112 protein-coding genes, 6 tRNA genes and 2 pseudogenes (1 of these 120 running past the window's edge) are annotated in these 112,194 nt (G+C 58.8%); 72 read left to right on the top strand and 48 right to left on the bottom strand.

From position 1 onward, the window contains the following. From EV561_RS19470 to EV561_RS19460, 3 genes are all read left to right on the top strand, one after another. The gene (locus EV561_RS19470) at positions 1–369 is read left to right on the top strand and encodes a hypothetical protein (protein WP_132523952.1); all 369 of its coding nucleotides are present in this window, start codon (positions 1–3) and stop codon (positions 367–369) included. 416 nt (positions 370–785) lie between these two features. Continuing rightward, the gene (locus tag EV561_RS19465) at positions 786–980 is read left to right on the top strand and encodes a hypothetical protein (RefSeq protein WP_132523951.1); all 195 of its coding nucleotides are present in this window, start codon (positions 786–788) and stop codon (positions 978–980) included. A gap of 714 nt (positions 981–1,694) precedes the next feature. Next, positions 1,695–2,246 carry an antirestriction protein ArdA gene (locus EV561_RS19460; protein ID WP_132523950.1) on the top strand — a complete coding sequence of 184 codons (552 nt, stop codon included), beginning with the start codon at positions 1,695–1,697 and terminating at the stop codon, positions 2,244–2,246. Between the two features lie 93 nt (positions 2,247–2,339). On the opposite strand, the pseudogene EV561_RS19455 reads toward EV561_RS19460, so the two are convergent. Beyond that, positions 2,340–3,103, bottom strand: a pseudogene (locus EV561_RS19455) (IS5 family transposase). 143 nt (positions 3,104–3,246) lie between these two features. On the opposite strand from EV561_RS19455, the gene EV561_RS38415 reads away from it, so the two are divergent. The 8 genes from EV561_RS38415 to tig all read left to right on the top strand — a co-directional run bounded on the left by EV561_RS38415 (position 3,247) and on the right by tig (position 8,280). Continuing rightward, complete coding sequence (locus tag EV561_RS38415; protein WP_281025812.1) at positions 3,247–3,369, top strand: hypothetical protein; 123 nt, start codon at positions 3,247–3,249, stop codon at positions 3,367–3,369. After that, a complete protein-coding gene (locus EV561_RS19450) occupies positions 3,366–3,545 on the top strand; it encodes a hypothetical protein (RefSeq protein ID WP_132523948.1) in 180 nt (59 codons plus the stop codon). Before EV561_RS38415 ends, EV561_RS19450 begins: the two co-directional genes overlap by 4 nt. A gap of 311 nt (positions 3,546–3,856) precedes the next feature. After that, positions 3,857–4,048: a hypothetical protein gene (locus tag EV561_RS19445; protein ID WP_132523947.1), complete on the top strand. Its 192-nt coding sequence runs from the start codon at positions 3,857–3,859 to the stop codon at positions 4,046–4,048. Between the two features lie 29 nt (positions 4,049–4,077). Continuing rightward, positions 4,078–4,587 carry a helix-turn-helix domain-containing protein gene (locus EV561_RS19440; RefSeq protein ID WP_132523946.1) on the top strand — a complete coding sequence of 170 codons (510 nt, stop codon included), beginning with the start codon at positions 4,078–4,080 and terminating at the stop codon, positions 4,585–4,587. Positions 4,588–4,968: 381 nt separating this feature from the next. Further along, positions 4,969–5,313 carry a helix-turn-helix domain-containing protein gene (locus EV561_RS19435; RefSeq protein WP_132523945.1) on the top strand — a complete coding sequence of 115 codons (345 nt, stop codon included), beginning with the start codon at positions 4,969–4,971 and terminating at the stop codon, positions 5,311–5,313. Then, complete coding sequence (locus tag EV561_RS19430) at positions 5,310–6,302, top strand: site-specific integrase (protein WP_132523944.1); 993 nt, start codon at positions 5,310–5,312, stop codon at positions 6,300–6,302. Before EV561_RS19435 ends, EV561_RS19430 begins: the two co-directional genes overlap by 4 nt. A 145-nt stretch (positions 6,303–6,447) precedes the next feature. After that, a tRNA-Leu gene (locus EV561_RS19425) sits at positions 6,448–6,532 on the top strand. 251 nt (positions 6,533–6,783) lie between these two features. Then, positions 6,784–8,280 carry a trigger factor gene (tig, locus tag EV561_RS19420; protein WP_132523943.1) on the top strand — a complete coding sequence of 499 codons (1,497 nt, stop codon included), beginning with the start codon at positions 6,784–6,786 and terminating at the stop codon, positions 8,278–8,280. 5 nt (positions 8,281–8,285) lie between these two features. Here tig and EV561_RS19415 read toward each other — a convergent pair whose 3' ends face one another. Next, on the bottom strand, positions 8,286–8,498 hold the full coding sequence (locus EV561_RS19415; RefSeq protein ID WP_132523942.1) for a hypothetical protein: 213 nt from the start codon (positions 8,496–8,498) through the stop codon (positions 8,286–8,288). Positions 8,499–8,610: 112 nt separating this feature from the next. After that, positions 8,611–9,414, bottom strand: a complete 804-nt coding sequence (locus EV561_RS19410) for an endonuclease/exonuclease/phosphatase family protein (protein ID WP_132523941.1) — start codon at positions 9,412–9,414, stop codon at positions 8,611–8,613. Positions 9,415–9,621: 207 nt separating this feature from the next. Between EV561_RS19410 and EV561_RS19405 the strand changes: the two genes are divergently transcribed. After that, positions 9,622–9,993 (top strand): VOC family protein, encoded by a 372-nt coding sequence (locus EV561_RS19405; RefSeq protein ID WP_132523940.1) that lies wholly within the window; start codon positions 9,622–9,624, stop codon positions 9,991–9,993. Positions 9,994–10,030: 37 nt separating this feature from the next. On the opposite strand, the gene sthA is transcribed toward EV561_RS19405, so the two are convergent. From sthA to phaC, 6 genes are all read right to left on the bottom strand, one after another. Continuing rightward, positions 10,031–11,437: a Si-specific NAD(P)(+) transhydrogenase gene (gene sthA, locus EV561_RS19400; protein ID WP_132523939.1), complete on the bottom strand. Its 1,407-nt coding sequence runs from the start codon at positions 11,435–11,437 to the stop codon at positions 10,031–10,033. Between the two features lie 101 nt (positions 11,438–11,538). Continuing rightward, positions 11,539–12,135 carry a tyrosine-protein phosphatase gene (locus EV561_RS19395; RefSeq protein WP_132523938.1) on the bottom strand — a complete coding sequence of 199 codons (597 nt, stop codon included), beginning with the start codon at positions 12,133–12,135 and terminating at the stop codon, positions 11,539–11,541. A gap of 197 nt (positions 12,136–12,332) precedes the next feature. Continuing rightward, the gene (radC, locus tag EV561_RS19390; RefSeq protein WP_132523937.1) at positions 12,333–13,184 is read right to left on the bottom strand and encodes a DNA repair protein RadC; all 852 of its coding nucleotides are present in this window, start codon (positions 13,182–13,184) and stop codon (positions 12,333–12,335) included. Positions 13,185–13,192: 8 nt separating this feature from the next. Further along, positions 13,193–14,023: a type I methionyl aminopeptidase gene (gene map / locus EV561_RS19385; protein WP_132523936.1), complete on the bottom strand. Its 831-nt coding sequence runs from the start codon at positions 14,021–14,023 to the stop codon at positions 13,193–13,195. 3 nt (positions 14,024–14,026) lie between these two features. Then, positions 14,027–14,776, bottom strand: a complete 750-nt coding sequence (gene sfsA / locus EV561_RS19380) for a DNA/RNA nuclease SfsA (protein WP_132523935.1) — start codon at positions 14,774–14,776, stop codon at positions 14,027–14,029. Positions 14,777–14,821: 45 nt separating this feature from the next. Then, positions 14,822–16,666, bottom strand: a complete 1,845-nt coding sequence (gene phaC, locus EV561_RS19375; protein ID WP_132523934.1) for a class I poly(R)-hydroxyalkanoic acid synthase — start codon at positions 16,664–16,666, stop codon at positions 14,822–14,824. A 155-nt stretch (positions 16,667–16,821) separates the two neighbouring features. On the opposite strand from phaC, the gene EV561_RS19370 reads away from it, so the two are divergent. The 4 genes from EV561_RS19370 to recJ all read left to right on the top strand — a co-directional run bounded on the left by EV561_RS19370 (position 16,822) and on the right by recJ (position 22,321). After that, positions 16,822–17,235 (top strand): hypothetical protein, encoded by a 414-nt coding sequence (locus EV561_RS19370; protein WP_132523933.1) that lies wholly within the window; start codon positions 16,822–16,824, stop codon positions 17,233–17,235. A 229-nt stretch (positions 17,236–17,464) separates the two neighbouring features. Beyond that, on the top strand, positions 17,465–18,685 hold the full coding sequence (locus tag EV561_RS19365; RefSeq protein ID WP_132523932.1) for an LL-diaminopimelate aminotransferase: 1,221 nt from the start codon (positions 17,465–17,467) through the stop codon (positions 18,683–18,685). 62 nt (positions 18,686–18,747) lie between these two features. Continuing rightward, positions 18,748–20,070, top strand: coding sequence for a homoserine dehydrogenase (locus EV561_RS19360; RefSeq protein ID WP_132523931.1), 1,323 nt, complete (start codon positions 18,748–18,750; stop codon positions 20,068–20,070). A 448-nt stretch (positions 20,071–20,518) separates the two neighbouring features. Continuing rightward, a complete protein-coding gene (recJ, locus tag EV561_RS19355; protein WP_132523930.1) occupies positions 20,519–22,321 on the top strand; it encodes a single-stranded-DNA-specific exonuclease RecJ in 1,803 nt (600 codons plus the stop codon). A 57-nt stretch (positions 22,322–22,378) separates the two neighbouring features. On the opposite strand, the gene EV561_RS19350 is transcribed toward recJ, so the two are convergent. The 5 genes from EV561_RS19350 to gloA form a co-directional block, all read right to left on the bottom strand. Next, positions 22,379–22,453: transfer RNA gene (locus EV561_RS19350), tRNA-Glu, on the bottom strand. A gap of 138 nt (positions 22,454–22,591) precedes the next feature. After that, positions 22,592–22,666, bottom strand: a tRNA-Glu gene (locus EV561_RS19345). Positions 22,667–22,756: 90 nt separating this feature from the next. After that, positions 22,757–22,831, bottom strand: a tRNA-Glu gene (locus EV561_RS19340). 225 nt (positions 22,832–23,056) lie between these two features. Further along, on the bottom strand, positions 23,057–23,992 hold the full coding sequence (locus EV561_RS19335) for a hypothetical protein (RefSeq protein ID WP_207910560.1): 936 nt from the start codon (positions 23,990–23,992) through the stop codon (positions 23,057–23,059). 284 nt (positions 23,993–24,276) lie between these two features. After that, a complete protein-coding gene (gene gloA, locus EV561_RS19330; protein ID WP_132523929.1) occupies positions 24,277–24,717 on the bottom strand; it encodes a lactoylglutathione lyase in 441 nt (146 codons plus the stop codon). A gap of 196 nt (positions 24,718–24,913) precedes the next feature. Here gloA and EV561_RS19325 point away from each other — a divergent pair, with 196 nt between their 5' ends. Both EV561_RS19325 and EV561_RS19320 read left to right on the top strand, forming a co-directional pair. Further along, positions 24,914–25,492, top strand: a complete 579-nt coding sequence (locus EV561_RS19325) for a cold-shock protein (RefSeq protein WP_132523928.1) — start codon at positions 24,914–24,916, stop codon at positions 25,490–25,492. Between the two features lie 13 nt (positions 25,493–25,505). Beyond that, a complete protein-coding gene (locus EV561_RS19320; protein ID WP_132523927.1) occupies positions 25,506–26,015 on the top strand; it encodes a DUF192 domain-containing protein in 510 nt (169 codons plus the stop codon). A gap of 41 nt (positions 26,016–26,056) precedes the next feature. On the opposite strand, the gene EV561_RS19315 is transcribed toward EV561_RS19320, so the two are convergent. After that, positions 26,057–26,133 (bottom strand) — tRNA-Pro (locus tag EV561_RS19315). Positions 26,134–26,223: 90 nt separating this feature from the next. After that, positions 26,224–26,412 (bottom strand): hypothetical protein, encoded by a 189-nt coding sequence (locus tag EV561_RS19310; RefSeq protein ID WP_132523926.1) that lies wholly within the window; start codon positions 26,410–26,412, stop codon positions 26,224–26,226. Positions 26,413–26,727: 315 nt separating this feature from the next. On the opposite strand from EV561_RS19310, the gene EV561_RS19305 reads away from it, so the two are divergent. The 4 genes from EV561_RS19305 to EV561_RS19290 all read left to right on the top strand — a co-directional run bounded on the left by EV561_RS19305 (position 26,728) and on the right by EV561_RS19290 (position 28,177). Then, on the top strand, positions 26,728–27,033 hold the full coding sequence (locus tag EV561_RS19305) for an ETC complex I subunit (protein WP_132523925.1): 306 nt from the start codon (positions 26,728–26,730) through the stop codon (positions 27,031–27,033). Between the two features lie 52 nt (positions 27,034–27,085). Beyond that, positions 27,086–27,162 (top strand) — tRNA-Arg (locus EV561_RS19300). Between the two features lie 299 nt (positions 27,163–27,461). Beyond that, the gene (locus tag EV561_RS19295) at positions 27,462–27,665 is read left to right on the top strand and encodes a hypothetical protein (RefSeq protein WP_132523924.1); all 204 of its coding nucleotides are present in this window, start codon (positions 27,462–27,464) and stop codon (positions 27,663–27,665) included. A gap of 11 nt (positions 27,666–27,676) precedes the next feature. Continuing rightward, positions 27,677–28,177 (top strand): DUF2721 domain-containing protein, encoded by a 501-nt coding sequence (locus EV561_RS19290; RefSeq protein WP_132523923.1) that lies wholly within the window; start codon positions 27,677–27,679, stop codon positions 28,175–28,177. A 178-nt stretch (positions 28,178–28,355) separates the two neighbouring features. Here the strand turns inward: EV561_RS19290 and EV561_RS19285 are convergent, their stop codons facing one another. Next, positions 28,356–28,700 (bottom strand): helix-turn-helix domain-containing protein, encoded by a 345-nt coding sequence (locus EV561_RS19285; RefSeq protein ID WP_132523922.1) that lies wholly within the window; start codon positions 28,698–28,700, stop codon positions 28,356–28,358. Positions 28,701–28,806: 106 nt separating this feature from the next. Between EV561_RS19285 and EV561_RS19280 the strand changes: the two genes are divergently transcribed. From EV561_RS19280 to EV561_RS19250, 7 genes are all read left to right on the top strand, one after another. Beyond that, positions 28,807–29,553 carry a glucose 1-dehydrogenase gene (locus tag EV561_RS19280; protein WP_132523921.1) on the top strand — a complete coding sequence of 249 codons (747 nt, stop codon included), beginning with the start codon at positions 28,807–28,809 and terminating at the stop codon, positions 29,551–29,553. Between the two features lie 317 nt (positions 29,554–29,870). After that, positions 29,871–30,905, top strand: coding sequence for a sterol desaturase family protein (locus tag EV561_RS19275; RefSeq protein WP_132523920.1), 1,035 nt, complete (start codon positions 29,871–29,873; stop codon positions 30,903–30,905). Further along, a complete protein-coding gene (locus EV561_RS19270) occupies positions 30,902–31,216 on the top strand; it encodes a MocE family 2Fe-2S type ferredoxin (RefSeq protein ID WP_132523919.1) in 315 nt (104 codons plus the stop codon). Before EV561_RS19275 ends, EV561_RS19270 begins: the two co-directional genes overlap by 4 nt. A gap of 78 nt (positions 31,217–31,294) precedes the next feature. Next, the gene (locus EV561_RS19265; RefSeq protein WP_132523918.1) at positions 31,295–32,239 is read left to right on the top strand and encodes a substrate-binding domain-containing protein; all 945 of its coding nucleotides are present in this window, start codon (positions 31,295–31,297) and stop codon (positions 32,237–32,239) included. A gap of 54 nt (positions 32,240–32,293) precedes the next feature. Next, positions 32,294–33,499, top strand: a complete 1,206-nt coding sequence (locus EV561_RS19260) for an FAD-dependent oxidoreductase (RefSeq protein ID WP_132523917.1) — start codon at positions 32,294–32,296, stop codon at positions 33,497–33,499. A gap of 224 nt (positions 33,500–33,723) precedes the next feature. Continuing rightward, a complete protein-coding gene (locus tag EV561_RS19255; protein WP_132523916.1) occupies positions 33,724–34,734 on the top strand; it encodes a LacI family DNA-binding transcriptional regulator in 1,011 nt (336 codons plus the stop codon). Between the two features lie 95 nt (positions 34,735–34,829). Beyond that, positions 34,830–35,660 carry a sugar phosphate isomerase/epimerase gene (locus EV561_RS19250; RefSeq protein WP_132523915.1) on the top strand — a complete coding sequence of 277 codons (831 nt, stop codon included), beginning with the start codon at positions 34,830–34,832 and terminating at the stop codon, positions 35,658–35,660. A gap of 79 nt (positions 35,661–35,739) precedes the next feature. Here EV561_RS19250 and EV561_RS19245 read toward each other — a convergent pair whose 3' ends face one another. After that, on the bottom strand, positions 35,740–35,946 hold the full coding sequence (locus EV561_RS19245; RefSeq protein ID WP_132523914.1) for a hypothetical protein: 207 nt from the start codon (positions 35,944–35,946) through the stop codon (positions 35,740–35,742). A 230-nt stretch (positions 35,947–36,176) separates the two neighbouring features. On the opposite strand from EV561_RS19245, the gene EV561_RS19240 reads away from it, so the two are divergent. Next, the gene (locus EV561_RS19240; RefSeq protein ID WP_132523913.1) at positions 36,177–37,793 is read left to right on the top strand and encodes a GMC family oxidoreductase N-terminal domain-containing protein; all 1,617 of its coding nucleotides are present in this window, start codon (positions 36,177–36,179) and stop codon (positions 37,791–37,793) included. Positions 37,794–37,822: 29 nt separating this feature from the next. Here EV561_RS19240 and EV561_RS19235 read toward each other — a convergent pair whose 3' ends face one another. Further along, on the bottom strand, positions 37,823–39,319 hold the full coding sequence (locus tag EV561_RS19235) for a PLP-dependent aminotransferase family protein (RefSeq protein WP_132523912.1): 1,497 nt from the start codon (positions 39,317–39,319) through the stop codon (positions 37,823–37,825). A 257-nt stretch (positions 39,320–39,576) separates the two neighbouring features. Between EV561_RS19235 and EV561_RS19230 the strand changes: the two genes are divergently transcribed. The 6 genes from EV561_RS19230 to EV561_RS19205 all read left to right on the top strand — a co-directional run bounded on the left by EV561_RS19230 (position 39,577) and on the right by EV561_RS19205 (position 46,410). Further along, entirely contained in the window at positions 39,577–40,683 is a 1,107-nt protein-coding gene (locus EV561_RS19230) for a mandelate racemase/muconate lactonizing enzyme family protein (protein WP_132523911.1), read from the top strand. Beyond that, entirely contained in the window at positions 40,680–42,152 is a 1,473-nt protein-coding gene (locus EV561_RS19225) for an aldehyde dehydrogenase family protein (RefSeq protein WP_132523910.1), read from the top strand. The genes EV561_RS19230 and EV561_RS19225 overlap by 4 nt, the downstream gene beginning before the upstream one ends. A gap of 293 nt (positions 42,153–42,445) precedes the next feature. Next, positions 42,446–43,687, top strand: a complete 1,242-nt coding sequence (locus EV561_RS19220; RefSeq protein ID WP_132523909.1) for an extracellular solute-binding protein — start codon at positions 42,446–42,448, stop codon at positions 43,685–43,687. After that, positions 43,665–44,519: an ABC transporter permease gene (locus tag EV561_RS19215; RefSeq protein WP_165927857.1), complete on the top strand. Its 855-nt coding sequence runs from the start codon at positions 43,665–43,667 to the stop codon at positions 44,517–44,519. The genes EV561_RS19220 and EV561_RS19215 overlap by 23 nt, the downstream gene beginning before the upstream one ends. After that, entirely contained in the window at positions 44,516–45,325 is an 810-nt protein-coding gene (locus EV561_RS19210; RefSeq protein ID WP_132523907.1) for an ABC transporter permease subunit, read from the top strand. The genes EV561_RS19215 and EV561_RS19210 overlap by 4 nt, the downstream gene beginning before the upstream one ends. Continuing rightward, on the top strand, positions 45,325–46,410 hold the full coding sequence (locus tag EV561_RS19205; RefSeq protein WP_207910559.1) for an ABC transporter ATP-binding protein: 1,086 nt from the start codon (positions 45,325–45,327) through the stop codon (positions 46,408–46,410). The genes EV561_RS19210 and EV561_RS19205 overlap by 1 nt, the downstream gene beginning before the upstream one ends. 116 nt (positions 46,411–46,526) lie before the next feature. Here the strand turns inward: EV561_RS19205 and EV561_RS19200 are convergent, their stop codons facing one another. Both EV561_RS19200 and EV561_RS19195 read right to left on the bottom strand, forming a co-directional pair. After that, positions 46,527–47,093 carry a cytochrome b gene (locus EV561_RS19200; RefSeq protein WP_132523906.1) on the bottom strand — a complete coding sequence of 189 codons (567 nt, stop codon included), beginning with the start codon at positions 47,091–47,093 and terminating at the stop codon, positions 46,527–46,529. Next, positions 47,090–48,112, bottom strand: a complete 1,023-nt coding sequence (locus EV561_RS19195) for a catalase family peroxidase (protein WP_245512742.1) — start codon at positions 48,110–48,112, stop codon at positions 47,090–47,092. The genes EV561_RS19200 and EV561_RS19195 overlap by 4 nt, the downstream gene beginning before the upstream one ends. A gap of 293 nt (positions 48,113–48,405) precedes the next feature. Between EV561_RS19195 and EV561_RS19190 the strand changes: the two genes are divergently transcribed. Further along, positions 48,406–48,660 carry a hypothetical protein gene (locus EV561_RS19190; protein WP_245512740.1) on the top strand — a complete coding sequence of 85 codons (255 nt, stop codon included), beginning with the start codon at positions 48,406–48,408 and terminating at the stop codon, positions 48,658–48,660. A 147-nt stretch (positions 48,661–48,807) separates the two neighbouring features. On the opposite strand, the gene tkt is transcribed toward EV561_RS19190, so the two are convergent. Next, positions 48,808–50,838, bottom strand: a complete 2,031-nt coding sequence (gene tkt, locus EV561_RS19185) for a transketolase (RefSeq protein WP_132523904.1) — start codon at positions 50,836–50,838, stop codon at positions 48,808–48,810. 239 nt (positions 50,839–51,077) lie between these two features. Between tkt and EV561_RS19180 the strand changes: the two genes are divergently transcribed. Both EV561_RS19180 and EV561_RS19175 read left to right on the top strand, forming a co-directional pair. Then, a complete protein-coding gene (locus tag EV561_RS19180; RefSeq protein WP_132523903.1) occupies positions 51,078–51,335 on the top strand; it encodes a hypothetical protein in 258 nt (85 codons plus the stop codon). A gap of 50 nt (positions 51,336–51,385) precedes the next feature. Continuing rightward, a complete protein-coding gene (locus tag EV561_RS19175; protein ID WP_132523902.1) occupies positions 51,386–51,592 on the top strand; it encodes a hypothetical protein in 207 nt (68 codons plus the stop codon). Between the two features lie 358 nt (positions 51,593–51,950). Here the strand turns inward: EV561_RS19175 and EV561_RS19170 are convergent, their stop codons facing one another. The 12 genes and pseudogenes from EV561_RS19170 to EV561_RS19115 form a co-directional block, all read right to left on the bottom strand. Next, on the bottom strand, positions 51,951–52,217 hold the full coding sequence (locus tag EV561_RS19170; protein ID WP_132523901.1) for a DUF982 domain-containing protein: 267 nt from the start codon (positions 52,215–52,217) through the stop codon (positions 51,951–51,953). A gap of 176 nt (positions 52,218–52,393) precedes the next feature. Beyond that, positions 52,394–53,518, bottom strand: a complete 1,125-nt coding sequence (locus EV561_RS19165; protein WP_132523900.1) for an acyltransferase — start codon at positions 53,516–53,518, stop codon at positions 52,394–52,396. Between the two features lie 196 nt (positions 53,519–53,714). Then, positions 53,715–54,048: pseudogene (locus EV561_RS19160) on the bottom strand (haloacid dehalogenase-like hydrolase); the annotation flags it as partial. Positions 54,049–54,221: 173 nt separating this feature from the next. Further along, positions 54,222–55,187, bottom strand: coding sequence for a formylglycine-generating enzyme family protein (locus tag EV561_RS19155; protein ID WP_132523899.1), 966 nt, complete (start codon positions 55,185–55,187; stop codon positions 54,222–54,224). Between the two features lie 130 nt (positions 55,188–55,317). Further along, positions 55,318–56,121, bottom strand: a complete 804-nt coding sequence (locus EV561_RS19150; protein WP_132523898.1) for a hypothetical protein — start codon at positions 56,119–56,121, stop codon at positions 55,318–55,320. 83 nt (positions 56,122–56,204) lie between these two features. Beyond that, positions 56,205–57,866 (bottom strand): arylsulfatase, encoded by a 1,662-nt coding sequence (locus EV561_RS19145; RefSeq protein WP_132523897.1) that lies wholly within the window; start codon positions 57,864–57,866, stop codon positions 56,205–56,207. A gap of 184 nt (positions 57,867–58,050) precedes the next feature. Next, on the bottom strand, positions 58,051–59,355 hold the full coding sequence (locus EV561_RS19140; protein ID WP_132523896.1) for a BatD family protein: 1,305 nt from the start codon (positions 59,353–59,355) through the stop codon (positions 58,051–58,053). Further along, the gene (locus EV561_RS19135; RefSeq protein WP_132523895.1) at positions 59,352–60,905 is read right to left on the bottom strand and encodes a VWA domain-containing protein; all 1,554 of its coding nucleotides are present in this window, start codon (positions 60,903–60,905) and stop codon (positions 59,352–59,354) included. Before EV561_RS19135 ends, EV561_RS19140 begins: the two co-directional genes overlap by 4 nt. Further along, positions 60,902–61,891 (bottom strand): VWA domain-containing protein, encoded by a 990-nt coding sequence (locus tag EV561_RS19130; protein ID WP_132523894.1) that lies wholly within the window; start codon positions 61,889–61,891, stop codon positions 60,902–60,904. The genes EV561_RS19135 and EV561_RS19130 overlap by 4 nt, the downstream gene beginning before the upstream one ends. After that, entirely contained in the window at positions 61,878–62,399 is a 522-nt protein-coding gene (locus EV561_RS19125) for a DUF4381 domain-containing protein (RefSeq protein WP_132523893.1), read from the bottom strand. Before EV561_RS19125 ends, EV561_RS19130 begins: the two co-directional genes overlap by 14 nt. Further along, entirely contained in the window at positions 62,399–63,349 is a 951-nt protein-coding gene (locus tag EV561_RS19120) for a DUF58 domain-containing protein (protein ID WP_132523892.1), read from the bottom strand. Before EV561_RS19120 ends, EV561_RS19125 begins: the two co-directional genes overlap by 1 nt. Continuing rightward, entirely contained in the window at positions 63,346–64,323 is a 978-nt protein-coding gene (locus EV561_RS19115) for a MoxR family ATPase (protein WP_132523891.1), read from the bottom strand. The genes EV561_RS19120 and EV561_RS19115 overlap by 4 nt, the downstream gene beginning before the upstream one ends. A 407-nt stretch (positions 64,324–64,730) precedes the next feature. Here EV561_RS19115 and EV561_RS19110 point away from each other — a divergent pair, with 407 nt between their 5' ends. Then, positions 64,731–66,146 carry a transporter substrate-binding domain-containing protein gene (locus EV561_RS19110; protein ID WP_245512738.1) on the top strand — a complete coding sequence of 472 codons (1,416 nt, stop codon included), beginning with the start codon at positions 64,731–64,733 and terminating at the stop codon, positions 66,144–66,146. Between the two features lie 34 nt (positions 66,147–66,180). Here the strand turns inward: EV561_RS19110 and EV561_RS19105 are convergent, their stop codons facing one another. After that, positions 66,181–66,396, bottom strand: a complete 216-nt coding sequence (locus tag EV561_RS19105) for a hypothetical protein (RefSeq protein ID WP_132523890.1) — start codon at positions 66,394–66,396, stop codon at positions 66,181–66,183. A gap of 375 nt (positions 66,397–66,771) precedes the next feature. Between EV561_RS19105 and EV561_RS19100 the strand changes: the two genes are divergently transcribed. Then, positions 66,772–67,533 (top strand): hypothetical protein, encoded by a 762-nt coding sequence (locus EV561_RS19100; RefSeq protein WP_132523889.1) that lies wholly within the window; start codon positions 66,772–66,774, stop codon positions 67,531–67,533. 70 nt (positions 67,534–67,603) lie between these two features. Here the strand turns inward: EV561_RS19100 and EV561_RS19095 are convergent, their stop codons facing one another. The 4 genes from EV561_RS19095 to EV561_RS19080 form a co-directional block, all read right to left on the bottom strand. After that, positions 67,604–68,380 (bottom strand): amino acid ABC transporter ATP-binding protein, encoded by a 777-nt coding sequence (locus tag EV561_RS19095; RefSeq protein ID WP_132523888.1) that lies wholly within the window; start codon positions 68,378–68,380, stop codon positions 67,604–67,606. 15 nt (positions 68,381–68,395) lie between these two features. Next, positions 68,396–69,553 carry an amino acid ABC transporter permease gene (locus EV561_RS19090; RefSeq protein WP_132523887.1) on the bottom strand — a complete coding sequence of 386 codons (1,158 nt, stop codon included), beginning with the start codon at positions 69,551–69,553 and terminating at the stop codon, positions 68,396–68,398. Then, positions 69,554–70,756, bottom strand: a complete 1,203-nt coding sequence (locus EV561_RS19085; protein ID WP_132523886.1) for an amino acid ABC transporter permease — start codon at positions 70,754–70,756, stop codon at positions 69,554–69,556. Between the two features lie 95 nt (positions 70,757–70,851). Further along, entirely contained in the window at positions 70,852–71,877 is a 1,026-nt protein-coding gene (locus EV561_RS19080; RefSeq protein ID WP_132523885.1) for an amino acid ABC transporter substrate-binding protein, read from the bottom strand. 355 nt (positions 71,878–72,232) lie between these two features. Between EV561_RS19080 and EV561_RS19075 the strand changes: the two genes are divergently transcribed. Beyond that, positions 72,233–73,423 carry a cystathionine beta-lyase gene (locus EV561_RS19075; protein WP_132523884.1) on the top strand — a complete coding sequence of 397 codons (1,191 nt, stop codon included), beginning with the start codon at positions 72,233–72,235 and terminating at the stop codon, positions 73,421–73,423. A gap of 9 nt (positions 73,424–73,432) precedes the next feature. On the opposite strand, the gene EV561_RS19070 is transcribed toward EV561_RS19075, so the two are convergent. Together EV561_RS19070 and EV561_RS19065 are read right to left on the bottom strand one after the other, a co-directional pair. Beyond that, positions 73,433–74,596 carry an FAD-dependent monooxygenase gene (locus tag EV561_RS19070; protein WP_132523883.1) on the bottom strand — a complete coding sequence of 388 codons (1,164 nt, stop codon included), beginning with the start codon at positions 74,594–74,596 and terminating at the stop codon, positions 73,433–73,435. A gap of 26 nt (positions 74,597–74,622) precedes the next feature. Beyond that, entirely contained in the window at positions 74,623–74,868 is a 246-nt protein-coding gene (locus EV561_RS19065; protein WP_132523882.1) for a zinc-finger domain-containing protein, read from the bottom strand. A 157-nt stretch (positions 74,869–75,025) separates the two neighbouring features. Here EV561_RS19065 and EV561_RS19060 point away from each other — a divergent pair, with 157 nt between their 5' ends. Continuing rightward, complete coding sequence (locus tag EV561_RS19060; protein WP_132523881.1) at positions 75,026–75,811, top strand: alpha/beta hydrolase; 786 nt, start codon at positions 75,026–75,028, stop codon at positions 75,809–75,811. A 20-nt stretch (positions 75,812–75,831) separates the two neighbouring features. Here EV561_RS19060 and EV561_RS19055 read toward each other — a convergent pair whose 3' ends face one another. Further along, entirely contained in the window at positions 75,832–76,635 is an 804-nt protein-coding gene (locus EV561_RS19055; RefSeq protein ID WP_132523880.1) for an enoyl-CoA hydratase-related protein, read from the bottom strand. A gap of 74 nt (positions 76,636–76,709) precedes the next feature. Between EV561_RS19055 and cysE the strand changes: the two genes are divergently transcribed. The 5 genes from cysE to clpA all read left to right on the top strand — a co-directional run bounded on the left by cysE (position 76,710) and on the right by clpA (position 81,743). Further along, positions 76,710–77,558, top strand: coding sequence for a serine O-acetyltransferase (gene cysE, locus EV561_RS19050; protein WP_132523879.1), 849 nt, complete (start codon positions 76,710–76,712; stop codon positions 77,556–77,558). A gap of 129 nt (positions 77,559–77,687) precedes the next feature. Further along, positions 77,688–77,891, top strand: coding sequence for a DUF3126 family protein (locus tag EV561_RS19045; RefSeq protein WP_132523878.1), 204 nt, complete (start codon positions 77,688–77,690; stop codon positions 77,889–77,891). A gap of 346 nt (positions 77,892–78,237) precedes the next feature. Beyond that, positions 78,238–78,594, top strand: a complete 357-nt coding sequence (locus tag EV561_RS19040) for a phasin family protein (RefSeq protein ID WP_132523877.1) — start codon at positions 78,238–78,240, stop codon at positions 78,592–78,594. Between the two features lie 283 nt (positions 78,595–78,877). After that, positions 78,878–79,231, top strand: a complete 354-nt coding sequence (gene clpS, locus EV561_RS19035; protein ID WP_132523964.1) for an ATP-dependent Clp protease adapter ClpS — start codon at positions 78,878–78,880, stop codon at positions 79,229–79,231. 10 nt (positions 79,232–79,241) lie between these two features. Next, positions 79,242–81,743 carry an ATP-dependent Clp protease ATP-binding subunit ClpA gene (gene clpA, locus EV561_RS19030; protein WP_132523876.1) on the top strand — a complete coding sequence of 834 codons (2,502 nt, stop codon included), beginning with the start codon at positions 79,242–79,244 and terminating at the stop codon, positions 81,741–81,743. A gap of 129 nt (positions 81,744–81,872) precedes the next feature. Here the strand turns inward: clpA and EV561_RS19025 are convergent, their stop codons facing one another. The 4 genes from EV561_RS19025 to EV561_RS19010 are packed head-to-tail and all read right to left on the bottom strand — an operon-like array spanning position 81,873 to position 84,733. Further along, entirely contained in the window at positions 81,873–82,301 is a 429-nt protein-coding gene (locus EV561_RS19025; RefSeq protein WP_132523875.1) for an HIT family protein, read from the bottom strand. 49 nt (positions 82,302–82,350) lie between these two features. Beyond that, complete coding sequence (locus tag EV561_RS19020; protein ID WP_132523874.1) at positions 82,351–83,538, bottom strand: GNAT family N-acetyltransferase; 1,188 nt, start codon at positions 83,536–83,538, stop codon at positions 82,351–82,353. Continuing rightward, the gene (locus EV561_RS19015; protein ID WP_132523873.1) at positions 83,535–84,266 is read right to left on the bottom strand and encodes a glycerophosphodiester phosphodiesterase; all 732 of its coding nucleotides are present in this window, start codon (positions 84,264–84,266) and stop codon (positions 83,535–83,537) included. Before EV561_RS19015 ends, EV561_RS19020 begins: the two co-directional genes overlap by 4 nt. After that, the gene (locus EV561_RS19010; protein WP_132523872.1) at positions 84,263–84,733 is read right to left on the bottom strand and encodes a RidA family protein; all 471 of its coding nucleotides are present in this window, start codon (positions 84,731–84,733) and stop codon (positions 84,263–84,265) included. The genes EV561_RS19015 and EV561_RS19010 overlap by 4 nt, the downstream gene beginning before the upstream one ends. Positions 84,734–84,868: 135 nt before the next feature. On the opposite strand from EV561_RS19010, the gene EV561_RS19005 reads away from it, so the two are divergent. The 14 genes from EV561_RS19005 (at position 84,869) to lpxB (ending at position 99,034) form a co-directional block, all read left to right on the top strand. Next, positions 84,869–85,696: a cell envelope integrity EipB family protein gene (locus EV561_RS19005; RefSeq protein ID WP_132523871.1), complete on the top strand. Its 828-nt coding sequence runs from the start codon at positions 84,869–84,871 to the stop codon at positions 85,694–85,696. 200 nt (positions 85,697–85,896) lie between these two features. Further along, entirely contained in the window at positions 85,897–86,664 is a 768-nt protein-coding gene (gene rpsB, locus EV561_RS19000) for a 30S ribosomal protein S2 (RefSeq protein ID WP_132523870.1), read from the top strand. A gap of 241 nt (positions 86,665–86,905) precedes the next feature. Then, positions 86,906–87,832: a translation elongation factor Ts gene (tsf, locus tag EV561_RS18995; RefSeq protein ID WP_132523869.1), complete on the top strand. Its 927-nt coding sequence runs from the start codon at positions 86,906–86,908 to the stop codon at positions 87,830–87,832. 95 nt (positions 87,833–87,927) lie between these two features. Further along, positions 87,928–88,647, top strand: coding sequence for a UMP kinase (gene pyrH, locus EV561_RS18990; RefSeq protein WP_132523868.1), 720 nt, complete (start codon positions 87,928–87,930; stop codon positions 88,645–88,647). 55 nt (positions 88,648–88,702) lie between these two features. Then, the gene (frr, locus tag EV561_RS18985) at positions 88,703–89,263 is read left to right on the top strand and encodes a ribosome recycling factor (protein WP_132523867.1); all 561 of its coding nucleotides are present in this window, start codon (positions 88,703–88,705) and stop codon (positions 89,261–89,263) included. Positions 89,264–89,312: 49 nt separating this feature from the next. Then, on the top strand, positions 89,313–90,059 hold the full coding sequence (locus EV561_RS18980; protein ID WP_132523866.1) for an isoprenyl transferase: 747 nt from the start codon (positions 89,313–89,315) through the stop codon (positions 90,057–90,059). Continuing rightward, positions 90,059–90,892: a phosphatidate cytidylyltransferase gene (locus EV561_RS18975; protein ID WP_132523865.1), complete on the top strand. Its 834-nt coding sequence runs from the start codon at positions 90,059–90,061 to the stop codon at positions 90,890–90,892. The genes EV561_RS18980 and EV561_RS18975 overlap by 1 nt, the downstream gene beginning before the upstream one ends. 24 nt (positions 90,893–90,916) lie before the next feature. After that, on the top strand, positions 90,917–92,050 hold the full coding sequence (gene rseP / locus EV561_RS18970) for an RIP metalloprotease RseP (RefSeq protein WP_132523864.1): 1,134 nt from the start codon (positions 90,917–90,919) through the stop codon (positions 92,048–92,050). Positions 92,051–92,245: 195 nt separating this feature from the next. Next, positions 92,246–94,582, top strand: a complete 2,337-nt coding sequence (gene bamA / locus EV561_RS18965; RefSeq protein WP_132523863.1) for an outer membrane protein assembly factor BamA — start codon at positions 92,246–92,248, stop codon at positions 94,580–94,582. 48 nt (positions 94,583–94,630) lie between these two features. Beyond that, positions 94,631–95,698: a UDP-3-O-(3-hydroxymyristoyl)glucosamine N-acyltransferase gene (gene lpxD / locus EV561_RS18960; protein ID WP_132523862.1), complete on the top strand. Its 1,068-nt coding sequence runs from the start codon at positions 94,631–94,633 to the stop codon at positions 95,696–95,698. Further along, a complete protein-coding gene (gene fabZ, locus EV561_RS18955; protein WP_132523861.1) occupies positions 95,691–96,158 on the top strand; it encodes a 3-hydroxyacyl-ACP dehydratase FabZ in 468 nt (155 codons plus the stop codon). Before lpxD ends, fabZ begins: the two co-directional genes overlap by 8 nt. Continuing rightward, positions 96,155–96,973, top strand: a complete 819-nt coding sequence (lpxA, locus tag EV561_RS18950; RefSeq protein WP_132523860.1) for an acyl-ACP--UDP-N-acetylglucosamine O-acyltransferase — start codon at positions 96,155–96,157, stop codon at positions 96,971–96,973. The genes fabZ and lpxA overlap by 4 nt, the downstream gene beginning before the upstream one ends. A 1-nt stretch (position 96,974) precedes the next feature. Continuing rightward, positions 96,975–97,856, top strand: coding sequence for an LpxI family protein (locus EV561_RS18945; protein WP_132523859.1), 882 nt, complete (start codon positions 96,975–96,977; stop codon positions 97,854–97,856). After that, complete coding sequence (lpxB, locus tag EV561_RS18940; protein WP_132523858.1) at positions 97,853–99,034, top strand: lipid-A-disaccharide synthase; 1,182 nt, start codon at positions 97,853–97,855, stop codon at positions 99,032–99,034. Before EV561_RS18945 ends, lpxB begins: the two co-directional genes overlap by 4 nt. A 29-nt stretch (positions 99,035–99,063) precedes the next feature. Here lpxB and gltA read toward each other — a convergent pair whose 3' ends face one another. After that, positions 99,064–100,353, bottom strand: a complete 1,290-nt coding sequence (gltA, locus tag EV561_RS18935; RefSeq protein ID WP_132523857.1) for a citrate synthase — start codon at positions 100,351–100,353, stop codon at positions 99,064–99,066. A gap of 449 nt (positions 100,354–100,802) precedes the next feature. On the opposite strand from gltA, the gene EV561_RS18930 reads away from it, so the two are divergent. After that, entirely contained in the window at positions 100,803–103,106 is a 2,304-nt protein-coding gene (locus EV561_RS18930) for a ComEC/Rec2 family competence protein (protein ID WP_245512737.1), read from the top strand. Here the strand turns inward: EV561_RS18930 and lexA are convergent. Next, positions 103,087–103,806, bottom strand: a complete 720-nt coding sequence (gene lexA / locus EV561_RS18925) for a transcriptional repressor LexA (RefSeq protein ID WP_132523855.1) — start codon at positions 103,804–103,806, stop codon at positions 103,087–103,089. The two genes, EV561_RS18930 and lexA, sit on opposite strands and share 20 nt — an antisense overlap. Before the next feature lie 220 nt (positions 103,807–104,026). Between lexA and EV561_RS18920 the strand changes: the two genes are divergently transcribed. From EV561_RS18920 to EV561_RS18880, 9 genes are all read left to right on the top strand, one after another. Continuing rightward, a complete protein-coding gene (locus tag EV561_RS18920; RefSeq protein ID WP_132523854.1) occupies positions 104,027–104,914 on the top strand; it encodes a VOC family protein in 888 nt (295 codons plus the stop codon). Next, positions 104,911–105,756 carry a 3-deoxy-8-phosphooctulonate synthase gene (gene kdsA / locus EV561_RS18915; RefSeq protein ID WP_132523853.1) on the top strand — a complete coding sequence of 282 codons (846 nt, stop codon included), beginning with the start codon at positions 104,911–104,913 and terminating at the stop codon, positions 105,754–105,756. The genes EV561_RS18920 and kdsA overlap by 4 nt, the downstream gene beginning before the upstream one ends. A 149-nt stretch (positions 105,757–105,905) precedes the next feature. Then, positions 105,906–107,180 carry a phosphopyruvate hydratase gene (gene eno, locus EV561_RS18910; protein ID WP_132523852.1) on the top strand — a complete coding sequence of 425 codons (1,275 nt, stop codon included), beginning with the start codon at positions 105,906–105,908 and terminating at the stop codon, positions 107,178–107,180. Between the two features lie 134 nt (positions 107,181–107,314). Then, complete coding sequence (locus EV561_RS18905) at positions 107,315–107,632, top strand: septum formation initiator family protein (RefSeq protein WP_132523851.1); 318 nt, start codon at positions 107,315–107,317, stop codon at positions 107,630–107,632. A gap of 150 nt (positions 107,633–107,782) precedes the next feature. Next, positions 107,783–108,829, top strand: a complete 1,047-nt coding sequence (pdhA, locus tag EV561_RS18900) for a pyruvate dehydrogenase (acetyl-transferring) E1 component subunit alpha (RefSeq protein ID WP_132523850.1) — start codon at positions 107,783–107,785, stop codon at positions 108,827–108,829. 15 nt (positions 108,830–108,844) lie between these two features. Next, positions 108,845–110,242, top strand: a complete 1,398-nt coding sequence (locus EV561_RS18895; protein ID WP_132523849.1) for a pyruvate dehydrogenase complex E1 component subunit beta — start codon at positions 108,845–108,847, stop codon at positions 110,240–110,242. A gap of 7 nt (positions 110,243–110,249) precedes the next feature. Continuing rightward, complete coding sequence (locus tag EV561_RS18890) at positions 110,250–110,543, top strand: DUF5076 domain-containing protein (protein ID WP_132523848.1); 294 nt, start codon at positions 110,250–110,252, stop codon at positions 110,541–110,543. Positions 110,544–110,556: 13 nt separating this feature from the next. After that, positions 110,557–111,909 carry a pyruvate dehydrogenase complex dihydrolipoamide acetyltransferase gene (locus EV561_RS18885; protein WP_132523847.1) on the top strand — a complete coding sequence of 451 codons (1,353 nt, stop codon included), beginning with the start codon at positions 110,557–110,559 and terminating at the stop codon, positions 111,907–111,909. An 18-nt stretch (positions 111,910–111,927) separates the two neighbouring features. Next, positions 111,928–112,194, top strand: partial view of an SGNH/GDSL hydrolase family protein gene (locus EV561_RS18880; RefSeq protein ID WP_132523846.1) — the 5' portion only. 375 nt of this gene lie beyond the right edge of the window; 267 of the gene's 642 nt are visible here — the first part of the coding sequence; it begins with the start codon at positions 111,928–111,930; its stop codon lies beyond the right edge, outside the window.

The following is a 112,194-nucleotide window of genomic DNA, read 5'->3' as shown; positions in this document are numbered from 1 at the left end:
ATGAAAGAGCGCTTCCTGATAGCCCAATACGAACGCATGATGAACTCTGGTTGCTTTGTCGTGGAACAATGGCGCTCATCTCGTGAACGCTTCGTTGCCGACATGTGGGACCGAGCGCCTTCAGGTGCCAAGGGCAGGTTGATAGCGCCCATCGATCCAGAGCTAGGCTATTCGCCCGATAACGTCGAATGGCAGTTCAAGCGGCGTAAGCGTGTTGCGGCTAAGGTGAAGCCCAAGACACCAAAGCCACCGAAGCCGACCAAAGCGCAACGCAAGGCGGCTGAAGCCCTAGCAAAGGCAGCGCGACGGCAGGCTATAGCCGAGCAATACAGGCAATGGGAAGCGCAACGCGGCAAGTCCGTGGCCTAACCAAATCACCCTATCGTTGACCGTGGTCGACCAAGGTCCTTACGCGCGTACTATTCCCGGTCAAACAGTGATTATCGCGATAGTGACGAGATATTAATCCGATCGCGGCGTTAAAAAGATCAACGTAAAATCAATGAGTTATGCGATTTATCTGTGTTTTTCGAAATTAATGCTTGCGATAGTGCAATCAATTTGATCTAAGAGAGGCACACCAGACGACGCACTGAGCGACGCTCTGGAAGCAAGGATTCCGCAAACAAGTCCTTGGGTTCTGCGAAAACTGAATAGCGCCAGTCGGCGGTGCGCACGGAATAACACCGACATCCTAAGGTTTGACCTTAGTTAGAGCCTGCAACCGATTTGTTCCTCGTTTGGTTGTTTGGCCCTAGCCAATGTCAACACACGGAGACAAAGCGATGAAAGAAATCATCAGCTTCGAGACACGGGCAGGACTGCGCTACACCATCAACGTCAAGGAAGACATCGGTCACGCCTTGGTTGGCGAGGTGATCACGGCCAAGCGCAAGCACTTCGTCGGTAAGACCTTGGCATTCGCAAAGAACGACATGCTGAATAAAGAACGCCTCGCGTGGGATGAGGTGACCGCGTGAGCACCAAAGCACCTAAGCTGTTCAAAATGCCTCACTCGACTGCCTTGTACTTCGCACAGAGCGCCTATCGCGTCTTCCATATGCGGGGCAACGTCGGGCCATTCGTAAACAAGACGGTTCACTTGGATGACGACGGTGCGCCTCGGAAGATCACCGCTACCGTCAAGCCACAGAGCGGCGTTGTTCAGGTCACATGGTTGGACAGCCCCGGCTCGATGGCAACCAAGAACTTTAAGATCGCTAAGGCGTGGGCGGGGCTATGAGCATGATTGAGACCCTAGTCACCGTAATGGGCGCTCTGGTCGTCCTACAGTCCACCTTCAAACCGCATCGTTGACCTTGGCGGGGCTTTGGTCCCGCTCAAGCCTACCATTGAGGGCAACCGCCGCGCTGCCTTGAATGGTGTGCTTGCTGCCGTGATGAACGGCCTAGAATGCCCATGCCCGGAAGTGGCGACGAAACAGCCACGCAATGCAGGAGGATTAGCCATGGTCACATGGTCAATCACTCTTCGTTGGAAAATGAAAAAGGCCACGGTGCGCCTCACCGTGACCCTATTCGTAACCCTCTAGCGAAGGGGCTTCACGGTCGAAAGATCGTGAGGCTCCTGCATACTATCGAAAGCCGTTGACCATAGCAATCTCTTGGATCGCCAAGGGTTTCCTATGTCCAACCGTCGCCACTATCGCGACCATTGCACTACGGAGAATGACCATGCGTTTCTATGCCGCCTGTTTGGCAAGCTATAACAACGGCGTCTTGTTTGGCCGCTGGATTGATGCCTGCGACGATGTAGACGATATGCAGGCTGAGGTGTCTGCGATGCTTCGTGAAAGCCGCTTCCCTAATGTTACCGTGGAACACCCTGAGACCGGTGAGGAAGTACCGAGCGCCGAGGAATGGGCAATCCATGACTACGAGGGTTTGCCGTCGACCTTGGGTGAGCATCCCGGTCTTGATGCCATCGCTGATTTTGTCGCGCTCTGTGAAGAGTACAACATGGAACCCGAAGACCTAGCCGCCATCGTGGCGCACTTCGGAACCATGGCCTACGCCAAAGAAGAGCTGAGTGACCGCTTTTCAGGCACCTATGACAGCCTTCGGTCATACGCTGAAGAGTTGGCCGACGATATGCTTCGGTCGCATGGGATCAAGGAAGATCACCCGTTGGCGCAGTACTTCGACTACGACCAATTCACCCACGAAATGCAGCACTCGCACAGTGTCGTTGAGCTGAGCAGCGGCGTTGCTGTCTTTTCCCAGTGAGGTGGCGGATGCGAAACGTCATCATTCAATCTCAGGTCAGGACGTTCTTTGCTCACCCTGAGACCGGGGCAAACATCGGCCTAGGCCGTCGACTCATAAACTCTGACACCAGATCCTTGCGGCGACGAGTTTGACAGCTGCGAGATAATTTTCCGGGCGCTTGTCGTAGCGAGTGGCGATACCTCTAAACTGTTTGATCTTGTTGAAGAAACGCTCCACGAGATTCCGTTGCCTGTAAACCCAGCGCGAGAACGAGAAGGAGCCCTTGCGGGACGCCTTCGGCGGGATGTTGGCCCAGGCCTTGCGCTCGGCCGCCTTGGCTCGGATGGCGTTGGTGTCATAGCCCTTATCTGCAAGCAGGATATCACCTTCGCCGAGGTCGTCCGTCAGCGCATCGGCTTCAGTGCAGTCGGCAATCTGGCCGCCGGTCAGACGGAGCGTGACTGGACGACCTTCGGCATCGACGAGCGCGTGGATTTTGCTCGTGAGCCCACCGCGGGAACGTCCCATGCAACCATCGTCTCGATCCCCTTTTTTCCCGTGGCCGCGTGCTGATGAACGCGAACACAGGTCGAGTCGATCATGACTATGTCGCTGTCATAAGCCTCTGAAACGGCTTCAAGAAGACGATCCCAGACACCGGCCTTCCGCCAACGCACGAAGCGGTTGTAGCAGGTGGTTGGCGGCCCATAACGTTCAGGAACTTCCGCCCACGGCGAGCCGGTTCGGAAGCGCCAAAGGATGCCGTTCAGGACCCGCCGGTCATCAACACGAGGAACGCCGCGAGGCTTGTTCGGCAGTAGTGGAGAAATAATGGACCATTCGTGGTCCGTGAGTTCGTAGCGGCGGCGTGTCATCATTGCTCCTAATTCGGAAGCCTTGAATCACGCGCAACCCAATACGCCAAGAGAATTTATGAGTTTACTGCCTAGCTCGATACGGCAACCACGTCCCGACCAAGTTTGACCTGAAGGAATACACGGACAGCTTCGGTGATCCGATGCCGCGTCAGGTCGACATTATCGATATCGGCTACTGGTTCTATGCCTACGACGATCCCGACAAGGTGGAGCGCTATGAGCCACCTCTCTGGCACCAACGGGAAGCGAGGGTGGCAGCATGAACAAGCTACCCGCGCTCTTCCAAGCAATCATCGCCCACGACCAAAGCAAACCCCAGGGCGATGTTCTGCCAATCCATGCCTACACCGCGTGGCTGTCTCGTCGTCGTGAACTGTCCAAGGCTGCCGAGGCTTATGTCTCCCGGCAACGCGGCGGCGGTTCCACGAGGGCAGCATGATCGATTTCCTCATGATTTTATTCCTAGCCTCGGCAATGGTGCTGTGGCTTTTCGTGAAAGGGCAACCCGATGCTTAAGCTTTTCGCCGCCTACATCCTCTGGAAATTCATCTTCCCGTTGGCGTCGTTCTTCCTGATTATGGCGTTGATTTGCCTATTTCTTTTCCTCGCATTCCTCTGGGGTCGCGTTCGCCGGAGTTCAACCGATGGCACATGAGCTGGGGAAAGTTCTCGTTCTGTTCTTCCCATCCATCTGGTTTGGGCTTATATTCCTATCCATCGTCCATATCGTGAAAGGCATACGGGACCGCAATGCACCAATACTTGCTCGATAAGCAGGAAACCCTGTTCCGAAAGATCATGAACACCCCGGCAATGATTGCAGCTCGTCAGGCTGCCGTCAGTCACCTCAAAGGTGTCCCTGTCAAGTCACCGGCTGCCGCCATGGTTGCCAATAACGCCTACCACCTGTCCGGCCCCGCTGCCATCGGCGCAGCTCACTAATCAGCACCAGCGAAAAGGAAGACTGAAGCATGAACGTACTGTCCAAAACCCTCCTCGGTAAGACCATCCTGTCCGTAGACAACACCCGTGGCCTTGTGGTCGCCCTCGACTACGAGATTGAATGCTACGTCATCCGCCGTGAGGATGCGGTGAGCCGGGGCTGGGATAACCCCACGGTCACCGAAATGGTGTCCGAACAGTCACCCGATGTCGACCTTTCGACGCTGAAGGATCGCTGCTGGTACGTCTCGCCACGCCGCGTTGCCGGTCAGATCATCCCGGTTGAACTGGTCACCAAACCTGAAACAGTTGTCCCTGTGGAACCAATCGAACCCACGGCACCGATGACGGCTTCGGTGCTCAAGATGCTCCGTGAAAAGGGCAACGTGACGGCCTTGGAAGCCGAGGGTGTGCTGCGGTGCCGTTCGCTGAACAAGCGCATCAGTGAGCTGAAGGCTCTCGGCCATAAGATCACCCGCACGTTGCAGAACGATCACACCGGTCAGCGATATGCTCGGTATATCTACGCCGCAGCTTAAATCGGAGTAGCACCAACGATTACCAATATTTAACTGTGGAAGGCCGGGGGTTGGGCTTGTATCGAGTGGTCCCAAACCCGGCACAACCAATGTCATTTTAGAGGAACCCCAAGTTTTGTTTGCAAGAGCTTCCGACTACCTGAAAAGCGTCAATCCAGAGGCGCATGAGCTGATGCCAGACTTCGAAGATTGTCACGCTAAGCTCACCACCTTGTCACTCGCAAGGAACCTTGAAATCATCTACCCAAAGGACGGCGGTGATCCACTTTTCGCGTCTGAACTGTTGCAGGAGTGGTATAGTTAACCTCTTGCAATGAGTGCAAACGTGGGGATAATGCGACACTGTCAATAACCGCTTCACAAAGGTGAAAAAGACCAGCTATGTCGACACAAACCCAAGAGACCATGAAGGCCGCTAAGAAAGTGGCGTCGTTCATCGAAGAGTTCCGCAAGCTCAATGCGGAAATGCAAGCGCAGCAGATGGCCATCTTTTTGGCTGTCGCTGCAAAGCCTGACCTGACGGTGACCGATATCGCCAACGCGACCGGCCACTCAACATCCTCCGTCTCACGGAACATCGCAGCACTAGGCAAGACGCACCGCAAGGGTCTGCCCGGTCTCGACATTCTGGTGGCCGTCGAGGACCCAATTGACCGTAGAAACAAACGTATCCGCATGACGCCTAAGGGTGCGCGGGTGATGGCAGCCTTGGAGGCGCTTATATGATCGTTGAACGTGGAAATTCCTTTCAGGCCAAATTCATGGTCAAGGGTGAGAAGTACATGGCTAGCTTCTCAAGCAAAGACCTTGCCGAGGCTTGGGAGGCCGAAAGCCGCATCCGGTTGAAGCGCGGTCTTGAAGTCGTCAAGCCGTTGGCCAAGGTTGGCGGCGGTGACACTGGTACCGTGGGGAACGTCGTTCGTGCCACCATAGCCGACTATTGGGAACCGATGCGTGGCGGGGCAGGGCAGATAACCAACGCCCGTATGTGGCTGAAGTGGGTTGGTCCGTCTACCTCAGTGGCCGATGCGTTTGGCGAAAGGCTGCTGAAGGATTTCATCAGGCACCTTCGTGACGAACGCAAGGTGGGGCCGACGACGCAAAACCGCTACATGTCGATGATCCGCACGATTGCCGAGAAGAACAAGATCAAGATCACCTTCGACCTGCCGCACGACGCCAAGGCTGAGAACGAGAACGGTCGCGATCGGTTCTTCACCAAGGAGGAGTTCGAGCAGATCATCAAGTGGTGCGAGGACAACGGCTTTCACCGTGAGCGCGACTTCTGCTTATTCCTTTGCCACACCGGAGCGCGTCCGTGGACCGAAGCTGAGCCCTTGGATTGGGCGCAGATACGCAACGGCAGTGTTACGTTCAAGAGGACCAAGAACGGAGTACCTAGAACGCTTCCACTGTCGCCAAAGGCTATCGAGGCTGTTGAGCGGCAGCGGGAACGTGGACAGTCTGGACCATGGACCGGTCTCCGTTGCAGGACCATGGTCGACTTCTGGAAACGCGTAAAGGTTGCGCTGCCACATCTGCACGATAGCGTGATCTACACCTTCAGGCACACATGCGCGTCATGGCAAGTTCAGGACGGCGTTCCACTCTACAATGTCCAGCTCTGGATGGGCCACAAGACACCGACGATGACCCAACGGTACGCCAAGCTGGCACCGGGGCACATGGCGGTCAACCTCGCGGCCTTCGATTAACCCTCTTGTCTGTTCTTAACTGAGTGCTTGACTATCTTCCCCACTGGCACTATCCACCACGCGCAAATCTTGTGTGGGAACTTGGGTAAAGGTGTGGGAAAATCCCTGGGATAAATTGTCCCACGGGGCCGAAATCTGGGAAAATGCGGGAATGGCGAAATTGGTAGACGCACTGGTTTTAGGTACCAGCGCCGCAAGGCTTAGGAGTTCAAGTCTCCTTTCCCGCACCATCTTTCCACAGCAGATTTAGGTTCTGGTGCCGAAAGGCGTGGGAGTTCAAGTCTCTCTACCCGCACCAAGCTGCCTTGCGGGCGAGGGGCTAGACATCGGTCTGCCCAGGTCGCCCGCGGATACGATGCGCCATTTTGCCTGGCAAAATGATCAGAATTGCATGAAAGCCACGTCCGGTCGTTGATCCGGCGTCGTGCTCATAGAAACAGACGGCTGTCGGAGCACGGCCGCATGAAATGAAGGTAGGAAGATGCAGGTTATCGAAACGCTCGCTGAAGGGCTGAAGCGCGAAATCAAGGTCGTAGTTCCGGCCGAAGAAATGCAGGGCCGGATGAACGAGCGTCTGGCCGAGGTCAAGGACAAGGTTCGCATCAACGGATTCCGTCCTGGCAAGGTGCCGGTCGCCCACCTGAAGAAGGTCTATGGCAAGTCCATCATGGCTGATCTCGTCAACGAGATCGTTCGTGACCAGCCGCCGGCGATCCTGACGGAGCGCGGCGAAAAGTCTGCGACTCAGCCGGAGGTCGCCATGACCGAAGACAAGGATGAAGCAGAAAAGATCCTGGCTGCAGAAGCCGATTTCGAATTCACGCTCTCCTACGAAGTCATCCCGGCGATCGAGCTGAAGTCGGTCAAGGGCATCAAGGTTACCCGCGAAGTCGCTGAAATCGCTGACGAAGAAGTCACCGAGCAGATCCTGAAGATCGCAGAAAGCGCCCGCACCTACGAGACCAAGGAAGGCAAGGCTGCCGAAGGCGACCGCGTCACCATGGATTACCTCGGCAAGGTCGACGGCGAAGCATTCGACGGCGGCAAGGACGAAGGCGCTGAGCTCGTCATCGGCTCCAACCGCTTCATCCCGGGCTTCGAAGAACAGCTCGTCGGCGTCAAGGCTGGCGATGAAAAGGTCATCACCGTAACCTTCCCGGCCGATTATCCGGCCAAGAACCTCGCCGGCAAGGAAGCCACCTTCGACATCAGTGTCAAGGAAGTGGCTGCACCGGGCGAAGTCGAAATCAACGACGATCTTGCCACCAAGCTCGGCCTCGAATCTGCCGACCGCCTGAAGGAAGTCGTTCGCAGCCAGATCGAAAGCCAATACGGCTCGGTCACGCGCCAGAAGGTCAAGCGTCAGATCCTCGACCAGCTCGACGAGATGTACAAGTTCGACTCGCCGCAGAAGCTGATCGAAGCTGAATTCGACAGCATCTGGCGCCAGATCCAGACGGATCTCCAGCAGTCTGGCAAGACCTTCGAAGACGAAGACACGACCGAAGAAAAGGCTCGCGAAGAATACCTGAAGCTCGCTGAGCGCCGCGTCCGCCTCGGTCTCGTTCTGTCGGAAATCGGCGAAAAGGCCGGCGTTGAGGTCAGCGAAGACGAACTGCAGCGCGCTCTCTACGACCAGCTGCGCCAGTTCCCGGGCCAGGAAAAGGAAATCCTCGAGTTCTTCCGGAACACGCCCGGAGCTTCCGCCAACCTGCGCGCTCCGATCTTCGAAGAAAAGGTCATCGACCATCTGCTCTCCGAAGTCGATGTCACCGACAAGACTGTAAGCAAGGAAGAACTCCTCGCTGACGACAGCGAAGAAGGTGCCGAGAAGGCGGAGACGAAGAAGGCCGCTCCGAAGAAGAAGGCTGCTGCCAAGGCTGAAGCAACCGAAGCCTCTGCCGAGGACGAGGAAGCGGCTGCTCCGAAGAAGAAGGCCGCTCCGAAGAAGAAGGCTGCTGAAGACAGCGCCGAGTAATCGGTTCATTCCATCAAATGCAAAAAGGCCTTGCCATCCGGCAGGGCCTTTTTCGTTACTCGGATCATTCCGGTGTGCGTATCCAGCGTCAGCGGTGGGTGGCGTGGGAACCCTTCATCGCCTCGCTGTCGCTCCGGCTCCTCGCCAAGGGGAGAAGAGTTGAGCCGCAACGCTTCGCCCAACTTGAACGTCGCGGAGTAGCGGCGGCGGTGCGGCATCCATCTTCGCCCCTCGGGGAGAAGGTGCCGGCAGGCGGATGAGGGGTTCCCACGGCACGGTGTCATCACCAACCCGCAGTCCGACCTCCGCCGCGAAGTTTCGCCGAAACCATCACTCTATATCGAGCAGCAGCGCTCGGTGATCGGAAACTTCCGGCGCCGCAACGACATCGAAATCGACGATCCCGACGGCCTCATTCGCCAGCATATAGTCGGCAAAGCGCCCATCTTTCGGGTAGTGGGACGTCCTCGTGTCCGTGAAGCCGCGCGATGTGACGAGATCCGTCAGACCCAGCTTGCCGAGCGTTTCGAAAGTCACGCTATCAGGCAGCACGTTGAAATCACCGCAGACGACCAGCCGCTCGTGGCCGGGCCAGACACGCTTTATGAGATCGATAACAGCATCTGCCTGGGCGTGACGGGCAGGGGTGTCGCCTTTGCCGGCGATATCACGCAGCCCGTGAAACTGGGTGACGGTGAGCGGAAAGCGCCGCTTGTAATCGAAGACCCGGATGCAATGAGCGTTGCGGGACCGCGGATGTGCGCCCCATCCGTCAGGCGAGAATTCGCCGTGCACGAAGCCGGACGCTTGCGCAATGACTGGCAGTGACTGGCGAACATAGGTTGCTAACCCGAACTCTGAGAAAACCGCCTCATCGCGTTCGAGAAGCTCGCCTCTTGCGGTCGGGCTGAAAAAAGCGTCGTGTCCTAACAGGACCGCGCCGACCTCTGCGAAAAGATTGGCGCGCTGCGGAAGCTCGACATCATGGTCGCGATAGAGATGCCAATCCTGCTTTGCCGAGATGGTGCGCGTGACTTCCTGCAGGCACAGGATATCGGGATCGACATCAGCGATATATTGCAAGAGCGGCTCATGAAGCTTGCCGCCCCATGCGTTCAGAGAGATTATTCGCACCGCCGTCTATTTCCTTTTTTCCAGATGCGGAGTTGGCGCCGTCAGCCGAGCGTGAAGAAGCCCGAAGCGATACCGAGAATAGATCGTTATGGTGGAAAGATTATCGGTGCGCATGCAGATGATCAATCCTGAGAGGTCCTTGACTCGGTTTTGATGACAGATGCAGCATCGATCCCGAGTTGTTATCTCGGAAATCCCGGAGCAGATATGCTGGATCACATCACAATCGGAGTAACCGACGTGGAACGATCGAAAGGGTTCTATGACACAGCGTTACATCCGCTAGGTATAGAACGCCTCTATGCCGAGGGAGAGACCTTTGCCGGGTATGGGATCAAGCCGAAGGCCTTCTTTTGGATAGGACATCGAAACGGGCCTCAAACCAGTGTTCACATAGCTTTCTCGGCGCAGAATAGAGCGATGGTTGATCGATTTTACGAAGCCGCACTCGCCGCGGGAGGCCGAGACAATGGGCCGCCGGGTATCCGAGCCCATTATCATCCCGACTATTACGGTGCCTTTGTTCTCGATCCCGATGGTCACAACGTTGAGGCCGTCTGCCGCGCTGCCGCCGACTAGGCTAGGCTTGATGGGCACCGTGTAGACTGACTGATCTTCAAAGCTCGGACTTGATGTCGCCCATGCGGTTACCGGCGTCGAGGCCGGCGATCTTGTAGGCTTCGGCAAGCGTCGGGTAGTTGAAAGTGTTCTCGACGAAGTATTCGACCGTGCCCTTGAGGTTCAGGACCGCTTGGCCGATATGGACGAGTTCGGTAGCGCCTTCGCCGACGATATGGACGCCGAGCAGGCGGCGGGTCTTCAGAGAGAAGATCATCTTCAGGAGGCCGGTATCCAGGCCCATGATATGGCCGCGCGAGGTTTCGCGGAACCGGGCGATGCCGCATTCATAAGGGATGCCGCGTTCCTTGACCTCTTCCTCGGTCAGGCCGCAGGTGGAGATCTCCGGAACGGCATAGATGCCGTAGGGGAAGTATTTCTGCGGCTCCTTGGCGATCGCGCCGACGGCCACGCGGGCCGCGATACGACCCTGTTCCATCGAGGTGGAGGCAAGGCTCGGGAAGCCGATGACATCGCCTGCGGCGAAAATATGGGGAACGCTGGTGGCAAAGGTTTCCGGATTGACGCTGAGGCGGCCGCGGCTGTCCGCTTCAAGGCCCGCAGCGGGAAGATTGAGCGTATCCGTCGCGCCCATGCGCCCGGCCGCGAAGAGTACCATGTCGGTGACGATGCGCCGGCCATTGCTCAGCGTCAGCTCCACCTTGCCGTCAGGAAGCTTTTCAACCTTCTCGGCCTTCTGGCCGAGGTTCAGCTTCATGTTGCGGTCGCGCAGCTGATAGGTGAAGTCCTCGACGATTTCCTTGTCGATGAAATCGAGCATGGTCGACTTGGGGTCGAGCAGGGTCACCTGCGTGTCCAGTGCACTGAAGATGGTCGCGTATTCGATGCCGATGACGCCGGCGCCGATGACGACCATCGACCGTGGCAGCGCCTTCATCTCAAGAATCTCGTCGCTGTCGAGGATGGTTTCTCCGTCGAAAGGCATGTAGTCCGGGCGGAAGGGCTTCGTGCCGACGGCGAGAAGAATGCTCTCTGCGCTGACATGAAGAACTTCACCGTCGTCCTTGGTTACCTCAAGCGTCTGCGGGTCGACGAAGCTCGCCTTGCCCCTGATGTGGCTGACCCGGTTTCGGGCAAACTGGTGCTCGAGTACCTCGACTTCGTGATCGAGGGTGATGAGCAGGCGGCGGCGCAAATCTTCGGCGCTGATCTCCTGCTTGACGCGATAGGCCCGGCCATAGAAGCCGCGCTCGCGCCAGCCCGAAAGGTTGAGCGCGGTTTCGCGCAGGGTCTTGGAGGGGATCGTGCCTGTGTGAACGGAGACACCGCCCACGCGCTTGCCTTGCTCGATGACCAGCACGCGCTTGCCGAGCTTGGCTGCCTGTATGGCGCCTCTGCGTCCAGCCGGACCGCTGCCCACGACGACGAGATCGTATTGATACATCGAAAAGCCCCGAATGATTGAATTGGAACAATATCGCGACAGTAAATGTCGCTCATCAATCGGTAGCCGGTCAATGTTACAGATTGTCTAACGTTGGTAGCTCAAGAGCTGGAAAAGCCGAGCCAGGGCTCGAGTTTTTCAAAACTTCTGTCCATGGCGTAGGCGCGGCTGATCGAAAGCGGGATGTGACCGTAGATAATCGACATCTGTCCTTCGGCAACCGTTTCGCTACGCTTCGAAATCGCGGCGAGATAAAGAGCAGCGGCGAGACCCGTGCGGTCCGCCCCGGCCTGGCAATGGATCAGGAGGGGCTTCGGCGCATCGCGCATTAGTTCGACGAGACGTGCGGCCTCCGGCTGTGTCAGTTCCCGGCCGGAAGACATGCCGAAATCGATGTGGTTTATATCGAGTTTCCTGGCGGCTGCGATTTCATCATCGTACCAGTCGCTACCGCTATTGTCGCCGCGCAGGTTGATGATCGTCTTGATACCGTAGTCTTTCTGGAATTCGGCGATCGTCGAAGCGGATGGCTGCGACGAGCGATAGACCTCTCCTGGAACGACGGCGTGGAAGTTTGTGGTCGCGAGCATGTAGCCATAGAAACCGCCAACCAGAAGCGCGAGCAGCGCAAGCGTGCAAAGCAGCCCCTGGCGAAGAAGGCGGACAGACGAAGCAGGGCGTGACGCAGTCTTGGGCATGGAAGCTCCGGGCAGACCACGCCAAACAGCCGGCGACGGTCACAGTAGTTGCTTCCGTCGGTTGCCAGCATCAGGGGCGGGATGGGACCGGATCGGGAGCATCCAGTCTATGCCAAAGCATGCTGACGAATACCTGAAACTTAAATGAGGTGAGGATGAGAAGGCTATCGCGATAACGATCGCGGCACATCTGATCTTCAGATCAGACGCAAGCCTCTAAGGCTCGCATGTCCGTCCTTGCCGATGATGATGTGATCATGGACGGTAATGCCGAGAGGCTTCGCGGTGTCGATGATCATCTTCGTCATGTCGATATCGGCGCGGGACGGTGTCGGGTCGCCTGATGGATGGTTATGGACCAGAATCAAAGCGGTAGCCGATAGTTCCAGGGCACGCTTGACCACTTCGCGTGGGTAGACCGGCGTATGATCGACGGTACCAAGGCCTTGCACCTCGTCTGCAATCAACGCGTTGCGCTTGTCGAGGAAGAGGAGGCGAAATTGTTCGCGCGATTCGTGGGCCATCGCCGTGTGGCAGTAGTCGATGACAGATGACCACGAAGCCAGCACCTGCTTGCCGCGAAGTTCGCTCTTCAGCATGCGCTGTGCAACCGTCGCCACCAGCTTGAGATCGAGTGCCACTGCTTCGCCGACACCCTTGACCTCCTGCAGCAGCACAGCCGGTGCTCCAATAACGCCGCCGAGCGTTCCGAAACGGTCGATGAGCGCCTTGGCGATCGGCTTGGTATCGCGGCGAGGAATAAGCCGAAAGAGCAGCAGCTCAAGGACCTCGTAGTCGGCAAGCGCCGCTTCACCTCCGTCGCGGAAGCGATTGCGCAGGCGCTCGCGGTGGCCGTGATAGTGATTGCTCATGTCGGCAGGAGCGGCAGAAAGCTTTGCCGGCCTTTTCAGGCTACTGCTTTTCGGAGGCTGCTCTGCAAAGAACAATCGCTCGTCAAAGAGCGGCGTATCGCCCTCCGTTTCCAAAATCCCGCTATCGTCGATCGGCTGATTGCCGTAGTCCGCAGATGGAGCGGGGCTCTTGGCCATGGGTCACCCTAGAGAGGAGGCAAGCCCGGCCGATCCAGACCGGCTGGCGACAATGTGAATATCTCGCAGCCCGTGGCGGTGACACCGACGGTGTGTTCGTATTGCGCCGATAGCGACCGGTCGCGCGTGACCGCAGTCCAACCGTCGCCGAGCACTTTGACATGCGGCCGGCCGAGATTGATCATGGGCTCGATGGTAAAGATCATGCCCTCGCGCAGTTCCGGTCCTTCGCCGGCCCGGCCATAGTGCAGGATATTCGGCGAATCGTGAAAAAGGCTGCCGACGCCATGTCCGCAGAAGTCGCGCACGACCGAGCAGCGCTCTGCCTCCGCATAGACCTGGATCGCTTCACCGATGGCTCCCGTTCGCGCACCGGGGCGCACGGCTGCAATGCCTCGCATCAGCGACTCGTAGGTCACTTCCAGCAGCCGTTCCGCCGAACGCTTGATCAGGCCTACCGGATACATGCGGCTGGAATCGCCGTGCCAGCCATCCAGCACGAAGGTGACGTCGATGTTGACGATATCGCCTTCGCGCAGTGGCTTCTCATTGGGGATGCCGTGACAGACGACGTGATTGATCGAGGTGCAGGTCGATTTGGTGTATCCGCGATAGTTGAGGGTCGCGGGATAGGCGCCGTGATCCATGCCGTACTCGAATACGAAACGGTCGATATCGTCGGTCGGGATGCCGGGTTGTACAAGCGCTGCGAGCTCGTCAAGGCAACGCGCCGTGAGTTGGCACGCTTTGCGCATCCCTTCGAACGCATCCGGACCGTAGAGGCGGATGGCACCTGTATTTTTAGACGGCGCCGTCGACGCTTCGATGTAATTCACCATGGATCAGCTTTCAGCAGTCTTTTCTACACTTTTACATAATGCAGCTATGCCGGGTTCGTCTATCGGTATCAATCCCGCAGGTATTATTTCACTCGGCGAAATCTGGCATTTGAGAGCATAGGCTTCGACACCGCGTGTGAGCGCTCGATCGAACGCGCTGGCATAGAAGCGGTCGAGATCGGAGCATATCCGGAAGCGATCGCAATCATGCCGCTGTATGACATATAGCATCACCGCGCGGTGACCCGCTTCGGCCATGTCGCCAAGCTCTTCCAGGTGCTTGGCGCCGCGCGCTGTCACCGTATCGGGAAATTCCGCAAGAGCCGGTGTCCGCATGAAATGCACGTTCTTGACCTCGACATAGGTGGTAGGCCTGAGCGGATCGGTCAAGAGAAGGTCGATACGCGAATTGCGGCCGTATTTCTGCTCGCGCCGGACAGTCGTGTAGTCCCCGAGATCCGCGACCTGTCCCAAGGCAATGGCCTCCGCCGCCACCCGGTTCGGCATTGCGGTGTTGACCCCAACGATCGTTCCATCGGCTTCGATCATCTCGAAGACGTGGCGATATTTTCGCGTAGGACTGTCATGTTCGGAAAGCCAGATGCGTGAGCCCGGTGTCGTCAAGCCCTGCATCGAGCCGGTATTCGGACACGAACCCGTAATGATTTCGCTGCTCTCAAGCTCTGCATCGAAAAGGAAACGCTTGTAGCGGGAAATGAGGCGGGCAGGGACGAGGGGCTTATCGAAGAGCATGAAATATCTTGCTGTTTTGCGCGAGCATGACCGAAAGAATGCGCCTCAGGCGCGTTCCATGACGTAGGAGCCCGGCGCTTCCTCGATGGCGTTCAATGCGCCGCCACCGGGTTTGCGGGCCGGCACGCGCTTGGCATCCTGCGCTTCGATCCACGCCTGCCAATGCGTCCACCACGAGCCCGGCGTCTCCTTCGCCTCCTCCAGCCACTGTTGATAGTCGCCGGCCGGCTTGCCGCCGGTCCAGAACTGGTACTTGAGCTTGTCCGGGGGGTTGACGACGCCGGCGATATGTCCCGAGCCGGTGACAACGAATTCGACCGGACCGCCAAACAGGCCGCTGCCGAGGAAGACCGATTTCGCCGGGGCTATGTGGTCCTCACGGGTAGCGAGATTGTAAATGGGAATTTTGACGTCCTTGAGCGACAGCTTCTTGCCGTCCAGTTCCATCGTTCCCTTGCTCAACGTGTTGTTGAGGTAGCAGTTGCGCAGATAGAAGGAATGATTGGCTGACGCCATGCGGGTCGAATCGGCATTCCAGAAAAGCAGGTCGAAGGGCAGGGGCTCCTGGCCCTTGAGGTAGTTGTTGACGAAATAGGGCCAGATCAGTTCCGAGGCGCGCAGCATGTTGAAGGCCGTCGCCATCTTCGATCCGTCGAGATAGCCCGTCACACTCATCTGGGCTTCCAGCGCGGAAATCTGCTCCTCATCGACAAAGACCTTGAGATCGCCGGCATGGGTGAAATCGACCTGGGTCGTCAGGAAGGTTGCGGTCTTGATGCGCTTGTTCTTTTCCTTGGCATGAAGAGCAAGCGTCGCCGCCAGCAGCGTGCCGCCGACGCAGTAGCCGATGGCGTTGACTTCCTTTTCGCCTGTCGCCTTCTCGACGGTCTCAAGTCCGAAATCGATGCCTTCCCTTGCATAGGACGTCCAATCCTTCTCGGCATGCCGGGCATCCGGGTTGACCCAGGAGATGACGAAGACCGTGTGTCCCTGCTCGACGCACCATTTGATAAAGGATTTCTGCGGATTGAGATCGAGAATGTAGAACTTGTTGATCCACGGCGGGCAGATCAGCAGTGGTCGCTTCAGCACCGTTTCCGTGGAGGGTTCATATTGGACGATCTGGCAGACGTCGCTTTGCGCGATAACCTTTCCCGGCGTCAGCGCCATGTTGGTACCGATCGCAAACTTGCTCATGTCGGTCTGCCGCAGCCGAAGGTCTCCGCCGCCGGCGCCGATGTCCTCGGCAAACATCTTCATGCCCCTAACGAGATTCTCCGCGTTGGAAGCGACGGTTTCGCGATAGAGCTGCGGATTGGTGGCGACGAAGTTAGTCGGTGACAGTGCAGCCGTGATCTGCTTGACGTAGAAGGAGGCTTTATGGCGCGTATGGTCGTCGAGCCCTTCCGCATCATTGACCAGTTTCTCGGTCCAGCCCGACGTCAACTGGTACGTCTGGCGCAGGAAGGCAAAGAAGGGGTTTTTCCGCCAGTCCTCGTCGGCAAACCGCCTGTCCTTGACAGAAGGTTCGTCTGCCTCGGGTGCCGTCTCATTGCCCGCCAGCCGCTGCATGGTCTGGGTCCAGAGCCCGAAATAGCCGGATAGCAGATGGGTCTGCGCCTCCAGGGTGCGACGGGGATCGGAGAGCCAATATTCCGCAACCTTCGAAAGGGTCTTGACCATGTCGGTCATCGGGTCGGCCAGCGTTTCCGGCCGCTCCCCGCGTTCGCGCGGGCCGAGCCACGCGGATGCAGCCTGGCCGAGATTTTCGAGCGCGCGCGCGAAATTCATGGCCATCGCTTCGGGATCTTTAACGATATAGGCCTCAAGCGATTTCGAATCGAAATCGGAGCTTTTGCCCTCACTTGAATCCCGCTTGCTGTCGGTCACGCATCATCCTCCGGCGGCAGCTCAGTCTGTTTTCCATTTGTACATCTTGCTGGAAACGGAATACAAGTTCCAAGACGGGTAGTTGACACTCTTGCTTTGCCGCGCCGACAACTCTAACAGTTTGCGACGCGGGCGCAGGACAGATAGGGCGATTTATGAGCGGCGGTATGGTGACGGGGTTCGACCGATATTTCCTGGTATGCGGCGTCTTGATGCTGGCATTGGCGGGATGCTCGACGCCGGCGGAGCGAGCGGCCTGGGCCGCAAAGCGCCAGGCGCCACAGGCCGTCATCGTAAAGTCGGCCAGCGGGAAGCCGCTGAACGAATCGACGACCGATCATACCTCGGATGGTTTCCCCACATTCAACAATCCGCCGACGGCCGCCAATGTCCAGATCAGCAACGATCAGGCCACCGATCTGCAAAAGCAGCTGACGGCACTCGGCGCCGCGCACAAATCCGGTGCGATCAGCCAGGCCGAATACGACAAGCGCGTCGCCGAGATGCGCAAGCTTGCCGCCGAACATGGCCAGGATACGCTCGATCAGATCAAGCAACAGAGCCAGTAAAATAGCCTTGCCTTTCCGGCAATTTGGACGCAAAGCGTTCCGACAGGCTGAATTTGATGTATCCTGCTGGTTCATGACGAATCTGAAGGGCTGACTGCCTCAGATTCACCGCATCCATTTGCATCAGGTGAGAATACGGGCGCCGCGATTTCGAAGTTCGTGTCGCGGCTGTTCGGGAGACGAACGAACTTCGTTGCAGCCATAGTGGCTGAGTCCCATGAGGAAAGAGATGGAAGAGTTTCATAAAGTCCGACGCTTGCCGCCTTACGTTTTCGAACAGGTCAACCGTTTGAAAGCCAGCGCGCGAGCGGGTGGGGCTGACATCATCGACCTCGGCATGGGCAATCCGGACCTTCCGACTCCGAAGGCGATCGTCGACAAGCTGTGCGAAGTGGTTCAGGATCCGCGTACGCACCGTTACTCATCCTCCAAGGGCATTCCGGGACTGCGCCGGGCCCAGGCGGCCTATTATGCGCGCCGCTTCGGCGTGAAGCTCAATCCCGATACGCAGGTTGTAGCCACGCTCGGCTCCAAGGAAGGCTTCGCCAACATGGCGCAGGCGATCACCGCTCCTGGCGACGTGATTCTCTGCCCGAACCCGACCTACCCGATCCACGCTTTCGGCTTCCTGATGGCGGGCGGCGTTATCCGCTCCCTGTCAGTCGAGCCCGACGACAGCTTCTTCCCTCCGCTGGAGCGGGCGGTACGTCATTCGATCCCGAAGCCGCTGGCGCTGATTCTCAACTACCCGTCGAATCCGACCGCCTATGTGGCGACGCTCGATTTCTACAAGGAAGTCGTCGCCTTCGCGAAGAAGCACGACATCATCGTGCTCTCGGATCTGGCCTATTCCGAAATCTACTTCAACGATGCACCGCCTCCGTCAGTGCTCGAAGTCCCGGGCGCGATAGACGTGACGGTCGAATTCACCTCGATGTCCAAGACATTTTCCATGCCCGGCTGGCGCATGGGCTTTGCCGTCGGCAACGAGCGGCTTATCGCAGCGCTGACCCGCGTCAAGTCCTACCTTGATTACGGTGCTTTCACGCCGATCCAGGTTGCGGCAACCCACGCGCTGAACGGTGACGGCTCCGACATCGCGGAAGTGCGCAGCGTCTACAAGCGTCGTCGCGACGTTATGGTTGAGAGCTTCGGCAAGGCCGGCTTCGAGGTTCCTCCGCCGGAGGCGACCATGTTCGCCTGGGCGAAGATCCCAGAAAAGTTCCGTCATCTCGGCTCGCTGGAATTCTCCAAGCTGCTCGTAGAAAAGGCTGACGTTGCCGTCGCTCCGGGCATAGGTTTCGGCGAGATGGGCGATGACTATGTGCGCCTGGCGCTCGTTGAAAACGAGCATCGCATCCGCCAGGCTGCTCGCAATATCAAGAAATTCCTTTCGACGGCCGACGAGACGATGCACAACGTCATCTCGCTCAACGCCCACCGTTCATAAGACGATCAAACTCCCGGCAGCCGTTTTCGCGGCTGCCGCATCAGAACTATCAGGATCATTCCATGGCAGACGCCCTCAAAATCGGCATTGCGGGCCTGGGCACCGTTGGTGCCTCGCTCGTCCGTATCATCCAGCAGCGCAGGAACGAACTTGCCGTCACCTGCGGGCGTCCGATCGAAATCGTCGCCGTTACGGCTCGAGATAGCACCAAGGATCGAGGCATCGATCTTGACGGTATCGAATGGTACGGCGGCCCGGTCGATCTGGCCCAGAAGGCCGACATCGACGTCTTCGTCGAGCTTATGGGCGGTGCCGAAGGTGCAGCCAATGCTTCCGTAAGGGCGGCGCTTGCGCGCGGTCTCCATGTGGTGACCGCCAACAAGGCTCTGCTTGCCTATCACGGCGTCGAACTTGCAACGATCGCGGAAGAGAAGGGCGCGCTTCTCAATTTCGAAGCGGCGGTCGCAGGCGGCATTCCCGTCATCAAGGCGTTGCGCGAGTCACTCACCGGCAACACGATTTCCCGCGTTTACGGCATCATGAACGGCACCTGCAACTACATCCTGACCCGGATGGAGAAAGAGGGCCTGTCCTTTGCCGACTGCCTGAAGGAAGCGCAGCGTCTCGGTTACGCCGAAGCCGATCCGGCCTTCGACATCGAAGGCAATGATACCGCTCACAAGCTGGCCATCCTGACCACGCTTGCCTTCGGCAATCGCATCGCGGCTGACGACATCTATCTCGAAGGCATCACCAATATTTCGATCGACGACATCCGTGCGGCCGCCGATCTCGGTTATCGCATCAAGCTCCTGGGCGTCGCGCAACGCACCGAGACCGGCATAGAGCAGCGCGTTCATCCGACCATGGTTCCACAGGATTCGGTGATCGCGCAGGTCGATGGCGTGACCAATGCGGTGGCGATCGAATCCGATATCCTCGGCGAACTGCTGATGGTCGGCCCCGGTGCCGGCGGCAATGCGACCGCCTCCGCGGTGCTCGGCGATATTGCTGACATCGCCAAGAGCCAGCCCGGCGCGCAGCGTGTGCCCGCTCTTGGCCATCCCGCCGCCGCGCTGGAGCCCTACCGCAAGGCGCAGATGCAAAGCCACGAGGGGGGCTATTTCATCCGTCTGACGGTTCAGGACCGCACCGGTGTCTTTGCCAGCGTCGCAACGCGCATGGCGGAAAACCATATTTCGCTGGAATCAATCGTACAGCGCTCCAAGCAACATCTCTCGCCCTCGGAGCATCAAACGATCATCCTCGTCACGCATGCAACCACCGAGGATTCGATCCGCAAAGCCGTTTCCGCGATCAAGACGGAAGGCTATCTTGTCGGCGAACCACAGGTCATCCGGATCGAGCGTCCGAAAGCCGGTTAAGCGCGAATTCTGTCCGATTACGGTTGATTTTACGAAAGTTCGCCTGATTTTTTCGGGCGGACTGCACTTTTTTGCATGAACCATACCCCATAAGTTGTATATTACAATTTCCGAAAATATAGGCTATGCCTTATTCGGGCTTGTTCGAGCTTGTTGGGGCGTTCATCGAATGAAAGCGTATGCTGAGCCACCTGCCGGGAGCAGGAAAAACGATTGTGATGGGCAAAAACGGAGCACGGAGATCCTGGGCGACTCCGTGGACGACGAATATCACGAGGGTCGCAACTGGGCGGTCTTGCTCATATTGACCGCCATCATCGTTTCCTGGGCTATCGGCCTCGTCTTCCTAATATGGTCGGTCTTTGGATAAAGCTTTGAATAGGCAAACCGCCCCTGTTCTATTCGCTTCGCTCCTGTAAAAAGGAAGCAATGCGAACGGAATTCTGGAATGGTTGAAGCGGTAGATCCTGTTCAGAGGGCTTTTTTGGGCGTGGAGCGTTCCGTTTCGGGGAACCGCTGGATATCGCGTCTCGATCAGGCAGGGCAAAATAGAGCCCTGGCAATCGCCCAGACCTTTGGTTTGCCGGATTTGATCGCCCGCGTACTGGCCGGACGAGGTGTCGCTGCCGAAGAAGCCATGGCTTTTCTCGATCCGACGATCCGCAATCTGATGCCTGATCCCCACAGCATGACCGATTGCGAAAAGGCAGCCCTTCGCCTGCTTGAGGCAATAAAGAGGGGCGAGAGAGTGGCCATCTTTGGCGACTACGATGTGGACGGCGCCGCGTCTTCCGCGCTCGTCTATCGTTTCCTGCGCCATTTTGGTGTGGCTGCAAACATCTACATTCCGGATCGCATCTTTGAAGGCTATGGACCCAATCCCGTCGCCATCAACCAGCTTATCGACAATGGCGCCCATCTGATCGTAACCGTCGATTGCGGCACCACCAGTTTCGAGGCGCTGGAAGCGGCGAAGGCGAGGGGCGTCGATATCGTCGTCATCGACCACCATCAGGTTGGTCACGAGCTGCCGCCATGCCATGCGCTGGTCAACCCCAACCGCGAAGACGATCTGTCCGGGCAGGGGCACCTCTGCGCTGCGGGCGTCGTCTTTCTGGTGCTCGTGGCGGCGCTGCGCATGCTTCGCGAAGCGGGCGATCCGCGTGTCCGCTCCATCGATCTGCTGGCATGGCTCGATATCGTCGCACTCGCGACAGTCTGTGACGTCGTTCCACTCAAAGGGCTGAACCGCGCCTATGTGGTCAAGGGCCTGATTGCCGCGCGGCACCAGGGCAATGCCGGCCTGTCTGCACTGTTTCGCAAGGCGGGGCTCGGCGGCCCCGTTACGCCCTATCATTTCGGCTTCATGATTGGCCCGCGCATCAACGCCGGCGGTCGTATTGGCGATGCAGCGCTGGGAAGCCGACTTCTGACGCTTGAAGACAATGGCGAGGCGGAAGCGATCGCCGAGCGACTGGACGACCTGAACCGCGAGCGACAGGCCATGGAAGCCGCCATGTTGCAAGAAGCCGACGCGGAAGCGCTGGCGGAATATGGCAATGGCGACGGCGCCGCTGTCATCATCACGGCAAGGGACAACTGGCACCCCGGAATAGTCGGCCTTATCGCCTCGAGGCTGAAAGACAAGTTTCGGCGTCCGGCCTTCGCCATCGCTTTCGATCCCTCGGGGAAGGGAACGGGCTCCGGCCGCTCGATCAATGGCTTTGACATGGGTCGCATGGTGCGCGCTGCAGTCGATGCCGGGCTACTTGTCAAAGGCGGCGGGCATGCGATGGCAGCCGGCTTGACGGTCGAGCGTGCAAATCTCGGCAAGCTGCGCGCGTTTTTCACGGAGAAGGCCGAAAAGCAGGTATCCGGTCTTGTGGCAAACGAAACCCTGAAGATCGACGGCGCTCTCGGTGCGAGCGGTGCGACAGTCGAGTTGGTCGATCAGCTGGAAACGGCTGGTCCCTATGGTTCCGGTCATCCGCAGCCAATATTTGCCATTCCCGCCCATCGTCTGCGTGATTCGCGCTTGGTCGGCCAGTCTCACATCAAGATCACGCTGGAGGCGCAGGATGGCGGCCGGCTGGAAGGCATAGCATTCCGTTCTGCCGAGACGCCGCTCGGCGATCTGCTACTCAACTCCCGTGGCGCACAGCTTCATGTCGCCGGCACGCTCGGAGCCGATCACTGGCAGGGTTCGCGACGCGTCCAGCTGCGCGTCACGGACGCGGCAAAGGCCCCATAGCTCGTAGAGCACGGACGCTCTTCGAGCACAAAGCTGCAGAAATTTGCTTGAAGAAAGTGGCACGCCCTAGGGGAGTCGAACCCCTCTTTACAGAATGAAAATCTGTCGTCCTAACCGATAGACGAAGGGCGCGTGCTGTGGCGCCCTTATAGTCAGGGTCCTCTAATGCTGCAAGCGCAAAAACGAGAAAAAATTCGCCGATTAGCGAGATTTTTGCGAGACTTGTGGAAAACTACCGCCTGCCGGGAAAGCCACTGGGTGGAGACATTATGGTACGCCCTAGGGGAGTCGAACCCCTCTTTACAGAATGAGAATCTGTCGTCCTAACCGATAGACGAAGGGCGCAAGCATCGTCATGAACAAGCACTGACATAAAATAGTCATCGATGCGGATGCCCGCAAGGACCATGACGAATTTGCGTGATGGAAAGACAGTGGCACGCCCTAGGGGAGTCGAACCCCTCTTTACAGAATGAAAATCTGTCGTCCTAACCGATAGACGAAGGGCGCGTGCTGTGGCGCCCTTATAGTGGGGTGATTTCATTCCCGCAAGCGGCTATTTCGCTTTTTTCTCAAAAAAATGACAGAAAGATCAAAGCTGGCGAAAAAAGCGAATGCCGTGCGTAAACAAAACCTTACGTCACTTTGCAAATGTGGGTTTTGCCGAGCTGCCAAGCGCCAGCGGTTTGGAACTCAGGCCCAGCGCTGTAGATTCACCCGGCCGCTGCACGGTACCTAGAACTGCACCGGCAGCTTGCCAACCATCACCTTGTCGCGATCAACGGCACTTGCGGTCGGCGCATCACCACGCCGGAAAGCGATCGGTTGCTTCAGCGACGCAGCCATGCCCGGTGTCATGGAAACGTTAGGGACGATCCCCTTCGGCATCGGTTTGCCGATAACCTGAATCCGATTGGAAGCGGAGTTCTGTCCTTGATCTTGACCCTGTTGCGCCTTGGAAGCGGTCATATGCGCAACCATCAGGGCCTCCTTGCTATCGATCGTGTGCGCCTTCAATCCGCGCGCAGGCATGATCTTGGACGGTGTGGCGTCAGAAACCGGTTTGGTGAAGGCCGCGGCCGTGTGGATCGGCGGCTGACTGCCCTGCGGAACAACATTCTGCGAGGATTGCTCCTCAGGAAATATGTCTATCCCCTGCGGCTGCACCGGCTGCTGGACCGGCGCCGGCTGCACCATCGAGGCAGGAGCGCTGTAGACGCTGCGCATGACCGGCGTGATTCCCTGGGAGGAAAGAGCGCTGGTCGCATCCTGTCCCGATGGTATTCCGCTTGCCTGGTCGGGCATCTGAGCGACCGGCATCATTGCCGAAGAATAGATGCTGGTCCTGTTTGCATTGACCGCCGTGGGCTGCGTGACCAGGCCTGCGATGCCGGCAGGGCTATCGGCCGCAGATCCGGGCAATGGCGGCGCGGACGAGGCCATCAGCATCGGAGTATCACCGGGGGAGGCCAGCAACGGCACCTGCCGGCCGGAAGCGGTCCGCACCATCGGATCGCGATAGCCGCCCTGCTTGTGCGCATTCGCTTCCGCCTTGGCGTTCAGCGCAGCGGCCAATTGCTCCGCGGCCGTCGGCGCGGGCTTTGTTTCGGCCGCTGCTGCCGCCACTTTCGTCTTTCCGCCGGTCGTCATGCAACCGGATAGCGCAAACATTACGATCGCAACGGCCGCGCCGGTCGCAAGAAAATGTCTGCCAGGTTTTGTTTGCCGGTCGCTTTGCAAAGGACGTACCCCGTTCCTGATGGACAAACATCGGGGCCGCCCCTTCATGGGTGCGAATCATTGCGTCGCGGGAACGAGAGACGGAACCGCGGCAAATCCGATGCTTGATGCTTCGAGTCGCACCAAGCATGCTGGCGGGGAATGGAAGCGGCAAGCACGAAGAAGCCTCATGGGGCAACATTCGCAAATGCCGCAAGCCTCGCGAAAGCCCGGGCCTACCAGGCGCCGGTGTTGGGCATGGAAGCCCACGGTTCGGCTGCGGGAAGGTTGGCGCCCTTCTGCAGAATTTCGATCGAGATGCCATCAGGCGAGCGGACGAAGGCCATGTGTCCGTCACGAGGCGGGCGGTTGATGATGACGCCATTATCCATCAATTTCTGACAAATGGCGTATATGTCATCCACCTCATAGGCGAGGTGACCAAAGTTCCGTCCCCCGGTATAGTCCTCGGTGTCCCAATTGTAGGTGAGCTCAAGACAGGGGGTGGAATTGGCTCGTGCTGCTTCGATGTCGTCGCTGGCGGCAAGGAAGACAAGCGTGAAACGGCCCTTCTCGTTTTCATAGCGGCGGACTTCGGTCAGGCCGAAAAGGGTCGTGTAGAAGTGCAGCGAGGCATCGAGGTCTTTGACGCGGACCATGGTATGGAGATAACGCATTATATTTCCTCTCTAATGTTGTCTTTGAGCGACCAGCCGATGTAGCGTCAGCTTCAGGCAAGTCTTGGCCTTCAATTCTACAGTTGGGAATAATCGAAAACTAGGACTTGCGCTTTTCCGTTACCAAGATGTTAATCTTGATTTCAAGAATCAGTTAACCGTAACAGTGTGACGCGTAATCGAGGGGCTGGATAACATGGGTGATAGAATTTCAGCAAAAGGAATCGCCGACTACGAAGAGTTGTCGGGCGAAGCTGTTGAGCTCATTGAAATCACCGGTGTTGTCAAATGGTTTGACGTTGCCAAGGGCTTCGGCTTCATCGTCCCCGATAACGGCCTCCAGGATGTCCTCCTGCACGTGACCTGCCTTCGCCGCGACGGCTACCAGACCATCCTCGAAGGTACACGAATCGTAGCTCTGATCCAGCGGCGCGAGCGCGGATACCAGGCCTTCAAGATCCTCTCCATGGATCAGTCTACGGCGGTTCACCCGTCGCAGCTGCCGCCGGTGCGCACGCATGTTCAGGTTACCCCCACGAGTGGTCTGGAGCGAGCGCTGGTAAAGTGGTTCAACCGCACCAAGGGATTTGGTTTCCTGACCCGGGGCGAGGGGACGGAGGACATCTTCGTCCACATGGAAACCCTGCGCCGTTTCGGCCTCACGGAACTGCGGCCGGGACAGGTGGTTCTGGTGCGTTTCGGACCGGGCGAAAAGGGGCTGATGGCAGCGGAAATCCATCCCGACTCCCCAAGCCCGATCACCCGGGCTCACTGAGCGGATCGGCATCATGAAGGCGTCTCACCTCGCTATCCTCAAAAGCGCCTCGATGGCGCTTTTTTTGTTGGGCTCCATGCCTGCTTTCGACGCGCATGCCGCGGTCACCCAGCAGCAGAATATTCAGTTTGCAAGCGAAACGCTGACAATCACCCCAGCCAAGGGCGAAGCGCGGAAGTTCACGGTCGAACTTGCGCTCACCGACCCGCAGCGTGAATACGGATTGATGTTCCGCAAATCCATGCCGGCAGATCACGGCATGCTGTTCGATTTCGGCACATCGCGTCAGGTGATGATGTGGATGGAAAACACCCAGCTGCCGCTGGACATGCTGTTTCTGGATGAAAAGGGCACCGTTACCCATATCCAGGAAAATGCGGTGCCCTATTCGGAAGACATCATCGATTCCGGGCAGCCTGTGAAATACGTGATCGAGCTGAACGGCGGAATCGTTAAGAAACTGGGCCTCGCCGTCGGCGACCGCGTCTCAAGCCCGACGATTGCCAAGGGGCTGAAGAAGTAGGCCTACTTCTTACACAAAAACAACGATTTAAGGGGATTTATTGGTCGGAGTGGAGAGATTCGAACTCCCGACCCTCTGGTCCCAAACCAGATGCGCTACCAGACTGCGCTACACTCCGTACCGATAATGCAGCGGAGATACACGGTTCATACCTCTGCTGCAACAGCTAAAATTGCTCTTCCACCGGCACGCTGCGATTGAACTGCCTTCAAACGAATCCGACGGGTGCGGTCACGATCTTCCGGTCTGCACCATAGTCGCGTTCGTGGGACGACCGGTCATTGTTGTTGGTGCGCAGGCCCGTCTTATACTCTTGAAACATCCCGTCGGCGTAGGTGCCGGTATCGTCAGTTTCGATCGGTTCGTCCCGCTTGGTCGAAAAAATTTTGAAGATCATTATTCGTATCCCTCCAGATCGCCGCTTTAACGTCTTGGCCTCGACTGCGTTCCATCATACATGAGAAAGTGTTAAAAAATTAACCATGTTTGTTAGTTAGTCGACCGGCTGGTTATCATTGTTCCGATTGCCATTTTTGCTTGAACGCAGAGGGATTCGCGGCTAAGCAAAATCGGTATTCCCATGGGGTCCGTGGCTCGATCTTCCGGTCAGCAGCCCCCGCATCGGAATGAAATGGATTGGTTTTCGCCCTTTCGGTGCGAGACGATAGAGGCAAGGCGGGAAATTCCCGCGTCATCAGGAGGCGCTGCAGAGATGTCTGCCAAGATTTACCGTCCCGCGAAAACGGCCATGCAGTCGGGCAAGGCGAAAACGAACGTGTGGGTTCTTGAATTCGATCAGGAAATGCCGCGCAAGATCGACCCGATCATGGGTTACACCTCTTCCGGCGATATGCGTCAGCAGTTGAAGCTGACCTTCGAGAGCCAGGAGCAGGCGGAAGAATACGCCAAGCGCAACGGTATCGAATACCGCGTGATCGCTCCGAAGGAATCGATCAGGCAGGTTCTTTCCTACACCGACAATTTCCGCTTCAACCGCACGCAGCCCTGGACGCACTGAGCGTTTATCGCTTATTGCCTTTTTCACTGCCGGTTCAGCACGGCGGTGTTTGGGCCCCTTAGCTCAGCTGGATAGAGCAAGTGCCTTCTAAGCACTAGGTCGCAGGTTCGAGCCCTGCAGGGGTCGCCATAATCCACGGTTTCGAGCCGCCTGAGGTCCAACTGAGGTCAGTCGCGGCCGGCGCTAGGACGCAGTTCTGCAAGCGCGGACAGCGGCCGCCCGTTCTGGACCGGGTGGCCCTTTGCACTATTCAGATTTCTGTCTGCCGGCCGCCGTCGGCTCAAGACAACCAGTTCCGCAGATGACCGCAACCGGATTTACTGTAACGTACTTCCCTTGGGACGCATCGCCTGTACCATCGCTATCCGGAAGCTCGTGCAGCCTTCAGTCAGGAGTGGCGTAGCGGGGTGGGTGTAATGAGATGGCAGTTGGCAATATTCGCTTTTGCACTCTTGTTGGCGAATCCCTCGGTTGCGCAGGAAGCGACAAAATCCGACACGTTGCGACAGGCGCGTTGCGAGGCGCCGGCGGACCCGCCTTTCAAGGACGGCTTGCTTCCAAAGGACGCAATTGCGGCGCTGAAGGACGGACAGGCGGTCGACCTGGACGACAATCCCATCCACCACATTTAGGCCGGCCTCCAATGAACCCCGTGCTATCCGATCTGCTCAACGCCCCGTCGCCCGATCAGGTCTCTCAGGTCATCTCGCATTCTATTGCCCCCTCCTTTCTTCTGGGGGCAGTAGCAGGCTTCGTTTCGCTGTTGTCATCGCGCCTGAACGGGATTCTGGACCGCATACGCGACCTGAACACGCTCCCCGAAAACGAGCACGCAATGAGCCATCTAAGGGCAGATCTGCCGAGGCTCAGGCGACGGGCGCGGCTCGTCAACAGGGCCATATTCTACGCGGTCATCAGCGGTGTCGTGGCCACGCTTCTGGTCATCTTCTCGTTCATCAGCGCATTTTTCGGGCGGCAGCACGTGCTTGGTGCCGGCTTCCTGTTTCTGGTCGCGCTTTCTCTCCTCGCGGCGGCGCTTATCATCCTGGCGGTCGAGGTGCGCATTGCTCTCAACGAGTTCGACGAATTCGATCACCATGCCGTCGGTCTCGATCCTGGGAGTTCCGACCCGCGACTTCGCTGACAACTAGCCTGCCTCGTCGATCCTACAGTGCATGTGGTGGATGTTCACTCGAGCCGAACCACAACCGGGATTGCTGCGCTACCGAAAAGCTACCGCAACAGGCCGTCGCTTCCGAATTCGTCCCATCCGCTCAAACCGGAAGCGTTCCCGCTGTAGCTTGCGGGCCTAACAACCCGCTTCAACCTGCTTTCGCCTCTCCGGGAGGCGGTCCGTAAGCGCTCAGAATCGCCGCAAGGAGACCGGGAAAGCGGTCGTCCACCTCCATGCAGCGCGAATGATTGCGCATCTCCACGCCATGGCGCTCACACCGGATGAGGCCTGCCTCACGCAGCACTTTGATATGTTGCGATAGCGACGATTTGGGGATGACGCGTGCGCCCAAATTGGAAAAGGCAGTGCAGGTGCCCCCAGAGCCGATGCCCGCAATTTGCGCATAGATGGCGACCCGCTCCGGATCGGAGAGGGCATACAGGATCGCTTCGGGCCGAACGTCCTCGATTGCTGGGTGAAAGAGCGGTCTCATGAATTTTTATATAGGGGCACTTGACATTGGTATCAACAGTTCTGAATTTCTGAACTATGGAACAAGCCGTCAATTCCGGCGGCAATCCTGGTCGAAAGGAACGAACATGTCGAAGCTCGCTGGAAAAGTCGCCGTTGTGACGGGAGCCTCCAAGGGGATCGGTGCCGCCATCGCCAAGGCGCTGGCCGCTGAAGGCGCGCAGGTCGTCGTGAATTACGCTTCGAGCAAGGCGGGCGCGGATGCCGTCGTGCAGGCAATCAGCGAGGCCGGCGGCAAGGCGATCGCGGTCCAGGGCGATGTCTCCAAGGCCGAGCAGGCAAAGGGACTGATAGACGCTGCGGTCAGGGAATTCGGCCATCTCGACATTCTGGTCAACAATTCCGGCGTCTACGAATTCGGGGCGATCGAGGAAATTACCGAGAAGCACTACCACCGCATGTTCGATGTGAACGTGCTGGGCTTGCTGCTGACGACCCAGGCGGCGGTCAAGCACATTGGTGAGGGCGGTAGCGTGATCAATATCTCGTCCGTGGTGACCAGCCTGGCGCCGCCGGCCTCCTCCGTCTACACTGGGACCAAGGGAGCGGTGGACGCCATCACCAGCGTGCTTGCCCATGAATTGGGTCCGCGCAAAATCCGGGTCAATGGCATCCTTCCGGGTATTGTCGAGACGGAGGGTACTCACACCGCCGGGTTCATCGGTTCGGATTTTGAGCGCAATGCAGTGGCCCAAACGCCGCTCGGTCGTGTCGGCCAACCGGACGATATCGCCGCGATCGCGGTTTTCCTCGCTTCCGACGATGCGCGCTGGCTGACGGGCGAGCGACTGGTTGCCAGCGGCGGTTTCCGCTGACGGCAGGCTGAAACGGGGCGTGCCTCTTCGGGGCACGCACATTGCGAGGCGTCCAAAGCGATCCGATCGGGACGCGATCGCTTGTCGGCCCCAACGAACCGTGTCCGGGTCTTCTGTTCAGGGGCTCCAGGCCCATTCTCGATTGATCATTTTTGATCAAGTTACCTTTCGGTTTGCAACCTCCGCAATGGTAATTTCTCTCCAAGGAGGAGAGCCGGCCGTCCCTTGGGGGCGGGTCGCAGAAACGCGCCAATCAGTCCTCTCCTTCAGTTCCAGTTGAGCTGGCCGGCAATGGTGTCCGGCCCGGAGGAGATGAAATGGACGACCTCGAATATGGAGTTCGCAACAAGCGCGGAGACTGGGCGCCGAACGATCCTGTCCAGTATGCGCCGCTGTTCCTTTTCCCAACCCGCATCAAGGCGATCCTGACGTGGTTGCCGTACTACTTCTTTCCATGGAATCTCATTTTCGCGGCTTCTGCCGTCGCCTATTGGGCATGGGTCATCCCGCCGATGGAGACGATGCGGACCTTGGGTGTCGGCTGGATTGCGTGGCTCTACGTCGTCAACGCGATCTGCGTGTTCTTCTTCTTCGGCGCCTTGGAGCTCCATCTCTATGTGCTGAAAAGGCAGGAGAACCGCTTTAAATACAATGGAAAGTTTCCGGCGGAGCAGAAGAGCAAGGCCTTCTGGTTCGAGAGCCAGAACCTTGACAACATTCTGCGGACCTTCCTGTCCGGCGTGACCGTCTGGACTGCGGTCGAGGTTGCGATGCTCTGGGCCTATGCCAATGGCTATGCGCCGTGGCTGAGTTTTGCGGAACGTCCCTGGACGCTGGCTTGCGTTGCGCTGGTTGTTCCTATCATCCACGAGTTCCACTTCTTCTGCATCCACCGGCTGATCCACACGCCGCCTCTCTACAAATGGGTCCACTCGGTGCACCACAACTCCGTGAACCCGTCGCCCTGGTCCTCGCTTTCCATGCATCCGGTGGAGCACCTGCTTTATTTCGGAACTGCGTTCTATCATCTTATCCTGCCGTCCAATCCGATTATCATGCTCTACCAGCTTCACTATGCAGGCTTCGGAGCGATCCCCGGACATGTCGGCTTCGACAAGGTCGAGGTCGGCGACGACAAGCTGGTCGACAGCCACGCCTATGCTCATTACCTGCATCACAAATTCTTCGAGGTGAACTACGGCGACGCGCTGATCCCGCTCGATAAATGGTTCGGCACCTGGCACGACGGTTCCGCGGAAGGCGATGCGCGCATGCAGGAACGCTACCGCAAGCGCAAGGAGAAGCTTGCGGCCCGCAAGGCGAGGGGCGACGTCCAGGAGGCTGCAAAATGAGCAACTGGGTATTGGTCGGCCCGCTTTCGGACATCGAACAGGAAGGCGTCATCCGCTTCGATCACGGGGGTCGCACCTTTGCGGTCTTCCGCGCACCGGACGACAGCGTCTACTGCACCGCAGGCCTTTGCACCCACGAGGCGGTTCACCTCGCCGACGGACTGGTGATGGATTTCGAGGTGGAGTGTCCCAAGCACTCCGGAGCCTTCGACTACCGTTCGGGCGAGGCGATGCGGCTGCCCGCCTGCGAGAACCTGAAGACCTATCCCGCCGAGGTTGTCGACGGTGAGGTTCGCGTGGCCCTCGCGTAATCCCGTGAGATTCCGTTTGGGCCACGAAGGCCTCCGGCATGCTTTTCTGGATGGACCGGCATCCAATGGGAGGATGACATGAGAATGACTTTGGTGGCGGCAGCCCTTGCCGCCCTGATGGCTGGCACGGCATCTGCCGAGACGATCGGCGTTTCGATGCAGAGCTTCGACAACAACTTCCAGACCCTTCTGCGACAGGGCATCCAGGCGCGCGCCGCCGAGGTGGGCGGCGTGACCGTACAGGTGGAGGACGCACAGACGGATATCTCGAAGCAGATAAACCAAGTGAACAACTTCATCGCCGCAAAGGTCGACGCCATCATCCTGACGCTTGCAGACGCCTCTGCGGCCCCGGCCATAACGGAGGCCGCGAACAAGGCGAAGATCCCGCTGGTCTATCTCAACCTGGAGCCTTCCAACGTCGCAAAGCTTCCCGACCGGGAAGCCTACATAGGCTCGAAGGAAACCGATGCGGGCAGGCTGGCAGCCCAGGCAGCTTGCGATCTGCTCAAGGCGAAGAAGAAGGAAAACAGCGCGCAGGTCTACATTCTGATGGGCGACCTCGCACATCAGGCGTCGCACGACCGCACCGATTCTTTCAAGGGTGCTCTGGCCGCCGGTGACTGCAAGGGCACGACCATTGCCGACGAACAATCGGCCCTGTGGCAGCGCACAAACGCAATGGACATGACGACCAACTGGATCACTGCCGGGCGGCCGATCGACGTCGTCTTTGCAAACAATGATGAGATGGCGCTCGGCGCGGTGCAGGCGCTCAAGGCGTCAGGCATGTCGATGAAGGACGAGGTCGTCATCGGCATCGATGCGACGCAGGACGGCCTTGCGGCCATGGCAGCCGGCGACCTGGCTGCGACCGTCTTCCAGAATGCGAAGGGACAGTCTGCGAGCGCCATCGACGCGGCTGTCGCCTTTGCGCGCGGAAAACCGGTTGAGAAGGAAGTCATGGTTCCGTTCGAGCTTGTCACGCCGAAGAACATGAACGAATACGCCCACAAGAACTGAGCCATCGCGACTGGCGCGCAGTCGCACGCCAGTCCGTCCACCGACGGAGGAACCATGGACGGCATCGTTATCATTGGCGCCGGCGAATGCGGGACACGGGCGGCCTTCATGGCGCGGGAAGCGGGATATGTTGGACCAATAACCCTGATCGGCAAGGAGCCGCATCTCCCCTACGAACGGCCTCCGCTATCGAAGCTCGCGGACGGCATGGTGCAGATGAAGCAGATCTGCGTTGCCGGAGCCCTCGAAGCGACGGAAATCCGCTATCTTCCAGGCGTCTCCGCTTCCGCAATCGATGTCGCCTCGCATTCTGTCAGGCTGACCGATGACGCAGTGCTTCAATATGACAAGCTTTTGATTGCGACGGGTGCAAGCCCGAGGCATCTCAACTGCGTCGGCGCCCAGCATGCGCTCGACTTCAGGACCTATGCGGACGCCGACGTCATGTTCAGCCGCGCGCAGGGCGCTAAATCTGCTGCGATCATTGGGGGTGGGCTGATAGGCATGGAACTCGCCGCCGTGCTCCGCGGACGCGGGATCAAAGTCAGCATCATCGAGGCCGCCTCGAAGCCGCTCGGCAGGGCTGTTCCTCCACGCTTTGCGGAAAGGCTGCATCTCCACCACGTGAAGGAAGGCGTGGCGTTCCATCTGGGGCAGGGCGTGTCCGAAATTCAGAAAGGTGGGGCAATCCTTACCGACGGAACCGCAGTGCCCGCCGACCTAGTTGTCGGTGCGATCGGCGTCGTTCCCGACACGGAACTGGCGCAGCAGGCGGGAATATCGACCGGGAACGGCATCCTGACCGATATGTTTCTGCGGACGAGCGCGCCCGACGTTTTCGCCGCCGGAGACTGCTCGGCCGTGTCTCAGATCGGCGGCGGACACATGCGGTTCGAGAGTTGGCGAAACGCCCGCCTGCAAGGTGAGACAGCGGGTCGGAACATGGCAGGCGCAAACGAACCCTTCAACGGGATGCCTTGGTTCTGGTCGAACCAGTATGATCTGAGCCTTCAGGTCGTCGGTCTGCCATCAGCCGGGCACGCGCAGGTTTCGCGGACGATCGAGGGCGGCGATCTGGAATTCTACCTTGACGATGGACGCCTGGTCGCGGCCGCGGGTCTTGGGGTCGGAAATGCCTGCGCCAAGGATATCAAGCTAGCCGAGATGCTTGTCGCGAACGGCGCATCCCCCGATCCGTCGCAGCTGGCCGATCCGGCGGTCAATCTGAAGGTCCTTCTAAAGAGTTTGCGGGCGGCCTGAAGGCGGCCCGGACGCAACTTCGGCCGTGTCTCTACCCTCCTCGGGAACTGGCCGATGCGAGAGAGGCGTCTCCCAGAACGCCTCTCTCCCTCTTCTGAAACGCCCCCGACCGATCTACAAGGAGATGTGACGATTTCTTTGGCCCGGCCGCCCGGTTGGCATGCTGGCCGGATGATCGTCCCGGCTGCGATTTGATGAAGCTGATCATGCGGCGGAGGCGCGCTTTGAAGAAGGCCACACTGAAGGACGTCGCCAGGGAGGCGGGCGTTGGAACTGCGACCGTCGAGCGTGTCATCAATGGGCGAGGAGGCGTCACGGAGAAGACGGCTCAAAGGGTCGCCAGAGCCGTCAGGAAGCTCAACTACGGCATTCGCGATAGCGAGATGCATCGTAGCGCGCTGCGCATCGAAGTCATTCTGGTGCGGCCGGATTCGAGTTTCTTCGCCAGCCTCAATCACGCATTTGAAAGAATGTCAGCTTCGTTGGATCGGTCGATCATCCTCCACAGAACCTTCGTTAGGGAGAACGACCCGGTGGCGATGGCGCGGCACATAGCGAACTCGACCCTTCGTCGTTCGGCGCTCATAATATGCGCGCAAGACGATCCGCTGGTGACCCGTGCCCTTCGCGAGGTGCAGGAATCAGGCGTCGCGGTCGTCCAGATCGTGACACGCTGCGACGATGGCGGTCTCCCATATGTCGGCATCGACAACTATGCTGCCGGGCGGACGGCCGCCTATTACATGGCCGGTATGCTTTCCACGCGCGCGGGGTCATTCGTTTCCATCTGCCATAGCGGCACCTACAATGGCCATCGTGACCGGACAAGGGGCTTTTCGGACTTCCTGGCGGCCGGCCAATCGTCGAAACACCACTTCTCGCATACGATCCTGGGGCAGGACGACGAGCTGCGGATTGCCGAGACGCTCGGGGAGGCGCTTCATCGTGACCAGGATATTATCGGGGTCTATTCGGCGGGTGGAGGCGACGAAGGGGTCGCGGTCGTCCTGCAGCAATGGGCGAAGCGACGCGCGATATTCTGGGTCGGTCACGAGCTGACGGAGAAGAAGAGGCGGTATCTCCAGTCAGGACTGATGAACATCTGCATCGATCAGACCCCGGAAGTGCAGGCGCGCCGTTCCGTTGATATCATCCTTCATAAGCTCGGCGTCATCCGCACGGAGGTCGTCGCCGATCCCATACGCTTCCTTACGATCACTGCCGAGAACGTCTAGGCGCCGCCAAATTGATCAAAAGAAATCAAAGCAGCGTCTCGCCACCGGAACAGCTTTATGATGTCTAGTATCACACGACCACTGAGGAGGCGTCGATGCAGTCCCTGAATGTCTTCCAGTCGCTCTGGGCCATGGAACGCCGCAGCGCCATCCAGCCGGAACTCTCGCTCGAGGAAAGTATTGAGCAGATCGCAGAAGCTGGCTTCGGTGGCGTCAGCGCCCATTGGTACGACCGCGGCTATGTCAGCCGCCTGCATTCGCTTCTGAAGCCCCACGGTCTGAAGGCTGAAGGTCAATGTTTCCCTAGGAGTGTAGACGACCTGAAGCCAGTGCTCGAGAATGCCGCCGAATTTAGTGTTGCTCATATCTGTCTGCAGCCGGATGTCCGGCTTCGCCGCATCGAAGACTGTCTTCCCTTGCTTGAAGGCTGGCAGCGGCTGAGTGAGGAGGCGAGGATCCCGGTCTATATCGAGACCCATCGCGATCGGATGACCACCGATCTCTTCTTCACGCTGGACCTCCTGGATCAGCTTCCCAACCTACGGCTACTCGGCGATCTATCGCATTTTCTTGTCGGCCGTGAATTCGCCTGGCCCGTGTCGGCGGAAAACCATGACATGATCCATCGCATCCTTGACAGTTCGTGGTCCTTCCATGGCCGCGTCGCTTCGCGAGAACAGGTGCAGATAGAAATCTCCTTTCCACATCATCGGCCATGGCTCGATCTTTTCATGGAATGGTGGGAGTACGGTTTTCGCAGCTGGCGACGCCGGGCAGGGCCTGATGATATTCTTGCCTTTACCTGTGAGCTTGGTCCAAAGCCCTACGCCATCACCGGTCGCAACGGAGAGGATATCACCGACCGGTGGCAAGAAGCACTGCTGCTGATGGAGCGGGTGAAAGAACTCTGGGCGCGCACCGATTGAGGATTCAGCGAAGATAGAGGGCGAATGAGGCCTTAGCCTCACCGTCGCTCTAAACCAAACAAATCGAAGATTTCGCCACTCAATCAGACATCGGCGCGCCGTCGGCATTGAGGCGTCTTGGAGCCGCAGCGGGTGCCGTGGCCAAGATTCCGGAGGGTGCATCGTCAGCTTTGCGGGGCTTGAGATGGATGTACCACGAGGCGACACCGGCGGTCGTCGCCCCGATGACAAGGATCAGCATCCAGACGGCTTTGCGGTTCAAATGGTAAAGTTTTGCAATTGGCATCTTCGTATCCTTCTGGCGAAGGAACGCTTGACTTAACGGCACGTTCCAATGGGCACGTAGCCGGCCTGATCATTTCGAAGTCCCGCCGGGCGCTGCGGAGGTTGCGACTTCCTGAAGGAGTCACCGTGGCGGAAGTCGCCACGGGATTGGCTTTATAACGTTCCGGAAATGGCTCACCCCCACCATTTCGTCACATGCTAAATCGAGGAGTGAGAGCATAGGGGACGGAATTGGCAGATTTTGATTTCATCATCATTGGCGCAGGGTCAGCCGGTTGTCTGCTTGCAAATCGCCTGACGGAATCGGGACGGTTTCGTGTGCTGCTGCTCGAGGCCGGCGGTAGCGATCGTCGGTTCATGATCCGCATGCCGATCGGATACGGACATAGTTTTTATAATCCAGCGGTGAATTGGCGTTTCGAAACCGGGCCGCAGGACGCGTTGGCCGGACGCACGAGCTATTGGCCTAGGGGCAAGGTGTTGGGAGGCTCGTCATCCATCAACGCGATGGTATATGTGCGCGGCCAGCGCAACGATTTCGAGGATTGGCGCGCGGCTGGCAATGTCGGCTGGGGCTGGGATGATGTTCTTCCCTACTTCAAATCCATAGAAACGTTCGAACGGGGCGGGGACGCCTGGCGGGGAGACAAGGGCGAGGTCTTCGTCACCGATATGGCGCCTGCCGTGCATCCACTCTGTGGTGACTGGCTCCGGGCAGCCGAACAGGCAGGTTTCGAGCGCACCGTGGATTATAACGGCGAAAAACAGGAAGGCATCTCGGTCTATCAGATCAGCGCCAGGAACGGCTTTCGCGTGTCGTCGGCCACGGCCTTCCTCCATCCGGCGTCCCGCCGGCCCAATTTGAAGGTCATCACCAAGGCTCTCGTCACACGCATCCTCTTCGATGGACAGACCGCAATCGGAGTCGAGTTCGAGGAGGGGAATGAGAGACGACAGGTTCTCGCCGACCGCGAGGTCATCCTGGCGGCAGGAGCGGTCCAGTCTCCGACGCTTCTCCAGCATTCGGGCATCGGTCCTGGTGCGCTTCTCCAGAAATTCGGCAAGCCCGTCGTCAAGGACATGCCGGCGGTCGGTCGAAATCTTCAGGATCATCTGGGCATCGACTATCTCTATCGCTCGCGCAGACCCACGCTCAATTCGCTTCTCCGTCCCTGGTCAGGCCGTGTCATGCTCGGCGCGCGATACGTCCTGTTCCGCGACGGGCCGCTGTCGCTGAGCGTCAATCAGGCGGGCGGCTTCGTCAAATCCAGCCCTGATCAGGAGCATGTGGACACGCAGCTCTATTTCTCGCCCGTCAGCTACAGCAAGCCGACGCCGGGCGTTCGCCGCCTGACGATGCCGGATCCGTTTCCGGGGTTCTTCATCGGCATCCAGCCTTGCCGGCCAACGAGCCGAGGATCGATCGAAATCGGATCGCCCGATATCAAGGCATCCCCGGTCATCGAGCCGAACTACCTCGCGACGCCCGAGGACATACAGTCCATGCTCGCCAGCGTGCGGCTTATCCGCCGCATCGCCGAGCAGCCGGCAATGCAGGCCGTCATTATCGACGAAATGACGCCCGGAAAGGATGTTCAGAACGAGCAGGACATCATCGCCGATATACGCGCTCGGTCGGGAAGCGTTTTCCACGCGTCCTGCACGTGCCGCATGGGACCGGCCGACGGGACGAGTGTGGTGGATGCGCGTTTGCGGGTTCACGGGATCGATCGATTGCGCGTGATCGATGCGTCGGTTTTTCCCAATGTGACGTCAGGCAACACCAATACGCCGACATTGATGGTGGCGGAAAAAGGCGCCGCAATGATCCTGGAAGACATTCGGTAGGTAGAGCGCCGATAGGACAGGCTTGTTGATCAACCGCGATTGGCCTCCAGCACGCGTGCCAGCGTCCGCACACCTTCTTCTATCATGCGCGTGTCGATTGCGCTGACGCCCAGAACAAGACCGCGCTCAACGTTCGCCTGATCGATGCAGAAGCGGCTGATGGGCGAAACGACAAGGCCGGCATTTGCGGCGTCGCTCGTGATCTTGTCTTCGTCCATCGCGGGCGAGGCGAAGTTTCCCACGACATGAAATCCGGCGACGGATCGTTTCACGTCCAAAAGCCCTCCGAGATGGCGCTGTGCGGCATCATGGAATGCGGCGTGGCGTTCGGCATAGATTTCGCGCATGCGCCGAAGATGGGTCGCGAAGTGTCCCTCCTCGATAAAGGCGGCCATGACCGCTTGAATACTTGATGGCACGCCCTGAAGAAATGCACCGGAAATTCGCTTGAACACAGAAGCCAATGGTTTTGGGACGATATAGAATCCGAGCCTGAGAGACGGGAACATCGTCTTGGAGAACGTTCCGACATAAATCACTCGCTCTCCTGCGTCTCCACTTTTCAGGGTTGGCAGGGGCCTGTTATCGTACCTGAACTCTCCGTCATAATCGTCTTCGATGATCCAAGCCTGGTGCCTGATCGCCGCCGCCAGAAGTTCGGCCCTGCGCTCCAGGCTCATTTCCACGCCCATCGGATGTTGATGCGATGGGGTCACGAAGGCCAATCGGAAATTTGGCGCAAGGCGCAATCCCTCGGCGACGGACAGGCCTTCGGCGTCGACCGGAACCGGAACCATGCGTGCGCCGCAGGCGATCAGACTGTTGCGGGCGCCGATCGCACCGGGGTTCTCGAACCAGACGAAATCGCCGGGGTTCAGAAGCATGCGCCCGATCAGGTCGAATGCCTGTTGGGCCCCGTTGACGATGAATATCTGCTCGGGGTCACAGGATATGCCTCGGTTCGAACGAAGATGTTCTGCGAGCACCGCTCTCAGGTGAGGATCGCCTTCCGGATCGGAATATCCCATAATCTGGTCGCGGGGCTCGCGCCAATGTTTTGCCGTCAGGCGCGCCCACGTGGCGAGCGGAAAAGCCTTGAAATCCGGCAGTCCCGTTGCGAAAGGCCGTGGCGTCTGCGGATGCGACAACCGCTGGAGAAAGCGCGGCGAGGCATCCGAGATAATATCCGCCAACGTTGCTGACATCGGCAGGCCCGGCGCATCGACCAGAAGTGGCTGTCTGGGTCGGGCTGCACCCGCCGTGCTCGAAATATATGAACCCGAACCCGTTCGGGACTCGATAAGGCCTTCTGACGTCAGGCGCTCGAAGACCGCCATGGCCGTTGTTCGCGAAATGCCCAGTTCCTTTGCAAGGATGCGCGTCGAGGGCAACCGTTTGCCGGCCGCCAGATCGCCCGACAGGATCATCTGATGCATTGCGCCATAGACCTGCGTGGTGATGGACTTATCGACCGAGCGATCAACGGCGATGGAGAATAGCAGTTCACCCGATGATCTCTTCACCATGTCCGGCGTCTTCCACCTTGCTTCATTTCACAAATCACTTCGAGGACGGAAGCTATCGCCGTTTCAGGTCGAATTGCGGTCTCATCCGCGACGCCGATCCCCCGAAGTCCGATCTCTAAGCGCAGCCCCGTGCCCCATCGCGGATCTCCACACTAGACCGGCTACGCCGTTTTTCGAAAGTGGACCTAACCGCTTTTCTCGATGTTCGGTACGAGGGACAGGAGGCTTTCAGTCGGGCTGTTTCGAGGAGACCGAACGTGAAGATAAAACGCATAGAAACATTCTCAACGCCTTTTGTCGGCTTCGTTCGTATCACGGCCGACGATGGTGCCGAAGGGATCGGGCAGGTATCCACCTACAATTCCGATATCACCTCGACCGTCCTCCATCGTCAGGTCGCCCCGCATGTCCTGGGTGTCGAGTTCGATGATATTGATGCCCTGACGGAGCGGACGATCGAGCGGGAGCACAAATTTCCCGGGTCCTACATGAAGCGGGCGCTTGGCGGTCTCGATACGGCGATCTGGGACTTGCGCGGAAAGGCCGCCGGCCTTCCCGTCGCCAGCCTGCTTGGCGGCTCGCCTGGCAAGCTGCGCGCCTATGCGTCCTCTATGAAACGCGACATCACGCCCAAGCAGGAGGCCGAACGGTTTCAGCGCCTGCGTGACCAGTTCGGTTTCGATGCCTTCAAATTCCGCGTCGCTGCGGAATATGGCCACGACGTCGACGAGTGGCCAGGCCGGACAGAAGAGATCGTTCCGACGATCCGCAAGTCACTGGGTGATGACGTGGCGCTGCTGGTGGACGCCAACAGCGGTTTTAGTCCCAAGCGGGCCATCGAAGTCGGGCGGATGCTGCAGGATAACGGCATCGAGCACTTCGAAGAGCCCTGCCTCTATTGGGAACTCGAACAGACGAAAGAAGTCACCGACGCTCTCGACATCGCGGTAACCGGCGGCGAGCAGGATTGCGAGATTGCGACCTGGCGACATATGATCGAGATGCGCGCAGTCGACATCGTCCAGCCTGACATCCTCTATCTCGGAGGCATCAGCCGCACCCTGCGGGTCTGCGCCATGGCAAAGGCTGCCGGTTTGCCGGTGACGCCGCACAGCGCCAATCTTGGCCTGGTCACGCTCTTCACCATGCATCTGCTTCGCGCCATCGATGGCGGCGCCAAATATCTGGAATTCTCCATCGAAGGGGCGGACTACTATCCCTGGCAGGATGGGCTTTTCGTCAAGTCGCCTTACATGGTGGAAGATGGCATGGTCACGGTGACGGACGCGCCCGGCTGGGGCATCGAGATCGATCCGGAATGGCTTGCAAAATCCAGCTATCAGGTGAGCGAGGCTGAACAATGACAATTCAATCCTCCGGCATAGCGACCGAAGAATGGCCATCAGGCCATTTCATCGACGGCGCATGGCGCAAGCCGGCGGCGGGCAATCTGATGGAGACCTTCGATCCCGGGAAGGCCGAGCCGCATTCGCGGTTTGCAGCGGGAACGGCCGAAGATGTTGCCGATGCCGTTGCCTCTGCACGGCGGGCGCAGGAGACCGTGTGGGGAAAGTCACTACCGGCCGAGCGCGGACGTATCCTGATGCGCGCTGCCGGGCTGATCCGCGAGAATATCGAGCGCCTGGCGCGCGCCGAGGTGCTGGACAGCGGCAAGACGCTGGATGAGGCGCGCGGCGACGTTCGCGGCTCCGCGCGGGCCTTCGAATACTACGCCGGCGCAGCCGACAAGCAGGAGGGCAAGGCGTATCCGCTGGGGCCTGATTACACATCCTATTCCATCGAAGAACCGGTCGGTGTCACCGCCCACATCGTTCCCTGGAACTACCCACTGTCGACGGCCTCCCGCTCGATCGCGCCGGCGCTCGCAGCCGGCTGCACCGCCGTGGTGAAGCCCGCCGAGCAAACGCCTCTGACCGCATTGCTGCTGGCAGAAATTCTCGTTCAGGCGGGTCTGCCGCAGGGCGTCTGCAATGTAGTGACCGGGACCGGGATTTCGGCCGGCGCTCCGCTCGTCTCCCATCCCGATGTCCGCCATGTGACGTTTACTGGCTCGACCGTGACGGGCATCAACGTCATGAAATCGGCGGCGCAGAATATCGCTTCGGTGACGCTGGAGCTCGGCGGCAAGTCTCCCAATATCGTGCTGGCCGATGCGGATATCGATCTGGCGCTGGACAATGTCATCGGCGCCATCTTCGAAAATGCCGGCCAGATTTGCTCCGCCGGCTCGCGTCTGGTCATCGAGCGCTCGATCCATGCTGAATTCATTGAGCGACTGGTGGCGCGAGCCCGAAAGCTGAAGATCGGCCACGGACTGACGGAAGGGGTCAACTTCGGCGCGATCAATTCGAAGGAGCATCTGAACAAGATCGCATCCTATGTCGCGGGAGCCAAGGCACGCGGGGTCGAAGTCGTGACCGGCGGTAACGAGACGGCAGATCCTGCAACCGGCAAGGGATGGTTTTTCGAACCGACGATTTTCGACGCGGTGGAATGGAGCGACCCGATCGTTCAGGAAGAGATATTCGGACCGGTGCTGGCGGTTCAGGTCGTCGATAGTGCCGAGGAAGCGATCGCGGCCGCCAACTGCACCAATTATGCGCTCGTGGCGGGTCTCTTTACCAAAGACCTGTCCAAGGCCCATCGCATCGCGCGCGATGTCGACGCCGGCCAGGTTTTCGTCAACGAGTATTTCGCGGGCGGCGTGGAAACGCCCTTCGGTGGCAACCGGCAATCCGGCATCGGCCGGGAAAAGGGATTGATCGCGATGGCCAGCTACTGTCGCACGAAATCGGTCACGATCAGGATCTGATCTGGGGCGGGGAGGTTCCTTTCGATTGGTTTCATGGCAATGTTAGGTCGAAATAAAATGGCCTGCCAATCCATCGAAACTGGCCCTATTCGTCGTGTCGGAACGTGCATACCATCGGCTTGAATTCGGACATGGGGGGATGATCCGGCGCAGATGAGCAATTGCGATCTGAACAAGGCGTCAGCCATGCTCACCATCCTCGCATGCCGGCCAAAGACATAATCAAAGCGAAAACCAGCTTGCTATCGCCTTCTGAGAAGGCGGGTGTCAGGACTACAGAGGGAGAAGAAAAAATGAAACATCATGCATTCTTTCGCCGGAGTCTCGCCGGCACAACCATGTTGTGTGCGGCGGTCGCAATGGCTTTCAGCCTCGCCAGCCTACCACAGAGCGCTGAGGCCGCATCGGCCGACAGCGCTGCAACCAGTGTCTCCGCCTTCGGCGGCATGGACGGGTTGATCGCCGCCGCCAAGAAGGAAGGTGAACTGAACGTCATCGCGCTGCCGCCGGACTGGGCGAATTACGGCGAGATGATCAAGGCCTTCCAGACCAAATACGGCATCAAGGTCAACAGCGCCCAGCCGGACGCGGACAGCCAGGACGAGCTCAACGCCGCAAAACGCCTGCAGGGACAGAACAGGGCGCCTGACGTCTTCGATCTCGGTGTTAACGTCGCCCTGTCGGCCGTACCCACTTTTGCGCCCTATAAGGTCGCCGGATGGGACGACATTGCTGACAACCTCAAGGACCCGAATGGCGCGTGGTTTGCCGATTACGGCGGCTATGCCTCGATCGGCTATGACGCCAAGCAGGTTCCGGCGATCACCAGCGTCGCGGATCTGCTCAAGCCCGAGTTCAAGGGCAAGGTCGCGCTTAACGGCAATCCGACGCGCGCGTCGGCAGGCTTCCATGGTGTGATGATGGCCGCACTCGCAAACGGCGGCTCCGCCGACGACATCGCTCCGGGCGTCGATTTCTTCAAGAAGCTGCACCAGTCCGGCAACATGCTTCCCGTCGATCCGACCCCCGCCACCATTGCCTCCGGGCAGACTCCTGTCGTCATCGACTGGGAATATCTGAACCTGGCGCAATCGAAGACGCTAAAGGGCTCGATCGACTGGAAGGTCGTGGTTCCGCCGGGCGGACCGGTCGGCGCCTACTATGTGCAGGCGATCAACAAGGATGCGCCGCATCCGGCCGCTGCACGCCTTTGGGAGGAATTCCTCTATTCCGACGAAGGCCAGAATATCTGGCTTCAGGGCTTTGCCCGTCCGGTACGCCTCGATGCCATGACCAAAGCAGGCACCGTGGACAAGACTGCGGTCGGCCAGCTTCCGCAGGTTGAAGGAAAGCCTGTCGTCCTGACCCAGGATCAGCTCAAGAAGGCGCAGGATTACCTTAAGGAGCATTGGATCAGGCGGTCCAATGACAGCAGGCAAGCCGCAAACGCGTTTCGCGCTCCCTGGCGGGGGCGCGGCATCCGCGCAAACTGCACCGGCACGGAAGGCGCCGGTGCAGCGCAGCTTCGGCCTTGATCAACTCGGCGTTCTGCCTTTTTTCATTTTTGTTTCGCTGTTCCTCTTCTGGCCGACTGTCGTCGTCGTAAAAGGCGCCTTCCAAACATCCGAAGGCGCCTTCACCCTACACAATCTGATCGATGCGGTTTCCAATCAGAACCTGCGCGTCTTCACGCTGTCGATCATGTTGTCGGCGATAACAGCGGTTGCCGGCGCTGTTCTGGGCGGGATGCTCTCCTGGGCTGTCGCAACCGGCCCACGCCACGGCCTCCTGCGCCGTGCCATCCTTGCAGCATCCGGCACGCTGGCGCAGTTTGGTGGCGTCATGCTGGCATTCGCTTTCCTTGCCACATTCGGCTTCAACGGTTTCATCACGCTATTCCTGAAGCAGCAGATGAGCGTTGATATCTTTGCCTGGGGCCAATGGCTCTATTCGCTCCCGGGCCTAGCGCTGGTCTACACCTATTTCCAGATACCCCTGATGGTCATCGTGTTTCTGCCCGCAATCGAGGGTCTGCGCCCGCAATGGCGCGAAGCCTGCGAGACGCTGGGGGGCGGCAGTCTCGCTTATTGGCGGCATGTCGGGCTGCCCATTCTCTGGCCGTCCTTTGCCGGCGCCACGCTCCTGCTTTTCGCCAATGCTTTTTCCGCTTACTCCACGGCCGCGGCCCTGCTTTCACAGGCCGATCCGCTGGTGACCCTGCGTATCGGAACCTTCCTGACCAGCGAAGTCATGCTGGGCCAGGAAAATCTCGGAGCAGCGCTGGCGTTCGGCATGATCATCATCGTTGTGACAACCACTGTTCTTTACGCGCTGCTCAAGGCCAGAACTAGCCGGTGGCTTGCATGACGAGCATTGATCGAGCGCGCGCGAGAAGGGGCGAAGCGACCCTTCGGCTGGTAATCCTTTTCTCGGTATTGGGCTATCTCCTGCTGCCGATGCTGGCGATGTTCGAATTCTCCACCCGCGGTCCGGGCGGCCAGCGCACATTGGCGGCCTGGGCGGAAATCGGCACAAACCCTGATCTCCTGGGCGCCATCATCCTTCAGCTCGAACTTGCGGCGTTAACAGTGTTGCTGGCGCTGGCCTTGCTGGTGCCAACGATGATCCTGGTGCGGCTGAAACGGCCCGGCCTCAACCGTGTGCTGGAATTCATTTGTCTTTTGCCGCTGACCGTGCCGGCCATTGTTCTCGTCGTCGGGCTTGGGCCGGTCTATGGTCTCGTCGGTCGGTTCGTCAGCGAATCCCCGCTAACGCTCACCTTCATCTACGTCATCCTGGTTCTGCCCTATAATTATCGTGCCATCGCCTCCGGGCTCGATACGCTCGATCTGGTGACCTTGTCCGAGGCGGCGCGCGTCTTCGGCAGTTCCTGGAACGGCGTGATCTGGCGGATCGTCGTACCCAATATCCGCGGCGCTCTGCTTGCCGCCGCGCTTATCTCGGTCGCCCTTGTCCTTGGGGAATTCACGATCTCTTCGCTTCTCAGTTTCGAGACGCTTCAGGTCATCATCAACGAGATCGGCAAGCGCAATGCGAGTGTCGCCGTAGCCGTATCGCTCGCAGCTCTCTGCTTTGCCTTCATGCTGCTGTTCATTCTGTCGTTTGCGGGACAACGTCCCGAAGCTCGGGAAATTCCCGAGAAAGAGGAATAATGATGAATATGTCTCCAGCTCAGCCCGGCAATGATGGGGCCGATGGCGGCGTACCCGTCCAGCTCCTGGATCTTCAGCGGCGGTACGGAAGCATTCGCGCGTTGGACGGATTGAGCCTCGATATCCGTCCCGGCGAGTTGGTCGCGCTGCTTGGCCCCTCCGGTTGCGGCAAGACCACGGCGCTTCGTGCAGTCGCTGGGCTGGAGAAGGTCGACGAAGGCAAGATTATCATCGGAAGCACCGATGTTACGCAACTGGCGACGACCGGCCGCGACATAGGCATGGTCTTTCAAGCCTACAGCCTGTTTCCGCATATGACGGCGCTGGAGAATGTGGCGTTCGGGCTGCGGATGCGCAGGATTGGCGGCGCTGAGAGGAAGCGGATCGCAAACCATTTTCTTGACATCGTTGGCCTTGGAGATCGGGCGGAACGCTATCCGCACCAGCTTTCCGGCGGACAACAGCAGCGTGTCGCCCTCGCGCGTGCGCTCGCTATCCAGCCAAGCGTGCTGCTGCTGGACGAACCCCTTTCTGCACTGGATGCCAAGGTTCGCTCGCAGCTGCGCGACGAAATCCGCAGAATTCAACTGGATTTGCGGACGACGACCTTGTTCGTGACCCACGACCAGGAGGAGGCTATGGCTGCGGCCGATCGCGTCGCGGTCATGCATGCCGGACGGATCGAGCAGATTGCAACTCCGATCGAGCTTTATGAGCGCCCTTGCTCGCAGCGTGTCGCCGAATTTGTCGGTCTTTCCAATCGGCTTCGCTGCGAGGTGCGTGATGGTATGGCAATGGTGCTTGGCTGCACAATTCCCGTGCTCGAAGGCTCCGTTGCCGAGGGTGCGGCGATCGTGCTTGTCAGACCGGAATGTCTCGATCTGGTACCGGATAGAGAGGGCGTGGGCCGGGTGGTCGCAGCAAGCTTCCTCGGCCCTATCGCCCGCGTGCAGGTGAGACTGCATGACGATACCCTGGTGCAGGCACAGGTCGCCAGCGCGGACGTTGCCCGCTTCGGTCACGGCTCAAGCGTGAAGGTTGTCGTGCGGCCGTCACCCGCTCTTGCGGTAGCTCCGCGGACATAACTGAGCGCAGCCATCCAACCGAGACCTGCCAGGGTTAAGCCGCGCCCGGCGCGAGCGATGGTATAGCGTTGACCGAGCCAGCGTAGTCTATTACCGGCCAAGGCACCGCAATTTGATCACTCGCCGGGGACGTGGGTGCTATCGCGGCTGCCCACCGGGGCCATCGCAGCAAACACGCCATCGCGTCTTATGAGGGCGTGGAACAGCGCGGCTGCGACGTGCATCAGGATCAGCGCGAAGAATGCGAAGGCCAGATAGTAATGTGCGTCCCAGAGCAGGGTATGAAGCCGCGGACTTAACGGCAGGATCGGCGGCAGATGGATGCCACCGGCCAAAATTATCGGGTAGGACGCCGCCGACAGCATTCCCCATCCAAGCAGCGGCATTGCGAACATCAGCACATAGAACGCGAGGTGCGACAGATAGGCGGCCAATTTTATGGGTTCCGGTAAATCCTCGGGCAGGGCAGGGGCGCCATAGCGTAGACGCAACAAGAGGCGGACAATTGCCAGGACCAGGATGGCAATGCCAAGCGGCTTATGGATCTGGACCAGCGTGAGGTAGGCTGGTGTGACGGTCGAAACCATCCCGACACCGATAAAGAGCATGGCCAGGATGCAGATCGCCATCAGCCAGTGCAGGAGCCGCTGCGACAGGGTGAAGGTTTGGCGCGTCGTCGTCATTGCGTTACTCCCGAAGCTGTGTGCGGATAATCGGCGGCCTCGGCCGTACGGCTGTTGTAGGATCGTGAATAGGCAGCCGAGCGCGCAGCGGGAAAAGGATCGTCGGATGTCGTAATTCCCGAAGGCAGTATTGTCGGATCGAAATTGATATCGCGGCACGGTCCATCCGCTTCCGCTTCGATCTGCTTCACGATGAGAGTGCCGACCTCGACGGTACGTCGGTCGGAAGGCCAGGCCTTGGTTGGATCGGCGGTGGGATCGCCCGGATTGGCGATTGTGACGGCCATGGTCCAGCGCTGCGGTCCGCTGCGGACACGGTCTGCGATTTCCTGCTCCAGATAGTCGGCCCCGCGCTTGGCCAGTTCATCCGGCGAAATCGCAACGACCTGCGCGGCGGGCACAAACGACCAGCGCACGATCCGATTGGTCCCAGCTGCGTCAGCAAAGGTAAAGCTGTTTAGACTGTTGAACCGGTCTTGCGCATAGCTGGAAGTCCACGGTGCCTTGCCCGCCCAGTCTGCAAAGGCTGCGAACTCGGAATGCTGGCCTACAAAATTCTTCATCGCATCCGGGTCTTTGCTGCCGGAGGCTTCGAGCAGCTGGTAAAAGCCCTGGGGCGTGGAAACCGGGAAGATCGGCGGGTCGATCATAGCCATGCGCCAGACCTCGCCGTTTGGCGTCTTGATCTGGAGACCTAGGCCGCGCACTCGGACGGTTGCGTCTGCTGCTGTGGGGTTCGGCGTCGCGAGGTTAAATCGCCCGAGGACGGGATACTGGCCCGACGCAAATACCTGAGCCTTCGACAGCTCCACTCCGGCGCCGTTCGATTCGAAAATTCCGGTAAAGCAGATACCCTTGGCATGGTTGCGACGATGGCCCAGTGCCGGTCCGTCTGGCGGAGCGAGCGCCGCCACCAGCTTGGCCGGCGTCAGACGATTGGGGGACAGCCATCCGGCAGTATAGACAAAGGCGATGGCGACAATACCGACGATACAACCAATGAGAATAAGGGAAAGCATTGGGTTTCGCGTAGGCGCGGGATCGGGCAGTGACATGTAAACCTCGCTTTACGGGATTTGGCCCGCAGTTGAACGACTTTCACCATCCGCCGACCGGCTCCGGTGCCGGTTTCTCGATGCTCCGGACATCATGCCTGCCAAAGCCGCGCCGTGCACCTCATTTTTATTGACGCCTACAGAGCATCGCCCAACCTCATCCATCGCAGGAACACTCTCGCGAAAGCATCAAGTCCAGCGGCGCTGCCATCATCCCGCCGAACTCTTCCTCCAATGAATCATTGAAGGAGGTTGCGATGCTGGATGGGAATTATAATCGCTACGTGGAACTGACGACCCGGCTGCGTTCGGTCGAGGCGTTCTGCGATTTCCTCGCCCATGGCGGAACAGTCCGCGTGGCAGCGTCCGATAGCGCTCCGTTCACCGACGTGACCTCGGAACTCCTTCAGCGGCAGCGGCGTGAAGCGGACGCCCTCAGGCAAACCAGACGCCACCTGTTCCCAGAGCACGCGGACGAAGACTTCCAACAGACGCTCTATAGCAGTCACTAAAGCATGTCGCGCGAACGTGTGCAGCGGTTTTGCGACAGCGACATGCAAGAACAAAGACCTAAAGTGCGGCAAGCGAATCCTGGGGATCGCGACGCGCTTTAGGGCGTTGGCGGAATTGCCAACGCCGCTATGGAAGGAAGGACGTATTCACTTCAAATTGCTGACCGCCTTCTTGCCGGCGCGCACAACGGCGTCCGTGGTGATGTCGAATTTTTTGTAGACGTCTTCGATTTTCCCGGATGCTCCGAAGCCGTGCATGCCGACGAACTCGCCGTCGAGACCGATGTAGCGATCCCAGGAATCCTGTACGCCCGCCTCGACAGCCACTCTTGCCCGGGTGTCGCCGATGACCTTCTTCTTGTAGGCCGCGTCCTGCCTTTCAAAGGCCAACCGGCACGGCATCGAGACGACAGCGGTCCGGATACCTTCCTTCTGAAGGATGGTACGAGCCTCGACCGCCAGATGCAGTTCGGAGCCGGTGGCGAAGATTGTCAATTGCCGTTCTCCTCCCTCTGCTTCCAGGAGCACGTAGGCACCTTTGGCCGCAAGGTTCTCCGATGCCGAAGTCTTTCGCAGCAGCGGCATCGGCTGGCGCGACAGTGCGATCAAAGCCGCTTCGCTCGGGCTTTCCATGATCGCTTCCCAGCATTCTGCCGTCTCGATCGGGTCACCGGGCCTGTAGACGGCGAGTTGCGGGATGTCCCGCAGCGCACTCAGATGTTCGATGGGTTGATGTGTCGGGCCGTCTTCGCCAAGGCCGATTGAATCGTGCGTCATGACGAAGATGGTGCGGATTTTCATGATCGCGGCAAGCCTGATCGACGGGCGGCAATAGTCCGAGAATGTCAGGAACGTCCCGCCATAAGGAACAAGTCCGCCATGGAGCGACAGGCCGTTCATGGCCGCCGCCATCCCGTGCTCGCGAACGCCATAGTGGATATATGAACCATTGTACTCGCCCGGCTTGATCTCCACCTGGTTCTTTGCCTTGGTGTTGTTCGACGGAGTGAGGTCCGCGGATCCCCCCAGTAGTTCGGGCACGGCATCGAAAAGGTGGTTCAGCACGATGCCGCTTGCCTGACGCGTGGCGAGATCCTTCTCCGAACCAAGCAGCTCTTTCTTCGCCTCGGCGATCGCCGATCGCCAATTGCCCGGAAGCTCGCCTTTCACCCGGCGATCGAACTCGCCTTTCCCGCCGTCTGCGACGCGCTTGGCCCAGGCCGTGCGCTCCGGACGGCCCTTCGCGCCGATTTTCCGCCAGGTGTCGAGAAGGTTCTGCGGGATCTCGAACGGTGGCGACTTCCATCCCAGAATCTCGCGGGCGCCGGCGATCTCCTCTTCGCCGGGGGCGTCGCTGTGTGCTTTCTGGGTCCCGGCTCTTGTGGGAAATCCAAACCCGATGATGGTCTTGCAGTCGATCAAGGAAGGACGGTCGGTAACCTTCTTCGCCTCGATGATGGCGGCGCGGATGGCGTCGGTATCGTGTCCGTCGATCTTCTGGACGTGCCAGTTGGCTGCCTTGAAGCGGGCCGGCTGGTCATCGGATTCGGCGAGGCTTGTCGCACCGTCGATCGAGATCGAGTTATCGTCCCAAAAGGCGATCAGCTTTCCCAGCTTCAAGTGACCGGCCAAGGATATGGCCTCGTGACTGATGCCTTCCATGAGGCAGCCATCACCGAGAAAGACGTAGGTGTGATGATCGACGAGGCCATCACCGAAGGACGCGTTCATGATCCGCTCGCCAAGTGCCATGCCGACCGAATTGGCGATCCCCTGACCCAGCGGTCCGGTCGTCGTTTCGATACCTGTCGCGTGGCGATATTCCGGATGTCCTGCTGTCCGGCTGTCGATCTGCCGGAATCGCTTGATCTCCTCGATCGTCATGTCTTGGTAACCGGTAAGATACAGGAGACTGTAGAGCAGCATCGAGCCGTGACCGTTCGAGATGACGAATCGATCCCGATCGAACCAGTAAGGGTCGGCTGCATCGAATTTCAAGAATTCCGAGAAGAGCACCGTCGCAATGTCCGCCATTCCCATCGGCATGCCGGGGTGACCGCTTTTCGCGGCCTGCACGGCATCCATCGAGAGAAATCGGATGCAGTCCGCCAGGTCCCTCAAATGTTGATCCTTCGGGGCTGGAACGGTCTTACGGGGCTGGTTGGGAGTATCTGACATGATCTCGCTCCTGTTTCTCGGCCGATACATTCTTGGTGCCGGGCGGCCGGACGCCGTTGTCTCGAACTGAAGCTAGGGCGCAGTCTTGAAGAAGGAATATGCGGGCGAGAATTTGCCCAGCTCGGAGAGGACAGTGTTGATCTCGATGCCGAAAAGAGCGGTCCAACCCATTCCACCAAGATCCACTCGGAACTGTTGGATGTCTGAAAGTGTTACCTCGCCATCGAAAGGAGCAGGCCATGCCATTTCCTCCGCCAAAAACCGAAGACTCGCGGCAGCGCTTCGAAGAATTGAGGACGACCGCCAAGGACGCATTGGAAGAAATCATCGCCTCCGCAAACGAAACCGGCTGGGGGACGCAGGAGATCGTCGCCGCGCTGATCGAGGCGGCACAGTCGCTCAAGGACGCCGCCACTGTCGATCCAGATCCGGCAGATGACCCGTCAATTCCCGAGGCCGTTCGCGAGCAGATCGGCCACGGCGAGCAGTTTGACTAGATCGCTACATGCCAGACGGAACGCGCGGACGCGAGCCAGGAGGGGTTACCATGACAGAGAACGACGCACTTCGCCAGGAGATCGCTGCACTCGCCGACGCGGCAGAGGCTGCTCCCGAAACGACGGCCGACCTCAAGTCTTTGGCGGTACAGCTCTGGACCAATTTCGACGAGTTCACGGTCGAGGAACTGGAGGATATCCTGCGCGATGCATGGCGGATCCGCGGATTACCCTTCAATGACAACGCCGGCATCTAGACCAGCAAAAGTGTCTCACGGTTTTGCGTCCGGAATTGCGTCAAATCAAAGAGAAGCGTTCTTGCGATCGTCCCGTGGCTGGCATTGCCGGTTTGCGAAGACGTCCCCATCTCTGTGCCAGGCCTCCAACCTGGAGCACTCGATATGGACGACCTAACCGTGAATGAGCATTCAGCCTCATCAATGATCGAAATATTACCGCCGGAACGATGCGATCACTCCGACGATAAGACACCTTGCCTCTGTTGCGGCCGCTCGCGTTCATTCATGGACGAGGATGGCTGCGGCATCTGCGAGGAATGTCTGGCCCCTTGACGGTGCGAGCCGGAGGCTCTCACCGCCAAGCTTTCACGAGCCGCTAGTGCCTGGTGGGCTTTGCCACGATTTCAAGCTTTGCTTCGAGACAAGCCGCGACAAAGGCCTCCCTGGCTGCACCGAGCGGAGCCTGTCTGTGAGCCGCATGATAGCAGGTTCGCAAGGCGAGCTCGTATTTCTCTCCGTGCTTGACTGGCCATTCGTGTTCCAGGAAATCGGCTGCGTCCTGCGGATTGTCGAAGCGACGTTCCAGCCCGCTTTGCATCCGGACTTGCAATGCCTGTGGCCAAGGCAAGGAAACGGGTTCCATGCTTTTCTCCCTCCAAGAAAACAGCCCCGGAGGAAGCTAAAACTTATCAAGTGATTCTACAACGCGCACCGGATTGTCCGGATCCGGCCGCCCGAAGGTTCAGCTCGTTTCGAACACTTACGGATAGCCCCATCGGAAATGTCTGCTCCAAGCCAATGCGGCTGGCCAATCTCCAATCAGGCTGCACCCCTTGCGGTTGCAACGAAAGAATACTTCTTTCTCATCTGGAGGATCGGCTTCTCGATGAAGTGACATGAGAAGGTTGCGACAGCCATGGCAATGCAGAGCCCGACGATGAACAGTGCAATTGCTCCCATCCTCGTGCCGAGGAAAAGAGTTGGGAAGAGCGTCATCAAGATTTGCAAAAAGGGATCATGGTAAAGGTAGACACCGTAGGAATAGTCTCCCTTCTTGAAGACCGCCGGCAGCTTCATTGGGGTAAGCCCGATGAAAATGGTTATGTAAACCAGCGCCGGAATAACGATGATCCGGTTTGGCACCTGGTAAATTGCTTGGTCTCTGTCGAGGAGAAACACAGCCGCAAGCGCTATCAGAATGCAAGCTACCAGTATCATCCTGTTATAAGGAATGCGGTCGCGCAGCTGGTAGGCAAGAAGGCCGAGCGAGAAGGCCAGAATAAGCTGAGTGCCGCGACTGACGAATAGAAGGTACAAGATCCCTTCAACGGCTTTGGGCGGTATAGAGGCTGTGAACTGGACGACCATCCCGACGACAACATAAGTCACGATGACCACGGCAAGTCTTTTCCAGCTTCGGACGACCGCGGTCAGCATGAAGACCGACATAATGATGTAGCAGCCTATTTCCCAGGGAACAGTCCAGAGCGCACCGTTAACCTGATCACTGGGAAGGTTTCCGAAAACGCCGGGCAGCGTGTAATGTATGTAGCCGAAAATATTCAGAAAATAGCTGTGAAAGTGCCGATCGGAAAAATACGCCTGAAGGCTGACAGTTGTAAAAATTGGTCCAATGATCAGCGCACAGATGACAATATCAACGGCGAGCGCCGGCACAATTCGAAGTCCGCGATTTATCAGAAAGTTCTTTAAGCTGAGGCGCTGTGCAGACCCGCAAATAAGAAATCCGCTCAGCGCAAAGAACATTGGCACCAGCGCATATTCCAGGAACCAAAGCGGGCTGCCTCTAAAGAATTCGTCACTGCCGTTATTGAGGAACGCGTGGGAAAAAACGATTGAGAAGGCCAGGGCTATTCTAAGAAAATCAAAGCCAGGGCCAAAGCCGCGGTAGGAGGTTAGAACACTGCCAAATGTCTTATTCATTGTCTGGCCCCAAAAGTAACATCTAAAATTTGGGGCAAAATTGCACAATGAAATGTCATTGAGTAGGTCGATATTATGAAAAATTACGAAAAGGTTAACTTAGAACCATAATGTCACACCTTTCTCACTCGTCTAAACCGTCGCTATCAATATCACTACCTTTTGATATCTTGGCCGCGGTCCTCGCTACCTGCGGTTACTGTTCGAAGGCAAAGATTTTCTTCCAGTCGGCTTTCATGTCGACGACCAGCCAGTTGCGGTTCTCGGCTTCATCCAGTGCCTTGTCCAGCTTTCCGAAGGCCGATTGCCTGTCATAGGCGTATTCGCGCTGGCCATCGGTGTGGTGGATTATCATGGCGAAACCCGGTTTCGTAGCAGTCACCCAGCGCAACATTTCGTAGTCGCCATCGCAATTGCCGGCGGCGAAGATTCGGCTTGCGCCCGATGAATTTGTTGATGCCGGCAGGCTTGCCGGGCCCGTCGTCGACAAACTCGATTTTCGGCAAACGGTTGAGGACGGGTACGTTACCGTCGCCTTGACGAAATCCATGATGCGCGACTTCGCCGCCGTGTCGTTCCAGGAGGGAAGAGGCTCCTGCGCAAATGCTGAGAAGCCGCCGATGACGGCGAGAAAAATTGCCACCAGCAGGGAGGCGACAACAGTATGGCGACATTGGCAAGCCCCTCCCATCCCGGTTTCTCCTCAGGCCGCCGGCCTTTTCACGCAGCGAAATCCGACGTGGCTGGTGGACGTATCCTCCGGCTCGGCATGCCTGGCAGCCGGGCGGTAACGGCGGCAATAGTTGGGCGCGCAGAGATGCGAGCCGCCTTTCAGCACCCGGCGCGGGATGCGGATTGTGGGCTGGCGAGGGTCGTAGCTGGCGTCGACGTCATCGCCGCGCGGATTGCTCGGAATGCAGCAGGAGTGCTGCGCAGGTTCCGGATGTCGGTCACTCCAATAGTCGGATGTCCATTCCCAGACATTGCCGATCATGTCGTAGAGGCCGTGTCCGTTCGCCGGAAAGGAACGAACCGGCGAGGTGCGTTCCTGACCCTTCGGTTTGGTCGAGTGTGTCGGGAAGGTGCCTTGCCAGGTATTGGCCATCGCCTGCCCGCCGGGCATCAATTCGTCGCCCCATGCGAACTCGGTGTCATCGTTGCCGCCACGGGCGGCAAGCTCCCATTCGGCTTCCGTCGGCAGGTCGAGGCCGGCCCAGCTGGCATAGGCCTTCGCATCGGACCATGCGACGTGGACTACGGGATGATCGAGCTTGCCGCGCAGGTCGCTCAAACCGCCAAGCGGGCGGCGCCAGTTTGCACCGAACTTGAAATTCCACCATTGACGAATGTCAGGTCCATCGATGACCTTGGGCTGATGGAAAACGAGCGAACCCGCTCTTAGCATTTCCGGGCGAGCACCCGGATAATCCTTTGCCTCAGGCGCCTTTTCAGCGACCGTCACGTGGCCGGTCGCCTTGACGAATTCCATGAAGCTGCGGTTTGTGACCGGCGTCTCATCGATCCAGAAGCCGTCGACGCTGACCCGATGGGCCGGCGCTTCTTCCGGATAGTGACGGTCAGATCCCATGGTGAAGGTGCGGCCGGGGATCCATATCATACCCCTGTGCGCCGCAGGCGAGCTTTCCGTTTCCTCGAATGCCAAACCCATGGCAGCCTCCGTTCGGTCGGAATGCAACAATGACGTTTCAGACATCGCTCGGTAAGTACGTTACGGTAAATATAGGCTCCTTTATGCAAGCCCGGCGAGAGGCAACGCTCATCGGGGTGGGCCAGTACAATCAGTTGGCGCCAGTGCTTTCGAAGCCTTTGAAGGTTTGCAGTGTCCAGTCATACACGGAGGTATCCGTCCGAAAGCTTCCCACTCGTGCGGATGCCAGGTCCAGGATATTCACCACGACCGCCGTCCAGACTATCGTCAGAAGCACGATCAGAAGCCGGACCGGCTTTCCCCTTAGGCCGAACTGATAGCCGAGGGCGGCCATGCTGAGATGCATGACGCCGACAAGCAGCCAGAAGATCTGCCGAGGGAGACGTATGCCCAGTGCAAACCTTTCGGCCGTGCCGGCATCGAAAGTCTCGTTGACGGAAGACATCAGTGCAGCCGAAACGGGATCCGGCCGCTCACGCACCAACGAAGAAACACGGCTCCAGATCGATTTCTGCAAGTCGGTGGTCTGCTGGTTCGTCTGAGCCATGACTGTCTTGTCACGGCCTTCCCGTACGAAGTCCTCCCGAACCTTCGCGTAGTCTTCAAGTAGTTGTGCGATCTCCTCGGCCTGAGGAGTACCGATGGCTTTTGCGCGAAGCCAGGCCGTGCCGATCGCATTGGCCTCCGTCAAGGTGCCATGGCGCCGCTCGTTGAACCGGGCAGTGGAATAGGAAAGCGTCAAAGCGAGCACGAAAGCCAGCAGTGCAAGCATGCCACCAACCACGACGCCCACGCTTTCGGCCTGTCCGGCCGCTCGCACCCTGATCTGGTATCCTATGCGGTAGCCGATCTCATGTGCGATAAGTTGGCTTGCAAGCAGCAGGATGGCGAATGCGAGTTCGCTACGCTCGGCGAGATTAACTGCGAGTTCCATTGGGTCCCTCGGTCGGCCGTAGGGCGAACTCGGAGCCGCGCAGATGTTACCATCCGTTGGCCGCGGCTCCGAGTGGGAGGAAATCACTGAGGCGCGAGACGCTCCAGTTCGTTCAGGCGATTAAGTGCAGCCTGCTGGCGGAGCAGGCCGTAGTTGATCCCGGCCGCATTCAGCGAACTGCCTTCCTGATAGGGGAACTGGTTGAAATCCGAGAAGAATTCCTTGATCTTTCCCTGGATGGGAACAAGAAGCCAAATGTTCCTGGCAAGGAACTCGGTTGCTCCACCTCCTTCGTCCATTCCTCGTTCGTAGGGGTCCATTCGCAAGTTGGCGATCAGAGCCCAGCTTGGCACTTCTCTGGTCGCGGTTGCGATGTTGCCATGACTGGCTATGGCGAAGCTCAGCTTCCAGTCATTCCACCGAATGGCGTTGAGATTGCCGCCCTGGTCGAAATAGTAGACGGTGTCGCGGGGACCGCTTGTCGCCGACCCCTGCAGGAATGGCATGAGATCATAGCCATCCAGGTGAACCTTGAACTCCTTTGCCCCGGATTTGAAACCGCTCTTCATCTGTCCCTTGAGGTCGTCGATGCCTGCGGCGCTCGCAAATGTCGGCATCCAGTCCATCAAGGTGACGATGTCGTTGATCTGTGTTCCCGGTTTGACGACGCCTGGCCAACGAACCACCATGGGAATGCGGAAGCCACCTTCCCAAGTCGTGCCTTTCTCACCATGGAACGGCGTCATTGCACCATCTGGCCACAATGCAATCTCCGCGCCGTTGTCGGTCGTGTAGAGAACGATCGTATTGTCGGCGATGCCAAGGGAATCCAGCTGATCGAGAAGCTGGCCGACGTGACCGTCATGTTCCACCATGCCGTCAGCCTCGATACCTTTGCCGGTCTTGCCCAGCGACTCCTTCTTGAGATGCGTGAAGATGTGCATGCGGGTCGAATTGAACCAGACGAAGAACGGCTTGTCCGCCTTGTGCTGTCGATCGATGAAATCCTTCGCCGCTGCGAGGAATTCCTCGTCGATTGTTTCCATACGCTTCGTCGTCAAAGCTCCGGTATCTTCGATCTTGCCATCAGCTGTGGAGTGAATGACGCCGCGCGGGCCATATTGCCTGCGGAACGCTGGATCCTTCGGATAGAAATACCCTTCGGGCTCTTCTTCGGCATTGAGGTGATACAGATTGCCGAAGAACTCGTCGAAGCCGTGGTTGGTTGGCAGGTGTTCATCGTGGTCGCCGAGATGGTTCTTGCCGAACTGACCCGTCGCATAGCCCTTGGTCTTCATGACATCGGCGATCGTAGGCATCCAGTCCTGGATTCCATGCGGATCGCCCGGCATGCCGATTGTCAGCAACCCGGTGCGGAACGGCTCCTGTCCGAGGATGAAGGACGCCCGGCCCGCTGTGCAACTCTGCTGGCCGTAGGAGTCGGTGAAGATTGCGCCTTCCCTCGCGATACGGTCGATATTGGGGGTGCGATAGCCCATGAGACCCATCGTATAGGCACTGATCTGGGGTATGCCGATGTCATCGCCGAATATGACGAGAATGTTAGGCGGCTTTCCACTTCCGCTGCTCTGGGAAGACTGCGTCGTCTGTTGGGCCTGGGCGCTGGCAGACTCCGCGGTGGCGGCGACAGCAAGTGCGGTAAGTGCGAGTGAACTGCCGCCAAGCAGGAGGTCGCGACGGCTGACAGAGGGCTGGTTGACCGGCTTTTCAGTTTCTTCCGTCATCGGAAATTACTCCTCAGTGTTGAAACATGACCTCTCAAGTGGTGTCGCAAACTCCGTAAATGTGGAAGTACGCAACGGTAAATGCAGACGTAAAAGCAGGTTGGCGGGACGTTGATGACCATAGGTGAGGGCTGTTGCTCAGCCGTATCGCTGCCGAGGTCCGGGAAGCCCGAAGCGATAGCCATTACAGCTCGATAACAGAACCCGCGGCAGTCGGATTGAGTGGCGGAAGTGCCGAGCTCGTATGGGAGATGACGGGGGGGCGGAAGTCGACCTCCGCCGTAAGCTTGTTGCGATCGAGTTCCTGCTGACTGGAGTGAAACAGCCTCCGGGAAAGAAGCTCGACCTGGCGCCTCAGATCATCCGATCCGTCGCAGGCCCACTCGTCGAGTGTTCTATATCCAAGGCTCCGGCTCCAGACATGGAGTCCTGAGTAGATTTCTCTCTCATTGCCGGCGCGGATTGTTTGCTGAAGCATTTTGAGGCGATGGCCCCGGGAGGCCAAGCGACGCATCCGCGCGTCGCGGAACTTGCTAATGATGGCCGCGGGAAACTCGCGGCCGATCCAGGCAAGGCCGAGCAAAGCCAGGGCCGCGAGGATGCAAGCAGCCACAATCTTGCGATGCACCCACGGGCTCTCGACCTTCGCCTTTTCCAGCATTGGCTTGATCGCTGTTTCCGAAACAGCCGCGGCAACGGTAACCCGTATGGATGGAAGGTTGGAGGTCTTTGCTTCGTGGTGCGCAACGTCGAACCACGGGTAGGCAACCGCCGGGATCACGAACGAGCCATCCTTGTCGGCGGTGTAGACATAGGTTTCGGTTCGCCGGCTGGCTGTCGCTCGTCCGATCGATATGCCGTCTTCGATTTTGGGCGCCTTCGCATATTGATGAAGGCCCGGGGCCGTTCCAACGGCCACCGGCGGCATTATCATTGCCTGCGTATCTTTCGCCGTCACGACGATTGTTCGAACTACGGCGTCGCCGACCTTCAGCGAGTGGATTTCGCGATCGAATGACTGCTCGATTGCAAGATCGTTGGCGGCGAAGGAGATGGCCCCTCCGGTCGCTGAAGCCGGCGCCGTCGCAGTGAAGGATACGGAAGGTACCTTGACGGTTGCCTTCGTCCGCTTCCCGTCGACGGCGTAGCCTAGTTCAACATCGATCTCAGGTATGACAAACGTACCGGCAACCTGAGGAACGACCGCATATGCCCGGCGAATTCCCGAATAGCTCACTCCATCCACAGTCTGCGTAAGATTGTCCGCCCTTTCCTCGGGAAGCGTAACCAGCGCGTTGGGAACGTCGAAAGGCGGGAATTGTGGGGGCGAGGTAAAGAAGTCCGGAACGAAGATATCAACGTCGACACGCACCTGCTGTCCGGGCACGATCCCTTTCTCGTTCTCGACGCTGGCCCGCGCGAAAGGCTCGGCTGACCATGCGGCCGCAGGGGCAATCAACGACAGCGCAACGAGCATGACTTTTCTCATTGCTTCGTCTTTCCCGCTTCGATCGAAAATTTTCGAGCCATAAGATCCGCAGGACTGACCTGGATGTTCTTCATCCAGGTCTCCGACGTCTGCTGGACAACGTCGATCTCTCCGGCTTTCCCCTTCTTTCCCTTATTGTCGAACTGGACACTGTCAGCCTTCTCGTTAGGATCCTGCTGCTGTTCCTGTTCCTTGTCCTGCTCTTGCTTCAGAAGTCGTTGTGCGATCACCAGATTTGCGGTGGCATCCGGCCAGTCACTCCGTCCTTTCAAAGCCCTGTTGTAAGCAGCGATTGCCTCCTCGAATTCGCCCAGATGCAACAGTGCATTTCCCTGATTGTACCAGCTCTCCGGCGTGTCGACGTTCGCGAACGCATCGAGGGCATCCTGGTAGCGGGTTGCCCGATAGAGCGCGACGCCCTTCCACATCGGGTCGCGGAAGAGCTCGGATGCCGCCGCATAGTCCCCATGCTCGAAGGCGATGCGGCCCTGCTGATCGGCCGTCAGCCACATATCTGCCAATTCTCCGGCTTGGGACGGGCAGGGCGCGATAATCCGCAGAACCAGAAGCAGGCAGGCCACCTTGACGACCCAGCCGCGCCGGAACGAAAGGGCAAACAGAAACGCGGCGGGGACAATCAGCCACCATCCGAGGTCATGCCATCGGTCGCCCTCGGAAGCATTCTGCTGTGCGAAGTTGGTTTGCACGCGCTCAGCCAGCCATCGGACATCGGTGTCGTCATCGGTGATGGTCGCGACATCAGCACCTGTATCGCTGCCGAATTGCTTCAAGGCGTCAACATCCAGCTTGGCGCTCAGGTGGCCTCCTCCTGAATCCTGGAGAAAGCCTCCCCCGGTCTGTTTGACCACCCCGCCTGCCGTCGTCCCGACACCGAGCACGACCAGACGGCTGACGATATCCGATGCCGCCGTTGCTGCACCGGATTCAATGCCATCCGTGAGCAAGACGATCGTGCCCGCCGTTCCATCGCGCGTCAGCAGCCCGTCCGCCAGCGTGAGTGCCGCGGCCGTATCCTTCCCCGGCTTGGGCATGATGCGTGTTGCAAGCGCATCCGTGTAGGTTTCGATCAGTTCGATATCGTCGGTGAGAGGCACGACCAGGTGCGCCGTGCCCGCATAGGCGATCACAGCGGTCCGTGCTCCATTCCGCGTCGACAGGATGTCGTGGATTTTCAGCTTTACCCGTTCGATCCGGCTCGGGGATATGTCGACGGCATCCATCGTGGGGGACAGATCGACGGCTATGACCAACGAGGCTGTATCCGAGACGAACGGCGGGGATTCGCGTTTCCAGGTTGGACCGGCAGCCCCCAGCACGGCAATCGCGAGCATGGCGGCGAGCATCCGGGCTGGACGAGTGTGGCTTACACGATCAGGCTCGATAACAAGGCCGTCGAGCAGATGCGGTGCGATCATCGTCCTCCAGCGACGGCGAATATCGCCTGACCGCGATGCCAGCCACAGGATTACTGGAGGGACGAGCAAGCCGAGAAGCCACAAGGGTCGCAGGAAATGGAAGTCCGTGATCATGCCGAACGCCTCCTGTTAAGGAGACAACTCAGCCCAATAAAGCCATACCAGACCGTCAGGACGACGATCGAGGCGCCAAGCGGCCAATAGAACAGTTCCCTGCGTGGCCGCCAGGAGAGGCTCTTCTGGTCCTCGGGCGTGATCCTGTCGATCTCCTCGTAGATTGCCGCGAGCGCTGTCTGGCCGCCGCCGAAGAAATATCGGCCGCCGGTCTCTGTGGCGATCTTTTGAAGCGTGGCGGTATCCAGCTTGTCCTCGCCGGTTGCCGAGGGGTCACCGATGCCGATGGCATGAATGACGATGCCCTTTCCCTTGGCGATCTCGGCGGCTTTGAGGGGCGGCATCTTGCTGGCCGTGTCGTTACCGTCCGTCAGCAGTATCAGCACCTTCTGCGGCACCGATGTCTTTTCGAACATGCGGACGGCAAGGCCAAGAGAATCGCCGAGAGCGGTCCGTGGTCCGGCAATCCCCGGAACCAGCCCTTCGACGAGGGTTTGAACGAGCGGATGGTCCATGGTGAAAGGAGCGAGCGGGTAGGGTGCGTCGCCGATCGCAATCAGCCCGAGCCGATCTTTCGACCGTTTCGAGACGAAGTCGGAAACGACGGTTCTGACCGCATCCAGCCTGGTCAGGATCGTACCATCCGGAGCGGCAAAGTCTCGCGTCTCCATTGATTGCGAAAGATCGAGCGCAAGCAGGATATCCCGCTGTGGCTCCAGCTTCTCAAGCGGTGGTTCGACGAACTGCGGACGCGCGAGCGCCAGGACGATGAGACACCATGCGATCCCTTCCATGATCGTCTGCGGCCAGGATCGTTTCGGTATCACCGAACCCTCGGTGGGCTCGATGCCGGCAGCGCGCGCCACTTGATCGAAAAAGGGCAGGCGGATCGAAGCGGAGGCTTCCCGGTGCGGGGGTATCAACCACCATGCCAACAGGGGGACCGGCAAAAGCAGGAGAAGCCACGGGAAATCAAGTTGATACATGATGTCCCTCAATCCAGCTGCGCGCCTCCCGAACCAGCTCATCCGCCTCCGCAGGTGGCAAGTCCCTTACCGCGTTGGCCCTTCGATATTCGCCGTCATCGAGCAAACGCCGGAGCGCGGCGCCGGTGCTTTCTTTCTGCGAAGTGTCGAGGAAATGAATCCAGCTCGGACCGCTGGCCTGGGCGATCCTCTCCCGTGGCCAGGCGGCCAGCGCGGTCCGTTTCAGTATTTCGCCAAGTTCATGCAGCGCGTTGCCGCCGCTCTCGGGCTGGCGCAGTTTCGCGTCGATATCCTCAAGCAACCGCAGCGCCTCGTGGCGGTAGGCGTTGCGGCGATAGCGGCGCATGGCCAGAGCGAGCCAGATCAAAAGCGCCAGGGCCAAAAGGACGGCGAGCAGAGCCCATCCCCAGGTCTGAGGCATCCAGGAGACCGGCGGCGGCACCGCGATATCCTTCATGGAGCGCAGGGCTATTTCGGTGATGGGATCAAGCTTGGCCTGTGGTTCCATCAGCGCCTCCGTTGCCGCCAGGCCGATTGCTCGAGCAGGCGGCGCAACTGTGGAGCCGTTTCCTCCGCCGCAGATACCGGCAGCATCGGCAGGCCGAGTTCGCGCTGCCACGACATCAGTTCCCGTCCTCTGTCGCGCGCAAAGCGGTCGACGGCGTCGCGCATGGGACCATGGGCAAGAAGGAGTTCAGCCTGCAGGCCACCCTTGCTGACGACGATGTCCCCCGATTTCGGCAGTTCAAGCAGGAAGGGGTCGTAAACGAGAAGGCAGATGACATCGTTGCCGCCCGACATCTGCAGCAGGATGTCGCGTGTCACTGCACCGTGACCATCGAAATCGCTGACGACAACGATCAGGTGGTCGTGATGCGCCACCGCGGAAACGCGGTGAAGCACTTCATCCAGCCGCCCCGGTGCGGGCGTTCCGGCATAGGCAGCATTGAGGGCGAGATTTTTTTCGGAAATGCGGTTCGCGAGCGCGATGACGGCGTTTCGGCTGCGATGAGGCTTCACTTCGCTGATGCCTTCGTCATCGAAAACGAAGCCGCCGACACGGTCGCCGGAACCGAGAATGCGCCAGGCACAGAGCATGGCCGCCTCCGCCGCCGCCACTGATTTCATCGATCTCCGGCTGCCGAAGAACATGTTGATCCGCTGGTCGACAAGGATCAGCGCAGGCCGCTCCTTTTCCTCTGCGTAGACACGGACGACCGGCCTTGTCGTGCGGGCTGTGACACGCCAGTCGATCGAACGGATGTCATCGCCCGGAAGATATTCGCGCAGCTCCTCGAATATCAGGCCTCTCCCCCTGAGCGACGATTGCATGCGCCCGGCGAGCTGCTGATGGCTGCGCGCCTTCTGAACGAAGGAGAGATCACGCGCTCGGCCTTCGAGCGCGACCAGCTCATTGGTCGTAACGTGAACGCCACCGGTCCCAGCCGCGCCGCTCATGAGACGGCTACCAGCTCGGTGATCCGATCGATCACATGGTCGGCACTGGCGTTGGAGGCGTGGGCTTCATAAGAGAGGATAAGGCGATGGCGGAAGACGTCGTTGACGATCGCCTTGACATCATCGGGGGTGACATAGTCGCGGCCCTTCAACCAGGCATAGGCGCGCGATACCTTGTCGAGGCCGATGACGCCGCGGGGACTGACACCAACCTGCAGCAGCTTGGCGAGGTCCTTGTCGTATCTGTCCGGATAGCGCGTGGCGAAGACAAGGGCGACCATGTACTTCTCGACAGGGTCTGACACGGCGACAGCACCTATCTCCTTGCGGGCGTCGAAGACGGCCTGCGGGTTCATCTTCAGTGGCTGCTCCGTCTTTGCGCCGCCATGCGTCTCATTCTCCTCGTTGCGGTTCAGCCGCATGATCGATGCCTCCGACGCTTCATCGGGATAGCCGACCTCGACGTGCATCAGAAAGCGGTCGAGCTGCGCCTCGGGCAGGGGATAGGTGCCTTCCTGCTCGATAGGGTTCTGGGTCGCCATGACCATGAAGAGAGGCGGAAGCGGATAACTCTTGCCCCCGACGGTTACCTGGCGCTCCTCCATGGCTTCCAGCAGGGCGGATTGCACTTTAGCGGGCGCGCGGTTGATTTCGTCGGCGAGGATCAGGTTGGCGAAGATCGGTCCCTGCTGGAACTTGAACTCACCCTTGCCGCCCTCCGAGAAATAGATCTCGGAGCCCGTGATGTCGGCCGGCAGCAGATCTGGGGTGAACTGAACGCGTGAAAGCTGGGAATCAAGATTTTTTGCCAGGCTCTTGATCGCCCTGGTCTTTGCAAGGCCCGGCAGCCCCTCCACCAGCAGGTGGCCATTTGCCAGAAGGCCGAGCAGCAGCCGTTCGACCATTGCCTCCTGACCGATGATCGACTGGCCGATGCGTTTGCCCAAATCGAGAATATCGTCTCGTGCCGCCATGGAGCTCACCTTTCCGGACCTCAGTCGATCGATGAAGCTTTCCTCGTTTTTGGTGCTTGAAGAAGTACGTTACGGTAAATCGAGCCACTGCCGGCCGTAAATTCCGGAGCGATGGAGCACCATGGAGGCTCGAACAACGGCTGATGCCGCATTAACGCTGAGATTTACCGTAACGTACTTATTCGAAGAAACGCTTTGTGGTTCGCTGCTGCTCACTCGCACTGGAGCAGGCGATGCTACATATTCCGGCAACGAGAATTTCATTTAGGGAGCCCGGGCACGCCAGGGTATCAGCAAGCCCCGATCAATTCGAGCGGCACCCCGTGCCGGTACAGGCCCGACGAACCTCAATCCTTTCGCTCCTCAGTGTTTTTGGTGAAATTTGTACGATCTTGACGGCGTTCCTGATGTCGCTGGCGCTCGTCATTTCAGTATGCTCGGCGCCGCCTGCCGTCGCCGCAAATGACAAGCCGGCTCTGATCGAAAAGCATGTGATCGATCTCGATGAGATGCTGCAACGGCGCATCGTGCGGGTGCTCGTCCCTTACAGCAAGACGATCTATTTCATCGACAAGGGGCGACAGTTCGGCACTGCGGTTGATTTTGGCCTGGCACTGGAGAAATACCTCAACAAGGATCGCCCCAAACAGATCGACCACGTCCACGTGGTGTTCGTGCCGACGCCACGCGACAAATTGCTCAGCAGGCTGAATGAGGGCTTCGGCGACATCGTCATGGCCAACCTGACCATCACCGACGAGCGGCTGAAAGAGGTGGACTTCACCGATCCGTTATATGAGAACGCCGAGGAAGTGCTTGTCGCCGCGCCTAATAGCCCGATGGTGTCCAGCCTCGACAATCTGGAAGGCAAGCACGTCGCTGTCCGCGCCTCAAGCAGCTACTATGAACATCTCCTGGCCCACAACCAGTCACTCGCTGCCTCGGGCAAGCCTCAAATCGGCATCGACCTCATGGATGAAAACCTCGAGGACGAAGACCTGATGGAGATGGTCAACGCCGAATTGCTGCCGTTCACAATCGTCGATGCTTACAAAGCGGATATCTGGTCGCACATCTTCACCCGGATCAAGGTCCGCCGCGACGTCGTCCTGGCCTCCGAGGGCAAGATCGCCTGGGCGGTCCGGAAGAGCAGTCCGAAATTGAAGGCAGAGTTGAACAGCTTTGTCGCAACGCACAAGGTCGGCACGACCTTTGGAAACATTCTCAGGAGGACCTTTTACCAGCAGGACAAGATCGTCAAAAGAGCTTACGCGCCTGCAGATGCAGCACGGTTTCAGCATTTGGTTGAGATTTTTCGAAAGTACGGTACGAGCTATTCCTTCGATTATCTGATGCTGATGGCCCAAGGCTATCAGGAGTCGCAACTTGATCAGTCGAAGCGGTCTCCCCGTGGAGCCGTCGGAATTATGCAGATGTTGCCGGCCACGGCCCGTGACAAGGTCATAGGCATCAAGGGGATCGACAAGGACCCCGAGCGAAATGTCGAAGCAGGCGCAAAATATCTCCGCTATCTGATCGATACTTATATCGACGACGAGGGATTGCAGCCGAAGGACCGGCAGCTCTTCGCTTTCGCTGCTTATAATGCTGGTCCTGGAAATCTTAGGAAATTTCGCGAAAAGGCCAGCGCCATGGGTCTCGACCCCAATGTCTGGTTCGGCAATGTCGAGAATGGCGCCGCGGCGATTGTCGGCCGGGAAACCGTCCAATATGTCAGCAACATCTATAAATACTACGTCGCGTACAGCCTGCTTTCAAAACGGATGGAGCCGTCAGCCCAGGAAACAAAGCAGGTTCAGTGACGCGCGGCGATGGATTGCGGTTCGTGGAATACGCCTAATGCACAGACGTCGTGGTGACCGGATCCTTCTCAGGGTCGGAGGATGTCACCAGAGTGGCGCCGGCGACAGCTATGATCAGGATCGCGCCGAGAACAAGCCATGGTCGCTTTGATTTTGCGCGTGGAGTCGAATTCCAGTCGCGTTGGAAACCAAATTCGCGGCGATCCTCCGAGACGGAAGCGAATAGCCCGTCGTTTGTCTCATCTTTCATGACCAGTCCTCCCTTTCCGGGAAACGCTGATCTCCAGTGTAGCTGGGGCCATAAAGGATGTGCATCTTACAAATGCGTAATTCTTCACATGTGTTCGCAACTGGTTAAGTTTTACACGCTTATCGGGCGAGTTGTTCGATTATGACGCGTATTTCCCGATTATTTACCAAACTTTCTTTCCCTTTGATATCAATGGGTTTGGTTCGTTTGTTTATGAAACTTTTCTAATGTGCCCACGTTATCGGACTTATCACGATGGACGATCTCAGGTTGTCCATTTGTCGATATGAGGGTGCGCACCTTCTCTGAGCATCGTATCCGCCGTCGCCGGTAGCTTACTCCGCGCGGCGGCTCTAACGACAACGGAGGAGTGTCATGCAAAATCTGTCTCGAAATCTCTCTCTTGCCATCCTACTGTCCGCCTGTGCGGCAATCGTCATACCCGCCCAAGCACAGCAGGCCAGCAGCGGCGGCGGCCTGGGTGTCGGCGCGTCGGTGGGGCGCAGCAGCTCCGGTGGCCTTGGCGTGGGGGTGGGCGCTTCACTGGGTGGCTCGTCGGGCGTCAACGCAGGCGTCGGCGCGGATGTGGGCGGCAGCAACGGCACAAAGGCCGGAGTTAGCGCCTCGGCCGGTGGTTCCGGCGGCCTTAACGCCGGCGTCGGCGCATCGCTCGGGGGAGGTAACGGCGTGAGTGCCGGTGCGAACGCCTCGCTTGGCGGTGGCAATGGTGTCAATGCCGGCCTCGGCGCGTCGGTGGGCCGCGGTGGTATCGATGCTGGAACGACGGCATCTGTCGGCGGCCGCAACGGCCTCAACGCCAATGTAGGCGCATCTGTCGGTGGTGGTGGCGGCACCGGGGCAAGCCTTGGCCTCGGCATCGGAAGCGGTGGAACAGGCACAACTCCCGGGACCGGAACGGCCGGTGGGACAGGCACAGCTCCAGGAACAGGCGCTGCCGCCGGCAGCGGAACGGACTTCAGCCCCGACGCAACCAACAGGGCGATCGTCGCCTTTGATCGGATGTCTTCCGCTCAACGGCAGAAGATGCTGACCCGCTGCAAGGATGTAGCAGCCGGCGGATATGACGCTGGCCTGGCTGGCCTTTGCAAGATTCTCGGCCAGATGGCGGCTCGCTGAGTCCCATCCAGAAAACAAAAGCGCCGGTTTGCGAACCGGCGCTTTTTGTTTGGTTTTGCCCGTTGTGCGATCAGTGAAGGATCTGGCTCAGGAAGAGTTTCGTGCGCTCGTGCTTGGGATTGTCGAAGAATTCGGCGGGCGAATTCTGTTCGACAATCTGGCCTTGGTCCATGAAGATCACACGGTTCGCTACCTGGCGCGCGAAGCCCATTTCGTGGGTGACGCAGAGCATCGTCATGCCTTCTTCGGCAAGGCCGACCATGGTGTCGAGCACTTCCTTGATCATTTCCGGATCGAGCGCCGAAGTCGGCTCGTCGAACAGCATGATCTTCGGGTTCATGCAGAGGGAGCGGGCAATCGCCACGCGCTGCTGCTGGCCGCCTGACAACTGGCCCGGATATTTGTTGGCCTGCTCGGGGATCTTGACGCGCGTCAGGAAGTGCATCGCGATTTCTTCCGCCTGCTTCTTCGGCAGCTTGCGGACCCAGATCGGCGCCAGCGTGCAGTTTTCCAGGATCGTCAGATGAGGGAAGAGGTTGAAGTGCTGGAAGACCATCCCGACTTCGCGGCGCACTTCGTCGATCTTCTTGAGATCGTTGGTCAGCTCGACGCCATCAACGACGATGCTGCCCTTCTGGTGTTCTTCCAGCCGGTTGATGCAGCGGATCATCGTCGACTTGCCGGAGCCTGACGGGCCGGCAATGACGATGCGCTCGCCCTTCATGACCTTGAGGTTGATGTCGCGCAGTACGTGGAAGTCGCCGTACCACTTGTTGACGTTGCTCATATCCACCGCGACTTCCGTCGAGGAGACTGTCATCTTCGCTGTCTTAACGGCTTCTGCCATCGGTATTCCCTTTTATTATCGTTTGTAGCCGGTATCGAGGTGGCGTTCCATGAATATGGAATAGCGCGACATGCCGAAGCAGAAAAGCCAATAAATGAAGCCGGCGAAGATCAGGCCAGTGATAGGCGTGACGGCGGTTGCCCAGTTGGTATCGGCAAAGTTCTGCTGGACGGAGCCGAGCAGATCGAACATCGAGATGATCGATACCAGCGAGGTATCCTTGAACATGCCGATGAACGTGTTGACGATGCTGGGAATAAGCAGCTTGATTGCCTGCGGCAGGATGATGAGGCGCATCTTCTGCCAATAGCCGAGACCAAGGGAATCGGCACCCTCATACTGCCCCTTCGGAATGGCCTGCAAGCCGCCACGGAAGACCTCTGCCATATAGGCGGAGGCAAACAGCGAGAAGCCTACCAAGGCGCGCAGGAAATTGTCGATGGTAAAGCCGCTCGGCAGGAAAAGCGGCAGCATGACGCTGGCCATGAAAAGCACGAGGACGATCGGCACGCCGCGGATTACTTCGATGAAGATCACCGAGGCCATGCGGATGACAGGCATCGTCGAGCGTCTTCCAAGCGCCAGTAATATTCCTACCGGAAAAGATACGGCCATGCCGACGAAGGACAGGATCAGCGTGACCATTAGCCCGCCCCAGAGCGCCGTTTCGACGATTTCCAGACCGAACCCGCCGTAAAGCAGGTAGAAGGAGAGGATGGGCAGCACGATGAACATCAGGATGGCGTTCAGCCCCTTGCGAGGCACCGAAGGAATAAGCAACGGCACCAGCAGGAGGATGAACAGGATGCCGACCATATTCGGGCGCCAGCGCTCGTAGGATGGATATCGCCCATAGACGAACAGGCTGAATTTGGCGTCGACGAAAGCCCAGCAGGCGCCGCTCCAGCCATCCGGCTGCGATCCGCCCTGCGATTTCGTGGCGCAGAAGGTGCGGTCGACGCCATCCCAGACGGCCTGAATAAACAGCCAGTTGATGAGATGGGTGGCTGTCCAGACAATGAAAACCACGGCGGCGATCGTCAGGACGATATCCTTCGGCGTGGCGAAGAGATTGAGCCTCATCCAGTGCCAGGCGCCCTTTTCGCTGGAGGGCGCTGGCAGCGGCGGAAGAATGTTCTGGCGAACGAAGTTTCTATCGGAAGCAACGGACATTTAGCGCTCCACCAATGCCATCTTCGCATTGAACCAGTTCATCAGCAGCGATTGGAGAATGCTGATGAAGAGATAGCAAACGATGAGGATGGTCACGACCTCGATGGCCTTGCCTGTCTGATTAAGGACCGTCTTGCCGACGGCGAACAGGTCGGCGTAACCTATTGCCGTTGCCAGCGAGGTATTCTTGGTCAGATTGAGATACTGGCTCGATAGCGGCGGAATAATGATGCGCAGCGCCTGCGGCACGATGACAAGACGCATGGTTTTCGCAGGGCGAAGTCCAAGTGCGCCGGCTGCTTCACTTTGCCCCTTGGCGACGCCCCGAATGCCGCCGCGAACGATTTCGGCGATGAACGATGCAGTGTAGAAGGAAAGAGCCAGAAGCAGCGACATGAATTCCGGCGGTGCGACGGCGCCGCCCGTCAGGTTGAATTTCCCCGCGACCGGCACGTCGAAGGTAACAGGCATGCCGGTGGCGAAAAAGGTGAGAAGCGGCAAGCCGATGATCACGCCGAGGCTGGCCCATATGATCGGGAACTGCTTGCCTGTCGCCGCCTGCCGACGCGCCGACCAGCGATAAAGCCCAAAGGCGAGCGCAATTGCGACGAGGAAAGCCACGCCGATAATCCAGAAGGCATCGCCGAAGACAGGTCTCGGATAAGCGACACCACGGACGTTGACGTAGATACCGAACGGTAGATGAACTGAGTCCCGCGGCTGCGGCAGGATATTGAGAACGCCGTAATACCAGAAGAAAATCACCAGCAGCGGCGGGATGTTACGGAAAAACTCGACATAGACCGTGCACAGCCTGGAGATGAGCCAATTGTGCGACAGGCGGCCGATACCGATGATGAAGCCGACGACCGTCGCGATCACAATGCCGATCAACGACGCGTAGAGTGTATTGACGATGCCGACGACAAAGGCGCGCCCATAGGTCGAATCGCTTGAATAGTCGATCAGCGTCTGGCCAATGTTGAAACCGGCGCGGCCGTCGATGAAGCCGTAGCCGAGGGCCTGATTGTTGCGGGCGAGATTGATCGCAGTATTGTGTGCGACCCACCAGAAAAAGCCGATCAATATGACCGCCGTGATGATTTGGTAGAAAATGCCCCTGACCCTCGGGTCATTCAAGACGGAGCTACCGCTCGCTCGTTTTGGTAAATTCGTCGTTGCACCGACTGTTGTTTGTGCCATGCGCAGCCATTCCCCTTGTGGTCCTTGATCGGACCTTTCTTATAAGGCGGAGGGACGATCGATCGTCCCTCCTTAAAGTTGCTGTCGTCGGTCGATCAGCGGACCGGCGGTGCGTACTGGATGCCGCCCTTGGTCCACAGCTGGTTGAGGCCGCGCTTGATCTTCAGCGGGCTTCCTTCGCCGAGATTACGCTCGAACACTTCGCCGTAATTGCCGACGCCCTTGATGATGTTATACGCCCAGTTGTTGTCGAGGCCGAGATCCGTGCCGATCGTCGAGTTCGCCTCGGTGCCGAGGAAGCGGCGGATATCCGGATTGGTCGAGTTCTTCATCTCGTCGACATTCGCCTGCGTGATACCGAACTCTTCGGCATTGATCAGCGCATAGGATGCCCAAGTGACGATGTTGAACCACTGGTCGTCGCCCTGGCGAACGGCCGGACCGAAGGGCTCCTTGGAAATGATTTCCGGAAGGATCATGTGGTCATCCGGGTTCTTCATGACGAGACGCGTCGCATAAAGGCCGGACTGGTCGGTCGTGTAAACGTCGCAACGGCCCGATTCGTAGGCCGCGTTGACTTCTTCGAGCTTTTCGAAAACCACCGGGTTGTATTGCAGGTTATGCGACTTGAAATAGTCGGCGAGGTTCAGTTCCGTCGTCGTGCCGGCCTGTACGCAGATCGCCGCGCCGGAAAGCTCGAGGGCCGATTTGACGTTCAGGCTCTTGCGAACCATGAAGCCCTGGCCATCATAGTAGTTGATCGCGCGGAAAAGCAGGGGATGGGCGGTGTCGCGGTTGATCGTCCATGTCGTGTTGCGGACGAGAAGGTCGACCTGGCGGGATTCCAGCGCCGGGAAGCGGGTCGTCGCATTGAGAGGCGTGTACTTCACCTTGTTGACGTCGCCGAAGACGGCGGCGGCGACGGCTTTACAATAGTCGACGTCAAACCCGGCATAGTTGCCCGATGCGTCAGGCTGCGCGAAGCCGGCAAGGCCGGTGTTGACGCCGCATTGAACGAAACCTTTTGCCTTCACATCGCTGAGAGTGCTGGCAGAGGCGCCCGACGCGCCGAATGCCAAGGCTGCTGCGCCGATAATTGCGGACAGAAGCGTTTTTTTCATCTTTCCCAACCTTTTTCCCTTGTTTTATAATTAAAGTATCGCGGCCGAAGCGATTTTCGGGAATATTACCCCATCCCCCAGTGCGACTGGCCTTATCACAGTCGCAAAAGCAGTCATGGTCAAGGTGTTGTGCCGAAAATAGCGGCGAACGTCGGTCTTTTGCGGAATAATGCTTTGAAAATAAGCATTTGCCGCCGAGGTAGGCGGCATTTTGCAACAAATCCATGCGGTTTTGTGGGGTGCGCACCTAACGTAGGTTGCCGAAGCCCCAGAGCGCTGTCGTTTGCAGGGTTGACCTCGGTCGGCTTGGTTGCGAAAACTCCGGTTATCCGCAGCGCCAAAGGCATATTTCCCGATGAAAGAAAAAGACGACTATCTGCAAAACGCTGGTATCAACACCCGTTTATCTCATATCGGCAACTCTCCCTCCGATTTCCACGGCTTCGTCAATCCTCCCGTCGTTCACGCCTCCACGGTATTGTTTCCGAACGCCCGGGCGATGGAGACGCGCGCCCAGAAATACACCTACGGCACACGGGGTACGCCAACGACGGATGCGCTTTGCGAGGCGATCGACGCGCTCGAGGGATCTGCCGGCACGATCCTGGTGCCATCGGGGCTGGCTGCGATCACCGTTCCTTTTCTGGCGTTCCTGTCGTCTGGCGACCATGCGCTGATCGTTGATTCAGTCTACACGCCGACCCGCATCTTTTGCGATACGATGCTGAAGCGCCTAGGCGTTGAGATCGATTACTATGATCCGCTCGTCGGCGCCGGCATCGAGCAGCTGATAAAGCCGAACACCAAGCTGGTGCACACAGAGGCGCCCGGCTCCAATACTTTTGAAATGCAGGACATTTCGGCGATCTCTACCGTCGCCCACCGGCACGGCTGTGTGGTGACGATGGACAATACCTGGGCAACGCCGATCTATTTCAAGCCGCTCGATCACGGTGTCGATATCTCGATCCATGCCGCGACCAAATATCCGGCTGGCCACTCCGATATCCTGTTGGGGACGGTTTCCGCCAATGCTGCGCATTGGGAAAGACTGAAGGACGCAAACATCACGCTCGGCATCTGTGCAGCACCCGACGATGCCTATCAGGTGCTGCGTGGCTTGCGTACCATGGGCGTCCGTCTGGACCGCCATCAGGAAAGCGCGCTTGCCTTGGCGACGTGGCTTGAGGGCAGGGACGATGTTGCGCGCGTTCTGCATCCGGCTCTGCCGAGCTTCCCCGGTCATGAATTGTGGAAGCGCGATTTCAAAGGCGCAAGTGGCATCTTTTCCATCGTCCTTGCAGCGGACAGCCCGGAAAAATTCAAGCCGAAGGCCCACGCCTTCCTCGACGCACTGTCGATCTTCGGCCTCGGCTATTCCTGGGGCGGCTTCGAAAGCCTTGCCGTTCACGTCAACCTCAGCGACAGGCGTGTCGCAAAGGCTCCCACGGAGGGTCCGGTCCTGCGCTTGCAGATCGGTCTGGAGGATGTCGCCGATATCAAGGCAGACATCGAAAAGGGCCTTGCAGCCGCGGCGGCGATCTAGGGCTGCCCGTCAGCCGATGGCGTGATAGCCGTAGATCCAGTCAAGATCCGCCGCAAGACTTTGCGGCGGCCGCATGGAAAGAACGAAATCGCGGCCCAGCCGAAATGGCCCGCGCGCATGATAGGCAAAGCGGTTGAACGCAGCGCGCTGGCGCAAATGAGCGATCCGCGGCGTGCGGTGCCCCTCGAAAACATCGAGCGCCTCAGTGAGGGGCCGACCGGCAACGATACCGGCGAGCTCGAAGGCATCTTCGATCGCCATGGCAGCACCTTGGGCCGCAAACGGCATCATGGCATGGGCGGCGTCGCCGATCAGTACGGTGTCCGTGCCATTGTGCCAGCGGCCAGTTCCGACCTCGTAGAGCGGCCAGAAGGTCGGATGCTTTACTTGATCCAGCAACGCTGCAATCGTCTTGTTCCATCCCGAGAAACGCTGACGCAGGATTGAGCGCTGCGAATCGCTGCCTGTCGCGTTCCAGTCGTGCACGGCATTGCCGCCTGCCGTGATGGCGACGATGTTGAAAGTGCCGGTCTCCTTGAGCGGATAGCAGACGAGATGCGCGGCGGGCCCGAGGAATGCCGTGACGCTGGTCCGGTCAAAAAAACCGGGTGCGTCGGCTGCCGGAATAGCGAAACGCCAGGCGATATTTCCGGAAAAATGCGGCGAGGGGCTGCCGGGCACCATGGCTCGCGCTTTTGACCAGACGCCGTCAGCGCCTATGATCAGCTCCGCCCCGAGACGACTGCTGACATCGGCAGATGATCCGGCCGTTGGATCGATACGCTGGCCGAGATGCAGCTCACACAATGGATTGGCTAGGACGGCGTCGAGCAGAGCCTTTTGTAATGTCGCACGGTGCAGCGTGCCGTAGGGCGAACCCCAGCGCAGCTTGGCGAAATTTCCGCTCGGCACGGCAGCCAGCTGACGCAGCGAGGTGCCGGAGACGAGACGCACCTCTTTCGGCTCCAGCCAGACGGCCGACAATGCATCCAGCACGCCAAGTTGTCCGAGGATATACGAGGCGTTCGGCGAAACCTGCAGGCCGGCGCCGACTTCGGTCAGCGCGTCCGCCTGCTCGAAAATCGCGGAGCTGATGCCATGCCTTGCCATGGCCAGGGCTGCAGTCAGGCCTGCGACCCCGGCGCCGATGATTGCGGCATGCTTGATCGGCATTTCAGGTTCCGATCACGATCCGGTACTCAGGCAGCCTTCACATGAAAGACGCAGCCCGGAGGGTTGGTCTGATCGGCCTTCAGCGACGGATTGTAGCGGAAGAGCGTCGAGCAGTAGGAACAGACCTTCTCGTTCTCGTCGCCCATGTCGATGAAGATATGGGGATGGTCGAAGGGGATCGATGCGCCCGTGCACATGAATTCCTTCACACCGATCTCGATAAGGCGATGTCCGCCATCGTTCTGGAAATGGGGAATGTTGTGGCCGGCCATGTTGATCTCCGAATGCTTCTGGAATTTGGCCGGACTTTATAGTCCTTCGTTCCAATTGTGTAGTGCGAAAGTCCCGCGCCGGACACAGTTTTCTTCACTGCCCGGGTTCACCTCATATCGCCGATAAATTATGGTCCGCGCGCAGAAGGATGATGCCATGAACCTGAATACGCCTATCTTTTCCAATTTCACCCACGACGGATTGAAGCTCGCCTTTTTCGACGAGGGCGATCCGAATGGTGTGCCCGTCCTGCTGATCCACGGCTTCGCATCGACCGCCAATGTCAACTGGGTACATCCGGGCTGGCTGAAAACGCTTGGAGATGCCGGCTATCGTGTGATCGCCATCGACAACAGAGGCCATGGCGCCAGCGACAAGCCGCATGACGCTGAGGCCTACAGGCCATGGATCATGGCGGAAGACGCGGTGGCTTTGCTCGATCATCTCGGCATTCCTGAAGCGAATATCATGGGCTATTCAATGGGCGCCCGCATCTCTGCCTTCCTTGCGCTCGCGCATCCGGATCGCGTTCGCTCGCTCGTCTTCGGCGGGCTCGGCATCGGTATGACGGATGGCGTCGGGGATTGGGATCCGATCGCCGACGCATTGCTTGCGCCATCGCTCGAAACGGTGACGCATGCGCGGGGACATATGTTCCGCGCTTTCGCCGAACAGACCAGAAGCGATCGTACGGCGTTAGCCGCCTGTATCCGCGGCTCCCGCGATCTCATAAGCCGTGAGGATATGGCCAGGATCGAAGCGCCGACCCTGATCGGGGTCGGCACCAAGGACGACATTGCCGGCTCGCCGCAGGAGCTTGCCGATCTGATGCCGCATGGCGAAGCGCTGGATATTCCCAATCGCGACCATATGCTCGCTGTCGGCGATCGGGTGTTCAAGAAAGCCGTGCTGGAATTCTACGAGCGTGTCGCCGGCCGGTGACAGCTGGATTATTTATAGTGTCACTGCCCGGTGAAGTGCGGTTTCCGGCGTTCGGCAAAAGCCGCGCGGCCTTCGGCATAATCCAGGCTGTCGAAGGTTTCCGCGCCGAGAATTTCGGCGTCTCGCAACAGGTCGTCATCCTGCTCGATCACGGCTCGTATCGCCATCTTTGAGGCATGCAGGGCCAGTGGTGCGTTTACGGCGATCGCGAGGGCCAGCGCATGCGCTTCCCCTTCGAGAGCGTCTGTCGCCATCGTTTCCAGCAGGAAGCCGGCCGCTATCATCTTTGCCGCCGATAGGGGCGCTCCGGTGAAGATGGCGACCTTGGCCATTTGCGGCCCGAGCGCGGTGACGATGTCCTGGATGGCGTCGGCCGGGTAGGCGAGGCCGAGACGCGCCGCCGGTATCGAAAAGCGCGCGCTTTCATCGGCAATACGCAGATCGCAGGCGGCGGCGATCCCGAATCCGCCCCCGAAGCAGATGCCGCGGATCAGGGCAATGGTCGGCACGCGGCAATGGCGCACGGCAGCAAAGGCCGCGGAGTTCAGGGCTTCGTAGACACGCGCCGTTGCCGCGTCCTTGCGCTCCGTGTCGAATTCGCTGATATCGGCACCGGCGCTGAAGTCCTTTCCGCCGCCGCCGCGAATAACGATCACGCGTGCGTTCGCTTCGTCCGTCAGGTGCCGTATCGCCTGCGGTACCGCGCGCCACATGGCGGCGGTGATCGCATTCTTGCGATCCGGATTGTCGAGCACCAATGTCCCGATGCCGTCGTCACAGGTGGTGCGGACATGGCCGCCAGCGAAATCGTGAGAAGAAGTCATGCGGTCTGCCCCATTTATGTTGTAGGACTTTTCCTCTATATAATGGCGCTCAACAGGAAATGAGGAGACCGCCAATGGTCGCAATAACGGACGTTCGCCAGATTGATGGCGCAAACTCGGTCAAGGTGGTCGATCCGATATGGGATAGCATGCGGGATGAAGCGCGTGCTGCCGCCGAGAGGGATCCGCTTCTGGCTGCCTTTCTCTATTCCACTATTATCAATCATCGTTCGCTTGAGGAATGCGTCATTTATCGCATCTGCGAGCGTCTCGATCATCCGGATATGCAGGCAGTCCTGCTGCGCCAGACATTCGAGGAAATGCTGGCGGATTGGCCAGAATGGGGATCGATCCTCCGTGTCGACATTCAGGCGGTCTATGACCGCGATCCTGCATGCCTCCGTTTCATGGAGCCGGTCCTTTATTTCAAGGGCTTCCACGCCATCCAGACCCATCGTCTTGCCCATTGGCTGTATAACCACGGGCGTCGGGATTTTGCGCTTTATCTCCAGAGTCGCTCTTCCAGCGTGTTCCAGACGGATATCAATCCGGCGGCGCGCATCGGAAAGGGCATCTTCCTCGATCATGCGACGGGCGTTGTGGTCGGCGAGACCGCCGTCATCGGCGACAACGTCTCCGTTCTGCACGGTGTGACGCTTGGTGGCACCGGCAAGGAAGGAAGCGACCGTCATCCGAAGATCGCCAACGGGGTGCTCATCGGGGCAGGGGCCAAAATCCTCGGCAACATCCAGATCGGACATTGCTCGCGCATCGCGGCAGGCTCCGTCGTGCTGAAGGAAGTCCCGCCGAAGACGACGGTTGCGGGCGTGCCGGCGAAAGTAGTCGGAGAAGCAGGCTGTTCGGAGCCCTCACGATTGATGGACCAGATCGTTCGGGATCAGGTTATCGGCGCCGGAATCTGAGATCAGGCAGCCAAGGATTGGCCGGTTGCGGCAGGCGTGGACATCCGCGTCATGCCGCGCTTGCAGCCTTTACACCGCCGCTTTTCCTGTGCAAGAACCGGCCAGCCGCGAGAACCACGGAGATGACTTGTGAAGCCTGAAGAAATCAAGAAACTCGACGCTTATTTCAAACGCACCTTCAATCCGCGGATATTGGTGAAGGCCCGTCCGCGCAAGAATGATTCCGCGGAAGTCTATCTCGGCGAAGAGTTTCTCGGTGTCGTCTATATCGACGATGAGGATGGCGATCGTTCCTACAACTTTTCGATGGCTATCCTGGACGTCGATCTCTGACGTTGCGATTAGCAAGAGCGCCGGGTTTCGATGAAATCCGGCTCTCTTTTTGAGTATTTGCTCTCAAAATCTGCAAAAATTCATCCAATTTCACCTCGAATACGCCTTCGCGGCGGCCGAGACCGGGATTTTTCGGTTAAGGCGCAAGTTTTTCACTTAATCCTAAAGTTGTAGCCTTCTGATATATTTCTGCGAAAACATACCGATGGAAGTGCCCCTTCCGGCCAGCCCAATGTTCACCGCATCAAATGCAACTTTAACATGCTGTGCGCCGCACAAGACTACTTGACTATTTGTGCACCGCAATTACGTTTGCCTCGAAGCCATCCAAGGGAGAGAGGACAGCATGTTCAATTTTGAAGAAGCAAACAAGAAGAGCAAGGAAGCGATGGACACCGCGCTGAAGGGCTATTCCGAAGTTGCAAAGGGCTTTCAGGCAATTGCTGCCGAAACGGCCGAATATTCTAAGAAGTCCTTCCAGGACACGGTAACGCACATGGAAACGCTCGCCGGTGCCAAGAGCTTCGAGACCGTTTTCGAACTGCAGGGCAATTTCGTGAAGTCGTCCTACGAAAACTTCATCGCTGAGGCGACGAAGCTCGGCGAAATGTATGCCGATCTCGCCAAGACGGCCTACAAGCCTTACGAAGCGCCGATTGCAAAGGCAACGAGCAAGGCAGCCTCTGTGGCTTCTGCTGCGTAAAACGCCTCGCGAATAGATTTCAGGACTTTCAAGGTCCGGTAAGACCGGCTGCACTTTGCTGCAGCCGGTCTTTTTCGTTTGTCGTTCCAGATACGGGCGCTCGCCAAGACTTTTTTTCTTCTGGGGTTCTTTGGCAACGAATTGTGATTGCAGTGTCGAGCGAGGGGCTTAAAATCACGCCAATATGAACTAAGTTAGGGGTTCGGATATTCGGCGGAACGATTAAGAATGACTGGTCGGAATGCAATGTCCTCCCGCCGGATGATTTGAGGAATGAATGACAATGATCGCTAAGCCGATCCGGATGCAAAACGACAGCGAAAGGAACGGGGACAACGGCAATCGCGGGACCTCGGTGATTACACGCACGAAGTCCAAGACCAAAAAGCCCAATCTTTATCGCGTACTGCTGCTGAATGACGACTACACGCCCATGGATTTCGTGATCCATATCCTGGAGCGTTTTTTCCAGAAGGATCGTGAAGGTGCCACGCGCATCATGCTCCATGTCCACAATCACGGCGTGGGCGAGTGCGGCGTGTTTACATACGAAGTAGCTGAGACCAAGGTGAGCCAGGTGATGGACTTTGCCCGGCAACACCAGCATCCGCTGCAATGTGTAATGGAAAAGAAGTGAGGATCTGAACGTGCCAACATTTTCGCCTAGTCTTGAGAAGGCGCTGCATCAGGCACTGACCTACGCAAACGAGCGGCATCATGAGTATGCCACGCTCGAGCATCTGCTGTTGGCGCTTGTGGACGACTCCGATGCGGCGGCCGTCATGGGCGCCTGCAATGTCGATCTCGATGCGCTCCGCAAAACGCTGATTGAATATGTCGATAACGAACTCTCGAATTTGATCACCGGTTACGATGAGGACTCCAAGCCGACATCCGGCTTCCAGCGCGTCATCCAGCGAGCCGTGATCCATGTTCAGTCTTCGGGCCGCGAAGAGGTAACGGGAGCCAATGTTCTCGTCGCCATTTTCGCGGAACGGGAAAGCCATGCAGCCTATTTCCTGCAGGAGCAGGAGATGACCCGCTACGACGCGGTCAATTATATTTCCCATGGTATCGGCAAGCGTGCGGGCTCCTCCCAGGTTCGTGCGCCGCGCGGTGCTGAAGAAAACGAATCCGAAAGCAAGCCGACCTCCCGCGGCGAGCAGGAGGAGGGTGGGGCCAAGAAGCAGCAGGATGCGCTGAAGGCCTATTGCGTCAATCTGAACGAGAAGGCCAAGAGCGGCAAGATCGATCCGCTGATCGGTCGTCACCAGGAAGTCAGCCGGACTATCCAGGTCCTGTGCCGCCGTTCGAAGAACAACCCGCTTTACGTGGGCGATCCGGGCGTCGGCAAGACGGCCATCGCCGAAGGTCTGGCAAAGCGCATCGTCGAAGGCAAGGTGCCGGAAGCGCTCGCTGACGCCACCATCTTCTCGCTCGACATGGGCACGCTGCTCGCCGGAACCCGCTATCGCGGTGACTTCGAGGAGCGCCTGAAGCAGGTCGTCAAGGAACTCGAGGAATATCCGGGCGCCGTGCTCTTCATCGACGAAATCCACACCGTCATCGGTGCCGGCGCGACGTCGGGTGGAGCCATGGATGCCTCGAACCTCCTGAAGCCTGCTTTATCCTCGGGTGCGATCCGCTGCATCGGCTCGACCACCTACAAGGAATATCGCCAGTTCTTCGAGAAGGACCGCGCTCTTGTTCGCCGGTTCCAGAAGATCGACGTCAACGAACCGTCGATCGACGATGCGATCGAAATCATGAAGGGTCTGAAGCCCTATTTCGAAGAGTATCATCACCTGCGTTATTCCAATGACGCGATCAAGTCGGCGGTGGAACTGTCGGCTCGCTATATTTCCGATCGCAAGTTGCCGGACAAGGCGATTGACGTCATCGACGAAACGGGTGCGGCCCAGATGCTGCTGCCGCCTTCGAGACGTCGCAAGCTGATCACCGAGAAGGAAATCGAAGCGACCGTCGCGACGATGGCGCGCATTCCGCCGAAGAGCGTCTCCAAGGATGACGAGGCGGTTCTTGCCAATCTCGAGCAGGAACTGCGGTCTGTCGTCTATGGTCAGGATACGGCCATCGAAGCCCTGTCCACCTCGATCAAGTTGGCTCGTGCCGGCCTGCGCGAACCGAACAAGCCGATCGGCTCCTACGTCTTCTCCGGCCCGACAGGCGTCGGCAAGACGGAAGTCGCCAAGCAGCTTGCCTCTTCGCTCGGCGTCGAGATGCTGCGCTTCGACATGTCGGAATATATGGAACGGCATACGGTTTCCCGTCTGCTCGGGGCACCTCCCGGCTATGTCGGCTTCGACCAGGGTGGCTTGCTGACCGACGGCGTCGACCAGCATCCGCATTGCGTGGTCCTGCTCGATGAAATCGAGAAGGCGCATCCCGACATCTACAACATTCTGCTGCAGGTCATGGACCACGGCACGCTGACGGACCATAACGGCAAGAAGATCGACTTCCGCAACGTCATCCTGATCATGACGACCAATGCGGGTGCGTCGGAAATGGCCAAAGCCGCCTTCGGCTTCGGCTCGTCCAAGCGGACGGGCGAGGACGAGGAAGCGCTCAACCGCCTCTTCACGCCGGAGTTCCGCAACCGTCTGGATGCGATCATTCCGTTCGCATCGCTGCCGACGGCTGTCATCCACAAGGTGGTTCAGAAGTTCATCATGCAACTGGAAGCACAGCTTTCCGAACGCAACGTGACCTTCGACCTGCATGAGGATGCGATCGCCTGGCTGGCGGAAAAGGGTTACGACGAGAAGATGGGTGCCCGCCCGCTCGCTCGCGTCATCCAGGACGTCATCAAGAAGCCTCTGGCGAACGAAATCCTCTTCGGCAAGCTGAAGAAGGGTGGCGTCGTCAAGGTAACCGTCGGTCCGAAGGAAGATGGCAAGCCCGGCATCGTTCTCGAATCGATCGCCGAGACCGCGCCGATCAAGCCCAAGCCGGAGGCCGAGCTGGTCGAGGCGGAAGCCGAACACGATGCCGATGGCGAACTGAAGGCGAAGGCCTCGCCGAAGCGTGCTTCGTCTGCCGCCAAGCAGGCCAAGCCGGAGGCCGAGCCGGAAGTGAAGAACGCCGGCAAGAGCGGTGCCGTACCGAAGGTTCCGCGCAAGAAGTAAAGCGCGGCGACTAGGTTGAATGAGAAAAGGCCTGCATCGGTGACGATGCAGGCCTTTTTGGTTGGGACATTATATCTACCAAGCGTTGGCGGCCTGCCGTGTGGCCCTCTCATCCCCTCGAATGAGAGCTCAAGCCAACGCTTCGATAATCTTCTGCGCATTGGCGGCGAGCACCGCGCCATCTTCCATCTTGCCGCCATGCGGCTTCAGCGGAACGCCTTCGTTGCGCGGAATGATGTGAAAATGCAGGTGGAAGACGGTTTGGCCCGCTGCCGGTTCGTTGAACTGGGCGATGTAGACACCGTCAGCGTCGAAAGCCTCTTTGACGGCATTGGCGATCTTTTGCACCACCTGGATCGCATGCTGCAACGTTTCGGGGTCCGCATCGAACAGATTGCGTGACGGCTGCTTCGGCACGACCAATGTGTGACCCGTCGATTGCGGCATGACATCCATGAAGGCGACCGTATGTTCGTCCTCGTAGACCCGGTAGGACGGAATTTCGCCCTTGAGTATCTTCGCAAAGATATTGTTGCTGTCATAGCTCGGGCTGGTCATCCAGGATCTCCTTATTCCGGAATTGTCGGGCCGCAGTGTCGCCCGACAATCAATTATCCTGTCGTTCGCCCCGGCGGAAGGGGCTATGCTCCGTCAGCATCTCGCCGATCTGCTCAACCTCCTGCCGCTCCCGCGCCAGATAGTCGGCAACGGCGCGGCGAAGCCCGGCATGGGCGATATAGTGTGCCGAATGCGTCGTCACAGGCAGATAGCCGCGGGCGAGCTTGTGTTCGCCCTGGGCGCCTGCTTCGACCCGGCTGAGGCCCTTTGCCAGCGCAAAATCGATGGCCTGATGATAGCAGACTTCGAAATGCAGGAAGGGATGATCCTCGATGCAGCCCCAGTGGCGGCCATAGAGCGTGTCGCCGCCGATGAAATTGATCGCGCCAGCAATGTAGCGCCCCTCGCGCTTCGCCATGACGAGAAGGATGTCGTCTGCCATGCGCTCGCCGATCAGCGAGTAGAATTGGCGCGTCAGATAAGGTCGGCCCCATTTGCGGCCGCCGGTATCCATATAGAAGGTGAAGAACTGGTCCCAGATGTCCTCTGTCAGATCGCTGCCGGTCAGCCAGTCGATGGTGATCCCGTTTTCGAGCGCGGCACGACGTTCCTTCTTCAGCGCCTTGCGCTTGCGCGACGCGAGCGTTTCCAGAAACGCGTCATGGTTGGCGTAGCCTTCATTGATGAAGTGGAATTGCTGGTCCGTGCGGTGCAGATAGCCATCCGTTTCGAAGACGGAGACCTCGTCCTCGGGCAGGAACGTGACATGCGCGGAAGATATGCCGAGCTGCCGTGTCACTTCTTTCAGACTTTCGGCAAGCGCTGCCTGGATGATCGGCCTGTCATAGCCTTCGGCGACAAGCAGGCGCGGGCCGGTCGCTGGCGTGAACGGAATGGAGCACTGCAGCTTCGGATAATATTCGCCGCCTGCGCGTTCGAACGCGTCCGCCCAGCCATGGTCGAAGACATATTCTCCCTGGCTATGGCTTTTGAGATAGCCGGGTATGGCGCCTATGAGGGTGCCGTCATCGGTTTCGAGTAACAGGTGATGCCCGAGCCATCCGGCCCGGTCGGTGGCCGAGCCGGATTCCTCAAGGGATGAGAGGAAGGCATGCGAGACGAAGGGATTGTAGGGCAGGGCCGAGCCTGCTCGTGAAGCTCCGGCCAGCTTCGACCAGCTTTCCGGAGATATTGCCTTGAATGATCGTTCTGCGCGAAAGGATAATTCGTCTGTCATGAAACGAGGGCGGGGCTCTCCCGTGGATCAAAGCCTTCGAATGTCATCTGGTCTGCATTCGCAAATGTGTGTCGCCTTGCTGCCTCGTCGCGAACCGTCCAGGTAATGACAGGGATGCCGCGCTGGCGCTGAGCCGTGACGAAGGGATTGGGCAGATCACCATAGAAATATGAGATGAAGTCTAGACCAAGCTGCATGGCTTCGTCATGCACAAAGAATGTGTCGGGATTGTTTCCATCCGCGGTCAAACCGATCGGGTGAGGCGGATTAAGCGCCTTCAGGTCCTTCAAAATCCAGTGATCGAAGCTCATCAGGGCGACATGGCCCTTGTAGCCTTCCAGAACCTCGATGACCGTCTCGGCAAAGCCTTCGTCGTCGCCCTGTCGGCCTTTTAGTTCGAGAACCAGCGGCACTTTCCCGTCGCAGAGCTTGAGCAACTGCTTAAGAGTCGGGATCTTGTCATTCGTGCCGCCGACGGACAGCAATCCGAGTTCGGCCGAACTGCGGTCGCGCAGGGCGCCGGGCAGATTGCAGACCCGCTGCAGGTCGTCGTCGTGGAAGACGACCGGGACGCCGTCGGCAGCATAGTGCAGATCGCATTCGATCGAAAAGCCGGCGTCTATCGCACGGGAGAAGGCGGAAAGCGTGTTCTCCCAGACTTGGCTGTTCATGTCATGATAGCCGCGATGGGCGACCGGCCTTTCGGTAAGCCAGGCAATCTTGCTCATAGAGAAATTTCCAGGATGGCATCGATTTCGACAGCGGCGTTCAGCGGCAGGGCAGCCATGCCGACAGCTGCACGTGCATGCTTGCCGGCCTCTCCAAGCACGTTGGCGAGAAGATTGGATGCGCCGTTGATCACGAGATGTTGTTCGGTGAAATCAGGGACCGAGGCGACGAAGCCGTTGAGCTTGATCAGCCGCCTGATGCGGCCAAGATCGCCGGCCAATGCTGCCTTTGCCTGTGCAAGTATGTTGATCGCGCAGAGTTCCGCGGCACGTTGACCCCTTGCCACATCGACGTCCTTGCCCAAATGGCCAGTAATCGCGACCTTTCCACCCTCGATCGGCAATTGCCCCGAAAGATAAAGGAGGTTGCCGCTGATGACGTATGGCACGTAGTTCGCAGCCGGTGCGGCGGCCTCCGGCAGGGTGATCCCAAGCTCGGTGAGGCGGGTATCGATGGCGTCGGACATTTTCGTCTCCCGTTTGTTGTAAATTCTTCAAAAATCCTGCATCAAGACTTAAAATCCCGCGGAGCGAGACGTCGGCCTCTATTTGGTCGAAAGCGTTCTTATAACATCGCGTGCGAGTCCAATAGGAGATAATGAATGTTCCGCTCGAGTCTTGCCGCTGTTCTGGTTTCGGGTGCGAGCTTTGCGGTTCTTCCTGCGCCATCGGCATTTGCAGCCGGTCCGAGCGGCCTCATCGCCCATCGCGCGGTCTATGATCTCGAACTCAAGGATGCTTCCGATCGCTCCGGCATTTCCGGCATGTACGGACGGATGGTCTACGAGTTCGACGGCTCTGATTGCACCGGCTTCACGACCAATTTCCGTTTTGTCACCCAGATCGATACGGGCGATTCGACACGCCTGAGCGACCAGCAGACGACGACCTTCGAGGATCTCACGAAGCGCATTTTCCGGTTCGAGACAAAGTCGTTCACTGACGAGCAGCTCGACAAGGATGTAAGGGGCGCTGCAGAGGACGACCAGAAGGGCGTCAAGGTCGAACTCACCCAGCCGGCCACCAAGGAGGTGGACCTGGCCGAGAGCCGCTTCCCGACCGAGCACATGCTGGACATCATCCAGAATGCGAAGATCGGCAAGAACTTCTTCGAAGCCCGCGTTTTCGATGGTTCCGATGATGGCGACAAGTCGCTGGTGGCAACGACCGTCGTCGGCAAGCAGGAAACGCCGGCGGCCGATGACGCGGATGCCGATAAGGCAGGAGCCTTCGCTAAGACGCCGTTCTGGCCGGTAACGGTTGCCTATTTCAATGAGAAGAGCAGCGGCGATGCGATGCCCGTATACCGCATGTCGTTCAAGCTCTACGAGAACGGCATCACGCGCGATCTGACCATGGACTATGGCGACTTCGTCCTGACGGGCAAGCTCTCGAAGCTTGAAGTGCTGGACACCAAGGCCTGCAAGTAGGCTCGGTGAGTCTGCGCCGTTTTCGGTAATTTTTCTGTCATAAGTCTTGCTTTTGCCCTCAGAGGAGGGTAAGGGCAGCCGCATTCCACACGTAAGGCATGGGATTGTCCGGGAGAAATCCGGATCGTTCCGCCCGGTGGCATCTTCGAAGAGGATGCTGTTCGCCTTGCGGAGGTTCAACCGGAAAAGGATAAAAAGGCATGGCATTGCCCGATTTCTCTATGCGCCAGCTTCTCGAAGCAGGCGTCCACTTCGGCCACCAGACTCACCGCTGGAACCCGAAGATGAAGCCGTACATTTTCGGCGATCGTAACAACATCCACATCATCGACCTGGCTCAGACCGTTCCGATGCTGTCGCGCGCCCTGCAGGTCGTCAGCGACACCGTTGCTCGCGGCGGCCGTGTTCTCTTCGTCGGCACCAAGCGTCAGGCTTCCGAGCTCATCGCTGATTCGGCCAAGCGTTCCGCCCAGTACTACGTCAACTCGCGTTGGCTCGGCGGCATGATGACGAACTGGAAGACGATCTCCAACTCGATCCAGCGTCTGCGCAAGCTCGACGAAATCCTGAACGGCGAAGCCCAGGGTTTCACCAAGAAGGAACGTCTGAACCTTGAGCGCGAGCGCGAAAAGCTCGACAAGGCTCTCGGCGGTATCCGCGATATGGGCGGCACCCCGGACCTGATGTTCATCATCGACACCAACAAGGAAAAGATCGCGATCGACGAAGCCAAGCGCCTTGGCATCCCGGTTGTTGCCATCATCGACAGCAACTGCGATCCGGACCTGATCGACTACCCGATCCCGGGTAACGACGACGCTTCGCGCGCCATCGCTCTCTATTGCGAACTGATCTCGCGCGCTGCCATCGACGGCATTGCTCGCCAGCAGGGCGCTTCCGGCCGCGATCTCGGTGCTTCCGCTGAAGTTCCGATGGAACCGGCGCTCGAAGGCGAAGCCGAAGCCTGATAAAGAAGCAGGCGGACCAAAAGGTCCGCTGTGCTTTCCAGAGATTGGGAAAGGCCGCTCGCGACTCCTAGAAGTTCGGCGGCCTTGACTGTTTCAGGCGAGGGAGATCTGCCCGTCGCCATACGAGTTTCGTTATGACGCGTCTTTCATCACGCTGTCATACATTCAGGTACATTTCGTGCCTCAATCCGGTGCCGCACGCCTTTCGCGGGCCACCGTTTGAACCGACAAGAGGAAGCTTATGACCGAGATTACGGCTGCACTGGTGAAGGAACTGCGCGAAAAGTCTGGCGCAGGCATGATGGACTGCAAGAAGGCGCTGGTCGAAAACAACGGCGACATCGAAGCATCGATCGACTGGCTGCGTGCGAAGGGCATCTCCAAGGCCGACAAGAAGGCGGGCCGCGCTGCCGCTGAAGGCCTGGTCGCCATTGCCGGCGCAGGTCACAAGGCTGTCGTCGTCGAGCTCAACTCGGAAACCGACTTCGTTGCCCGCAACGATGCCTTCCAGGACCTCGTTCGCGGCATCGCCGAAGTTGCCCTGTCGACCAACGGCACGGTTGAAGCTATCGCTGCTGCGACCTACCCGGCATCCGGCAAGCCGGTCGCCGACACCATCAAGGACGCAATCGCGACGATCGGCGAAAACATGACGCTCCGTCGCGCTGCCAAGCTCGAAGTCGAGCACGGCGTTGTCGCGACCTACATCCACAACGCTGCCGGCGACGGCATCGGCAAGCTCGGCGTTCTCGTTGCCCTCAAGTCCGAAGGCGACAAGGCCGTTCTGACGTCGATCGGCCGCCAGGTTGCCATGCACATCGCTGCGACCAACCCGCTCGCTATCCGCGCCGAAGAAGTCGACGCTGCTGTTGCCGAGCGCGAGCGCAACGTGTTCATCGAACAGGCTCGCGAATCCGGTAAGCCGGACGCCATCATCGAGAAGATGGTCGATGGCCGCATGCGCAAGTTCTTCGAGGAAGTCGCTCTTCTCTCGCAGGCCTTCGTCATCAACCCCGACCTGACGGTCGGCGCTGCTGTCCAGGCTGCTGAAAAGGAAGCTGGCGCGAAGATCGAAGTCGTCGGCATGGCCCGTCTTCTCCTCGGCGAAGGCGTCGAGAAGGAAGAGACGGACTTCGCAGCTGAAGTCGCAGCTGTCGCCAAGGGCTGATCTGCGGATCATACCAAAGGAAAACCGAAGGGCATCGCGTGACAACGCGGTGCCCTTCGTGTATCCGGCTTTCACGATCATTTCGAGGAGTCAATATGTCCCAGCCCATTTACAAGCGCGTATTGCTTAAGGCCTCCGGCGAAGCCCTTATGGGGAGCCAGGGTTTCGGAATTGATGTCGCTGTTGCTGACCGCATTGCTTCGGATATTGCGGAAGCGCGCGAAATGGGGGTCGAGGTCGGCGTCGTCGTCGGTGGCGGCAACATCTTTCGCGGCGTAGCGGTCGCGTCCAAAGGCGGCGATCGGGTAACCGGTGACCACATGGGCATGCTGGCGACCATCATCAACGCGCTGGCGCTCGCAACCTCCTTGCGCAAGCTGAATATCGATACCGTCGTTCTCTCCGCCATCGCAATGCCCGAAATCTGCGAGAGTTTTTCGCAGCGCGCAACGCTCTATCATCTGTCGCTTGGCCGTGTGGTCATCTTTGCCGGCGGGACGGGGAATCCCTTTTTCACCACCGATTCGGCTGCTGCTCTCAGGGCTGCAGAAATGGGTGCCGAAGCGATCTTCAAGGGAACGCAGGTCGATGGTATCTATTCTGCCGATCCGAAGAAGGTGCCGGATGCCGAGCGGTTCGATCATCTGACCCACAGCCAGGTCCTGGAAAAGGGGCTTGCCGTGATGGATATTGCTGCCGTGGCGCTTGCTCGCGAAAACAGCATTCCGATCGTCGTTTTCTCGATTCACGAGAAAGGCGGCTTCGCAGAAATCTTGACCGGCGGGGGCCGCAAGACCATCGTATCGGACAATTGAGAATTCCGCAGCGTCAGGCCTTGAACGGCGCTGTTCAAAATATGGAGTTATGACAATGAGTGACAACACCGACCTCAAGGAACTGAAGCGCCGCATGGATGGCGCCGTCTCGGCCTTCAAGAGCGATATCGCGTCTTTGCGTACGGGGCGCGCATCTGCCAACATTCTCGATCCGGTGACACTTGAAGCCTATGGATCGCGCGTGCCGCTCAACCAGGTTGCCAACATCACCGTTCCCGAGCCGCGCATGCTCACGGTTTCGGTCTGGGACAAGTCGATGGTCGGCGCGGTCGAGCGCGGGATTCGCGAATCGAACCTTGGTCTTAATCCGATCGTTGACGGCCAGAGCCTGCGCATTCCGCTTCCGGAACTCAACGAAGAGCGTCGCCGCTCGCTGGTCAAGGTTGCGCACGACTATGCCGAGAAGGCAAAGGTCGCGATCCGCCACGTTCGCCGCGACGGCATGGACGGTCTGAAGAAGGCCGAGAAGGATGGCGTGCTCGGTCAGGACGAAAGCCGGGCGCAGTCGGAAAAAGTGCAGAAGATGACGGATGATATGATTTCCGATATCGACCGCTTGCTAGCGGAGAAGGAAAAGGAAATCATGCAGGTCTAAAGTATCTGCTGATACCCGCGCCTTCCTGCCCGAACGAAACCGGATCCATATGACAAACTCCACGTTTTCGCGCATACCTGAGCATGTTGCCATCATCATGGATGGCAATGGCCGATGGGCCAATGCGCGCGGCTTGCCGCGCACGATGGGTCATCGCAAGGGTGTGGAAGCGGTGCGGGAGACTGTGCGCGCAGCGGGCGATGTCGGCATAAAATATCTGACATTGTTCGCCTTCTCCTCCGAGAATTGGCGCCGGCCGGAGACTGAGGTCACCGATTTGCTAGGCCTGTTGAAGGCGTTCATCCGGCGTGATCTGGCAGAGCTCCACAGGCAGAATGTGCGCATTCGCGTTATCGGCGATCGCTACAATCTGCGTAGCGATATCCTGCCGCTTCTGATCGAGGCCGAGGAGACGACGAAGGATAATACGGCGCTGACGCTGGTCATAGCCTTCAACTACGGCTCGCGGGACGAGATCGCGCGTGCCGTCGTCAGCCTTGCCAAAGAGGTAGAAGCGGGTCGACTGCGCGCGCAGGACATCACTCCGGCTCTGATCGACGGAAGGCTGGACACTGCAGGCATTCCCGACCCTGATCTGATCATTCGGACCAGCGGTGAGGAACGTCTTTCGAACTTCCTTCTCTGGCAGGCGGCCTATTCGGAATTCATGTTCATGCCCGAATACTGGCCGGACTTCAGCCGCGATCTGTTCCTTTCAGCCCTTGAGAAATATGCGGCGCGCGACCGTCGCTTCGGCGGCCTTTCCGCCAAGCCCGCCGCCGCCGTGGGGTCCTGATGAGCCGCGAACTGAGGCTGCGTATCGTCTCCGGGATCATCCTTGCTATCGTTGTCCTTGCGGCCACCTGGTGTGGCGGTTTGGCCTTCCGTTTGCTGGCATCAGTGATTGCCTTGCTCGTCTATTACGAATGGTCGACGATCACAGGGCTGCATGGCCGCGACCCGCAGGGCAATGCAATCGCCTGGCTCGGCCTTGCCGCGATCGCTGCCGCAACCCTGGCTGAGGAGCCGGTATATGCTGTCGCCGCGCTCTGCCTGTTTGTCTTGGTGACTGCCATACTGGTCGCCGCTCGACGAAAGAGCTGGTGGCTTCCCGGCGGCGTGCTCTATGCGGGACTGACCTGTATTGCCCTTTCCGAGATTCGCGATGACGATTTCCGTGGTTTCGCGGTCATGCTGTTCGTCTTCGCGACCGTGTGGGCGACTGACATATTCGCTTATTTCGTCGGACGTGCGATCGGAGGCGCCAAGCTTGCGCCGCGCATATCGCCCGGCAAGACGTGGTCAGGGGCGATCGGTGGCGCTGTTGCAGCCGTGATCGCAGGTAGCGCCGTAGTCTGGTACTTCTTTCTCGGCACGGGTTTATGGGTTGCCGGAGTGGCTCTCCTTCTCTCCATCTGCAGCCAGGCAGGCGATCTTTTCGAATCCTTCATCAAGCGACGATTCGGCGTCAAGGACTCCAGTCACCTCATTCCTGGCCATGGCGGAGTGATGGATAGGGTCGATGGTCTAATTTTTGCTTGTTTTGCGGCCTTTTTGTTGGCTATCGTGCTGTCGCTGGCAACGGATGGCGAAACGGTGTCACTGGGCGGGGTATTGCTCGGTGTCTGAACTCAAATCAGGCGGGATCGTTTCATGGGTAGCGTGACGAGTATCATCGGCTTCTTTACGGGCTATATCGTTCCGTTCGTTCTGGTTCTGTCTCTATTGGTCTTCGTGCACGAGATGGGCCACTACCTCATTGGTCGCTTGTCCGGCATTCGGGTCGTTGCCTTCTCCATCGGATTCGGCCCGGAGCTTCTCGGCTTCTCGGACAGGCATGGCACACGGTGGAAGCTTTCGGCTATACCGCTTGGCGGCTATGTGCGCTTCTTCGGCGACGAGGATGCCTCGAGCAAGCCGGATATGGACATGGTCGAGGCGATGACCGAGGCAGAGCGGGCGCAATCCTTCGCCGGCGCCAAGCTTTGGAAGCGGGCCGCGACAGTTGCCGCCGGGCCGATCGCGAACTTCATTCTCGCCATTGCGATCTTTGCCGTGCTCTTTGCCATCTACGGGCGGCCTGTGGCCGATCCCGTGGTTGCCGAGGTCAAGGCCGACAGCGCGGCCGCCCAGGCCGGCATTCAGCCCGGAGACCTCCTGGTCGCCATCGACGGCAGCAAGGTCGAGACCTTCGACGATGTGCGCCGCTATGTCAGCATCCGCCCGGGCCATCATATCGTCGTGACCGTTGAGCGTAACGGTGAGAAGCGCGATTTCCCGATGGTGCCGCAGGCGACCGACATGACCGACCAGTTCGGTAATAAGATGGAAGTCGGCATCATCGGCATCGTGACCAATCAGGAGGTCGGGCACTTCCGCACCCAGACTTTCACGCCGCTCCAGGCAATTTCTGAAGGAGTGAGGCAAACGGGCCACATCATCAGCGGCACGTTCGAATATATCGGCAACCTGCTGGGCGGATACATGAAGGCAGACCAGCTGGGCGGGCCGATCCGCGTCGCGCAAGCCGCGGGTCAGATGGCCACGCTAGGCATTGCAGCAGTACTCCAGCTTGCCGCCGTTCTGTCTGTTTCGATCGGTCTATTGAATCTTATGCCGGTTCCGGTACTTGATGGCGGGCATCTGATGTTCTATGCGATTGAAGCCGTCAGAGGAAAACCTCTCGGGGCAGGTGCGCAGGATATTGCGTTTCGGATCGGATTGGCCATGGTGCTGTCGCTCATGGTTTTCGCTACCTGGAACGATATTAGCGCCTTGATCGGATGAGGGACGGAAAGAGGGAAATAACCATTTATTTACGATGTTTCAAAGCTGTAGTGGCGAATGGGTCACGCTTCGAAATGAAGTAAACAGAAATTAACCCGCTCACTTGCTTGTATGTCAAAAGCGGGTAAAACGACACACGTAGCCGGAATCGGGTTCGCTCGACCTGGGAACGACTGAAAAAAGGTAAGAAGTGAAATGAAGGCTGGTTCAAGATTTTTGAACGCAGTATCGGCGGTTGCGCTGTCTGCTGGTGTTGTTGCTTCTGGCGCGGGTGTTGTAACTCTTGCTTCTGCCTCCGTCGCCGAGGCTGCCGTTATCCAGAATGTCGATGTGCGCGGTGCATCCCGTACGGGCGCCGATGCCGTTCGCGACAACATAACGATTAAGCCCGGCAAAGCCTTCTCGAATGCCGACATCGATGCTTCGGTCAAGCAGCTCTATGCGACCGGATATTTCTCCGATGTGCATATCACCGTTTCCGGCGGCACCCTGGTTGTGAACGTCAAGGAAAACCAGCTGGTCAACGCCGTCGTCTTCAACGGCAACCGCAAGATCAAGGACGACAAGCTGCAGGGTATCGTTCAGACCCACGCGGCTGGTCCCTTCAATGCCGATACGGTGCAGGCCGACGTCAAGACGATCAAGGACGCCTATGCGGTGATCGGTCGTAACGACGTTCAGGTCACCACGCAGGTGGTTCCCGTCGCCGAAGGCCGCGTCAATCTTGCATTCGTCATCAACGAAGGCGATCGCACGAAGATCGCCAAGATCAATTTCACGGGCAACCAGGCCTATAGCGACGGTCGTCTTGCTGCCGTCATTTCGACCAAGCGGTCGAACTTCCTGTCGTTCCTGACCCGTAAGGACGTCTACAGCGCTGACAAACAGCATGCCGACGAAGATGCGCTGCGTCAGTTCTACTACAATCATGGTTATGCCGATTTCCGCATCGTGTCTTCCGACGCTACGCTCGATGAGCAGACCAACGAATACACGCTGAACTTCAATGTCGAGGAAGGTCCTCGTTACAAGTACGGCGATATCAACGTTGTTTCGACGGTTGAGGGTATCAACGCCGACGAGTTGAAGGGCCTGGTCATCACGCATGCCGGCGATACCTACAGCGCCAAGGACATTCAGACCTCGATCGAGAACATTTCCAAGCGTGTCGCAGCAGCAGGTTACCCCTTCGCGCGCGTAACGCCCCGCGGCAACCGCAACTTCTCCAACAACACCATCGGTGTTGAATACCTGGTCGACCAGGGCGAGCGCGCCTATGTCGAGCGTATCGAGATCCGCGGAAACACCCGTACGCGTGACTACGTTATCCGCCGCGAATTCGACATCAACGAAGGCGACGCGTTCAACCAGCAAATGATCACGCGCGCCAAGCGCCGTCTTGACGCGCTCGGTTACTTCACCAAGGTCGACATTACGACCGCTCCGGGCAGCGCGCCGGACCGTGTGGTCGTGGTTGTCAACGTTGAGGATCAGCCGACCGGCTCGTTCGGCATCGGTGCTGGTTATTCGGTCGGCAACAACGGCGGTATTCTTCTTGAAGCTTCCGTCGAAGAAAAGAACTTCCTCGGTCGCGGCCAGTATATTCGTATCGCTGCGGGTGCTGGTACCGAAGGCAGCCGTACCTACAACATTTCGTTCACCGAGCCTTACTTCCTTGGCTATCGCCTGGCAGCCGGCTTCGATATCTTCAAGAACGATACGTCGAGCGACGACTTCTACGATTATAGCGAAGAGGGCTTCTCTCTGCGCGTAACGGCGCCGATCACGGACGACCTGTCCACGACGCTGCGTTACAACTACAAGAAGCTTCACTATGACGGTGTTGACGATTGGCAGGACAACCTGTCCCGTCCGTACATCAACCTCGTCGAGAACGGCCCTTGGACGCAGTCTTCCGTTTCGCAGACGATCACCTACAACACGCTGGATGACCAGAACCTGCCGCGTGAAGGTATCATCGCCAAGGCGACGCAAGAACTTGCCGGTCTCGGCGGCGACTCCGACTTCTACAAGATCAGCGGCAAGGCGCGTTACTATAAGATGCTGTCGGACGAATCCGATATCATCGGATCGCTGACGGTTGGTGCCGGTTACGTTCTGCCGACCAGCGGCAACACGCTGAATGTCTTCGATCAGTTCATGCTCGGCGGACGTGAAGTTCGCGGCTTTGAGAACACGGGTATTGGACCGCGCTCTTCACATGGCGACCCGCTCGGCGGCACGACCTACTTCACCGCTTCTGCTGAAGCCAGCATGCCGATGCCGGGTATTCCGCAGGATATCGGTCTGCGTGCAGCGGTATTCGCTGATGCCGGTACGCTCTATGGCAACAAGGCAGACTTGTTCGGCGATACGCTGCACAATGACAGCTCGCTCCGTGCTTCGCTCGGCCTCGGTGTCATCTGGTCGTCGCCCTTCGGTGTGATCCGTGTTGACTACGCACAGCCTGTCGTGAAGGAAGATTACGACAAGGTTCAGCAGTTCCGGTTTGGCATCGCCAACCAGTTCTGATATCGGCAGACCAGAATTGCGGGTTCAAATACCGTTCTGGAGCTGTTGATGGAACATAACTGCTTTTTCCCGCCCCATGATGGCGTCAGCCTGCGCAAGCTGGCCGAGTATCTTGGGGCGGAACTTGCCGATGAAGCCCATGCCGACGTCGTTATTCGGTCAGTGGCGCCGGTGCATCGGGCGACCGATGGCGATCTCTGCTACATCCTTTCCCGAAAGAGCTCGAAAGACCTTGAGAGCTGTCGCGCTTCTGCGCTCATCTGTGAGCCGGGCCTGAGGTCGATCGTTCCGGATCATATTCCGGTTATTCTTGCATCAAAGCCTCACACTGCCTTTGCCACGGCCGGTTTGCTCCTGCATCCGGAGGCTGCTCGTCCTGATGCGGTGACGTCCCAATCGGAAGCCATCTCGCCGGCGGCTTTTGTCGATCCGGCTGCAAAGCTTGAAGCGAATGTTACAGTCGAGCCGATGGCCGTCATCGGCCGAGGGGCGGAAATCGGGGAAGGCACGAGCATTCGCGCAGGCGCCGTCATTGGCGCCAACGTGAAGATCGGCCGAAACTGCACGATTGGCGCCGGTGCGACTGTCCTCTGTGCGCTCATCGGCAACAACGTCATCATCCACAATGGTGCGCGTATAGGCCAGGATGGTTTTGGTTATGCGCCCGGGCCACGCGGGATGGTGAAGATCGTCCAGATTGGCCGGGTCATCATCCAGGATTACGTCGAGGTCGGCGCAAATTCGACGATCGATCGCGGCGCAATGGATGACACCGTGATCGGCGAAGGCACGAAGATCGACAACCAGGTGCAGATTGGCCATAACGTGCGCATTGGCCGTCACTGCGCTATTGTGAGCCAGGTGGGAATAGCCGGTAGCACGAAGATCGGAAACGGCGTGCAGATCGGTGGTCAGGCTGGTTTGAATGGCCATATTACTATTGGTGACGGTGTCCAGATCGGCGCAAAGAGCGGTGTAATTTCGGATATCCCTCCCGGTGAAAGATATGCTGGGATTCCCGCTCGTCCGCTGTGGGATTTCTTGAGAGAATCGGCCGAGGTCGCAAAGAGGACCGGTAGCCGGAATAAGGAACGTGGGGTTAAGAAGAATGACTGAGGACGCCAAGGAATCTCTGGCATCGGCCGAAATCCTGGAGATCATGAAGCTGCTGCCGCATCGCTATCCCTTCCTTCTTGTCGATAGGATCATCGACATCGACGGTGATAATTCTGCGATCGGAATTAAGAATGTAACCGCCAACGAGCCGCAGTTTACGGGGCATTTCCCCGAGCAGCCGATCATGCCTGGTGTATTGTTGATCGAAGGCATGGCTCAGACGGCAGGTGCGATCTGCGCGCGCAAGGAAGGCGAGTCCGGCAATCTCGTCTACTTCATGACGATCGACAATGCCCGCTTCCGCAAGCCGGTAGTCCCGGGCGATCGCGTCGAGTACCATGTCAACAAGCAGAAGCAGCGTGGCAATATCTGGAAATTCCATTGCGACGCAAAGGTTGATGGTGTGCTTGTCGCAGAGGCCGATATCGGTGCGATGATCGTACGCAAGGACAAGGCATGACCGGTATAGCAAAGAGCGCCCGCATTCATCCCTCGGCTGTAGTCGAAGACGGCGCTGTCGTGGGAGAGGGCGTGACGATCGGCCCGTTCAGCTATGTCGGGCCGAAAGTGGTGTTGCACGACAATGTCGTCTTGCATCCGCATGCGATCGTGACCGGCCTGACGACCGTCGGCAAGGGAACGAAGATTTTCCCCAATGCGGTTGTCGGCGGCGATCCGCAGAGCGTTCACCACGGCGGCGAAGAGACGACGCTGACCGTCGGCGAAAACTGCACGATCCGCGAAGGTGTCACCATGAACACCGGCACCACGGATTTCGGCGGCAAGACGATTGTCGGCAATAACAATCTCTTCCTGGCCAATTCGCATGTGGCGCATGATTGCCGTCTCGGCAACAACATCATTATGTCCAACAATGTCATGCTGGCGGGTCACGTCGTCATTGACGACCGCGCTATTCTTGGCGGCGGCTGTGCCGTCCACCAGTTTACGCGTGTTGGCCGAAATGCCTTTATCGGCGGTCTGTCTGCCGTCAGCTACGATGTCATTCCTTATGGCATGCTGAACGGAAACCCAGGCATCCTCGATGGCCTGAACGTCGTGGGCATGAGCCGCGCCGGCATCGAGCGATCGGTCATCCACGTCGTGCGCCGCGCTTTCAAGGCGATATTCGAGGGCGAGGGATCGATCCGCGACAATGCGGCTGCCATTCGTGACGAATATGTCGACTGCAAGGAAGTGATCGAGATCCTGGATTTCATTGCCGGCGATCGCGAACGTGCTCTTTCCTCTCCGAACCGGGGACCGAAAGGCTAACGTGGCAGAAAGCGCCCAAAGGGATAAGGGCAGATTGGCGATCATCGCCGGCAGTGGCTTCCTGCCGTCCTATGTGGCCGCAGCTGCCCGCAATGCCGGCGAAGATCCCGTTATCATCGCATTGCGAAACGAAGCCGACCGAGATTGGAGCGACTACGATCACGCTCTTCTCGGCATCGGCAATTTTGCGGGATTAGAGGCTATCCTGGATAAATATGGTGTTGGGCGCATCGTGATGTCGGGCAGCGTTGCCCGCCGTCCGGAGTGGCGGGAAATCAGGCCGACATGGCGCACGCTGGCCAAAATGCCGGGCGTCGTCCGCGCGCTCCTGTCCAGCGGTGACGACAAGGTACTGAAGACGGTCATCGGCCTTCTCGAAAGCAAGGGACGGCGGGTCATTGGCGCGCATGAGATCGCCCCCGATCTGCTGGCGACGACGGGACCGATCGGAGCCCGGTCACCGGGCGAAGACGATCTTCATGATATTGCCCGCGCCATGGAGGCCGCCGACGCTCTGGGGCGTCTTGATGTCGGGCAGGGCGCTATCAGTATTGGCGGGCGCATCGTTGCGCTCGAGGGTGTCGAGGGCACCGATCAGATGATCGAGCGCGTAGCGACACTGCGCGCGGAGGGCCGGATTTCCAACCGCAGGCGCGGAGTTCTGGTCAAGCTGTGCAAGCCGCAGCAGGACGTGCGTGCCGACCTGCCATCCATCGGCGCGTCGACCATTGTCAATGCGAAGAAGGCGGGGCTTGCCGGCGTCGCTGTGGAAGCCGGTCGTGCGTTGATCCTGGATCGAAAAGCTGTCATCGAAGCTGCAGATACTGCGGGACTGTTTGTATGTGGCATAGATCGCGGACTGAGCACGAAGGGGTTCATGTGAGCGGCGCACCCTTGAAAATTGCCGTCGTCGCCGGAGAGGTCTCAGGCGACTTGCTCGGCGGCGATCTCATCGCCGCGCTGAAGCGGAACTACAATGGCGTTGTCGAACTCGTGGGCGTTGGCGGGGACGCGCTGGAGGCGCAGGGACTGCGCTCCCTCTACGATTTTTCCGATCTCTCCGTTATGGGCTTTACGCAGGTCATTGCGCGCCTTCCGCGCCTTGTCGCGCGCATTCGCCAGACGGCGGCGGCGATCATCGCGGCAAAACCGGACATATTGATCATTGTCGACAGTCCGGACTTTACGCACCGGGTGGCCCGGGCCGTGCGCAAGGCGCTGCCGGACGTTCCGATCATCGACTACGTCTGTCCGAGCGTCTGGGCGTGGAAGGATTATCGCGCGCAGGAAATGCTCGGCTATGTGGACCACGTGCTTGCCGTCCTGCCGTTCGAGCCCGATGTGATGCGCCGGCTTGGTGGCCCTGCGACGACCTATGTCGGTCACCGCCTGGTGATGGACCGGGGCGTCATCGCTACACGTCGCCAACGTGCGCTTCGTGCGCTGCCCGGAGAGGATCAGCAAAAGACGATCATGCTTTTGCCCGGCTCCCGATCCTCCGAAATCAGCAGGCTCTTGCCGATCTTCCAGCAGGCGGTCGTGGAACTGAGCCGGCAAAATAATGCAATACGCTATGTCCTGCCCACGGTCGGCCCGAGGGAGCAACTGGTCCGCGATCTCGTCTCGAATTGGCAGACAAAGCCTGAAATTTGTGTCGGCCAGGAGGCGAAATGGACCGCCTTTGCTGAGGCGGATGCGGCTCTGGCAGCCTCTGGAACGGTACTTCTGGAACTCGGTCTTGCCGGCGTGCCTGTTGTGTCGACCTACAGTACCGACTGGATCGTCAAGATCATCCACAAGCGCATCAAGACCTGGACGGCGGCTTTGCCGAACCTGATCGCTGATTACGCTGTTATCCCCGAGCAGATCAACGAGACGCTGCGCCCCGGCATGCTGGCGCGCTGGCTTGAGCGGCTGTCCGGCGATACACTGCAGCGTAAGGCGATGCTCGAAGGTTTCGATCTCGTCTGGCAGCGCATGCAGACCGAGAGGCCGCCGGGCGAACAGGCGGCGGCCGTCGTTCTCGATGTTCTGGCAAACAAAAAACCCGGCCATTTCTGACCGGGTTTTTTGTTGGTCTGTCCAGCGGCTTAGCGCTTGGAAACCGGAACGTATTCGCGCTTCGGCTCGCCCGTGTAGAGCTGGCGCGGACGACCGATACGCTGCTGCGGATCCTCGATCATTTCGTTCCACTGTGCGATCCAGCCGACGGTGCGGGCGAGAGCGAACAGAACGGTGAACATGGTCGTGGGGAAGCCCAGCGCCTTCAGCGTGATGCCGGAGTAGAAGTCGACGTTCGGGTAGAGCTTCTTCTCGATGAAGTACTCGTCCGTCAGGGCGATATGTTCCAGCTCGATCGCGATATCGAGGAGCGGATCGTCCTTGATGCCGAGTTCGCCGAGAACTTCGTGCGCCGTCTTCTGCATGATCTTGGCGCGCGGGTCGTAGTTCTTGTAGACGCGATGACCGAAGCCCATCAGACGGAACGGATCGTTCTTGTCCTTGGCGCGAGCGATGTATTCCGGGATACGATCAACCGTGCCGATTTCCGTCAGCATGTTGAGCGCTGCTTCGTTGGCGCCGCCATGAGCGGGACCCCAGAGGCAGGCAATGCCGGCTGCGATGCAGGCGAACGGATTGGCGCCGGACGAGCCGGCCAGGCGGACGGTCGAGGTCGAAGCGTTCTGCTCGTGATCGGCATGCAGGATGAAGATGCGGTCCATGGCGCGTGCAAGCACCGGATTGACCACATATTCCTCGCAAGGAACGGCAAAGCACATGCGCAGGAAGTTCGACGCGTAGTCGAGATCGTTCTTCGGGTAAACGAAGGGCTGGCCGATATGGTACTTGTAGGCCATGGCGGCAAGCGTCGGCATCTTGGCGATCATGCGCAGGCTTGCGACCATGCGCTGGTGCGGATCGGTGATGTCGGTGGAGTCGTGGTAGAAGGCCGAAAGAGCGCCGACACAACCGCACATGACGGCCATCGGATGCGCATCGCGACGGAAACCGGTGAAGAAGCGCGACATCTGTTCATGCACCATCGTGTGATGCGTGACGCGATAGTCGAAGTCCTTTTTCTGAGCTGCCGTCGGCAATTCGCCGTAAAGCAGCAGATAGCAGACTTCCAGGAAGTCACCATGTTCCGCGAGCTGGTCGATCGGATAGCCGCGGTGAAGCAGAACGCCTTCGTCGCCGTCAATATATGTGATCTTGGATTCGCAAGATGCGGTCGAGGTAAAGCCAGGATCGTAAGTGAAAGAAGCGGTGTTCTTATAAAGGGCACCAATATCAATGACACTTGGGCCGATGGTTCCGGCTTTGACCGGCAGGTCAACCGACTTCTCACCCAAGGTTAGTTTCGCGCTTTGTTCCGTCATGCTGATCCTCCAAGATTTGGCGGGTTGGCGCCATAAAAAACGCCAAAAGGTTAAGCGACCCCCGATTAGCTATATGATCCCGAAGTGAATGCCAAGTTACTCTGACCCCTATTTGTGCATTGCAGTATCAACTTTTGGGCAACGCTTCCCCGGCCTGCGACCCGTCTCCTGACACCCCTGCAAACGAAGGGTGAAACGGTCAGTATTTTATCGGGAGTCTAATCGATTTTAATTGAGTTTCTCGATCGAAGGTTGCAGAATTCAAGGGGTTAGGGCTCAGGGGCGCATGTTCGATGTCGGAATTGGAAGCGCCGGATCGACGGGCGAAAAATCAAAATTTATTTGCGATTAGAGAGCGTTCCCCAAGCTCCATCGCCGATATCGGCGTCCGGACGACTGAGTCGGCAAGAACCCAGGACAGGATCGGCTTCCCGGCACGCCTGCGTTTGATGACGCGAACGGCACGGCATGCCGTTCGACGTATGGCGCAGGAAGAGGCACAATATGGTCGTGCCGTCCTTTTCGCGCCTGTCTACATGGGGGCGGGTGCCATCATCTGGTTTGAACTGGATACGGATCCGCCGCTCGCCGCAATATCGGCGGGCTTTGCAATCTCTGTTGCAGCACTCCTGCTCAGACGTGAAGCCGGGCCAGTGGTGCGTCATCTGCTTCTTGCCGCTGCTCTCCTTCTGTTCGGCATGCTGCTCGCGCAATGGCAGACCTGGCGCGCCGCAACCGTCATGCTCGATACGCCAGTGACAACGACCGTCACCGGCCGGATTGAAGAACGCGAAGCCGATGCTCGCGGTCGGTGGCGCTATGTACTCGAGCTGCAATCGACCCAGGCGCCCGCGCTCGGCAGGGCGCCGGGGATGGTAACCGCCTTCGTCCGCGGGCAGGAGCAGCCTTTCGATCTCGGTGATATCATTCAGGGCAGGGCGCGCCTAACGCCGCCGGCAGGCCCGGCTCTGCCCGGCCTACATGATTTTGCTTTCGGCGCCTTCTTCGACGGCATTGGTGCCAATGGCTACTTCTACGGTCTGCCGAAACTGATGTCGCCGGCCGGTGATGCTACGAATGATGGATCGTTTATCGGCAGGGCAGATATCTGGCTGACGAAATTCCGCAGCGGTATCGGCGATCGCATCAGGACAATCTTGCCGGGCGATACCGGCGCCTTTGCGGCTTCGCTTGTCACCGACGAGAGACGCGCGATTTCGGATGAGACGACGGAGGCCCTGCGTGTCTCTGGCCTCGCCCACATCATTGCCATTTCAGGCCTCAACATGGCGTTGTCGGCCGGCATCTTCTATGTCGGCCTGCGCTATCTCTTCAGTCTCTTTCCCGGCGCCGCACAAGCATGGCCCACCAAGAAGATTGCAGCTTTCGGGGCGCTGGTGACGGTGACGGCCTACTATATGATTTCCGGCTTTGGTGTCTCGGCAGAGCGCGCCTTCGTGATGATGGCGATCATGCTGGTCGCCGTCCTGTTCGACAGGCCCTCGCTCAGTCTAAGGAACGTGGCCCTCTCGGCAATCGCGATTCTGATATTGTCGCCCTCCGAGGCACTTGGCCCGAGCTTCCAGATGTCTTTTGCCGCAACGCTTGCCCTCGTCTCTGGCTATTCGCTCTGGCAGCGGCGGCCAAGCCGTGAGGGAGGGCTGCTGAGGCTACGGATATTCAGCCCGCTGGCTGTGGTGTTTCGCTTCTTCGGGGGTATTGCATCGACATCCTTCGTCGGCGGCCTGTCGACGGCTATCTTCTCGATCGAGCATTTTCACCGCCTGGCGACATATGGTCTTGTTGCCAATCTCGCCGCCATGCCCGTCGTGTCCTTCGTGGTCATGCCAGTCGGGATGCTCGCCGTGCTGCTCATGCCCTTCGGGCTCGACTATTATCCCTGGCAGGTGACAGGCGTGGGGCTCGACGCCGTAACCGCCATCGCCAAGACGGTTGCCGCGTGGGGCGGCAATATTCCATTTGCCCGGCTACCGCTCTGGCTCTTTCCAACCATCGTTGCCGGCTTTTTGCTGATGACGATGCTAAGAACTAAGTTGCGCCATGCCGGTGCCGTCTTGATTGCGGCATCGATCGCAATCGCCGCTCTGACACCTGAGACTCCCAAGACGGAAGTCCTGATCTCCGAGGACGGCGAACTCGTCGCTCTGCTACGCAACGGAAAGCTCGAACCCAATCGCGAGCGGCCGCCAGACTTTATTTTCGGACAGTGGCAGCAAGCGCTTGCGCTCTTCGATCAGCAACCGCCGAAAATGCTGCCTGCGGACGATACGACACCAACCCGCAAGGCCAAAACAGGGCCGCCTCTCAGGCTGGATTTCAATCAGCAGAAAATCCTGCGCGATGCCATGGCAGCCGCTCTGGATACCGTTCCCGAAGGAGGATTTGCCTGCCACCGCAAGGATTGGTGCGCCGCAATCCTGGACAATGGAAGGATCCTGCTGACGATCGATAACGCCGCCTATCTCGGCCCGGCCTGCGATATTGCCGACCTTGTCGTGATACCGGTGCGGCTGCGTCTCAACATCTGCCGTTCTGGTGCACAGTTGTTCACCGGCGCGACCCTCAGGCGCTCCGGCTCGGTCGAGATCGATCTGGCATCCGAAAAACCCGAAATAATAACCGCGTTTCAAGGCGTTCAACGCGCCTGGAACCGCCACCGGGCTTATGATTGGCGCTCCAACACCTTTGTCACGAGCCGGGACATATCATCGCTCAGTGATAGCGACGGATGAGCCCTACCAGTTTGCCCTGCACCTTGACGCGATCCGGTCCGAAAATGCGGGTTTCGTAAGCCGGGTTTGCTGCTTCGAGCGCAATCGAAGCGCCCTTGCGGCGGAAGCGCTTGAGCGTGGCTTCTTCGTCATCGACGAGAGCGACGACGATATCTCCGGGATTGGCGGTCGTCACGTTTCGGATGATGACCGTATCGCCGTCGAAAATGCCCGCCTCGATCATCGAATCGCCTTTGACCTCAAGTGCATAATGCTCGCCGGAGCTCAGCATGTCGGCAGGAACGACGATGTCGTGCGTATTGTTCTGAATAGCGGAAATCGGCACACCGGCAGCGATTCGCCCCATGACAGGCACGGAAACCGAGTTGCCCGAATCATCATTCGCCGGCTTCGTCGGAGCTGCCGCAACGGGCTGCGGTTTTCCAAGGCTCCCCTCGATGACACTGGGCGAAAAGCCCCGGCGTAGCTGCGAAGGAGGGTTATATGCTTCGGGCAATTTGATGACTTCGAGCGCACGCGCCCGGTTCGGGAGGCGGCGAATGAAACCGCGCTCCTCAAGAGCTGTAATCAGCCGGTGAATGCCTGATTTGGAGGCGAGATCCAGCGCATCTTTCATCTCGTCGAATGACGGTGGAACGCCGGATTCCTTCATCCGCTCATAAATGAATAGAAGCAGTTCCTGCTGCTTGCGTGTCAACATCGTCATCGACCCCGATATGTGAAACAAATACAGAACAGACACTATATGTTCCATATGTGTTCCGCAAGTCCCTAAATTTTCGTGAAGTTTCCGCGAAAGAGCAAACTTTCTCTAATGTTTAGCTGGGTGGGCGCCGTTTTGACGCTTGTTCGGTCTACCATCCCGCTTGAATTGCTTGACTGAAAGGTGCAAACCATCGGCAGGGTAAGGGGATAATTCGATGAAGCCATTGCCGTATCCGCTCGACCACCTGGTCCTTCCGACCTTCAAGATCGCGTCGGCGCGCGAAAGACTGGGCAAGCTCGGCTTTACAGTTGCGGCCGATGCCCGGCATCCCTTTGGCACCGAGAATGCCTGCATCTTCCTCGCGGACAAGACTTATCTGGAGCCGCTGGGTGTTGCGAGCAGAGAGGAATGCGAGAGCGCGACGCTTGAGGGGAATGTCTTTACCGCTCGTGATCAGGCATACAGGTTCCGTCAGGGCGAGGACGGTTTTTCTGCCGTGGTCTTCGGAACCCCGGATGCGGCAGCAGACGATGAACGGCTGCGCGCCCATGCCATATCTGCCGGCCGAATGCTGGAGTTCACGCGACCGATGCAGATGCCGGACGGTTCGAAATCGACCGCCGGCTTCCGGCTGGCCTTTGCCGCCGATCTGCGTTCTCCAGATTTCTTTTCTTTCTGCTGCGAGCGCATCAATCCGCTCCCAACCGATCGCGATGCTCTCGAGAGGCATGCGAACGGCGCCATCGGGTTGATAGAGGTGGCGCTATCGACGCCGGAGCCGGCTGCCTTCGCCGAATTTTTCGACAAGGTCGCAAACGGTCCGAAAATCACGCAGCAATCCTTCGGCCTGATGATCGAAGCGGCCAACGCCCGCATCGCGGTGCTGACGCCGCAGGGTATGGAAGCGTTCTACGATCTTCCCGTTCCCTCCGATGATTCCGGGCTGCGTGCGGGGGCAATCCTGTTCCGCACGCGCGATCTTTCCGTGACAGCGGCGCATTTGGCTGGTAACGGCGTGAGCTACACGCATAAGAACCACCGTATCTTGGTAAGGGCAGCGCCCGGGCAGGGCGCCCTGTTTGCCTTCGAGGAGACACAATGAGCAATCCGACCAATTCTGCAGTCGTCGCCGGTGAAGGCGCATCGAAAGTCACGTTTTCAAACAGCGGCAAGCTGTCGCTGATCGCTGGCCCCTGTCAGATGGAAAGCCGCGATCATGCCTTCATGATTGCGAGCGTCCTGAAGGAGCTTTGTGCCAAGCTTGGTATCGGGCTCGTCTACAAATCGTCTTTCGACAAGGCCAACCGCACCTCGCTTTCCGGCCAGCGTGGCATGGGGCTTGAGAAGTCTCTGGAAGTCTTCGCCGATCTCAAGAAGGAATTCGGCTTTCCTGTCCTGACTGACGTTCACACGGAAGAGCAGTGCGCGATTGTCGGAAAGGTCGTCGACGTGCTGCAGATCCCGGCCTTCCTCTCGCGCCAGACCGATCTCCTGATCGCGGCCGCCAAGACTGGCCGTGTGATCAACGTCAAGAAGGGCCAGTTCCTTGCGCCCTGGGACATGAAGAATGTGCTTGCCAAGCTGAATGACAGCGGCAATCCGAACGTGCTTCTGTGCGAGCGCGGCGCCTCCTTCGGCTACAACACCCTCGTTTCCGACATGCGCTCGCTGCCGATCATGGCGGCCATGGGCGCGCCGGTCATTTTCGACGCAACGCATTCGGTCCAGCAGCCGGGCGGGCAGGGCGGTTCGACCGGCGGCCAACGTGAATTCGTGGAAACGCTGGCGCGTGCGGCTGTCTCTGTCGGCGTCGCGGGCGTCTTCATCGAAACCCATGAGGATCCGGACCATGCGCCGTCTGACGGCCCGAACATGGTGCATCTAAAGGACATGCCGCGGCTTCTGGAGAAGCTTCTGGCCTTCGACGCCATCGCCAAATCCTGATTCTTTCGGCCGCTTCAAAAGGCTGACATGATATTGGGTTAGGCGGCTATATATGTTTCTCCAATCGGCGGCCGGAGCGGCATTGTAATTTCCCGGCCTTCGATTATGAGATTTCAATCGATTTATCACCCAGCGAGCAGGAAGAAACCATGACCGCAATTACCGACATCATCGCCCGCGAGATTCTCGACAGCCGTGGCAACCCGACTGTCGAAGTCGACGTCTATCTCGAAGATGGCAGCATGGGCCGTGCGGCCGTTCCGTCGGGCGCTTCGACCGGCGCGCACGAAGCCGTTGAAATCCGCGATGGCGGCAGCCGCTACCACGGTAAGGGCGTCGAAAAGGCCGTCGAAGCCGTCGACACGGAAATCTTCGACGCGATCGGCGGCATGGACGCCGAAAACCAGATCCAGATCGACAACATCATGATCGAGCTGGACGGCACGCCGAACAAGTCGCGCCTCGGCGCCAACGCCATCCTCGGCGTTTCGCTCGCCGTTGCCAAGGCTGCTGCCCAGAGCGCCAACCTGCCGCTCTACCGTTACGTCGGCGGTGCTCGCGCCTGCCTGCTGCCGGTTCCGATGATGAACATCATCAACGGCGGTGCGCATGCCGACAATCCGATCGACTTCCAGGAATTCATGATCCTGCCGGTTGGCGCCGACACGCTGCGCGACGCCGTCCGCATGGGTTCGGAAGTCTTCCACGTGCTGAAGAAGGAACTGAGCGCCGGTGGCCACAACACCAACGTCGGTGACGAAGGCGGTTTTGCTCCGAACCTGAAGAGCGCACCGGAAGCACTCGACTTCATCATGAAGTCGATCGAGAAGGCTGGCTACAAGCCGGGCGAAGACATCTTCCTCGGCCTCGACTGCGCCTCGACCGAATTCTTCAAGGACGGCAAGTACGCCCTGGAAGGCGAAGGCCGCACGCTGGAATCGGGCGCCATGGCTGAATACCTCGCCCAGCTCGCCGCCAACTACCCGATCGCTTCGATCGAAGACGGCATGGCTGAAGACGACTGGGAAGGCTGGAAGACGCTGACCGACCTGATCGGCAAGAAGACCCAGCTCGTCGGCGACGACCTCTTCGTCACCAACTCGGCCCGCCTGCGCGACGGCATCAAGATGGGCGTTGCCAACTCGATCCTCGTCAAGGTCAACCAGATCGGCTCGCTGACGGAAACCCTCGACGCTGTCGAAACCGCGCACAAGGCAGCCTACACCGCCGTGATGTCGCACCGCTCGGGTGAAACGGAAGATTCGACGATCGCCGATCTCGCAGTTGCCACCAACTGCGGCCAGATCAAGACCGGCTCGCTGTCCCGCTCGGATCGTACCGCCAAGTACAACCAGCTGATCCGCATCGAGGAAGCACTCGGCCCGCAGGCGCAGTATGCCGGCCGCTCCATTCTTCGCGGCTGATAATCCAGCAATTTCCTGATCTTGAACCGCGCCTTCGGGCGCGGTTTTTTATTGCCGGCTCAGCATAGTTAACGGACGGTCAATCTCTGCGGGCTAGAGTTCCATCTCAGGTGTTGCGTGTTGAGCAAGCGAGTATGTGGACAAAATATCATAAGAAAAGACGACTTGGCCGTTTCGTCCTTCCCGCCATGACTGTCGCATTCCTCTCCTATTTCGGCTATCATTGCATTCATGGCGATTACGGCCTGCGCGCGACGGAGAAGTTCGAGCAGCAACGCCTTGTTCGCGAAAAGGAATTGGCTGATCTCGTTGCCAGGCGCGAGCACCTGGAAAAGGAGGTCGCGCTCCTCAGCGACGGCTCACTGGACAAGGACATGCTTGACGAAAAGGCGCGTTATCAGCTTAACTATTCCCGCGCCGACGAGATTGTGATCTTCAACAGTCAGAACTAATTAACCGAATTTCGGTTAATTGCAATTTCTGCATAAATTTCAGTCGTTTATACAGAATACGAGCCATGCAATTATAGCATTGCTGTGGCGAGCAATCTTGCCTATGGTACGCATCACTTCGAACGATGCTAATCACACAGGGAGGGTTGAATGGCGCCGCGCAAAACTGCGTCCGTTTCCAGCCGCAAGACCACTGCAAAATCGTCAGGCAAGATATCGAACGGCGGCCCGATCGCCGATTTCGATCGTGATGAGGAGCTCAAGGCATATCGCGAGATGCTGCTCATCCGCCGCTTCGAAGAGAAGGCGGGCCAGCTTTACGGCATGGGCTTCATCGGCGGTTTCTGTCACCTCTATATCGGTCAGGAAGCTGTCGTTGTCGGCATGCAGATGGCCCAGAAGGACGGCGACCAGGTCATCACCGCCTATCGTGATCACGGCCATATGCTGGCAACCGGCATGAGCGCCCGTGGCGTCATGGCCGAGCTCACCGGTCGCCGCAGCGGTTATTCGCGCGGCAAGGGCGGTTCGATGCATATGTTCTCGAAAGAGAAGAATTTCTACGGCGGCCACGGCATCGTCGGAGCCCAGGTCTCCCTCGGCACGGGTTTGGCATTTGCCAACAAGTATCGCGGTGACGACAGCGTCTCGATCGCCTATTTCGGCGACGGCGCCGCCAACCAGGGCCAGGTCTACGAGAGCTTCAACATGGCCGCTCTCTGGAAGCTCCCGATCGTCTATATCGTCGAGAACAACCGCTACGCCATGGGCACGTCGACGGCGCGCGCCACGGCGCAGTCGAACTACTCGCTGCGCGGCTCCGGCTTCGGCATTCCCGGCATCCAGGTCGACGGCATGGACGTTCGCGCCGTCAAGGCGGCTGCCGACGAAGCGCTTGAATATTGCCGGTCCGGCAAGGGTCCGATCATTCTCGAAATGCTGACCTACCGTTATCGCGGTCACTCCATGTCCGACCCGGCGAAGTATCGCTCCAAGGACGAAGTGCAGAAGGTCCGCTCCGAGCATGACCCGATCGAGCAGGTGAAGGCACGCCTCGTCGAAAAGGGCTGGGCTTCCGAAGAGGATCTGAAGGCGATCGACAAGGACGTTCGCGACATCGTCGCCGACAGCGCCGATTTCGCCCAGGCCGATCCGGAGCCGGATGTATCCGAGCTCTACACCGACATTCTGCTCTAATCGGGGAGGGAACCAATGCCTATCGATATTCTCATGCCCGCCCTCTCTCCGACGATGGAAGAAGGCACGCTTTCCAAATGGCTCAAGCAGGAAGGTGACAAGGTCACCTCAGGCGATGTGCTTGCTGAAATCGAAACCGACAAGGCGACGATGGAAGTCGAAGCCGTTGATGAAGGCATCATCGGCAAGCTTCTGGTTCCGGCCGGAACCGAAGGCGTCAAGGTGAATGCCAAGATCGCAGTTCTGCTGCAGGACGGTGAATCCGCCTCCGACATTTCCGCCTCCGCTCCTGCAGCAACACCGGCTCCTGCCGCTGCTCCGCAGGCCGTGCAGGAAGAAAAGCCGGCTGCGGCAAGCCCGGCATCCGCACCCGTTCCCGCCGAGCCCAAGGCTCAGGTGGCAAACGATCCAGACATTCCGGCTGGCACGGAAATGGTGTCGATGACGGTTCGCGAAGCACTTCGTGACGCCATGGCCGAAGAAATGCGCGCCGATGAAAACGTGTTCGTCATGGGCGAAGAAGTTGCCGAATACCAGGGCGCCTACAAGGTCACCCAGGGTCTTCTGCAGGAATTCGGCGCACGTCGCGTCATCGATACCCCGATCACCGAACATGGCTTTGCCGGCGTCGGCGTCGGCGCTGCGATGTCCGGCCTGAAGCCGATCGTCGAGTTCATGACCTTCAACTTTGCCATGCAGGCGATAGACCAGATCATCAACTCTGCTGCAAAGACGCTTTACATGTCCGGCGGCCAGATGGGCGCTCCGATCGTATTCCGCGGCCCGAACGGTGCAGCAGCGCGCGTCGGCGCACAGCACAGCCAGGACTATGCCGCCTGGTACAGCGCCATCCCCGGCCTCAAGGTGGTCATGCCCTATACGGCAGCCGACGCCAAGGGCCTGCTCAAGGCTGCGATCCGCGATCCGAACCCGGTCGTCTTCCTGGAAAACGAAATTCTCTACGGCCAGCACTTCGACGTGCCGAAGCTTGACAATTTCGTTCTGCCGATCGGCAAGGCGCGCATCCATCGTAAGGGCAAGGACGTCACGATCGTCTCCTTCGGCATCGGCATGACCTATGCCACGAAGGCTGTTGCCGAGCTCGAGAAGATCGGCATCGACGCCGAATTGATCGATCTGCGCACGCTGCGCCCGATGGATCTCCCGACCGTCATCGAGTCGGTCAAGAAGACCGGCCGTCTGGTCACCGTCGAGGAAGGCTATCCGCAGAACTCGGTTGGTACGGAAATCGCAACCCGCGTGATGCAGCAGGCGTTCGACTATCTCGATGCGCCGATCCTGACTATCGCCGGCAAGGACGTTCCGATGCCCTACGCTGCAAACCTCGAAAAGCTGGCGCTGCCGAATGTCGGCGAAGTGGTCGATGCGGTGAAAGCCGTTTGCTACAAGTAGGTCTGCCGTGAAAACACTCAACGTTCCCAATGAGGTGCTTGAGATGGAAGACGCGGACGAGATCGTTCGCGTCTGGATTGGGGAGGGCGACTCGGTGGTCACCCTCCATGATCTTTTCGGTGACGATCTCGGGGCTTGGGGAATGGTGATCGCGGATATTGCTGTTCACATTGCACGCATGAGATCGCTGAATGGAGCGATTTCAGAGATAGAGACATTGAAGGCGATCGAGCAGGGGTATCGTGGCCGTTTGGCCGAGTTCCATCAGCTTGAACACAGGTCGCTTTCTGCGAACAATTGAGGGAGGCGTATTAATGCCGATCAATATCACGATGCCTGCCCTGTCTCCGACCATGGAGGAGGGTAACCTCGCCAAATGGCTGGTCAAGGAAGGCGACACCGTCAAGTCCGGCGACGTGATCGCCGAGATTGAGACCGACAAGGCGACGATGGAAGTCGAAGCTGTCGACGAAGGCACTGTTGCCAAGCTCGTCGTTCCTGCCGGCACCGAAGGTGTCAAGGTCAATGCGCTGATCGCCGTTCTTGCAGGCGAGGGCGAGGACGTTGCAGCTGCCGCAAGTGCGGCCGGCTCTGCGGCGCCTGCCCCTAAGGTGGAAGCCGCTCCCGCGCCGAAGGCTGAAGCCACACCGACTCCTGCTGCACCGGCGGCGTCAGCTGCTGCTCCGGCTCCGACCGCAGCGCCTGCTGCTGCCGTATCGGCTGGGGGCAATCGCGTTTTCTCCTCGCCGCTTGCTCGCCGCCTCGCAAAGGAATCCGGCATCGATCTCTCCGCCGTTGCAGGTTCCGGCCCGCATGGCCGCGTCGTCAAGAGCGATATCGAAGCTGCCGTTGCCGGCGGTGGCGCAAAGGCCGCTCCGGCTGCTGCACCGTCGGCCGAGGCCGCTGCTCCGGCAGCCGCCCCCAAGGGTGCTTCCGAGGAAGCCGTGCTCAAGCTCTTCGAGCCGGGTTCCTACGAGCTCGTGCCGCATGACGGCATGCGCAAGACGATCGCTCGCCGTCTCGTAGAATCCAAGCAGACCGTGCCGCATTTCTACGTCACCGTCGATTGCGAGCTCGATGCGCTGATGGCGCTTCGTGCGCAGCTGAACGATGCGGCTCCGCGCAAGGACAGCGCCCCGGCCTACAAGCTCTCGGTCAACGACATGGTCATCAAGGCCATGGCGCTTGCGCTGCGCGATGTGCCCGACGCCAACGTCTCCTGGACCGAAAACAATATGGTCAAGCACAAGCATGCCGATGTCGGTGTTGCTGTCTCGATCCCGGGCGGCCTGATCACGCCGATCATCCGCAAGGCGGAAGAGAAGACCCTGTCGGTCATCTCCAACGAGATGAAGGATCTCGGCAAGCGCGCCAAGGAACGCAAGCTGAAGCCTGAGGAATATCAGGGCGGTACGACCTCGGTGTCCAACATGGGCATGATGGGCGTCAAGGATTTCGCCGCCGTCATCAACCCCCCGCATGCCACGATCCTGGCCGTCGGTGCCGGCGAACAGCGCGTCGTCGTCAAGAACGGCGAGATGAAGATCGCGACGGTCATGAGCGTGACGCTCTCCACCGACCATCGCTGCGTCGACGGTGCTCTCGGTGCCCAGCTTCTGCAGGCATTCAAGGGCTATATCGAAAATCCGATGGGGATGCTCGTCTGAGCTTGAGCGGAGGCGGAAATGGTAAAGACCGTTCTTTGCTACGGAGATTCGCTGACTTGGGGCTATGACGCCGATACGATCGGTCGTCATGCCTATGAAGATCGCTGGCCGAGCGTGCTGCAAAAGGCGCTCGGTGACCAGGCTCAGATCATCCCGGAAGGGCTCAACGGCCGAACCACCGCCTTCGACGACCACCTTGCCGATTGCGATCGCAACGGCGCGCGCGTGCTGCCGACGATATTGCAGACGCACGCGCCGCTGGATCTGGTGATCATTCTCCTCGGC

Origin of the sequence: Rhizobium sp. BK376 (assembly GCF_004341625.1) — a bacterium.
Classification (GTDB): Bacteria; Pseudomonadota; Alphaproteobacteria; order Rhizobiales; family Rhizobiaceae; genus Rhizobium.
Note: the sequence above shows the minus strand (reverse complement) of the source record. Positions and strands in the feature narration are given on the sequence as shown.

Excerpts from the sequence above, each read along its gene's own strand:
- EV561_RS19095 (WP_132523888.1), bottom strand. The coding sequence starts at position 68,380 with ATGGCAGAAGCCGTTAAGACAGCGAAGATGACAGTCTCCTCGACGGAA.
- EV561_RS19120 (WP_132523892.1), bottom strand. The coding sequence starts at position 63,349 with ATGAGCGGCGCGGCTGGGACCGGTGGCGTTCACGTTACGACCAATGAG.
- tig (WP_132523943.1), top strand. The coding sequence starts at position 6,784 with ATGCAGGTTATCGAAACGCTCGCTGAAGGGCTGAAGCGCGAAATCAAG.
- gloA (WP_132523929.1), bottom strand. The coding sequence starts at position 24,717 with ATGCGTTATCTCCATACCATGGTCCGCGTCAAAGACCTCGATGCCTCG.
- EV561_RS19405 (WP_132523940.1), top strand. The coding sequence starts at position 9,622 with ATGCTGGATCACATCACAATCGGAGTAACCGACGTGGAACGATCGAAA.
- EV561_RS19055 (WP_132523880.1), bottom strand. The coding sequence starts at position 76,635 with ATGACTTCTTCTCACGATTTCGCTGGCGGCCATGTCCGCACCACCTGT.
- EV561_RS19100 (WP_132523889.1), top strand. The coding sequence starts at position 66,772 with ATGCAAAATCTGTCTCGAAATCTCTCTCTTGCCATCCTACTGTCCGCC.
- EV561_RS38415 (WP_281025812.1), top strand. The coding sequence starts at position 3,247 with ATGCCGCGTCAGGTCGACATTATCGATATCGGCTACTGGTTCTATGCC.
- EV561_RS19200 (WP_132523906.1), bottom strand. The coding sequence starts at position 47,093 with ATGACGACGACGCGCCAAACCTTCACCCTGTCGCAGCGGCTCCTGCAC.
- EV561_RS19195 (WP_245512742.1), bottom strand. The coding sequence starts at position 48,112 with ATGCTTTCCCTTATTCTCATTGGTTGTATCGTCGGTATTGTCGCCATC.
- rpsB (WP_132523870.1), top strand. The coding sequence starts at position 85,897 with ATGGCATTGCCCGATTTCTCTATGCGCCAGCTTCTCGAAGCAGGCGTC.
- EV561_RS18905 (WP_132523851.1), top strand. The coding sequence starts at position 107,315 with ATGTGGACAAAATATCATAAGAAAAGACGACTTGGCCGTTTCGTCCTT.
- EV561_RS19465 (WP_132523951.1), top strand. The coding sequence starts at position 786 with ATGAAAGAAATCATCAGCTTCGAGACACGGGCAGGACTGCGCTACACC.
- EV561_RS19235 (WP_132523912.1), bottom strand. The coding sequence starts at position 39,319 with ATGGTGAAGAGATCATCGGGTGAACTGCTATTCTCCATCGCCGTTGAT.
- kdsA (WP_132523853.1), top strand. The coding sequence starts at position 104,911 with ATGAGCAATCCGACCAATTCTGCAGTCGTCGCCGGTGAAGGCGCATCG.
- EV561_RS19365 (WP_132523932.1), top strand. The coding sequence starts at position 17,465 with ATGGAAGAGTTTCATAAAGTCCGACGCTTGCCGCCTTACGTTTTCGAA.
- EV561_RS19285 (WP_132523922.1), bottom strand. The coding sequence starts at position 28,700 with ATGAGACCGCTCTTTCACCCAGCAATCGAGGACGTTCGGCCCGAAGCG.
- lexA (WP_132523855.1), bottom strand. The coding sequence starts at position 103,806 with ATGTTGACACGCAAGCAGCAGGAACTGCTTCTATTCATTTATGAGCGG.
- EV561_RS19320 (WP_132523927.1), top strand. The coding sequence starts at position 25,506 with ATGAAGGCGTCTCACCTCGCTATCCTCAAAAGCGCCTCGATGGCGCTT.
- EV561_RS19115 (WP_132523891.1), bottom strand. The coding sequence starts at position 64,323 with ATGGCGGCACGAGACGATATTCTCGATTTGGGCAAACGCATCGGCCAG.
- EV561_RS19070 (WP_132523883.1), bottom strand. The coding sequence starts at position 74,596 with ATGCCGATCAAGCATGCCGCAATCATCGGCGCCGGGGTCGCAGGCCTG.
- EV561_RS19075 (WP_132523884.1), top strand. The coding sequence starts at position 72,233 with ATGAAAGAAAAAGACGACTATCTGCAAAACGCTGGTATCAACACCCGT.
- EV561_RS19305 (WP_132523925.1), top strand. The coding sequence starts at position 26,728 with ATGTCTGCCAAGATTTACCGTCCCGCGAAAACGGCCATGCAGTCGGGC.
- EV561_RS18885 (WP_132523847.1), top strand. The coding sequence starts at position 110,557 with ATGCCGATCAATATCACGATGCCTGCCCTGTCTCCGACCATGGAGGAG.
- rseP (WP_132523864.1), top strand. The coding sequence starts at position 90,917 with ATGGGTAGCGTGACGAGTATCATCGGCTTCTTTACGGGCTATATCGTT.
- EV561_RS19335 (WP_207910560.1), bottom strand. The coding sequence starts at position 23,992 with ATGTTTGCGCTATCCGGTTGCATGACGACCGGCGGAAAGACGAAAGTG.
- EV561_RS19090 (WP_132523887.1), bottom strand. The coding sequence starts at position 69,553 with ATGTCCGTTGCTTCCGATAGAAACTTCGTTCGCCAGAACATTCTTCCG.
- cysE (WP_132523879.1), top strand. The coding sequence starts at position 76,710 with ATGGTCGCAATAACGGACGTTCGCCAGATTGATGGCGCAAACTCGGTC.
- EV561_RS19450 (WP_132523948.1), top strand. The coding sequence starts at position 3,366 with ATGAACAAGCTACCCGCGCTCTTCCAAGCAATCATCGCCCACGACCAA.
- EV561_RS19065 (WP_132523882.1), bottom strand. The coding sequence starts at position 74,868 with ATGGCCGGCCACAACATTCCCCATTTCCAGAACGATGGCGGACATCGC.
- EV561_RS19270 (WP_132523919.1), top strand. The coding sequence starts at position 30,902 with ATGAGCAACTGGGTATTGGTCGGCCCGCTTTCGGACATCGAACAGGAA.
- map (WP_132523936.1), bottom strand. The coding sequence starts at position 14,023 with ATGGTGAATTACATCGAAGCGTCGACGGCGCCGTCTAAAAATACAGGT.
- fabZ (WP_132523861.1), top strand. The coding sequence starts at position 95,691 with ATGACTGAGGACGCCAAGGAATCTCTGGCATCGGCCGAAATCCTGGAG.
- EV561_RS19150 (WP_132523898.1), bottom strand. The coding sequence starts at position 56,121 with ATGGAACTCGCAGTTAATCTCGCCGAGCGTAGCGAACTCGCATTCGCC.
- EV561_RS18930 (WP_245512737.1), top strand. The coding sequence starts at position 100,803 with ATGACGCGAACGGCACGGCATGCCGTTCGACGTATGGCGCAGGAAGAG.
- EV561_RS19245 (WP_132523914.1), bottom strand. The coding sequence starts at position 35,946 with ATGCCAATTGCAAAACTTTACCATTTGAACCGCAAAGCCGTCTGGATG.
- EV561_RS19015 (WP_132523873.1), bottom strand. The coding sequence starts at position 84,266 with ATGAGCAAGATTGCCTGGCTTACCGAAAGGCCGGTCGCCCATCGCGGC.
- bamA (WP_132523863.1), top strand. The coding sequence starts at position 92,246 with ATGAAGGCTGGTTCAAGATTTTTGAACGCAGTATCGGCGGTTGCGCTG.
- EV561_RS19110 (WP_245512738.1), top strand. The coding sequence starts at position 64,731 with ATGTCGCTGGCGCTCGTCATTTCAGTATGCTCGGCGCCGCCTGCCGTC.
- EV561_RS19220 (WP_132523909.1), top strand. The coding sequence starts at position 42,446 with ATGAAACATCATGCATTCTTTCGCCGGAGTCTCGCCGGCACAACCATG.
- radC (WP_132523937.1), bottom strand. The coding sequence starts at position 13,184 with ATGGCCAAGAGCCCCGCTCCATCTGCGGACTACGGCAATCAGCCGATC.
- EV561_RS18980 (WP_132523866.1), top strand. The coding sequence starts at position 89,313 with ATGACAAACTCCACGTTTTCGCGCATACCTGAGCATGTTGCCATCATC.
- tsf (WP_132523869.1), top strand. The coding sequence starts at position 86,906 with ATGACCGAGATTACGGCTGCACTGGTGAAGGAACTGCGCGAAAAGTCT.
- clpS (WP_132523964.1), top strand. The coding sequence starts at position 78,878 with ATGATCGCTAAGCCGATCCGGATGCAAAACGACAGCGAAAGGAACGGG.
- eno (WP_132523852.1), top strand. The coding sequence starts at position 105,906 with ATGACCGCAATTACCGACATCATCGCCCGCGAGATTCTCGACAGCCGT.
- EV561_RS19265 (WP_132523918.1), top strand. The coding sequence starts at position 31,295 with ATGAGAATGACTTTGGTGGCGGCAGCCCTTGCCGCCCTGATGGCTGGC.
- tkt (WP_132523904.1), bottom strand. The coding sequence starts at position 50,838 with ATGTCAGATACTCCCAACCAGCCCCGTAAGACCGTTCCAGCCCCGAAG.
- sfsA (WP_132523935.1), bottom strand. The coding sequence starts at position 14,776 with ATGCTCTTCGATAAGCCCCTCGTCCCTGCCCGCCTCATTTCCCGCTAC.
- EV561_RS19105 (WP_132523890.1), bottom strand. The coding sequence starts at position 66,396 with ATGAAAGATGAGACAAACGACGGGCTATTCGCTTCCGTCTCGGAGGAT.
- EV561_RS19325 (WP_132523928.1), top strand. The coding sequence starts at position 24,914 with ATGGGTGATAGAATTTCAGCAAAAGGAATCGCCGACTACGAAGAGTTG.
- EV561_RS19085 (WP_132523886.1), bottom strand. The coding sequence starts at position 70,756 with ATGGCACAAACAACAGTCGGTGCAACGACGAATTTACCAAAACGAGCG.
- EV561_RS19155 (WP_132523899.1), bottom strand. The coding sequence starts at position 55,187 with ATGGGTTTGGCATTCGAGGAAACGGAAAGCTCGCCTGCGGCGCACAGG.
- sthA (WP_132523939.1), bottom strand. The coding sequence starts at position 11,437 with ATGTATCAATACGATCTCGTCGTCGTGGGCAGCGGTCCGGCTGGACGC.
- EV561_RS19310 (WP_132523926.1), bottom strand. The coding sequence starts at position 26,412 with ATGATCTTCAAAATTTTTTCGACCAAGCGGGACGAACCGATCGAAACT.
- EV561_RS19175 (WP_132523902.1), top strand. The coding sequence starts at position 51,386 with ATGACAGAGAACGACGCACTTCGCCAGGAGATCGCTGCACTCGCCGAC.
- EV561_RS18895 (WP_132523849.1), top strand. The coding sequence starts at position 108,845 with ATGCCTATCGATATTCTCATGCCCGCCCTCTCTCCGACGATGGAAGAA.
- EV561_RS19145 (WP_132523897.1), bottom strand. The coding sequence starts at position 57,866 with ATGACGGAAGAAACTGAAAAGCCGGTCAACCAGCCCTCTGTCAGCCGT.
- EV561_RS19020 (WP_132523874.1), bottom strand. The coding sequence starts at position 83,538 with ATGACAGACGAATTATCCTTTCGCGCAGAACGATCATTCAAGGCAATA.
- EV561_RS19290 (WP_132523923.1), top strand. The coding sequence starts at position 27,677 with ATGAACCCCGTGCTATCCGATCTGCTCAACGCCCCGTCGCCCGATCAG.
- lpxA (WP_132523860.1), top strand. The coding sequence starts at position 96,155 with ATGACCGGTATAGCAAAGAGCGCCCGCATTCATCCCTCGGCTGTAGTC.
- EV561_RS19250 (WP_132523915.1), top strand. The coding sequence starts at position 34,830 with ATGCAGTCCCTGAATGTCTTCCAGTCGCTCTGGGCCATGGAACGCCGC.
- EV561_RS19040 (WP_132523877.1), top strand. The coding sequence starts at position 78,238 with ATGTTCAATTTTGAAGAAGCAAACAAGAAGAGCAAGGAAGCGATGGAC.
- EV561_RS19135 (WP_132523895.1), bottom strand. The coding sequence starts at position 60,905 with ATGATCACGGACTTCCATTTCCTGCGACCCTTGTGGCTTCTCGGCTTG.
- EV561_RS19415 (WP_132523942.1), bottom strand. The coding sequence starts at position 8,498 with ATGCCGCACCGCCGCCGCTACTCCGCGACGTTCAAGTTGGGCGAAGCG.
- EV561_RS19170 (WP_132523901.1), bottom strand. The coding sequence starts at position 52,217 with ATGGAACCCGTTTCCTTGCCTTGGCCACAGGCATTGCAAGTCCGGATG.
- EV561_RS19130 (WP_132523894.1), bottom strand. The coding sequence starts at position 61,891 with ATGTATCAACTTGATTTCCCGTGGCTTCTCCTGCTTTTGCCGGTCCCC.
- pdhA (WP_132523850.1), top strand. The coding sequence starts at position 107,783 with ATGGCGCCGCGCAAAACTGCGTCCGTTTCCAGCCGCAAGACCACTGCA.
- EV561_RS19260 (WP_132523917.1), top strand. The coding sequence starts at position 32,294 with ATGGACGGCATCGTTATCATTGGCGCCGGCGAATGCGGGACACGGGCG.
- EV561_RS19395 (WP_132523938.1), bottom strand. The coding sequence starts at position 12,135 with ATGCCCAAGACTGCGTCACGCCCTGCTTCGTCTGTCCGCCTTCTTCGC.
- gltA (WP_132523857.1), bottom strand. The coding sequence starts at position 100,353 with ATGACGGAACAAAGCGCGAAACTAACCTTGGGTGAGAAGTCGGTTGAC.
- EV561_RS19435 (WP_132523945.1), top strand. The coding sequence starts at position 4,969 with ATGTCGACACAAACCCAAGAGACCATGAAGGCCGCTAAGAAAGTGGCG.
- EV561_RS19180 (WP_132523903.1), top strand. The coding sequence starts at position 51,078 with ATGCCATTTCCTCCGCCAAAAACCGAAGACTCGCGGCAGCGCTTCGAA.
- EV561_RS19010 (WP_132523872.1), bottom strand. The coding sequence starts at position 84,733 with ATGTCCGACGCCATCGATACCCGCCTCACCGAGCTTGGGATCACCCTG.
- EV561_RS19190 (WP_245512740.1), top strand. The coding sequence starts at position 48,406 with ATGCTGGATGGGAATTATAATCGCTACGTGGAACTGACGACCCGGCTG.
- EV561_RS18975 (WP_132523865.1), top strand. The coding sequence starts at position 90,059 with ATGAGCCGCGAACTGAGGCTGCGTATCGTCTCCGGGATCATCCTTGCT.
- EV561_RS19025 (WP_132523875.1), bottom strand. The coding sequence starts at position 82,301 with ATGACCAGCCCGAGCTATGACAGCAACAATATCTTTGCGAAGATACTC.
- EV561_RS19165 (WP_132523900.1), bottom strand. The coding sequence starts at position 53,518 with ATGAATAAGACATTTGGCAGTGTTCTAACCTCCTACCGCGGCTTTGGC.
- EV561_RS19080 (WP_132523885.1), bottom strand. The coding sequence starts at position 71,877 with ATGAAAAAAACGCTTCTGTCCGCAATTATCGGCGCAGCAGCCTTGGCA.
- EV561_RS19005 (WP_132523871.1), top strand. The coding sequence starts at position 84,869 with ATGTTCCGCTCGAGTCTTGCCGCTGTTCTGGTTTCGGGTGCGAGCTTT.
- EV561_RS19140 (WP_132523896.1), bottom strand. The coding sequence starts at position 59,355 with ATGAGAAAAGTCATGCTCGTTGCGCTGTCGTTGATTGCCCCTGCGGCC.
- EV561_RS19440 (WP_132523946.1), top strand. The coding sequence starts at position 4,078 with ATGAACGTACTGTCCAAAACCCTCCTCGGTAAGACCATCCTGTCCGTA.
- EV561_RS19275 (WP_132523920.1), top strand. The coding sequence starts at position 29,871 with ATGGACGACCTCGAATATGGAGTTCGCAACAAGCGCGGAGACTGGGCG.
- EV561_RS19125 (WP_132523893.1), bottom strand. The coding sequence starts at position 62,399 with ATGGAACCACAGGCCAAGCTTGATCCCATCACCGAAATAGCCCTGCGC.
- EV561_RS19210 (WP_132523907.1), top strand. The coding sequence starts at position 44,516 with ATGACGAGCATTGATCGAGCGCGCGCGAGAAGGGGCGAAGCGACCCTT.
- pyrH (WP_132523868.1), top strand. The coding sequence starts at position 87,928 with ATGTCCCAGCCCATTTACAAGCGCGTATTGCTTAAGGCCTCCGGCGAA.
- EV561_RS19445 (WP_132523947.1), top strand. The coding sequence starts at position 3,857 with ATGCACCAATACTTGCTCGATAAGCAGGAAACCCTGTTCCGAAAGATC.
- EV561_RS19280 (WP_132523921.1), top strand. The coding sequence starts at position 28,807 with ATGTCGAAGCTCGCTGGAAAAGTCGCCGTTGTGACGGGAGCCTCCAAG.
- EV561_RS19470 (WP_132523952.1), top strand. The coding sequence starts at position 1 with ATGAAAGAGCGCTTCCTGATAGCCCAATACGAACGCATGATGAACTCT.
- recJ (WP_132523930.1), top strand. The coding sequence starts at position 20,519 with ATGGTTGAAGCGGTAGATCCTGTTCAGAGGGCTTTTTTGGGCGTGGAG.
- EV561_RS19205 (WP_207910559.1), top strand. The coding sequence starts at position 45,325 with ATGATGAATATGTCTCCAGCTCAGCCCGGCAATGATGGGGCCGATGGC.
- EV561_RS18920 (WP_132523854.1), top strand. The coding sequence starts at position 104,027 with ATGAAGCCATTGCCGTATCCGCTCGACCACCTGGTCCTTCCGACCTTC.
- EV561_RS19225 (WP_132523910.1), top strand. The coding sequence starts at position 40,680 with ATGACAATTCAATCCTCCGGCATAGCGACCGAAGAATGGCCATCAGGC.
- EV561_RS19360 (WP_132523931.1), top strand. The coding sequence starts at position 18,748 with ATGGCAGACGCCCTCAAAATCGGCATTGCGGGCCTGGGCACCGTTGGT.
- EV561_RS19370 (WP_132523933.1), top strand. The coding sequence starts at position 16,822 with ATGAGCGGCGGTATGGTGACGGGGTTCGACCGATATTTCCTGGTATGC.
- EV561_RS19430 (WP_132523944.1), top strand. The coding sequence starts at position 5,310 with ATGATCGTTGAACGTGGAAATTCCTTTCAGGCCAAATTCATGGTCAAG.
- EV561_RS19060 (WP_132523881.1), top strand. The coding sequence starts at position 75,026 with ATGAACCTGAATACGCCTATCTTTTCCAATTTCACCCACGACGGATTG.
- EV561_RS19460 (WP_132523950.1), top strand. The coding sequence starts at position 1,695 with ATGCGTTTCTATGCCGCCTGTTTGGCAAGCTATAACAACGGCGTCTTG.
- lpxD (WP_132523862.1), top strand. The coding sequence starts at position 94,631 with ATGGAACATAACTGCTTTTTCCCGCCCCATGATGGCGTCAGCCTGCGC.
- frr (WP_132523867.1), top strand. The coding sequence starts at position 88,703 with ATGAGTGACAACACCGACCTCAAGGAACTGAAGCGCCGCATGGATGGC.